The organism is Nonomuraea sp. NPDC049709 (genome assembly GCF_040674815.1).
In the GTDB taxonomy this organism is placed as follows: Bacteria; Actinomycetota; Actinomycetes; order Streptosporangiales; family Streptosporangiaceae; genus Nonomuraea.
Map to the genome: position 1 here is coordinate 1 of NZ_JBFANM010000048.1, position 99,120 is coordinate 99,120.

Sequence of the window (99,120 nt, forward strand, 5' to 3'; positions counted from 1 at the left end):
CCGGCGCCACCGTGAACGCCGGAGGCCGGCTGATCGTCCGGGCGACCCGGGTCGGGCCGTGGGCACGTCGTGAGGAGAGGGTCCCGGCTCCGCACAGCCGGGCCTACGATCTTCAACCCTAATACGAGCTGCGACATCCGCCTGAAACATGAGATCGTGTCGCCATGGTGCGATGGGCGGAAGCGAGCGAGCTGCCCGGGCTGGTCTCCATCGAGCTGGCCGCCGACCGGCTGTTCGAGCAGGTGGGCATTGTGTTCCCGCCCGGCACCACGATGATCGAAGAGGTCGACGACCCCGGCGCCGTGCTGGTCGAGGGGAGGCCTCCGGCCGGCTTCGCGCTGATCGGATGGGTCGACGGCAACCTGCACCTCGACCAGCTCGCCGTGCACCCCGGCAGCATGCGCCAGGGGATCGGCGGGCGGCTGGTGGCGGCCGTGATCGACCACGCGCGGGCCGCCGGCGCGCCGGCCGTGACGCTGACGACGTACCGGGACGTGTCCTGGAACGCGCCCTGGTACGCGCGGCACGGCTTCTCCGTGATGCCCGAGGCCGAGTGGGGCCCGGAGCTGCGAGCGCTCGTCGAGCACGAGCGCGAGCTGGGCATCGAGGTCGCGCCGCGCGTGGTCATGCGCCGCGCCTGACCCTGACTCCGTATTCCCCATTCGAGGAGTGGGTCCGACCGGCGACGGAACGACCGAATGCTCTCATGTGCCAATTGGATTCGCCGGTAGACACTGCAGCTAGGCGGGTTGGCCGGTCGCGTGAAAGCAGGGTCCTCCGGTGGCCGAACTGCCCCTCTTCCGGCGTTCCATCCTGCGGTCCGCCGCGCTCGTCGCGGCCCTCCCGGCGTTCTTGCCCGCGTGCGGCTCCGACGACGCCACCGCGCCACCGTCCGGGCAGGCTCCTCTGGACAACGCTGCGGGTGGCCCTGCCGTCCTCCATCGGCTCGCTGGACGCGGGCAAGGAGGCGGGCATCATGAACTACGTCGTCGCCTGACCGTATGGCACCCCGCCTCCGGGCGTACGTCGCTCTCCGACGTGTCCTTCGAGGCCGGCCCCGGGGAGTCGGTGGCGATCGTCGGCAAGTCGCTGACCGTGCGCGCGCTGCTCGGGCTGCTGCCCGCCGGGCTGGAGTCGGACGGGCAGGTGCACATCGACGGCCGCCGGGTGGACGACGACCCCCGGACGCTGCGCGGCGCACGCCGAGCTCCGGGGCACCGGATGGTCGTCGGCGTGCGTTCGGGCGGGCGAGCCTCCACCAGGTGGGTCCTGGTCAGCTCGGCGAACGTGAGGTCCAGCGAGGTCGCCAGCCTGGTCAGCACCTCGATCGTCGGGTTGGCCACGCCCCGCTCGATCTGTGAGATGAGCGCCTTGCTCACCCCGGTCAGCTCGGCCAGCTCGCCCACGCTGAACCCGCGGGCCAGCCGGGTGCGCCGCAGGTTGCCGACGATCGCCCCCCTGACCCCGAGGCCGGCCCCGGGGTCACCGCCAGGACGGGGGTCTTCTCGTGCCGCACGTGGTCAGGTCCCATCCTCGGAAAGCTCACTCCATGATGCCTCGCCGCCGACGTCCCTCCGTCCGCGACCTCGTGCGCGTCAGCGCTCGATGCGGGGCGGCGGCTCCTCGAAGCGGGAGCGCTGCGCCGGCTCGCCGCTCACCTGCTCCACGATCGAGGCCGCGATCTGGTGCAGCTTGACGTTCCGGTCCTGGGAGACGTGGCGGAGGACCTCGAACGCCTGCTGGGCGGTGCAGCGGCGCTGCGCCATGACGATGCCGAGCGCCTGGTCGATGATCGCACGGGTGGTGAGCGCCTCCTTGAGCTGCGCCGCCACCTCACGCATGCGGGCCACGTCCAGCGCCGTACGGAACAGCAGGCCGATGTGGGCGGCGGTGACACCCACGGCGACCCGGGTCTCCCCGGCGAACCCGGCCGAGCGGTAGGAGTAGAGCGTGAGCACGCCGAGCAGCGCGCCCTCCGACTCCAGCGGCTCGCAGTGCACGGCGCGTATCTCCGGCCACTCCGCCGTGAAACGCGGCCACGGGGATTCGGCGGCCAGGTCGCGCGCTGTCACCGGCCGCCCGCTGTCGATCGTGTCGAGGACGGGCCCCTGCCCCGTGGTCACCTGTAACCCGTCGAGCAGCTCGGCCCGGGCATGCGAGCGGGCCACGGTGCGCAGGCCTCCCTCCGCGCACAGCGCGACACTGAGCATCGGGGAGTCGGGCATCGCCCGCTCTGCGATGGTGACGCACTCAGCGAGTGCCCGCTCGAACTCCTCGATGCCGCTGGGCACGCTCAGCCGGTTGACCACGATCCCTCGCGCTCGCTGCGTCGGGGTGCACGGTTGTGTTCCTAGGCTAGCGGCTCGATGACGCCGTCACGAGACATAAGCGTCGACCTCGGCGACATAGGCGTCCTTGAGCTGCCGGGGCAGCCAGGTGATCTCGAAGGCGTTGCGCTGGAGCTGGGCCAGCTCCTCCCGGCCGAGCTGCAGGGCCTCCTGGACGGCCACCAGGTTCTCCGCCACGTAACCGGAGAAATAGGCCGGGTCGTCGGAGTTGATCGTCACCCGCACGCCCAGGTCCATCAGCTTGCGGATGCCCTCGGCCTTCATCGACTCGGTGACGTAGCCGTTGGAGATCGGGCAGCAGGTCAGCCCGATGCCCCGCGCCAGCACGGCCTCGACCAGCCGCTGGTCCTCCAGGATGTTGACGCCGTGGTCGATCCGGTCGACGCCGATGTCCTCGATGGCCTGGCGGATGTGCTCGATCGCGTTGTCCTGGTCCACGTCGCAGTGCATGGTCAGCAGGTAGCCCTCCTGCCGGGCCCGCTCGTAGACCGCCGCGAACTTGCTCGGCGGGTTGCCCTTCTCGTCGGAGTCCAGCCCGACCCCGGCGATCCACTCCTTGTACGGCAGCGACTCCAGCAACGTCGCCATCGCGTATTCGGCCTGGAAGTCGCGCAGGAAGCACATGATCAGCTGCGCCCGCACCCCGAGCTGCGCGTACGCGTCCATCAGCGCCCGGCGCAGCCCCCGGATCACCACGTCGAACGGCACGCCCCGCGAGGTGTGCGCCTGCGGGTCGAAGAAGATCTCGGCGTAGCGGACGTTCTGCTCGGCGGCCTTGCGCAGGTAGGCCATGGCCAGGTCGTAGAAGTCGGGCTCGGTGCGCAGCACCCGCATGCCCTCGTAGTAGATCGTCAGGAAGGAGGACAGGCTGTCGAAGGTGTAGGCCGCCCGCATCTCCTCGACCGTCGCATAGGGCAGCTCGAGGCCGTTGCGCCTGGCCAGCTCGAACTTGAGCTCGGGCTCCAGCGTGCCCTCGATGTGCAGGTGCAGCTCGCACTTGGGCAGTCCGGCGATGAAATCCTTCACCGTCCCACCTTAGAAGAGGATCGTCCGCTAGAAGATGATGGCCAGGCCCACCGCGAGCAGCACCCCGTACGCCATCTGCAGCTTGCCCGTCTGCTGCAGCACCGCGATGAGCGCCGGGCCCACCGCCTTGCTCAGCACCGTCCGGATCGGCTGGATCGCCAGCGGCGCGGCCAGCAGCACCAGCGCCGCCCACGGCGTGATCGGGATCATCGCCAGCGCCACCACGAACGGCACGACCTGGCAGGCCACGTAGAGCGTACGGGTGCGCTCGGCCCCCAGCAGCACCGCCAGCGTGCGCTTGCCCGCCTGCCCGTCCGTGCCGACGTCACGCAGGTTGTTGACCACCAGCATCGAGCACGACAGCAGCCCCACCGGGATCGACGCGAACAGCGCAGGCCAGCTCAGCTGCTCCGTCTGCACGTACGCCGTGCCCACCACCGGCACGACCCCGAAGAACACGAACACGGCCAGCTCGCCGAGCCCGCGGTAGCCGTACGGGTGCTTGCCGCCCGTGTAGAACCAGGCGGCCGCGATCGCCAGCGCGCCCACCACCAGCACCCACCACGCCCGCGTGACGAGCACCAGCACGAGGCCCAGCACCGCGGCGAGCGCGAAGCAGCCCAGGGCGGCGATCAGCACCTGCCGCGGCGTGGCCGCGCGCGAGCCGACCAGCCGCATCGGGCCGACCCGCTGGTCGTCGGTGCCACGGATGCCGTCGCTGTAGTCGTTGGCGTAGTTGACGCCGATCTGCAGTGAGAGTGCCACGAGCAGCGCCAGGATCGCCCGCCACCACACGAAGCCGTCTTCGCCGATCGCGACGCCGGTGCCGACCATGACAGGCACGACGGCGTTGGGCAGTGTGCGCGGGCGGGCGCCGGCGATCCACTGGCCGGGGGTTGCCATATCCTTCTTCAACCTCTAGCTGATGTCTGTGGTGAGCCTGACCATCCGGATCGGGCGGCCCATGTCGAGGACACGTTCGGCCATGTCCTCGCCCCAGCCGGCCGACTCCAGGAAACCGAGCACCGCGTAGTTGTCGGCGAACACCCAGGTGACGATCTGGCGGAAGCCGTCCTCACGAAGGTAGTCGACCGTGGCGTTGAGCAGGCGGCTGCCGTGGCCCCGGCGTACGAAGTCGGGGTCGACCAGCAGCGTCAGCATCTCGGCCACCACGCTGGGGTCGAGGTCGGGATCCTCGGCGGGGGCATGGGAGGCCAGGCCGACCACGCGCTCTCCGCCGCGGGGGGTGACGAGGGCGGCGCTGCCACCCGCGCCGAGGGCCGGGAAGCCCTCGGTGTCGAGGATGGTCTCCACCGCCACCAGAACCCGATGCATGGACGTGGGAGGTGCGACGATCGCCTCGTCCCACTGGCGCAGCCACATCTTCTCGGCCGCCGCGCCTGTCATCTGCTCGAGTGGGCCCTCGGGGAGGAAGTCCCGATAGCCGTAGCGCCAGGCGCGGATCTGAGTGTTCGCAACCTGGAGCACATCCTCGCGCCGGGCCGCCCGGACGCCTACGTCTGCCATCTCGGCCCGCTCCTTCGCCTGCCGTTCGTGCCACAAGGCACGAGTTACACCGTATCGGTGTTTGAGCCTTGGAGACGACGCGAACCCCGCTTCCTCGCCCGGTAAGCCCGTGTCTTGGTGCGGTTACCGCATACCCGCATAGAACACCACGAGCGGGAACGATTCTTCGACGAGTCGATGAACGCCCACTGACAGGTTCCCTCCGCGCACACCTTGAGCCGGTCCCACGACGCGCCCGTGGCCGCCGCGGCGATCCTGGCCAGCCCGCCCTGCACACCACCCGTGGCGGGAACCAGCTCCGGCCGCTCCCCGGCCCGCACGCCGACCTTGAGGTGGAGCGCCGGGAGATCGGCGGCCTCGCGCCTGAGCGCGGCCCTGAGGCCCTCGCGGAGGGAGTGAGCGGTCTGGAGGTCGTCGTCGGTGGCGCGGTCGCCGGGGCCGACGAGGGCGCGTTCGCGCAGCCACAGGGCCAGCTCGGCGGGGGAGGACAGCTCGTCCGCCTGGACTTCGACGTCGAAGGTGTTCACGAAGTCTCGTACGAGCTCCGCGTCACGTACGAGCTCCGCGGAGAACTGCATGCCGTCACTCTACTGGGCGGGCCGGACGCCTATGATCGCCACGTCCTCGGAGAGCCGACCGCCGTCGCTTCGGAGAGCGCCTCGGCGAGCCGCCGGACCCCTTCCCCCAGCTCCGCCAGATGGGCGGCGGCCATGTGCGTGACCCGGATGCGCGGCCCCGGCGGCTCGGACGGGTAGTACATCCGGCCCGGGCTCACCAGCACCCCGTTCCGCCTGGCGGCCTCCACCAGGGCGTTCTCGTCGACCTCCGCCGGCAGCCGGACCCACAGGTGCATCCCGCCGGCCGGCAGCAGGTGCGGCTCGGCCTCCGGCATGCGCGCGGCGAGCGCCGCGGCGAGCGCGTCGCGGCGGGTCATGATCTCGGCGTGCACGGTCGCCAGATGCCGCCGCCAGGCCGGCGAGCCCACGAACTCCAGCGCCGTCTCCTGCAGCGGCCGCGCCACGAAGAACGACTCCACGAGCTGGCTCGCCCGCAGCCGGTGCGCGGCCGGCCCCCTGGCGATGACGGCCGCCACCCGCATGCTGGGCGAGAGGATCTTCGTCAGCGACACGATGTGCACCACGGTGCCGTGCTGGTCCATGGACGCCAGCGACGGGGGCGGCTGCTCGGTCAGGTAGCGGGCGAAGTCGTCCTCCACCACGAACGCCCCCGCCGCCCTGGCCACCTGCAGCACCTGCTCCCGGCGCTCCAGCGACAGGGTGGCGCCGGTGGGGTTGTGCAGGGTGGGCTGGCAGAAGAACACCCGCGCCCCGGTGACGGCGAACGCCTCGGCCAGCAGCTCCGGCCGTACGCCGTCGCGGTCCATCGGCACGGCCGTGGCCCGCAGCCCCGCCGCCTTGGCCGCCGCCAGCGCCCCCGGATAGGTGGGCGTCTCGACCAGGATCGGCGTCCCCGGCGCCGTCAGGGCCCTGAACGCGTGCGTGAGCGCCGCCTGCCCGCCGCTCACGATCAACGCGTCGGCCGCGGTCATGTCGCCACCGGCCTGCGTCGCGAACCACCGCCGCAGCTCCAGCAGGCCCGTCAGGGGCGGCATGGCCCAGGCGTCCGGCCGGCGTACGGCCCGCGCCGCCGCGGCCGCGAGCTGCCTGTCCGGCCGCAACCCCGGCCGCAGGTACCCGCCGGTCAACGGCACCACCCCCTCGGCCGCCGCCCCCAGCAGCATCGAGACGGGCCCCTCGTCGACCACCCGATCGCCGAGGGCCACGGTCTGCCAGGACAGGTCGGCGGCGTCCTGCGCGCGGCTGACCCGCTGCGCCACGAACGCGCCACTGCCCGGCCTCGTCACCACCCGCCCTTCGGCGGTGAGCTGCCCGATGGCCCGGGACACGGTGACGGGGCTGACGTTGTGCCGGCGCATGATCTCCCGGCTGGACGGCAACCGTGCCCCCGGCCCCAGCCGGTCGGCCTCTTCGCGCAGCATCGCGGCGATCTGGGCGATACTGCTATCGTTGTCCATGAAGGATGAGAATAGCGCTACTGTCCCCGAAGGAGTAGCGGTCCCTGTCCCCTCGAACCGCCTCCCACCGCCCACCGCCACCCACCCGGGCCCCGCGTCCTCTCATTCGGGCCCCGCATCCGCTCATTCGGGCCCCGCATCCGCTCATTCGGGCGCCGCGCCCGCTGCCCCGGGGCTGACCGCGGATCCGGTGGCCGTGAGTCCCCCGAGGTCGCCGCGTCGGCGAGGCGTTGAACGGTCCGGCTCTGCGCAATCCAACGGCGCTCAGCCCCCGACCACGGACAGTGCCCAGCCGCCCACCACAGACCAGCACAAGCGCCACCGCCAAGGCACGGCCCTGGCCTTCCTGGGCGTGCTGGCGTTCTCCGGCTCCTTCCCCGCCACCGTCCACGCGATGCAAGGCTTCAACCCCTGGCTGGTGGCAATAGGCCGAGCCGCCATAGCAGGCGCCATAGCCGTAGCCTGCCTGAAAGCCACCAACCGTCCCCTCCTCCCTCCGAAGTCCCAATGGCCCGCCTACGCCCTCATCTCCCTCGGCGTGGTCTTCGGCTTCCCGGTCTTCAGCGGCCTGGCCCTCGACCTGGGCGCCAGCACGGCCCATGCCGCCGTGATCACCGGCCTCCTCCCGGCGGCCACGGCCGCCTGCGCCGTCCTGCGGGCCTCGGAACGCCCCCGCCCCCTGTTCTGGGCAGCATGTACGGCCGGCGCCATCGCCATCACGACGTTCACCCTCATCCAGCACCAGGGCAGACCGTCGTGGCCCGACCTGCTCCTGATCGGCGCCCTCCTCTCGGCGGCGGTCGGCTACACGGAGGGTGCCCGCCTGTCCAGGCACACCCCGGGCTGGCAGGTCATCTCCCACACCCTCGTACTGTCCCTGCCCCTGACGGCCCCCATCACGGCGGTCCTGGCCCTCACCACCCCCATCACCCTCACCCCCCAGGCCGTGACCGGCTTCGCCTACGTGTCGGCGGTCTCCATGTTCATCGGTTTCATCCCCTGGTACGCGGGCCTGGCCAGGGGCGGCATAGCCCGGGCCGGTCAGACCCAGCTCACCCAGCCCCTCCTGACCCTCATCTGGGCGTGGTTCCTGATGGGCGAGCGCTTCGGCCCGGCGACGGTGGCGGCGGCGCTGGCCGTACTCGTCTGCGTGGCCATCACCCAGCGCGCCCGTACTTGAAAGCCGTGACGCCACCCCGCAGGATGGGAGAGGAGGTGTCACAACCATGGCGGACCTCACGATCCCAGAAGGCGGCTTCTGGCCGGCGCCGGAGATCCCGCAGCCCAACATCTATCCCATGGAATGGCGAGTGGAGACGGAGAAGCTCGCCGCCATATACGAGAAGTCCAAGCGCGTGCTCTGGAACCCGGCCGACCTTCCCTGGGACGGCCTGAGCCCGGACGACTTCACGCGGGAGCAGCGCCTGGGCATCATGTACTGGTTCGCGGTCCTGGCGAACTTCGACGCCTCGGGGCCCGCGGTGTTCGCCCGGGCCACCATCCAGGCCTTCGAGAAGCACGAAGAGGACCCCGTCAGGAAGTGTTTCTTCTCGATCACTCGTGACGAGATGAACCACGAGGAATGCTGCCAGCGCACCATCGCCAAACTCTGGCCGGGCGGCCCGCTCAACTGGACCCCGTCCGACGACCTCGAATCCGCCGCGCACAACAACATCGGCTGGCTCTATCACAACGGCGGTCGTTACTGGGTCGGCTACACCTCCGCCGTGGGGAGATATTCGCTGCCGGTCCTGTTCACCAGCTTCATGATGGGGGAGATGGCCGCATCCACCCTGTTCAGGGGCATGGCGTCGGGCACCCGGCATCCGGTCTTCAGCGAGATGTTCCAGCGCATCGGCCGCGACGAGTCCCGCCATCTGCAAATCTGCATGACCATCCTGGAGAACGAATGGCCGGGCCTCACGGAGGACACGCGTGCCCTCATCACCCGTCAGCTCAGAGCGGGTTTCGTCTTCCTCAGCATGATTCTCTGGGAACCGCCTGAGGGCTTCTGGGAGCTCCCGCCGTACTTCCTGGGCAACCACCGCGTCCTCATGGACCACGCCAGGGAGGCGGGGCTGGGCGTCCTGTCGTACGACGAGCAGGCGGAGAACTGGCGCGTGGCGATGGCGAGAATTCGCGCGATCGTGGAACGCTGGGGGATCGCCTTCCCGGCCATTCCGGAGCTGGACCTGGAGGGCGTACAGGTCGATTTCATCGACCCGGAGGAAATCATCCCGGTCTTCTGACCCTTGCCGGCCGGCGGCGCCTGGGCTGGCTTAATCGTCGGAGGGCCACTGCTCTTCGGGAGCGACATAACTCCCGCGATGCGGGACGCTGTACACCCATCCCTCCTCGCGCAACACGGCAATGGCCCGGCGTACGGTCTCGCGCGCGGCCCCGTATTCACGCACCAGCTCGACCTCGCTCGGAATCAGCTGGCACGCCACGAGTTCGCGATTTCTTATTCGCTCCCGGATTTCACCGGCGATATGTCGATAGAACGGCGTCCGCCGCCCCGAGGGGCCGGTCTGCCCGGGGACGTTGACGAACGTTCCCTCTCCTTGCCGCGTGTGGACCAGCCCCTGGTTCCGCAGCACGCGAATCGCCCTGCGCGCGGTGGTGCGCGCGACCTTGAACTCCCGCTGGATCCCCGCCTCGCTGATCACGAGATCTCCAGGGGAGAGCTCGGCGATGATACGCGCCCTGATGACCTCGCTGATCTGCAGATATAGATAGGTGTCACCCTCGCGATTCAGCACGCCTCAAGGGTAATCCAATGGCCCCGCCAAAGGAGGGGCAATCAAGAACCCTGATTTATGGGCCATTTTTCGGGGTCGGTCACGTATGTGCCCCGATATGGCACCGTGAAGACCCAGCCCTGATCCCGGAGATGCGCGACGGCCTGGCGTACGGTCACCTTTGCGGCGCCATATTGGCGCATCATCACTTTCTCGCCGGGAATTGCCCGGTTGGGGGGAATCTCGCCCCGCTGAATACGTTCGGCGACCTCTCCGGCGATCTTCCGATAAATCGGCATCCTCCTCGGCGACCGCGGCGTGCCAGGCCGCCCGACGAACGTGCCTTCGCCCCGAATCGTGTACGCCAGCCCCTGCTCCCGCAGCTCCCGGGCCACCCGCCGGGCGGTGGTCCGGGCGATCTCGTAGTGCCTCTCGAGGGTGGCCTCACTGGGGACGGGATCGCCGGCGCCGAGCTCACCGCGTTCGATCTGATCGCGAACCAGGTCGGCGACCTGCTTGTATATGGGCACGGGCCCCGCGCGATCCAGCACGCCCGGATTATAGAACAGGCACCGGCCCTGCCTGCGGGAATACCGCCGAGGCGCCTCCTGGCACGGTCGCGCCGGCGGGGCGCCCGTCAGACGGCGAGCGCGTCCATCGCATCCCGCTCGACTCCGCGGACGATGAGCCGGCCGCCGGCGACAACTCCCAGGCGAACATCGGGACCGCCACGACCGCCCCCGCTTCGCCGGCTGCCCGAACCCGCCGAATGTCCCGCCCTGGCCGCCCACGGCCACCGCCGACGCCAGGACCAGCAGTCCGCCGACGAGCCCCAGCACGGCCACGAACCGGGGCACCAGACCGGACCGCCTTGCCTTGTCGTGCCCGCCACCGCCAGCCATGCGGCTCGCCCTAATCCACCTCGACGTCGTCGAGAAGCCGGAGGAGACGGGAGAGCACTCGGAGGCAGGCGGCGACCTCCGCCTCGGTCAGGTCGCCACCGACCTGGCGCAGCACCGCACGCTCACGGTCCATCACGGCGTTGATCGCGGTCCGGCCGTCACCGGTGAGCCGGATGAGCGAGGACCTCTTGTGCGCCGGATTGGCGACGAACTCCACCAGACCTCGTTCGGCCGCGTCGTTGCTCATGCGCTGTACGAACTGCCGGCTCAGCGCTTGAGCCCGGCCCATCTGGGGAACGGTCATCGGGCCGTGCTCGCGGAGCAGATTGAGCACCGCCCGAACCCCGACCGACAGCCCTTCGATGGGCGCGTCCTGCTCCACCTTGCGCTGGGCACGCCGGTACAGCGGCCCCACCAGGTCGAACACCTCGGTCAGCCGGTCGGTCAGCTCTCCGGGCACCTGGGCCGGATCCGTCTCACTCACCCCTCCATGATGACACCTAGGTTGTCATCCTTCTCCAGAAATGACACCTTAGTTGTCATGAAGGATCTGTTCTGGCTCGACACCGGCACCGGCCGCCCCCTCGTCCTGCTGCACGGCGGCTTCCTCGACCACCGCATGTGGGAGGACCAGATCCCGGCCTTCGCCTCGCGCTACCGGGTCATCGCCCCTGATGCCCGCGGTCACGGCCGCTCTGCCAACGGTACGGAGCCGTACCGGCTGACCGACGACCTGGTCGCGCTGCTACGCCACCTGGACATCGGCCCCGCGATCCTGGTGGGCGTCTCCATGGGCGCGAGCGTCGCCGTCGACACCGCACTGGAGCACCCGGACCTGGTGAGCGCCGTGGTGGTCGGCGGCGCCGGAACCAGCGAGCCCTACTTCACCGACCCCTGGACCACCCAGGCCATGACCACCTGGCACTCGGCGATGGCCGCCGGCGACCTGGACGCCTCGGTGGAGGCGTTCACGCTCCTTGGCGCGGGCCCGCACCGCCCTCTCGACGATCTCGATCCCGAGGTCGTCGCCCGCCTGCGCCGCATGGCCCGGGACACCATGGCCAAGCACACCGCCGGCGAGCCCAACCTGCTCGTCCCGGTGCGCGACACGTGGGAGCGCGTGGCCACGATCGACGTTCCCGTGCTGGCCATCAACGGCGCCGTCGACTCGCCTGACCACATCGGCATGGCCGAACGCCTCACCCGGACCGTCGCGAACGGCCGTACGGCGTCGATCGACCGGACCGGGCACTACCCCAACATGGAGCGTCCGGACGTCTTCAACAAGATCCTCGCAGACTTCCTGGACGGCCTGCCGCTGACCGTTTGGCGACCAGATGAACACAACTGCCCGACAAGCTAGGCAAGGCAGCCGCCGCCGCCGTGGAGCGCGACGATGGCATCGTCACCATGCCGCTGCCGATATGACGGCACCTTCACAAACCTCCACGCTCAGCACACAGATCCACCATTCGCGTAGTCCGCTGTCGATGCTGTAGTCGCAACTAATGCCGGAATTTGATGTGATCTGCTCGAATTTGGTCCGCTTTTTCCTACGAGCACAGGGTCGAACCGCGGACGCTCGCGGCGTCGGCGCTATGACAGTCGTTGTGCTGTCGGCGTCAGGAAGGCGTGCTTTCTTGCTCCCCCTGGACCGATTGACCTTCGAAAAGCCGAGGTGGAAGAAATGGTGACGGCCATCGCGGTCCTTTTGAAGACGCAGTTCAGAAGGACATCGAGCGCGATGGCCGCAGACACATTCTGATGCCTGCACCACCGGCCGGTGAAGGGGTTACATGACCGGTGGCTCCGACTTTTGTTGCGGCCCGCGGCGAAAGCCAAAGGCGCCACACCGTTGCCGAACGGACCCCGCGTCCCATCCTCGGGGCGACAACGGCACACCTAGTCTCGGGCGACTGCGGCACACTGAGCCCCGTCCGCAACACTGACCCCTCGGCTCTCCTGGACCGAGACAGTAGCAGTAGCAGTAGCAGTAGCAGTCGCGGTGGCAGTCGCGGTGGCCGCAGAGCCGGGCCTCCCGACTGCGAGAAAGGCGCGGCCGCAAGCCGAGTGCGTGTCATCACCCACCGCACCAGGCATGGCTGCCGCATCAGGCCATGACGACCACATCGAGCAATGACCACCAAATCAAACCATGGTCACCGCATCCGTGGAACAACAACCGTATCGGCAACATGACTACCGCATTCACGAAACGGAAGCCGTAGGCGACGGCATGCTCGCCGGGCCGTCGCCAACGCACCGTGTGTCTACGCGCGATCCCGGGCGACGCGCCTGCCCAGATCTCAGAGGGAGGAATGGGCTTCACCCGGGACCACGCGAGACCATGGCGTGATCCCGCGCTTCCAGGAGGTGCGCGGAACCACGCCATGACGAGTAATGGCCGGCTGACGTCCATAACGGCCTACCCGCGCCATTAGGTTCTCATGGTCGTCCCTTGGAAAACCGCGGTTCGGCGCTATATGCGGGATCATGCCCTTTGCGCTTCACAGGAGTTGAGTTTCGCTGTTGAGTTGGTTTATAAGATATGAATTGCCCTAAAGGGGGATCCGCTTCCAAGATCCGTCCGCGACGATCAGATGATCGAGAAGCCGCAACCCCACCGTCCGTGCCGCCTCAAGGAGCATGGCCGTGGCCTCGAGATCCTCCGGGCTCGGGTCGAGTGATCCGCCAGGATGGTTGTGCGCAAGACCGAACATGGCCCCGCCCGAGGTGAGCACTTCCGTGATCAACTCACGTACGGGCATCACCGTGTGATCGCTCCCACCCTCGGTAAGCACCGACCGCTTCAGCACCCGCCCACCGGTGTCGCACACCACCATGACCAACCGCTCCTGCGTCCGGTCGCGTAGCAGTGGAGCGCAGGCATGGGCCAGGTCGGACGTGCTGGTGATGCGTTCTCGCTCGGGCCACGCCTGCGCTCGGCGTACGAGATGGAAGGCCGCCGTCACCCGGGCGGCCTTGGCCGGACCGATACCGCGCAAAGTGAGTAACCGATGCGGATCGGAACGTGCGAGGGCGTCGAGATCCCCGCAGTGCTCGATCACCTGGCTGGCCAGGTCGAGGGCACTCGCCCCGCGGAATCCCGAGCCGAGCAGCACGGCCAGCAGTTCCCGGTCCGCCAGGGCGGCAGCACCGATGGACATGAGCCGCTCGCGCGGCCGATCGCTCTTGGACAGGTCTTTGACTCGCATCGGCAACCTCCGCAACCGTTGTATCAACGCCCACCGACAATCTCTGACCTGCACGTTCACCACGAAGTGGTTCGTGGCTGCATGGGCGTCATGTCCCGCCACCTGCCGTCACGCCCCAGCAACGATGGTGTGTACGCAACGTCCCCGGCGGCCATCGCACGGGTGGACGTTCAGGCGAGTCCAGCCGGGCTCCTTGGCTTGCCTCGTTGATCACCATCTCGCCCGGGCGGGTCATCCGCGTGCTCGTCCAGACGGGCCGTCCGCCGCGACAATCTCGTGCGGCGACAGCGTCCGGCGGGTCTCCAGCCACCACGGATCGCCTGCACGGCCATCCCTCCAACCAGTCCATCCGACGCGGGCGGCAAATGGAGGTGCTCAGAGGCCATGCTCAAGAGGGATTCGGCGCGTCTTCCCACGCGGCGTCTTCCCACGCGGCGTCTTCCCACGCGGCGTCTTCCCACGCGGCGTCTTCCCACGCGGCGTCTCCCCACGCGGTGGGCGGGTACGTCAGCTCTTTGGCATGGGCGTTACGGCGAGTCGGCCTCACGATGCACCGTGTTAAGCGCGACAAGAAGAGAGCGCCGACAAGCCGCCCGCATGGATCGTGCCACGGTCGGAGCGCAGTCGGCTGCCATGGTCGGAAGGGGCGGTCGGAACCCTCGCCATAGCCGGCGTACCCAACGGCGACACCAGCCCCACATTCCTCGCGCTCCGGCCGGAAGCCCCGCGTATTCCGTGCTCAGATATGAGCACCCGTGCCCTGCGCGCGGGATCACGAGTCCCCGGCGTACTACATGCGGTGGGGCGAAAGCCTCCGCACACGCGCGCTCTGGCGTGAGGTTCGAGTGCAAAAGAGCGGTGGGATGAGTCTCCGTGTTCCGCGTTCCGCGTGCTATGGCAGGCCCCCGGCGTGCCGGACATGCCACAAGCTCCGGCGAGCGTTCAGGCGATGCCGAGATCGGACCGGAGCATGACCCACACCGGGTTCCTCAGACACCCTGAAGCAGCACGATCGTGCTGGCGGAAGGGAATGTCACGCATGACGCCAGCCTCAGGAAGCACTGGGATGAGCACCGTGGGGCGCGCAGTGTCGATGATCTTCCATGCTCGGGACCCTACGCTGGCCCGGCGAGTGCGTGATCGTCAGGCCTGACGAGTCGAGTCGGGCCGGCCCTGCTCCCCAAGGACGCCACAGGTCGTCACTGGGTCAGGCCCGGGAGGCCCTGGTGATCGAGCGCTCACCCAGAGGCCTCCCGAGCCTCCCCGCCTAAACGGGCATGCTGTACATGACCCGGAAGCGATCGCCCGGAATGACGATGTCGCTGGTCTCGACGGGCCGATCGCCTGCCCAATGGGTACGTTCCACGTGCAGAACGTGCACCCCCGCCGCCAGATCCAGCGCATCGCTCTCCACCGGGCGAGGGATACGGGTCTGTACGCTTTCGACGATCTCCGTGATCTTTATGCCATGCGCGTACATCCTCGCGACCAGGCTCCGGCGCTCCTCGTCCGTGTGAGGAGCGAACTCCCGTAGCTCATAGGACGTGGCAAGCTGCAGCGGTCTGCCGTCTCCGCGGAAGACATAATGCGTTTTGGTCAGCGTGGCGGACTCCGGCAGCCGTAGCCGCCTGGCGATATCCGGCCCCGCCTCGGCCGGTTCGCTGTGCCAGTCCCACGTCACACGTCTGCCTTGCGATTGCAGATCGGCGGCGAAGGGGGCAGGGTGATCGAGAAACCGCCATCGGTACAGCGGGGTTAGGTCGGGGCGTTCCCTGACGTAATGACCCGAGCCCACGCGGCCTATGATGAGGCCTTCGCCCGCGAGCACACGTAGTGCGTGACGAGCGGCAGTCTCGCCGACCTGATACTTGCGGGTCAGCTGCGCCCGCGAGGGAATCGGCGCGCCGGGGGGAAGGGTGCCGTCGGTGATCTGTCGCCGGATGTCTTCGACGACACGCAGGTAGACCGGATCTGAGGTGGCCACTAGTCCATCCCTGGGGGTTCGTGTGAGGCGTTGCCCCATGTTGCCGTATTCGGCAGGTAACCGACCGTCATCGATGACTGCTGGAGCCCCAACTTTGCGATGGCGGAAAATTATCGGAGAAACCCTGTAACGCAGATGTAAGGGGTGCCGATTCTCCGGTAGAGGTCGTCGATGTGTGTACCCCCGAGCACATATCGGCGACCTCTTCCATGTCCGGCCTCTGGAGCCACGACGCTCCCGGGTAACGAACGCCCTGGTCGGATGTGGTTTTTGGGGAAGTTGCGAGGTGTCTCGAACGCAGGCTCGACCGACACCGGCACGTCCGGCCCGCCACTTCCGCCAGCGCCCATCCCCATCCTCACCAGCGACATCCTCAAACCTCGTGTCCTTACTCTGCCATCCTTACCTCGCGAATCTTCAAGTTACGCAAGTTCGGGTTGGACGTTCTCGGGGCGCATGTGGCTGTCGAGCGTCTGGGGTTGTATGTGCCCTGCGTCGCGGGGCTTCGGGTGTACGCCTTCGCGGTGCTGTGCTTCGGGTCGGTCGTACGTCTTCACCTCGCGTATCCGCGCTTCGCGTCACCGCATCCGCGCCTCACGCCCTCGCTCGTCGCTGCACAGGCCCTCGTCACCTTGCCGCTCAACCTCGCCCCCGCACGCTCGCAGCCGTCACTCCATGCCTTGGGATCGAGATGCGGTCCGGTGCCCGGCGCCCGGCGGTTGTGCTCGGGAGGGCTACGGTCTCGGGCTCTGCAGTTGCGAAGGTCGTGTGGGGTCGGCGCACGGGTGCTCCGCCATGACCAGAGCCAATGCCTTGATGCCATGAGCAAGTGGTCATCCGGTATCGCCATGGAGTGGCCGTAACCGGGAAGAGGCACCTTCTTCTAACTTGTGACGTCGAAGCCGTTCCGGCGACGTACCAACCAGGCCATGCCTCTGGATCGCCGAACAGCACCATGGCTGTCCCGTCTCACGACGGGATGCACCACTTCGAGGGACATTCATGATCGACATTGGCCGGCTTCTCCCGTCCGATCGGGACGTTTGGGAGGGCTTGTTCCGTGCGTACATCGACTTCTACGAGAGAGTCGAGCCGGACGAGATGTACGACCGGGCATGGCACGAGTTCCAGGCGGACGGCCGGTTGCACGCCTTGGGGGCGCGGCTGGACGGGCGCCTGGTGGGCATCACGCACTTCCTCACTCACGGGAACACCTCGGCGCCCGACACCGACGTCTGCTACCTGCAGGACCTGTTCACCGCTCCGGATGTCCGTGGCAGAGGCGTGGGGCGGGCGTTGATCGAAGCTGTCACGGATTGGGCTCGGGAGCGCGGTTGCTCCCGGGTGTACTGGAACACGCACGAGTCAAACAGCACGGCGCGGCGCCTGTACGACACAGTGGCCGAGAATCGCGGCTTCATCCGATACCAGATCGAACTGTCGAAGTAGGCATGGATTCCGTGGCGACGTCATAAGCCGCGCCTCGACCTCGTTCGACGTGGCCGGGCACGTGACACACCTGTCGCCGGCATGGCCAGGTACGTGCCCAGCCGGCGCGGCCGGGTACGTGCCCAGCCGACGCGGCCGGGTGCGTGCCCAGAAGCCTGCTGGGACCGGCGCCGGGGGATCCTTCGGTCGGTCCTGGGCGGGGCAGAGTCGGATGCGTTGGAGTCCTGCCCCACCGTGGCGTTTGCTGGTCGGGCGGCCATCCCGCCCGTAACGGCTCAGGGGTCGGGTGTCTTTCCGGGCGCCGCTTCGGTAACCGATCGATCTGCACGCAACGGCGAAGTGGAGTGTGGGCGCGCCCTTGCAGGTGGTGATGTGTCACTCGCGGGTATGCATGTCTCGCCAAGCGGTGGTGGTCGCGTGACATCGGCGGCAGACGGTCCGGTTGGGTTGGAGGGCTTGAACTCGCCGCCAAGCAGGTGAACATGGGTGGGATTGCGTGGATCCGGGGCGGATCGCTGCTGGATCCCCATTTGCGGTGGTGCGCAGGGGGCTCGGATTGAGCCGTATGGTGTGATTGGAGAACGTGGTCGGTGGTGTGGCTGCTGGAGTCGGCTGAGTCGCGAGGCGTCGGGTGGCTGGGGGGCCAGATGCCGGCGAAAGGGGGCAAAAAGCGGTTCCAGGCAGGCAAAGCGGGGTGGCGACGTCCAATGGATTTCTGAATCCAGGTAGCGTTCGCACTATGGCATCGCCAACTGGAACCACCGACGCGCCCTTCGGCCGTATGCTGACCGCGATGGTCACGCCGTTCACTTCCGACGGCGAGGTCGATTACGTGGCTGTGCGACGGCTTGCCACCTATCTGGTGGACGAGCAGCGCAATGACGGCTTGATCGTCAATGGGACGACCGGCGAGTCGCCCACCACTTCGGACGACGAGAAGCAGCGCATCGTCAGCGCTGTACTCGATGCGGTCGGCGATCGCGCGACAGTGGTGGCCGGCGCCGGCACCAACGACACCCGTCACAGCGTCGAACTCGCGAAGCAGGCAGCACGTGCCGGTGCGCACGGCCTGCTGGTGGTGACGCCGTACTACAACAAGCCCCCGCAAGAGGGCCTGTATCGGCACTTCACCGCCGTCGCCGACGCGACCGACCTTCCCGTGATGCTCTATGACATTCCGGGACGCAGCGGCGTACCGATCAAGACTGAGACCCTGATCCGGCTGGCGCAGCACGAGCGCATCGTCGCCGTGAAGGACGCCAAGGGAGACCTGTTCGCCGCCAGTCAGGTGATGACCTCGACGGATCTCGCCTTCTACTCCGGCGACGACCTGCTCAACCTGGCCTGGCTCTCCCTTGGCGCGGCCGGGTTCGTCAGCGTCGTCGGGCACGTGGTGGGTGCCGAGTTGGCGCGTATGATCCACCTGCACAAGAACGGCGACGTCGCCCAGGCCCTGGCCGTACACAGCCAGGTGGCACCCGTGGTGGACGGGATCATGCTGCGTGCGGGCGGCGCGATCATGGCAAAGGCGGCACTGAGCATGGTGGGGGTGCCGGTCGGTCCGGTGCGGCTGCCGCTCGTGGACGCAACAGAGAAGCAAATCGCCGAGCTGCGTGCTTGCCTGGTGGCCGGCGGGGTGAAGTTGACAGACGTATAGGAACGGGGAGGAACCGGGAGTTTTGAGAACAAGATCTGACCGTGGGGGCCAGGCATGAGCCATCCGCATCCTGAGCTTGGCCCCCCGCCGACGCTGCCTGAAGGCGGCTTGCGCATCGTCGCGCTCGGTGGGTTGGGGGAAATCGGCAGGAACATGGCCGTCTTCGAATATGACGGTCGCCTGCTGGTCGTCGACTGCGGGGTGCTGTTCCCCGAGCCCGACCAGCCGGGTGTCGACCTCATCCTGCCTGACTTCGAGTACATCAGGGACCGGCTCGACGACGTCGAGGCCGTGGTGCTGACCCACGCCCACGAAGACCACATCGGGGCGGTGCCGTATCTGCTGCGCGAGCGGCGCGATATCCCGCTCATCGGCTCCAAGCTCACGCTTGCCCTGATCGAGGCCAAGCTGACCGAGCATCGAATCCAACCGACCAAACTCGAGGTCATCGAGGGCGAACGCCACGTCTTCGGGCCTTTCGACTGCGAGTTCCTCGCGGTCAATCACTCGATCCCCGACGCTCTGGCCGTCGCGATCAGGACGCCTGCGGGCATCGTCCTGCACACCGGCGACTTCCGGATGGACCAGTTGCCGAGCGACGGCCGCCTCACCGACCTCGGCGGGTTCGCCAGGCTCGGCACCGAGGGCGTCGATCTGCTGATGTCCGACTCCACCAACGCCGAGGTGCCGGGATTCGTCACCAGTGAGCGGGAGATCGCGCCGGTCATCGATGAGGTGATCCGCACCTCCGAGCAACGCGTCATCGTGGCCAGCTTCGCCTCGCACGTGCACCGCATCCAGCAGGTCATGGACGCCGCTGCCAGGCACGGCCGCAAGGTGGCCCTGGTCGGACGGTCGATGGTGCGCAACATGGGCGTGGCCCGTGACCTTGGATACCTCAAGGTGCCGCCGGAGCTGATCGTCGACTCGCGCGACATCGAGGAATGGCCGCCCAAGGATGTGGTGCTCGTCTGCACCGGCTCCCAGGGCGAGCCGATGGCGGCACTGTCCAGAATGGCCAACCGCGATCACCCGATTCGCATCGCCGAGGGCGACACCGTGTTGCTCGCCTCGTCCCTGGTGCCGGGCAACGAGACCGCTGTCAACAAGGTCATCAACGGGCTGACCAGGTGGGGCGCCCGGGTTGTGCACAAGGGCAACGCCAAGGTGCACGTCTCCGGTCACGCGGCCGCCGGCGAGCTCCTGTACGTCCTCAACCTGACGCGTCCGTCGAACTTCATGCCCGTTCACGGTGAGTGGCGTCATCTGCGCGCGCACGCCAAGCTCGCGGCCCTCACCGGCGTTCCCGATGACCACATCGTGATCGCCGAGGACGGCGTCGTGGTGGACCTGGTCGATGGCCGCGCCAAGATCGTCGGCGCGGTCCATGCCGGGTACGTCTATGTCGACGGCTCGTCCGTGGGCGAGATCACCGACACCTCGCTCAAGGACCGCAGGATCCTGGGCGACGAGGGGTTCATCTCCGTGGTCATCGTGGTCGACTCCAACACGGGCAAGCTCACCGCCGGCCCCGAGATCCACGCGCGCGGGTCGGGCATCGACCCCATGCAGTTCGACGAGTTCATTCCGCAGATCGAGAGGGCCCTTCAGGAGAAGGCCGCGGATGGCGTCGTCGACATGCAGGAGATCCGCCGGGTCGTGCGCCGTACGGTGGGGCGCTGGGTCAGCGACACCTATCGCCGTCGTCCGATGATCATCCCTGTGGTGCTCGAAGTCTGAGCCTGCTGACGGTACGGCAGACGTTCTCGTCTGCCGTACCGGTGGATGGGCGTGCGCCGTGGACTGTCGTACCTGCGGAAGGGCGTGCGTATCCGTCTGTCGCACCTGTGGAGGGTCGAAGGCGCGCGCGGTTGGAAGACCGTATGTAGCGGTGACTTCGTCCGGGCTCCACTGTTGCTGTGGCGGTGGTGGCGGTTGTTGTCGTGGCTGCGAGGTGACGGGCAAGGCCACGGGGCCGTCTTGGACGGTCTGGACGGGCAGTTGTTCGCCAGGTGATGGTGCGGGGCCTTCGGCGCGCTGCGCGGTTGCGGACGTGCTGGAGCGGATCAGTCGCACTCCTGCGGCGGTTTTGGTAGCGGGCAGGGGCGACGGATTACTGGATGGTTCACCAGTGGTGGTGATGTCCGTGGGCTGTGAGCTTGGGTGTGGGTAGAGGCAGACCCCGGGAAGAAGACGGGTGATGCGACGGAGGCGACCCCTCGGAAGAAGATGGGTGCTGCGTGGGAGGCGGGCCCCGGGGAGAGGCCGGGTGATGTGACGGAGGCGGACCCCGGGAAGGACAGGGGCGATGCGCCGGAAGCTCTGTCGTGTTTGCTGGAGCAGGCGACTGGCGGCCTGATGCGTGAGGGCATGGCGCCGCAGGAGCGATGGCATCGAGATCCTTGGAACCGGCGGGGTCCACATGTCAGGCGTCCCTTCGGCGTACCAGCCAGATAGCCGCAAGCAGGGGAACGGCCGCGTACGCGATCATGACTGCGGCGGCTGCCGCGGGAGGCAGGAGCGAGCCGTACACCGAAGTGGTGATGAGGTCACCGGTGATCTGACGGGGTAGTGCGCCGATCATCAGTGAGCCGAGGCGTTCGTTCCACGGCTCGGGGATGTTGCCGATGATGATGGGTACTACGTAGACGAGGCCTGCGATGATCGCCGTCGCGCCTGCCGTGGAGCGCAGGAGTGCGCCGAGCCCCAGGCCGAGCAGCGCGAATATCGCCACTGTCAGACTGTGCGTGAGCAGGAGCGGTAGCCGGTCTCCGAATGCGGTGGAGTACGCACCGGAGAAGCGGTCGCCGAGCGCGCTTCGAGCCGCGAAATAGGTGCCGAAGACGGCCAGCGCACCGACGATCAGACCCAGCATGCCGACGATCGCGGATTTGGCGGCTAGGACGGGCCAGCGACGGGGGACTATGGTCAGGCTCGTCCTGATCAGGCCTGTTACGTATTCGGATGTCATGATCAGGACGCCCAGGATGCCCATGCAGAGCTGGGGAACGATCACGAGGGCCTCCTCCAGGTGCGCGATCCGGGCTCTGCTCTGCTGCTCAGGGGGAGCCGCGTCGTACGTGCCCGCGGCCATTGCGGCGATTGCCAGGCCGAGAAGGACGGTGCTGAGGCTGAGGGCGAGGATCAGGTAGGTCGAACGGACCGAGCGGATCTTCAGCCATTCGGAGGTGAGGATGTTCATGTGCGTACCGGCGCGTAGCTGAGCGGTCTCATCCATGGATTCGTTCTCGTGGTTGCTTTCTCGGGAGGCGTTCGCTGGCTGTTGTCGTCGGCCGGATGGGTGGGCGAGAGGCAGGCTGGGTGGGCGGGTGGAGGACTGGTGCGGGGCTGCGAGGTTGGAATGGGGACGGTCACGCGTCTTTCCGCTTGAACTCGTAGTAGCCGATGGTGAGCGCGACGATCGGGTAGGCGAGGAGCACCGCGAGCGCGGCCCAGGGAGGTAGGAAGCCGTTGCCGAGGCGGGACGACAATCGCTGATCCGCTATTTGGGGAACGAGGTTCGGCAGCAGGAGTGTGGCGATGCGCATGTTCCACGGTGGAGGCAGGTAGTTGACCACGCCGGGCAGCACGAACAGCATGGCCACGACCGACACGATGGCTCCCGCTGTGGATCGGATGGCCGCGCCGAGGCCGAGCCCCACCAGGGCAAGTGCGGTCACCGAGAGGCCGGACGCGAACAGCATCGGCAGGTCGTCGGCGAATGAGGTCTCGTTGAAGCCGAGGTGACGATCGTTCGCGATCAGGCGGCTCGTGGCATAAGTGAGCAGGAGGGTCGAATTGGCGGCCACGAACGTGGCCAGGCCGACGATGCCTGCTTTGGCCAGGAGTAAGGTGCTGCGTTTCGGGACTGCGACGAGACTGGTGCGGATCATGCCGGTGGCGTATTCGGACGTGATCGCCAGCACGCCGAGCACTGCCAGGCTGATCTGGACCAGCGGCAGGAAACCCTCCTCGGGTGCGGCCGCGCGGAGTGTGCCGCGCTCGTCGGCGAGGCTGCTCACGTAGAACGTCCAAATGACGCCCAGGACCACCATCAGGGCTGCGATGCCGATCGCGTGATGAGTCGCTCTCACCGAGCGGAGCTTCAGCCATTCGGAGGAAAGGACCGTCTTCATCGGGCCGCTCCATATTGGACACTGTCGGCGGTCAAGGCCATATAGGCGTCTTCGAGCGATGGGTAGCGCGTTGTCAGCTCTGCGACGGTGGCCTCCGCGACGAGCCTGCCGCGGCCGACGATGACGATGCGCTCGGCGGTGAGAGCCATCTCGCTCATGAGATGGCTGGACAGCAGGATGGTCCTGCCCTCGGCGGCCAGCGAACGCATCAGATCGCGGATCCAGCGCACGCCGTCGGGATCGAGGCCGTTGACCGGTTCGTCGAACATCAGCACGCCCGGATCACCGAGCAGTGCGGACGCGATGCCGAGCCGCTGTTTCATGCCGAGGGAGAAGCCGCCTACGCGCTTGCGCGCCACGCCCGAAAGTCCGACCTGCTCGAGGACCTCGGCCACGCGTATCGGGCCGATGCCGTTGGTGCGGGCCAAGCAGAGAAGGTGGTTGTAGGCGCTGCGTCCACCGTGGACGGCGCCGGCGTCCAAGAGGGCCCCGACCTCGTGCATCGGCCTGCTCAACGAGGTGTATCGACGCCCGTTGACGAGGGCCTGGCCGGACGTCGGGGCGTCGAGCCCGAGGATCAGGCGCATCGTGGTGGACTTGCCGGCGCCGTTGGGCCCCAGAAAGCCGGTCACGTGGCCGGGCTGGACCGTGAAGGACAAGTCGTCCACGGCGAGCGTGCCGCCGTAGCGCTTGGTGAGGTGCTGGAGTTCGATCACGCGGTAAAGGATGCGGGACGGTGGGTCGCCGGCGCGTCGGACCACGGTTCGAACCTCAAGGTCAGACCGTGGGTTGACGTGGGCACGCGGGTTCAGCGGCTACGGTTCAACGCGTGGACGACACGCACCCCTTCTTCGCCAGGAGCCTGAGCCGGCATCAGCTGATCATGTTCGATGCGCTGGTGGGGTTGTTCTTGGGGTTCACATTGTTCACGGTGACACTTCACGCCACGGCCATGCCTCCGTGGATGCGGATCGCCCTTCCCTTCGCACTGGGGCTGCCGCTGGCCCTGCGAAGGCTGTGGCCTCTGCCGGTCTTCTGCTTCACCCTGGTGCTCGCCGTCTACGCCGTGCTGGTGGACGCCGTGGGATTCGCGTACCTCGCGCCTGCGTACGCCCTCTATGTTGTTGCTCTGTCCGACAGGCGCGGCCCGGCGATCCCTACGTCGGCCATCGCGGCCGTCAGCTTGGCCGCTGTCCTGGGCCTGACCATGGCGGGCGCGCCGCACGACACGGCTCCGAACTGGCTGTTGCACCTCGACCAGCCGCTGTTGGGCATCGGGGCACTGGGAGGGGCATGGACGGTCGGCCGCGCCGTGCAGGAGCGCAGATTCTTCGCGGCCCGTGACGCCGAGCGGCTGGCGGCGCAGGCTGTGACGGAAGAGCGGTTAAGGATTGCTCGCGAGCTGCATGATGTGGTCACGCATAACGTAGGGCTGATCGCAGTCAAGGCGGGCGTCGCCAATCACGTCCTGGCGACCAAGCCGGAAGAGGCGCACGACGCTTTGCGCGTGATCGAGACCGCCAGCCGAAGTGCGCTGGTCGAAATGCGCCACCTGCTCGGTGTGCTGCGGTCCACGGCGGTGCCCGACCTGGTACCCGCGCCCGGCCTGGCGGGAATCCGGGGCTTGGTGGGACAGGCTCGGCTGGCAGGGGTCGACGTGGAGCTCGAGCTCCGGATTGAGGCCGGTGACGAGGAAGGGCTACGCGAAGGGGCAGAGGAGTGGCAACGGCTGCCTGAGGGCGTGGCACTGTCGGTTTATCGCATCGTGCAGGAGGCGCTGACCAATGTTGTGAAACATGCCGCGCCCGCGCGCTGCCGGGTGTCAGTGGTCGCTGACAGCAAGAATGTACGGATCGAGGTGACCGATGATGGGCCGGGGCGGCGCACTCTGCCCTCTGCCGGTGCCGGGCATGGGCTTATTGGGATGCGGGAACGGGTCATGATGTACGGTGGCTCGTTTGAAGCCGGGAGCCTTCCGGGGCGGGGGTTTCGAGTATTCGCGAAATTGCCCTATGAGGAGGTCAAGTGATCCGTGTGGTCATCGCTGACGATCAGGCGTTGCTCAGGGGGAGTTTCCGGGTGCTGGTCGACTCCGAGCCCGACTTGGAGGTGGTCGGAGAGGCTGCGACCGGGGCTGAAGCGGTTGCCGTGGCGTTGGAGGAGCGTCCGGACGTGGTTCTTATGGACGTACGGATGCCGGAAATGGATGGGATCGAGGCTACTCGGCGTATCAAGGATGTTGCTCGGGTCTTGGTTGTGACGATGTTCGATCTGGATGCTTATGTTTACGATGCACTTCGGGCTGGGGCGAGCGGGTTTCTGCTGAAGGACACGCCGCCTGCGGATTTGCTTGCTGCTGTTCGGGTGGTGGCGGGTGGGGAGGCGCTGCTGGCTCCTACGGTTACTCGCAGGCTGATCGAGGAGTTCACGCGTACGCCCGTACTGCCTCGGGTGAAGGGGCTTGAGGGGGTTACGGAGCGGGAGCGGGAAGTGTTGATGTTGATTGCGCGAGGGTTGTCGAATGGTGAGATTGCTGCTTATTTGCAGGTGAGTTTGGCTACGGTTAAGACACATATCACGCGGTTGCTGGCCAAGTTGGAGGCTCGGGATCGGGCGCAGCTTGTTATTGCGGCGTATGAGAGTGGGCTGGTTTCGGCTGCCGGATGAGATTGTCGCCGGTGGGCTTGCGCGGTCTTGGCCGTGGTCGCATGAGTGGTTGTCGGGTGATTATGCTTGCGATGCCTTGGGTGAGTGCTGAAATTTGGGTTGAATGGGATTAGGTTGCTCTTGTAAGCCATTCCAGATGTGCGCCGCCGAAAGGGCCTTTTCTCTCTCCGACTGCGTCCAGTAGCCAGTGTGCGGTTTCTTCTGCCCGTGTGATTAATTCGGGTGGATAATTAAGCAGGAGTTGGTGTTCGGCGAATTCGTCTTCGTCGTCGAGGATCAGGCGCCCGTTCCTCAGGCGGATCACGTCCAGGTCCAGGTCGAGCATGGTGACCTCGTCGTCCTTCCATTCGGGAACGGTGGTGACGTCGACGTAGATCTCGCTTTTGTGAGGTGGCATGTTGAAGGATGCGGTCCACCAGGCGTCCCGGGGGAACAACATGATCGCGGTTGACTCCCACGTGACAGGCGGGCCTTCGCCCTTGCGGGCGACTGTTCCTCCTGGGACTTCCGCCCAGACGCCGTGCTCATCCTCGCCAAGTAGGCGGCCGGGGTGGTTCCAGTGCAATGCGCCGCCGTACTTTCGAAAGACGATTCGCACATCAGTCATGTGATGAACCTATCCATGTCGGACGCCATACACACGAAGGGCTGGTGATGGGGGTGCGGATCGAATGGGGCCCTGAGGCGGACCAGCAGAGTGCGCGTGGAGGAGACGTGAGGGCTCTTGGGGTGGCGGGTTGGTGAGGTGGCGCCATCCCGGCCGCGTCTCGGGCGGAGGAGGGGGATGGTGGGGCTGAAGGGTTCTGGTGTGGGATCGGCGGATTCGCGCGTTCGGGATGCTGATGCCGGTGAGTTCGTGTGGGCAAGGGGCGGTAGTTGAGGGTGACGTCGGGTAGTGAGAGGGCGGTGTCGAAGGTGAGGTGGTGTGCAGAGAGAGCGGTGGTGCGAGGGTGCGCTTTATGTGGGTGGAGGGGGTAGTGCCCCTGGATGGCTTTATGGGCTACAGGGCGGTGCTGTGGCGGAGTGGCCTCCGTATGTATTCGGCTGGCTTGGGCTGGTGTGGTGTGAGGTCGGGTTTTCGGTAGTGAACTGTCGGGTGCTTGGGCGTGGTGGTCCGGGTTGAGAGAGCTACTTGGGATTTGGGTCGGGGGTCATCGTGGGAGGGGGTTATGGGTAGAGGCGTAGGGCCTGGGAGAGGGCTGCCAGGCGTTGGGGGGAGGCCAGGCCTGCGTGGTACAGGTGGAATTCTGAAGCTCCTGCCTTGGCGTACGTTCTGAGCTGGTCGGCCAGGGTGTCAGGGTCGGCTGAGCGGGGTGGGAGGGCTAGGACGTAGGCGCCTACTCGCTGGCCTGGTGTGGAGAGTTCCTTCAGGCGGGTGAGGCGGATGGCGTCGGTGGCGGGGTCGCCCCAGCAGTTGGCGACCAGGACGTCTGCTGCTGGTTCGCCTGAGGGGAGAGGGGCGAAGGCGCCGGCGGCCCAGGGGTCCGGGTTGGCGTGCAGGGTGATGGGGACGTCGGGGGCGGTGCTGCGGGCGGTGGCGATCAGGCGTTGACGGAGGGTGGTTGACAGGGCGACGCGGATGGTGCGTACCTCGTCGGCCAATGTCCCGAGGGCGTCCTCGATGGTGCTGGGGGCCTGGTCGGCGGCATTGGGCGCCCGGTCGGTGGTGTTTGGAGTGTGGCCGCTGGTGTCAGGAGCTTGGTTGGTGGCGCGGTCTATGGCGGTGCGGACTGCGGTCCTTGTTTCTTCGGGGTAGCGGGGGGCGCAGCTTGTGCAGAAGCACAGAGAGAGAAGGTCGTTGTCCACGGGGGTCCAGTCAGCGCCGGATGTCTTCTCGTGGACGCTCTGGTGGCCGAAGCCCATCGGGCCGCAGGCCTCCAGGATCAGGCCGTCCGGCTCGCCTACCTCGAGGATCTCCTGGACCAGGTGTTCGCAGTACTCGATGACGTCCTCTTGGGCCGGGCAGAGGGCGTAGGGGTACGGGTCGCCGAACGCGTTGCGTACGGCCAGGTCGGGGTTGGCTTTGCCCAGGTGGGAGTTGTGGGTGAGGACGGTCCAGGCGTGTACCTGGAGGCCTGCGGCCTTCAGGGCATCCCTGGCCTGGAGGTAGGCGTCGGCGGGGGTCCACGTGGGGGTGGCGGGGACCAGGCGGGACCAGGAGGACGGGCGGACCGGGAGGTAGAAGGCCGGATATGGAACATCCAGTACGCGGTGGGCGGGGTGGTACGGCGTGGCCGCCCTCGTCGAGTGGTAGCTGGCTGCCAGGGCGACCGCTTGGACACCGAGGTCTGCCAGGCGGCTGGGGGCTGACGGGTCCCCGACCACGTCCCACGGGTAGAGGTAGGCGACGTTCACCAGCGGGTCTCCTTGAGGATGTTCATCAGTGGGTTTCATTGCCGATGTTTATCGGGTGTTCGGTTTGGCTGCCGGAGCTCACCGGAGGTCTGGTTTCCGGCCGGCTTTCGTTGGTGGTTTCGGTGGGCGGTCTGAGCGGGTGGCCCGTTGGGCGGTCTTGGTGGGCGGTTCGCTGGATGGTCTCGGTCCAGCCCCTCGGTGGAAGGGTCTTTCCCTTGCTGCTGTTTGCAAGGGTGGCGCGTCTCCGTGGGTGCGTCAGTGGGGTTCGGGCGGGGTCTGGTTGTGAGGGTTCGCGAGGGGGTGCGCTTGTCGGGGACGGCCCGGGTATGCGGGTGGGGATGCGCGGGCAGGGTCCGGTTGCGAAGGTCCGTGCGGGTCCGGTTGCGAGGGCCTCCGTGCGGGTCCGGTTGCGAGGGCTCGCCAGTGGGCTCTGCTTGCCGGGGTTTGCCGGCAGGGTTGGCGAGCGGTCCGCCTGCGGGGGTTTGCGAGCGGGGTCTGCTTGGGGGTTCGCCTGGGGGTTCCTCTCGCAGGGCGTCAGTGAGGGGTGGTTCGGGAGGGGTCACCAGCGGGGTCTGCTTGCTGAGAAGGAGGGGTCGATGCGTCGCATGTACGAGGTGTCGTCGCGGGCCGTGATCCCGCACCTCTCGTACTGCTCGTTCATCACCGCCAGCATGTCCCGGTCCAGCTCCACCCCCAGGCCGGGGCCGGTGGGGACCGGTACGGCGCCGTTCACGAAGCGGAGGGCGCCGGGGAGGACCACGTCCTGGCCGTCCTGCCAGGGGGTGTGCGTGTCGCAGGCGAACGTGAGGTTCGGCGTGGCGGCGGCCAGGTGCGTCATGGCCGCCAGGCTGATCCCGAGATGGGAGTTGGAGTGCATCGACATGGCCAGGTCGAAGGCGTCGCACATGGCGGCGATGTGCGAAGAGCGTACGAGGCCGCCCCAATAGTGGTGGTCCAGGAGGAGTACGCCGATCGCCTGGGACGCTATGGCGGGGGAGAGATGCTCCGGGGTGACCACGCACATGTTCGTGGCCAGGGGCATGGGGACGGCGGCGGCCACCTCGGCCATGCCGGGGATGCCGGCGGTCGGGTCCTCCAGGTATTGGAGGGCTCCGTCGAGCTCCTGTCCGACGCGGATCGAGGTCTCCACCGACCAGGCGGCGTTGGGGTCGAGGCGAAGCGGCACGTCGGGGAACGCCTCGTGCAGCGCGCGGATCGCGGCCATCTCCTGGTCAGGGGGGAAGACGCCACCCTTGAGCTTGATGGATTTGAAGCCGTACTCCTTGATGAGCAGCCCCGCCTGATCGACGATGCCGGCCTCGTCCAGCGCGGCGCCGAACCTGTCCGGCTCCTCGCCGGGATGGCCTGCCCACTTGTAGAAGAGGTACGCGCTGTACGGCACCGCGTCCCGGACCTTGCCCCCCAAGAGGTCCGACACCGGGACACCGGCCGCCTTGCCGCGAATGTCCAGGCAAGCCACCTCGAACGGGGAGAAGATGCGGTCGATGCTCTTCTCCGTCGTCGTGACGCCGGTCAGGCCGTGCAGGTCGGTCACCGCTTCGCCGATGATCGCGCCGATCCGGGCGTACATCGTGTTCAGGGCGTGAACGTCGAGGCCGATCAGCGCCTGCGCGCACTCGCGCACCTTGCCGAGATGATCAAGGTCGCCATAGGTCTCGCCCAACCCGGACAGACCTTCGTCGGTGACGACCTCGACAATGGTACGGAGAGCCCACGGCTCGTGGACTCCGGCGGCGTTCAAGAGGGGCGGATCCCGGAAGGCAACGGGAGTTACGTGGATCTGCCTGATGATCATCTCGCCGTCCATATATGTGAACAATAGCCAGATTTGTGGACAAGTTGCCGCAACTGTAAGAATCAGGCTGAAGAAGTGTCAAGACTCCGAAGGGCCATTCGATGATCTACGGACACGACCCCAGGACAGGCGGAACCGTGGGCGCCGCCCTGCCCGAGACCGACAGTGCCGGGGTCGACATGATCGTTTCTGCTGCGGCCGCCGCCGGAGCGGCCTGGCGGGCGACCTCGGCGGCCGAGCGGGCCGTCGCGCTGGAGGCCGTCGCCGACGCGCTCGCCGCACATGTGGACGAGCTGTGGCAGCTCGCCGACGAGGAGACCGCGCTCGGCGAGGTACGGCTGCGCGGCGAGGTGGCGCGTACGGCGGGGCAGTTCAGACTCTTCGCCGACGTGATCAGGGATGGTGGCTACCTGGAGGCCATCATCGATCATGCCGACCCTTCGCTCGCGCCGCCCCGGCCGGACGTGCGGCGGATGAAGCACCCGCTGAAGGGCGTCGTGGCCGTGTTCGCGGCCAGCAACTTCCCGTTCGCGTTCTCGGTGGCCGGGGGTGACACCGCCTCCGCGCTGGCCGCCGGGTGCCCCGTCGTCGTGAAGGCGCACCCCGGGCACCCGAACACGTCCGAGCGGGTCGCGAAGATCGTACGGGAGGCGCTGCCGAACCCCGACCTGCTGGGCCTGGTCCAGGGCATGCAGGCCGGTATCGATCTCGTGCAGCACTCCGGTGTGGTCGCCGCCGGGTTCACCGGGTCCGTGGCCGGTGGGAAGGCGATCCAGAAGCTGATCGACGAGCGGGAGGTGCCGATCCCGTTCTTCGGCGAGCTCGGTAGCGTCAACCCCGTGGTCGTGCTGCCGTCGGCGCCGGTCAAGGAGGTGGCCACGGGGTTCGCCGGGTCGCTGACGATGGGGGTCGGGCAGTTCTGCACGAACCCGGGGCTCGTGTTCGTGCCCGAGGGTGACGAGCTGCGTGACGCGCTCGTGGAGGCCGTCGGGGGCACCGCCGGCGGGCCCATGCTGGCCGAGCGGATCCGGGACGGATACCTCGGGGGCATCGAGCGGCTGGGCGAGCTGGACCTGCTGGCCGAGGGCAAGCCGGGGGAGGGCAGCTGGGCGGTCACGCCCAAGGTGTTCACCGCCGATCTCGACACGTTCGCGGCCAAGCTGCCGCACATCGGCGAGGAGTGCTTCGGTCCGGCGTCGATCGTGGTGACTTATCGCGAAATTTCGGACCTGCGGCCGGTGCTTGAGCGGCTCGAAGGGTCGTTGACCGCGACCCTGCACGGCACGGACGCCGACGAGGCCACGGAGCTCGTCGACGTCCTGGAGCGGAAGGCCGGGCGGCTCATCTGGAACGGATGGCCGACCGGGGTCGCGGTGTGCTGGGCCATGCATCATGGCGGTCCGTGGCCTGCCGCCACGACGTCCTACACGTCTGTGGGGGCCACGGCGATCGGTCGGTGGCTGGCGCCCACGGCTTACCAGGACTGGCCGGAGGCGCTGCTGCCGGATGAGCTCAAGGAGGGCAACCCGCTGTCCATCCCGCGGAGGGTGGACGGTCGCCTGAGCTGAGCTGAGCTGGGATGAGCTGAGCTGGGATGGGCTGAGCTGCGTGTGGCCGTGCTGGGCTGAGCCGGGTTGGGATGGGCTGAGCTGTGCGTGGCCGTGCTGGGGTGAGCTGTGCTTGGCCGTACTGGGCTGAGCTGTGCTTGGCCGTACTGGGCTGAGCTGTGCGTGGCCATGCTGGGCTGGGCTCGGGGTTCGATTGGGCTCGCCGGTCTGGCTGAGAGGTGGAGGGTCTCCACTCGCCAGGCCGGTGAGCGTCGGCGGCCGGTTGGTCGGTGGTGGGTCGGGTCCCGTGGGAGTGCGGGTGGGACCCGGCCGTGGTGGGAAGTGTCGGTGGTGGCTTGAGGTCGTGCGCGGGTGTGGGTGGTTGGCCAGCGTGTGCGGGGGGCGGTGGTATGGCCAGCGTTCGGGGAGTGTTAGTGGTGGTCTGGGGCGGTGCGGGGAGCGCTGGTGGTGGTGCAGGGCCGCAAGAGGACTGCGGGCGGTTGGCCGGCGGGGTGCGCGGAGTGCTTGGTGATGGGACTGGTCACGCGGGGGGTCGGTGATGGGACTGGTCACGCGGGGGGTCGCTGGTGGGCCAGGTCGGTGTGGGGAGTGCTGGTGGTGGGCCAGGGAGCCGTGTGGTGGTGGGGTCAGGGGGCGGCTATTTCCAGGCCTGTGGCGATGATGCGCTCCAGCGTCGCCAGGTGCTCGGTCGTCGGGTCCACCAGCGGTGCCCGTACGCCGCCCACCTCCAGCCCCCGCATCCGCACCCCCGCCTTGACCAGCGCCACCGCGTACCCGGGCACGAGGTCACGCAGTTGTACGAGCGGCAGGTAGAAGCCGGTCAGGAGCCGCTGCACGAGCACCTCGTCCCCGCCCGTCACCGCCTTGTGGAAGGCGAGCGCGATCTCCGGTGCGTACGCGAACACCGCGCTCGAGTACAGGCTCACCCCGAGCCCCCGGTACGCGGGCACGGTCAGCTCGGCGGTCGGCAGGCCGTTGAAGAACGTGAAGTCCTCCGTCACCTGACGCACGGTCAGGATGATGCGCTGCAGCAGGTCGAAGTCGCCCAGGCCGTCCTTGAAGCCCACGACGTTCGGCACCCGGGCCAGCTCGGCCACCGCCTCCGGGGTGAAGCGGGCGGTGCCGCGCTGGTAGATGACGACGGGGAGCCCGCCCACCTCGGCCACCTCGCGGACGTACCGCACCAGGCCGGAGGCAGGGCCCGTGACCAGGTAGGGAGGCATCAGCAGCAGCCCGTCGGCGCCCTGCGCGGCCGCGGCGCGGGCGATGGACCTGGCGGTCGGCAGCGGGCCCCCGGCGCCGGCGAAGACCGGGACGCGACCGGCGGTGGCCGTGACCGAGGTGGCCACGACCCGGGTGTACTCCTCGAGGTCGAGTGCGTTGAACTCGCCGGTGCCGCACGCGGCGAACACCCCGCCCGCCCCCGCCGCGACCCCCTCGGCGACGTGCCGGGCCAGCGCGGGTTCGGCGAGGTCGCCGCCGGGCCCGAACGGGGTGACCGGAAAGAAGAGAACGCCGTCCAGCCGCATCTACGATCCTTTCTAGCGGATGCCCTCCCTGCGGAGGGTCGCAGCCAGCTTTCGGGTGTGCTTGATAACCGCTTCGGTGATCCGCTCGACCTCGCCGGCCGCGAGGCCCGCCGGCATCGAGCAGCTGATCGCGTCCGTGGCCGGGATGCGGTAGTCGACCGCCACGGCCACGCAGGCCACGCCCAGCGTGCCTTGCTCGCGTTCGTACGACCAGCCCCTGGTGCGGACCTGGTCGAGCTCTCCTGTCAGTTTGGTCAGGTCGGTGAGGGTGTGCTCGGTCAGCCCGGCCAGGGGTTGAGGCAGCAGCGCCTCGACCTCGTCATCGGTGAGCTGGGCGAGCAGCACCTGCCCGAGCGCCGTGACGTGGGCGGGAAGCCGCCGGCCCACTCTCGGGATGATGTGGTCGGCCTCGCGGGAGTCCCGGGTCGCGAGGTAGAGCACGTGCGCGCCGTCTCGCCGGGCGAAGTGCACGGTCTGACCGATCTCGTCCCGCAAGTCCTCCAAGCTCTCCTGCGCGAACGGCAGCGCGGGGTCCTTGTCGAGGTACGCCGTGCCGGTCAGCAGCGCGTGCGGTCCGATCCCGAACGCCGACCTGGCCGAGTCGGTCTCCACCCAGTTGAGCTCGACCAGGGTGCGCATGAGGGCGTGCAGGCTGCTGCGCGGGAAGCCGGTCCGCTGCTGGAGCTCCGACAGCGTCATGTGGTCGTGTGATTCGGCGAGCGCTTCGAGGATGCGTACCGTCCGTTCCGCGGACTTGACCAGCTGGGGCTCCATACTCATCCCATCTCGTATCCTTCGGCGGCTTCGGAGATCCAGGATATTGGATACCGTCCAGATACATGGACACCTAACCCTTGACTGCGCCGCTTGTCAGACCGCGCATGAACTGCCGCTGGAACGCCAGGAACGCGATGATCGAGGGCAGCAGCGCCAGCAGCGAGGCCGCGAGCAGCACGCCGATCCCGACCTCCTCGTCGGAGCGGAGCGAGCGCAGCGCGATGGGCAGGGTCCACATGTCCGACTCCGGCGCGACGATCAGCGGGAGCAGGTACTGGTCCCAGATCATCGTGAAGCCGAAGACGCCGATCACGCCGAGCGCGGGGCGGCACAGCGGCATGATGATCGTGGCGAAGATCCGCAGCTCGCCGGCGCCGTCGATGCGCGCGGCCTCCTCCAGCTCGACCGGCACCTCCTTCATGAACTCGGTCATCACGAGGATGGAGAAGCCCCAGGCGCCGACCGGCAGGATCATCCCGGCGTACGTCCCGATCAGGTTGAGATGCAGCACCGGCAGGTCGGCGAGGACGAGGGAGAGGGGAATCGCGATGATCTCCTCGGGGAGCATCATCGTGGTGAGCATGAGCAGCATCACGAACGTCATGCCGCGGAACTTCTTGCGGGCCAGCGAGTACGCGGCGAAGACGCTCACCAGCATCTGCAGCAGCAGCCCGAAGCCCACGACGATGAACGAGTTGAGCAGGTAGAGATAGACGTTCTTGTCCTTGGCCTGGATGAAGTTCTCCAGGGTGAAGTCGTCCGGCCAGAGGGTGAAGGAGGTGGGGTCGAGCGTCTTGCTGAACGAGCTCATCAGCAGCCCGACCAGCGGCCCGGTGAAAACCACCACCATAAGCCCATAAATCAGGACCTTTCCGGCGACGGCCAGCGGGCCCCGTCGCGACTCCAGTCCCAGCGCGCTGTCGAACCTCATCTCGTCTGCCTCCTGCGCAGCATCTGCACGATCACCGTGAGCGCCAGCGTGGCCAGGAACAGCACGATCCCGCCCGCCGAGGCGACCCCCAGCTCGTTCTTCTGGAACCCGAGCTTGTAGATCAAGGTCATCAGCACCTCGGAGGAGCCGTTCGGCCCTCCGTTCGTGAGCACGTAGACCTCGACGAACACCCGCAGGCCGCGAATGGCCGCCAGCGTGAACAGGATCCAGAACACCGGCCGCAGCGCCGGCAGCGTGATGTGCCGCAGCCGCCGCCAGGTCGACGCGCCGTCCACGGCCGCCGCCTCGTACAGCGTGCGGTCCACGCCCACCAGGCCGGCCAGGAAGATCATCATGTCGTACGGGGTGCCGCGCCAGATGCTCATCAGCATGATCGACCACAACGAGGAGTCCTCGCTGGCCAGCCAGGGCTGCGGATCGATGCCCACCCAGCCGATGACGATGTTGAGCATCCCGCTGTCGGCGGGGTGGAACATGATGCGCCACACCTCGGCCACGGCCGCCATCGTGGTGACGACCGGCAGGAAGGCCGCGGTCCTGACGAACCACAGGTATCGGGCGGGCCCCTCGATGAGCAGCGCCAGCCCGAGGCCCAGCACGATCGAGCCGACGGTGGTGCCCAGTGCCAGCACGACGCTGTGCCAGATCGCCGCGCCGAACTCGTCGTCGGAGATGATCGTCTGGTAGTTCTGCGTGCCGACCCACTCGTCACCGAGGAAGGTCTGGACCTTGAACAGGCTCTTCCACAGGCCCACGAACATCGGGATGAACTTGAAGTACAGGAAGAGCAGCAGGGCGGGTGCCAGGAACAGCCAGGCGATCAGCGGCCCCCGCCACCGCACCGATTTGGGGCGGTGGCCGGGGGGCGCCGTCCGGCGAGAGGACGGGGCGAGTGTGCTGGTCATGACGCTTTCTGGCTCTGCAGTTCCTGGGTCAGCTTGGTGTTGAGCTGATCCATCGCCGACTTCACGTCGGCGGAGCAGTCGGCCCAGACGGCGTTGATGGAGTCGGCGGAGGTCTGGCGGATCGGCGCCCAGTTGGGCACCGGCGGCGCGTAGACGGCGTTCGCGTACGACTCCTGGAACACCTTCCAGCGCGGATCCTGCCGCTCGGCGGACATGTCCACCGTGGTGTTGACGGGCAGGCGGACGATGGCGCCGTTGGCGTCCTTGTTCATGCCGATCTTCTGGCCCTCGGGCGAGATCGCGAACTCGGCGAACTTCTTCTGTGCCTCCTGGTTCTTGGAGCCGGCCATCATGTAGACGTTCTCGCCCTCACCGAGCGTGCCGGGGCCGCCCGACGGGCCCTTGGGCACGGGCAGGACCTCGATCTTGTCGGTGCCGATGCTGTTGACGAACCTGGCCAGCACGTACGGGCCCACCAGGTAGATGCCGCCCTGGCCCTTCTCGAAGACCTCGTGCGTGACGGTCGTGTCGTTGCTGACGGCGCCGGGGTTGACGGTCTTGGTCTTGCAGAACTGGTCCTGCAGGTACTGGACGGCCTCGACGGTCTTGGGGTCGTTCACCATGGCGGCGTACTTGCCGTTGCCGGTGGACTTGATGAAGTCACCGCCGTTGGCGTAGATGAGCGAGGAGGCGTACCAGGAGGCGTAGCCGCGCTTGGTGCCCGCCGGGGCGACGAAGCCGGAGGTGTCCTTCTGGCCGTTGCCGTCGGGGTCCTTCTCGGTGAACGCCGTGGCCAGCTTGGCGAGGTCCTCCCAGGTCGCGGGCGGCTCCATGTCCACCTTCTCGCGCCAGTCCTTGCGCACGATCAGTGCGAACGCCTGGGCGGAGAACGGCGCCGCGTACTGCTTGCCGTCGCTGCCGGTGGCGGCCTTCCAGGCCGTTTCCGCCAGCTGGTCGCCGCCGGCCAGCGCGGCCTTGTCGACCGGCTGGAGCCAGCCCTGAGACTGCATGTTGCCCAGTTGGGCGGTGTCGTTGATGACGATGTCGGGAAGGTCCTTTTGGGCCGCCTGCTGGTTCAGTTTGGTCTCGAAGTCGTCGAAAAGGGCGACGACTTTCGTTTGCACCCCACTGGCCTTGGTAAATGCGTCGGCCAGCTTCTTGGCGGTCTTGGCGGAGTCGGAATCGGGCGCCTGCCTGATCCAGATCTCCAACGTGTTGTCCGAACTTGTTGATCCCCCGGAACCGCAGCCTGTCAGTCCAACGGCCAGAGTCGCCATGATCGCGACTCCCAGCAGACGACGTGACATCAGACCGCCTCCTGTTCACATATGTGGACATGAGTCGTGGACTTGGATGTGTGCCTGTGAACGTAACTAGTGGCATGGCTCACGGTCAATATTCAAGGATGTGAATTTCGGCCAGATTCGTGTACATCATGGATGCATGCGCATTCTCATGACAGGAGCCGCCGGAAAGGTCGGGACGCTGCTTCGCCCGCGGCTCGCCCGCGAGGGCCGTACGCTGCGGCTTTCCGATATTCACCCGATCGAACCGGGGCCGGGGGAGGAGTGGGTGACGGCCGACCTGGCCGATCCGGTCGCCGTGGCCGCGGCGATGAAGGGCGTGGACGCCGTGCTGCACCTGGGCGGCCAGAGCAGGGAACATCCCTGGGCCGACATCGTGCAGGCCAACATCCACGGGACCCAGGTGTTGCTGGAGGCGGCGTACAAGGAGGGGGTCGAGCACGTCGTCCTCATGGGCAGCCACCACGCGGCCGGCTTCCAGACCAGGCCGGAGTCCGGTGAGGACCTGCCTGACTACGCCTTCCCGCGGCCCGACACCTACTACGGCGTGAGCAAGGTCGTCATGGAGGCCCTGGGCAGCCTCTTCCACGATCGTTTCGGCATGAACGTCACCGTGGTCCGGCTCGGCACCTGCAACGAGGGGCCCGCCGACACGCGGGGGCTGGCCACCTGGATCTCGCCTGACGACCTGGCCCGGCTGGTCGAGGCGGGACTCACCGCTCCCGGGTATCACGTGGTCTGGGGCGTTTCCGACAGCCCGCGGCGGTGGTGGTCGTTGAAGGAGGCGGAGGCCATCGGGTTCGTCTCCGAGGACTCTTCCGAACCCTTCGCCGCGGCGCTCATCGAGGAGCAGGGTGAGCCCGACCTGTCGGAGCCGCTGCACCACCGGGCTGGAGGGATCTTCACGTTGAACGAGCTGGGGGGTAAGTGGTGACCCCCGACTGAGCCGCTTCCCCGCCGTACTCCGGCGGGGTCCTTCCGGGGAGGAAGGCGCGGGCCGGGGCCCATCGGCGGGAAAGGGTGCGTGCGGGCTGGGGTCCGCTGCCGGGAGGGTGGGCGCGGGCTGGGGCTCATCGGCAGGAATGGCACGGGCTGGGGCCCATCGGCGGGGCGAAGGGCGCGCGCTGGGGTCGCTCAGGAAGGAAGGCGAGGGGTCGAAAGGGACGGGGCAGCAGGGGACTCGTCTTGGCAACCGGTTGCAAGAACCTTGACGGCGCTAGGCGTAAAGGTCAAGGTTTGATCTGGCAACCGTTTGCAAGGGAGGACGGCGATGGCGGCGACGATCAAGGACGTGGCGCGCGCGTGCGGCGTGCACGTGTCCACCGTGTCCCGTACCTTCTCCGCGCCGCATCTGGTCAATCCTGCCACCAGGAGCCGGGTGCTGGCCGCCGCCGACGATCTGGGCTACCGGCCCAACCGGGCGGCCAGGGCGCTCACCACCGGACGCACGTTCAACATGGGCCTCATCGTGGCCGACATCTCCAACCCGTTCTTCCCGCCCCTCATCAAGGCCGCCCAGGCGCAGGCCCGAGGGCGTGACTACCACGTGTTCGTGGCCGACACCGACGAGGACCCGAGGGTCGAGGAAGAGCTCATCAGGACGTTCACCAAGCAAGTGGACGGCGTCCTGCTGTGCAGCCCCCGCCTGTCGAACAAGATGATCGAGCGCCTGGCCGAGGACGTGCCGTTCGTGGTGGTGAACCGGCGCATCAAGGGCATGCCCGCCGTGCTCATGAACGTCGCCCAGGGCGCCAAGCTCGCGCTGGAGCACCTGGCCGGGCTCGGCCACCACCGGATCGCGCTCGTGTCCGGGCCGATCGGCTCGTGGACCAGCAACGAGATGCAGGGCGCGGCCGCCGAGGCGGCCGGGCTCGACCTGATCTTCTTCGGCCCCAACCAGCCGACGGAGGCCGGCGGCCTGGCCGTCGCCCCCGAAGTGGCGGCGTGCGGGGCCACCGCGGTGCTGGCCTACAACGACCTCGTCGCGCTCGGCCTCATTGAGGGGCTGGCGGCGATGGAGATAGGGGTACCAGACCAGATAAGTGTGATCGGGTTCGACGACATCCTTCCGGGACGGCTCAACCGGCCCAAGCTGACCACTGTCGCCATGCCGGCTGTGGCGGCGGGGAGGATGGCCGTCGATCTGCTGCTGCAGTCTGGGGGCGAGGGCGCGACAGTGACCCTCGACACCGCCCTCATAGTCCGCGAGTCCACGGGAAGGGCACAAACATGATCTTCGGAACGCTGCCGTCGGGCCAGCAGGTCGAGCGCGTAGAGCTGTCGTCGGGACGGTTGCGCGCCGAGGTGCTCACCTACGGGGCCGTCGTGCGCACGCTGGAGGTGTCCGGGGTCAACGTCGTGCTCGGGCTGGACACGATCGAGGACTACCTGACGCGCAGCCGCTACTTCGGCGCGGTCGTCGGCAGGTACGGCAACCGCATCGCGAACGCCCGCTTCACCCTCGACGGGACCGAATACCGGCTGCCGGCCAACAACGGCCCCAACAGCCTGCACGGCGGCACCGAGGGCTTCGACAGCAAGGTGTGGACGATCGCCGCCCGTACGGACTCGTCGGTGACGCTCACGCTGACCAGCCCCGACGGCGACCAGGGCTACCCGGGCACGCTGACCGCCTCGGTCACGTACACGCTGGAGGACGACGCCCTCCGCATCGACTACGCGGCCGAGACCGACGCGCCGACCGTGGTCAACCTGACCAACCACTCCTACTTCAACCTCAAGGGCGGCGGCGACGTGCTCGACCACGTCGTGCGGATGGAGTCCGAGCACTACCTGCCGGTGGACGAGGACAAGATCCCCACGGGCGAAGTGGCGCCGGTCAAGGGCACGCCGTTCGACTTCACCGAGCCGCACGCCGTGGGCGAGCGGTACGACGGCGGCTACGACCACTGCTTCGTGCTCGACGGCGCCGTCAGGGTGACGGCCGGCGGGCTGACCATGGAGGTCACGACCACCGAGCCGGGCGTGCAGTTCTACGCCGGCAGCATGCTGGACGGCACCGCGACGCCGTACGGGCCGTTCGCCGGGCTGTGCCTGGAGACGCAGCACTACCCCGACGCGCCCAACCAGCCGCAGTTCCCCTCCACCGTGCTGCGGCCGGGCGAGCGCCGCACCTCCACCACGACGTACCGGTTCATCTGACCGGACGCAGGGTGGCGGCGGCCTTGATCACCAGCAGGGCCACGTCGTCCTGGACCGGCTGGGCGGCGAACGTCTCGACCGCGTGCCGCACCCGCTCGGCCACCGCGTGGGCGCTCAGCCCCGCGCAGCCGGCCAGGATCGCCGACAGGCCGTCGCCGTCGTCCAGCAGCCGGTCGCCGTCGCGCCGCTCGGTCACGCCGTCGGTGACGCACAGCAGCACCTCCTCCGGCGCCAGCTCGAACGTCTCCACGTAGAACCTGGCGCCGGCCTCGATGCCGAGCAGCAACTGCGGGTTCGCCACCGTCTCGACCTCGCCGTTGGCCCGCAGCAGGAGCGGCGGCGGATGGCCGGCCGAGGCGATCGTGCACAGCGCGCCGCCCTGCGGGAGCGGGGTCAGCTCGCCGCACAGGAGGCTGAGGAACCGGCCCTCGTCGCCCTCCTCCAGCAGCGCGTGGTTGAGCCGGTCGAGGATGTCGGCCACGGTGTAGTGCTCCTTGGCCAGCAGGCGTACGGCGTGCCGGGCCAGCCCCGTGACGGCGGCCGCCTCGGGGCCGCTGCCGCACACGTCGCCCAGCGCGAAGCACCAGTGGTCGGCCACCGTGAACAGGTCGTAGAAGTCGCCCCCGACGTCCGCGCCCTCCTCGGCCGGCTCGTAGACCACCGCGGACTCCAGGCCCGGCATGGGCGCCACGCGCATGGGCAGCAGGCTGCGCTGCAGCACCCGGGAGGTGGTCGCCTGCCTGGCGTACAGCATGGCCGTGTGCAGGTTGAGCGCCACCAGGCGGCACAGATCCGCCAGCAGGTCGGCCAGCTCCAGCGGCAGCGTCGGCTCGGAGCGGCCGATCACCAGCGCGCCGTGCGACCTGCCCTGCGTGAGCAGCGGGAAGGCCAGCACCGTCTCGGGGCCAACGGGCCAGCTCACCTCGGTGAGCGCCGTCCGGGGGATGGCGGGCAGCGACTTGCGCAGGTCGGCGTTGTGGCGCTCCTCGCTGTGCCAGACGTGGGCGAGCCTGGTCATGCCGGTCAGATCGGTCAGGTAGACCGCCGCCCACGTCGCGATCTTGGGCACCACGAGCTGCGCGGTCAGCGCCGCGATCAGCTCGTCGTCGTGCACGCCCGCCAGCAGCTCGCCCGCCTCGGCCAGGAACGACAGCCGCCCCCGGTGGGCCCGGTCCTGCTCGGCCAGCCGCTCGCGCTGCACGGGCACCGCCACCTGGTCGGCGATGTGCTGCAGGCTGACGGTGAGCTCCTGGTCGAAGCGGTTCTGCTGGGCGGCCGTGACCACGAGATAGCCGATCACCTCGCCGGTCACGAGCAGCGGCGCGCAGGCCAGGGACCTGGCGCGCAGCTGCTGGGCCAGCTCGACGTCCTCGGCGAGGAGGTCCTCCGTCAGCGACGGCGTCCTGCGGTCGTCGCCGAACACGTCCGTGGCCAGCACGCCCACCAGCCCGGCCGTCGCGCCCGCACCCGCCGCCACGCCGAACCGGTTGCCGCCCTCGGCGGCCAGCAGCACGTAGGCGGCGTCGCCGCCGCTGGACATCTGCACGATCTGGGCGATCGTGTCGAGCAGCTCGGTGAACGGCATGTCCTGGTCGAGCAGCTCCTTGATCCGCCGGCCCGCCTCCCTGCGCAGCGGCGCGGGCGGCGGCGTCAGGACGTAGCGGTGGTCGCTGCCCACGATCATCCAGATCGCCCTGCGCTCCCCTGAGTGCCCCCGGGAGCGCATGTGGGAGACGTAGACGGGGATGAGCCCGCCGTCGCGGTGCCGCATGCGCGCCTCGCCCCGCCAGCGGCCCAGGCCCAGCGTGTCGGCCAGGGACAGCGCGTACGGGCCGTGGCCGCGCCAGGCCACCAGCTCCTTCAGCGACCGGCCGATCGCCTGCTCGGGCGGCCAGCCGAGCAGCTGCTGCGCCTCGGAGTTCCACGACTCCACCACCCCGTCGAGATCGGCGACCACCACGCCGACGTGCAGGGTCTCGAGGGGCCCCACGACAGGGGCCGGGACCAGGCCGGGCGGGCCGGCCAGGGACTCCTGGCGGTCGCAGCCCTCGCCGAGCTCCATGCGTACCCAGACGCGCTTGGCCGTCCTGGTGTAGGTGACACCCCAGGCGTCGGCCAGCATCCGGGCGAGTGCCAGGCCGCGCCCGGAAGTGGGCAGGGCCCCCTCGGCGGGGGCGGGCCCGGCGGCCGGGACGGTGCGCGTGGGATGGTGGTCGTCGACCTCGATCTCGAGTTTCGCCGGGGTGGCATCGACGTCCAGGCGGCAGGTCAGCTCGACGCCGGTGCCCGCGTGCACCACGGCGTTCGTGACGAGTTCGCTGGTCAGCAGCACGGCGTCCTCGGCGAGATGGCTCAGGCGCCATTCGCCGAGCACCTGCCGGACGAACTTGCGCGCGTGCGCCGGTGCGTGCGGAGTGCCGTCGAAGGCCGTGCTCGACACCCTGGTCGTGTCCACTCTGCGTCCTAGAACATCACTCGATGTGGCAGTTCGGTCACTCTCAGAGTGGCAGACTGATGCCGTCGATACCTCCAGTTGTGAAGAAGGCCGCCATGGTCGCGCAGTTGGACTCCCCTTACACGCATGGATCGATCCACCCGGCGGACCTCCGCCCGCTGCTCGTGGCCCTGCGCGGGCTGCGTGACGGCAACTTCCGCACGCGGCTGGAGTTGCCGGACGATCCGTTCCTCGCCGAGCTGGCCACCACGTTCAACCAGGTGATCGACCGCAACGAGCACCTCTCGAACGAGCTGACCCGGCTGCGCACCGAGGTGGCCAGGCGCGGGCGGCTCGACGAGCGGCTCAGCCCCAGCCCAGGCACCGGGAGCTGGGCGGTCAACGTGGCGGCCGTGAACACGCTCATCGACGCGCTGGTCATCCCGGCGGCCAAGGCCACCAGGGTGCTCAACGCGGTCGCGGACGGCGACCTGTCGAAACGGGTCGACCTGCAGGAGGACGACCGGCCGCTGCGCGGCGGGCTGCGCCTGATGGGCAAGGCGGTCAACCGCATGGTCGAGCAGCTCGCGCTGTTCTCCGGCGAGGTGACCAGGGTGGCCCGCGAGGTCGGCACGGAGGGCCGGCTCGGCGGCCGGGCGAAGGTGCAGGGCATGTCGGGGAGCTGGCGCGACGTGACCGAGGCGGTCAACGCCATGGCCGGGCGGCTGACGGCCCAGGTGCGTGACATCGCGGTCGTGACCACCGCCGTGGCCAGGGGCGACCTGACCAGGCAGGTGACGGTCGAGGCCACCGGCGAGCTGCTGGAGCTCAAGCTGACCGTCAACACCATGGTCGACCAGCTCTCGGCGTTCGCCAGCGAGGTGACCCGGGTGGCCCGCGAGGTCGGCACCGAGGGGCAGCTCGGCGGCCGGGCCGAGGTGAAGGGCGTGCTCGGCACCTGGAAGGACCTGACCGACAACGTCAACTTCATGGCCTCCAACCTCACCACCCAGGTGCGCTCGATCGCGCAGGTGACGACGGCGGTGGCCAACGGCGACCTGTCCAAGAAGATCACCGTGGACGCACGGGGCGAGATCCTGCAGCTCAAGGACACCATCAACACGATGGTGGGGCAGCTGTCGGCGTTCGCGGACGAGGTGACGCGGGTGGCCCGCGAGGTGGGCACGGAGGGCCGGTTGGGCGGTCAGGCGCAGGTGCGGGGGGTGAGCGGGGTGTGGAAGGACCTGACCGACAACGTGAACTTCATGGCCTCCAACCTCACCGAGCAGGTGCGCGACATCGCCCAGGTCGCCACCGCCGTCGCCCAGGGCGACCTCAGCCGCAAGATCAGCGTGGACGTCAAGGGCGAGATCCTGCAGCTCAAGGACACCGTCAACACGATGGTGGGGCAGCTGTCGGCGTTCGCGGACGAGGTGACGCGGGTGGCCCGCGAGGTGGGCACGGAGGGCCGGTTGGGCGGTCAGGCGCAAGTGCGGGGGGTGAGCGGGGTGTGGAAGGACCTGACCGACAACGTGAACTTCATGGCCTCCAACCTCACCAGCCAGGTACGCAGCATCGCCATGGTCACCACGGCCATCGCCAACGGCGACCTGTCCAAGAAGATCACCGTGGACGCGCGCGGCGAGATCCTCCAGCTCAAGGACACCATCAACGCCACCGTGGACAAGCTGTCGGCGTTCGCGGACGAGGTGACGCGGGTGGCCCGCGAGGTGGGCACGGAGGGCCGGTTGGGCGGTCAGGCGCAGGTGCGGGGGGTGAGCGGGGTGTGGAAGGACCTGACCGACAACGTGAACTTCATGGCCTCCAACCTCACCAGCCAGGTACGCAACATCGCCCAGGTCGCCACCGCCGTGGCCAACGGCGACCTGTACAAGAAGATCGACGTGGACGCCCGGGGCGAGATCCTCGAGCTCAAGACCACGATCAACACCATGGTCGACACGCTGTCGTCGTTCTCCTCCGAGGTGACCCGGGTGGCCCGCGAGGTCGGCTCGGAAGGCAGGCTGGGCGGCCAGGCCGAGGTCGAGGGCGTCTACGGCACCTGGGAACGCCTCACCAAGAACGTCAACGAGCTCGCCGGCAACCTCACCACCCAGGTGCGCGCCATCGCCGAGGTGGCCAGCGCCGTGGCCAACGGTGACCTGAGCCGCTCGATCAGCCTGGAGGCCAAGGGCGAGGTCGCCGAGCTGAAGAACAACGTCAACCTCATGGTCGCCAACCTGCGCGAGACCACCCGCGCCAAGGACTGGCTGGAGAGCAACCTGGCCCGCATCGCCGGCCTCATGCAGGGGCACCGGAACCTGGTCGAGGTGGCCGACCTGATCCTGCGCGAGCTGACACCGCTGGTCAACGCCCAGTACGGTGCCTTCTTCCTGACCGACGCCGACTCGCTCGACGGCTCGCTGGCCTTCATCGCCGGCTACGGCGCCGCCCACGACGTGCTGCCCGGCCAGGGCACCCCCGGGCCCGGCCTGATCAGGCAGGCCGCGCTGGAGCGCAAGCGCATCCTGCTCGAGGACGTGCCGCCCGGCTACATCAAGGTCCACTCGGGGCTGGGGGAGGCCGCGCCGGCCAGCGTGGTGGTGCTGCCCATCGTGTTCGAGGACAAGGTGCTCGGGGTGATCGAGCTGGCCTCGTTCAGCCGGTTCAGCGACGTGCACCTGGCCTTCTTCGACAAGTTCGTGGTCACCATCGGCGTCGCGATCAACACCATCATCGCCAACGCCCGCACCGAGGCCCTGCTGTCGGAGTCGCAGCGCCTGGCCCAGCAGCTCCAGGGCCGCTCCGACGAGCTGCAGCGCCAGCAGGCCGAGCTGCGCAGGTCCAACGCCGCGCTGGAGGAGAAGGCCCACCTGCTGGCCACCTCCTCGCGCTACAAGTCGGAGTTCCTGGCCAACATGTCCCACGAGCTGCGCACCCCGCTCAACAGCCTGCTCATCCTGGCCAGGCTGCTGGCCGACAACCCCGAGGAGAACCTGTCGGAGCAGGAGGTCGAGTTCGCCACCACGATCCACAACGCCGGCAGCGACCTGCTCCAGCTCATCAACGACATCCTCGACCTGTCCAAGATCGAGGCCGGGCGGATGGACGTACGCCCGGAGAAGCTGCCGCTGAGCAAGCTGCTCGACTACGTGGACGCCACGTTCCGCCCGCTCACCGTGGACCGGGGGCTCAAGCTGGAGATCGAGGTCGGCCCGCGCACCCCCCGCGAGCTGTACAACGACGAGCGCCGCCTCCAGCAGATCCTGCGCAACCTGCTGTCGAACGCGGTCAAGTTCACCTCCGCGGGCGAGGTGCGCCTGGCGGTCTCGGTCGCCGAGGACCGGCCGGATCCCGGTGGCCGCCCGATGATCGCGTTCGCGGTCAGCGACACCGGCATCGGCATCGCGGCCGACAAGCTGCCGGCCATCTTCGGCGCCTTCCAGCAGGCCGACGGCACCACCAGCCGCAAATACGGCGGCACCGGCCTGGGCCTGTCGATCAGCAGCGAGATCGCCCGCCTGCTCGGTGGCGAGATCCACGCCAGCAGCACCCCGGGCGTGGGCAGCACGTTCACGCTGTACGTGCCCGCCAGCTGCCCCGCCTCCAGCCTGGCCGGCGAGCCCGAGTGGGCGGTGGAGCAGCCCTCGCCGGAGGCGGCGGAGATCCGCGCCGCGCCGCCGCACGCCGAGTGGCCGGCGGCGGACGGCGAGGACCTGTGGCAGTCCGCCCCCAACCTCACCCGGCTGAAGGACGGCCCGCTCGCGGCGGTGTTCGCGGGCCGGCGGGTGCTCATCGTGGACGACGACATCCGCAACGTGTACGCCCTGACCCACGTGCTCGGCCGGCTCGGCATGGAGATCGTCTACGCCGAGAACGGCAGGGAGGGCATCGAGGCGCTGGAGCGGGACCAGGAGATCTCGCTCGTCCTCATGGACGTGATGATGCCCGAGATGGATGGCTACGAGACGCTCTCCGCCGTACGGGAGATGCCGAGGTTCGCCGACCTGCCGATCATCGCGCTCACCGCCAAGGCGATGCCGGGCGACCGGGAGAAGACGATCTCCTGCGGCGCCTCCGACTACGTGCCCAAACCCGTGGACCTCGACCAGCTCCTGGAGGTGATGCGGGGGTGGCTCGCGGGAGAGGGGGAGAGCGACGGATGAACCGTCAGGTCAAGATCCTGCTGGTGGACGACAACGAGGAAAGTCTCATCGCGCTGGAGGCCGTGCTCAGGCCGCTGCAGCAACTGCTGTTCAAGGCCAGGTCGGGGCCCGAGGCGATGAAGCTGATGCTGCGCCACGACTTCGCGGTCGTGCTGCTCGACGTGCTCATGCCCGGCATGGACGGCTTCGAGACCGCCACCCACATCAAGCGGCTCGACCAGACCCGCGACGTGCCCATCATCTTCCTGACCGGCACCGAGCCCAGCTCGGGCGCCGCCTTCCGGGGATACGCGGTGGGCGCGGTCGACTACCTCACCAAGCCCTTCGACCCGTGGGTGCTCCGGTCCAAGGTCGCGGTCTTCATGGAGCTGTTCCGCAAGACCGCCGTGCTGATGGAGCAGGCGGCGCTGCTCGCCCAGCTCGTCCAGGACCACGAGGCCCTGACGGACTTCGCGCAGCGGCTGGGATCGGTGGAGTCGCGCCTGGCGGGCATGTCCGAGGCCGCCTCGGAGGACGAGGGGGTCCGGGAGGCGGTCAAGGACCTGGCCGACCGGGTGGCGGCGATGCAGTCCGCCTTCGAGGCGGTCTCCACGACCCGGGTCAGGGAATGAACGCAACACGCCGGGATGTAACGCGGTTGCCAGGACACCGGCGAGCCTACGCGCGTACAGCGGTGTCTCCGTCGTACCTTTGGCATCATGGCCACCCGTACGCCGAAAAGCGCATCGAAGGGGCCGGCGAAGCGGTCGACCTCGTCTCGCTCGACCCCCGCCAAGCGCGGGACCACGTCGGCGGGGCGGTCCAGGGCGAAGGGAGCCGCCTCTGGCCGCAAGTCTTCGGTGACCCATCCGGACCCGATCAGCTGGGTCTTCACCATGATCGGCAAGCTGGTCGTCGGGCTGTGGATGCTGCTCGCCAACGGCATCGGCAGCGCGGCGCGGGCGCTCGGCAAGAACGCCCGCGAGCTGGATCCCGCGCACCGCCGCGACGGCGTGGGCCTGACGGTGCTGGCGGGCGCGATCGTGCTGGCGGCCATGACGTGGCGCAACTCCGACGGTGCGGTGGCCGGTGTGGTCAACGCGACCGTGCGCGGCGTGTTCGGCTCGCTGGCCTGGGCGCTGCCGCTGCTGCTCGGGCTGCTGGCCTGGCGCTACCTGCGCCACCCCGACCAGAACGCCGACACCGGGCGCATGGTGATCGGCTGGGCCGCGCTGCTGGTGGGCGTGCTCGGCGTCATCCATGTGGCCAACGACACCCCCTACCCGGCCGGCGAGGGCCAGGGCATGGACAAGGTGTCGCAGGCGGGCGGCATGATCGGGTTCATCGTGTCGGCGCCGCCGATGAGCATCCTGCCGCCGTGGGTCACGATCCCGCTGCTGCTGCTCCTGTCCGGGTTCGGCGTGCTGGTGATCACCGCCACCCCCGTGCACCGGATCCCCGAGCGGCTGGGTGAGCTCAAGCACCTGCTGTTCGAGCGGCACTCCGAGACCGAGCAGCCGAAGTCGCCGCCCAAGAAGCGGGTCAGGGCCAAGAAGCCCGAGCTGGGCGAGGACGGCGAGATCATCAAGCCCTATGACACGCCGGTGCTGGCCGAGAAGGACAAGCGCGCCGATCACTCGCCGGAGATCGTGCCGGGGCTCACGGACGAGGAGGAGCCGCCCGCTCCCGACCTCGAGCGCAAGCCCGAGCCGCCGCAGCCGACGCCCGCGCCGCGCAAGGTCGAGCAGCTCGTGCTGTCGCCGCAGGCGGGGCCGTACAGCCTGCCGGACCTGCAGTTCCTCAAGCCGGGCACGGCGCCCAAGCCGCAGACCAAGGCCAACACGACCGTGGTGAACGCGCTGACCAGCGTGCTGGAGCAGTTCACCATCGACGCGCAGGTGATCGGGTTCACCCGCGGGCCGACGGTGACGCGCTACGAGATCGAGCTCGGGCCGGCCGTGAAGGTGGAGAAGGTCACGGCGCTCACGAAGAACATCGCGTACGCGGTCAAGTCCGCAGATGTCCGCATCCTGTCTCCCATTCCGGGGAAGTCCGCCATCGGGGTCGAGATCCCGAACGCCGACAAGGACCTGGTGGCACTCGGCGACGTGCTGCGCGCCCAGGTGGCGCAGGCCGACCACCACCCGATGATCGTCGGCCTGGGCAAGGACGTCGAGGGCCGCACCATCGTCGCGAACCTCGCCAAGATGCCCCACCTGCTCATCGCGGGCGCCACCGGCGCCGGTAAGTCGGTCTGCGTCAACGGGCTGATCACCAGCATCCTCATGCGGGCCACCCCGGACGAGGTGCGGATGGTGCTGGTGGACCCCAAGCGGGTCGAGCTCAGCGTGTACGAGGGCATCCCCCACCTGATCACCCCCATCATCACGAACCCGAAGAAGGCCGCCGAGGCCCTGGAATGGGTCGTGGGCGAGATGGACCGGCGCTACGACGACCTGGCCGCGTCGGGGTTCCGGCACGTGGACGAGTTCAACAAGGCCGTGCGGGCGGGCAAGCTGCAGCCGCCGCCGGGCAGCGAGCGGGTCTACCAGCCCTACCCGTACCTGCTGGTGATCGTGGACGAGCTGGCCGACCTCATGATGGTGGCCCCGCGTGACGTCGAGGACTCGATCGTGCGCATCACGCAGCTCGCCCGCGCGGCGGGCATCCACCTGGTGATCGCCACGCAGCGGCCCTCGGTCGACGTGGTGACCGGCCTGATCAAGGCGAACGTGCCGTCCAGGCTGGCGTTCGCGGTCTCGTCGCTGACCGACTCGCGGGTCATCCTCGACCAGCCGGGCGCCGACAAGCTGGTCGGCCAGGGTGACGCGCTGTTCCTGCCGATGGGCGCGAGCAAGCCGATCCGGATCCAGAACGCGTTCGTCTCCGAGAAGGAGATCGCCGAGATCGTCGGGCACTGCAAGGCGCAGATGCAGGTCGAATACCGCGAGGACGTGGCGGCGGCGCCGGTCAAGCGGGAGATCGACGAGGAGATCGGCGACGACCTCGACCTGCTGGTCCAGGCGGCCGAGCTGATCGTGACCACGCAGTTCGGCTCGACCTCGATGCTCCAGCGCAAGTTGCGGGTCGGGTTCGCCAAGGCCGGACGGCTGATGGACCTGCTGGAGAGCCGCAACGTGGTCGGCCCGAGCGAGGGCTCGAAGGCGCGCGAGGTGCTCGTGAAGCCCGACGATCTGCCTGGTTTGCTGGCTGATCTGCGTGGCGAATGACCCCAATGCGTGCTTGCACGGCGATAACTGATTGAATATGTACCACCACGAAGAGTAGTCGCTGTGGTGGGGGGCGTTTCGCTGTGCAGGAGCAGAGCATCGGAGCCATGCTGGCCGCGGCCAGGCAGTCGGCCGGACTCACGGTCGCGCAGGTCAGCGCGGCCACCAGGATTCGCGAGGCGATCATCCATTGCATGGAGCAGGATGATTACGGCCAATGCGGCGGCGACTTCTACGCCAGAGGTCACGTCAGAGCCGTGGCCGAGGCCGTGGGGCTGGATCCCGAGGCCACCGTCCATCTCTATGACCAGCAACACGGCGGGGTGCCTCGGCCCGTCGCGGCCTCGGCGGTGTTCCAGGCCGACCGCAAGATCCACCTGCCGGAGCGGCGGGGGCCCAACTGGACGATGGCGCTCGGCGTGGCCCTGGCCATCGTGGTGGTCTTCGGCATGATGCGGGTGCTGGGCGGCGCGAGCGACCAGGTGCGCACGGGTGACGTACGGGTGGCCTCGGCCCGGCCCAGCGTCCCGCCGAACACACCCATCACCGAGTCGCCCAAGCCCTCGCCGTCCAAGATGGACGCCAAGAACATGGTCACGGTGCGTATCAAGGCCAAGCGGTCGTCGTACGTCAACGTGCACGACGCCGAGGGGCACAAGCTGTTCGCCGGCACGCTCAAGGCGGGAAAGACCTCCACCTGGCGCGCGGCCGAGAAGGTCAACGTGCTGCTGGCCGACGCCGGGGCCGTGACACTGCACGTCAACGGCAAGAAAGTGAAGCGGCTGGGCGGCCGGGGAGACGTCGTGCGGCGCTCGTTCGGGCCGCCGAAACCGCAGTCCCGGTAGTCACGCGGAGGTCACGCGGGGGAGCCCGTGCATCGGGTGGTGGCCAACTCCCGATACCGTAGTGTTCACCATGTCATCCCGCCGAACCGCATCGCTGATCACTCTGGGCTGCGCGCGCAACGAGGTCGACTCCGAGGAGCTGGCCGCGCGACTCGAGGCTGCCGGTTGGCAGCTGGGCGACGACGACCCCGAGGTCGTCGTCGTCAACACGTGTGGCTTCATTGACTCGGCCAAGAAAGACTCCATCGACACCCTCCTGGCCGCCGCGGACTCCGGCGCCAAGGTGGTGGCCGCGGGTTGCATGGCCGAGCGCTACGGCAACGAGCTGGCCGAGGCCCTGCCGGAGGCCAGCGCGGTCATCTCCTTCGACGACTATGCCGAGATCGGCGGCCGTCTCGACGACGTGCTCGCCGGCCGGCCGCTCAAGCCGCACACGCCACGCGACCGCCGCACCCTGCTTCCCATCTCGCCGGTGGATCGTGCCGGCGCGTCCAAGGCCAGCATCCCGGGCCACGGCGACCTGCCGGAGGGCCTGGCGCCCGCCAGCGGGCCGCGGGTGCTGCGCAAGCGGCTCGACGAGAGCCCCGTGGCCTCGCTCAAGCTGGCCTCGGGCTGCGACCGGCGCTGCTCGTTCTGCGCCATCCCGGCCTTCCGCGGCTCCTACGTCTCGCGCAAGCCGGACGAGTTGCTGGCCGAGGCCGACTGGCTGGCCCACAGGGGCGTGCGCGAGCTCGTCCTCGTGAGCGAAAACTCCACCTCCTACGGCAAGGACCTGGGCGACCTGCGGGCGCTGGAGAAGCTGCTGCCCCAGCTCGCGGCCGTCGAGGGCATCGAGCGCGTGCGCGTCAGCTATCTCCAGCCGGCCGAGCTGCGCCCCGGCCTGATCGACGTGCTCACCGGCACCGACGGGGTCGTTCCCTACTTCGACCTGTCCTTCCAGCACGCCAGCGGCACGGTGCTGCGCCGGATGCGCCGCTTCGGCGACCCCGAGCGCTTCCTCGGGCTGCTCGAGAGCATCCGCGAGCGCGCCCCCGAGGCGGGCGTGCGCTCCAACTTCATCGTGGGCTTCCCGGGCGAGACGGAGGAGGAGTTCGGCGACCTGGTCGGGTTCCTGGAGGAGGCCAGGCTCGACGTCATCGGCGTGTTCGGCTACTCCGACGAAGACGGCACCGAGGCGGCCGGGCTGCCGGGCAAGCTGGAGCAGGAGGTCATCGACGAGCGCGTGCGCGTGCTCACCGAGCTGGCCGAGGAGCTGACCGCCCAGCGTGCGGAGGAGCGCATCGGCACCGAGGTCGACGTGCTGATCGACGACGACCTGGGCGACGGCGGCTACGAGGGCAGGGCGGCCCACCAGGGGCCCGAGGTCGACGGCTCCGTCACGGTTCAGGGCATCGGGTTGGTCAAGGGGCAGATCGTGCGCGCGCTCGTGGTCGATGCCGAGGGGGTTGACCTGATCGCGCGCATCAAGGCCGGTCCATGAAGAGGGACGAGCGCCGCGTGGTAAGCCCGTGGAACATCGCCAACGTCCTCACGGTCCTCCGGTTGGCGCTCGTCCCTTTCTTCGTCGTCTGTCTTTTCCTGCCCGGCACGGGGTGGCGGGTGGCCGCCCTGGCGGTGTTCGCGGTGGCCTCGTTCACCGACCACCTCGACGGGGAGCTGGCCAGGCGCTACGGCCTCATCACCGACTTCGGCAAGATCGCCGACCCGATCGCCGACAAGGCGCTCACCGGGGCCGCGCTGGTGTGCCTGTCGATCCTCGACGAGCTCCCGTGGTGGGTCACGATCGTGATCCTCGGCAGGGAGGTGGGCATCACGATCCTCCGGTTCCTGCTGCTGCGGCACGCGGTCATCCCGGCCAGCTACGGCGGCAAGGTCAAGACCGTGCTGCAGATCGCCGCCATCGTGCTCTATCTCCTGCCTTTCGTGCCGGGGCCCGTCCGGTGGGTGGTGATGGGCGCGGCGACCGTCGTCACCGTGGTCACGGGCGCCGACTACATCTTCCGGGCTCTGAAGCTGCGTAAAGTGGCCAGGCAGGCGCGTGGGGAGTGATCGGAGTGAGCGATGGCTGACGTGGCCGAGGCCCTGGCGATGCTGGTGGACCAGGACGCCACGGTGGCGGTGGCCGAGTCGCTGACCGGCGGGCTCATCGGGGCGGCGATCACCTCGGTCTCCGGCTCCTCCAAGGCGTTCAGGGGCGGGGTGATCTCCTATGCCACCGATCTCAAGCGGGAGCTGCTGGGAGTGCCGGAGGGGCTGCTGCGGCGCGAGGGGGCGGTGCACCCCGAGGTGGCGGCCGGCATGGCGGCGGGGGTCGCACGGCTGTGCGGGGCGACGTACGGCGTGGCCGTGACGGGGGTGGCCGGGCCGGAGCCGCAGGACGGCAAGCCCGTCGGCACCGTGCACATCGCCGTCTGCGGGCCTGGCGGGCAGATTTGGGCCCGGGAATTGAGACTTGAAGGGTCGCGTGAACGTATCAGGGTAGAGACGGTGGACGAGGCAGTCGATCTACTGTCAGGTGTGCTGAAGGCGAACATAGGGGAACATTCCGGGTGATTACCGTGTTACGTCCCGAGCGAACATGCGATGCGCGGTCTGACGCGGTGTCGGTGGATACGGGTACGGTGGAGCTGTGAGTGAGGTCCGTGAGCCAACTGCAAGCACCGAGCGCCCGGCAGGCGGGCCTGATGAGTCGCGCAACGAGGCACGAGCGGCGGTCCAGGGGCGGCGACGCCCAGTGATGACGGCGAGGAGTATGTACGAAGCTAAGAAGACCAATGTGCGGCACGATCCGATCGCGCGGGGCGTGGTGAAGACATCCGCGCCGGGGAGGGAGCGACAGATGATTCTGCTGCGTCAGCTGCTCGGCGACGTGCTGAGGCGGTTGCGGGTGCGGCAGGGACGCACGCTACGCGAGGTGTCCACGCTGGCCCGGGTTTCGCTCGGTTACTTGTCCGAAGTGGAGCGTGGCCAGAAAGAGGCCTCGTCCGAGCTGCTCGCATCCATTTGCGGCGCGCTCGGAGTGCCGCTTTCGCAGGTGTTGCGTGAGGTTTCCGACCAGTTCGCGCTGGCGGAGCTCCAGGCTGCCCCTGTGCTTGCCGACGTGCCCGAGCACGAGCGGCTGCCCCTTTCGGAGACGGTTCCCGGGTCGATTTCCGACTCCGTGTTCCCCGAAGTCAAGGACATGGTGGCTGCCTAACGCGGCTGGCAGCCAGCACACCACAGGATCAGCCGTTCCTGTGGCTGCGCCCCCATCTCCCCACGGCTGATGCGGGTGCCGCATCGGCGACAGGGTCTCCCTGCCCTGCCATAGACCCAGGTCTGATTCGCCGGGCGGCGATCGCCTGTGGTCACCGTGCCCGCATGTCCCCTGTTGGCGTCCAGCAGTCGCTGGGCCAGTGACACGAGCCCGTTGAGATCCTCGATCTCCCCGACCTTCTTCCACGGCCAGATTCCGCGCAGGAAAAGGGTCTCGGCGCGATAGATCGTGCCGATCCCCGCCAGGTTGCGCTGATCGAGCAGCGCCTCCCCGATGGTCCTGTCGGGCGCCTCTCGCAGCCTTCGCACGGCCTCGTCCGGGTCCCAGTCCGCGCCGAGCAGATCCGGCCCCAGGTGGCCCACCAGGCGTGCCTCGTCGTCCGTGCGGACGAGATCCACCATCCCCAGCTTGATCCCCACCGCCTGCCACTGCTCGTTGGCCAGGATCAGCCGCACCCGGTCGCCGGGGGCGGTGCGCCGGCCGGCGGGCATGATCTGCCAGCTGCCGTCCATGCGCAGGTGGGTGTGGACGGTGAGGCCGCCGTCGACGCGGGTGAGCAGGTGCTTGCCCCGGGACAGGGTGGTGATGACCGTGCGGCCGGTGAGGTCGGCGGTGGCGTGCCGGGGGACGCGGAAGTCCGACCGGGTGAGGACGCGCCCGTCGAGCGCGCCCCGCAGGCGGGCAGCCGTGCGATAGACGGCATCTCCTTCGGGCACCCCTCCAGTGTAGAAATCCGCCCTTCGTGACGGCGCGGGCTTTGTGACGGTGTGGGCCTTAACGGTGTTACGCGCGTCTTCTTGACCGATCGCATGATGAACCTTGACCCGTTTTGCTGCCTTTGCGGGGGTTCGCGGACATAATGCTGATCAGGACTGGGCCTTGACGGAAGGCTTGAGCGGGGCATGCCGGAGATCACGGATTTACGCGCGGAAGATCCCGCGGAGGTCGCGGAATACCGGTTGAGCGGGCATCACCCTGCACGAGCACTCCAAGGATCCGGTCCGGATGATGGCCTACATGGGCTCCACCGACAAGTACACGTCCTACGCCCGGGACAGGAACGGCACGTTCAAGGCCGTGGGTACGGGCGAGCAACCCGTCATCTCGCCCGGCGGTGACTGGGTGGCGCTCAACCCCATGCTCAAGTTCCAGACCTCCGAGCTGGACCAGATCAAGTTCACCAGGATGTCCACCGGCGGGTCCTTCGTCGTCAGCACGGTCAAGAGACCCTTGCAGCACATGAATCCCGTCTGGTCCAGGGACGGCGGCAGGCTGCTGCTCTCGGTCCACGACTCCAGCAAGGACCCGCGGCGGCTCGTGGGGTTCGTGGTCGTCGACCTGGCCACCAGGAAGGCCGTGCACGTCGAGACCGAGTACCTCGACAACCCGTCCCTCGCCTACATCTTCGCTCCGGACGGCTCGATCGTCCGGGGCTACTGGGACGGCAAGCGGGGTGGGATCGAGTACTACGACATGTCGGGCGAGGTCACCAAGACGTGGCACTGGGTCGGCCTGCCGCGCGGCACACAGTGGTTCTCCCCGTCCGGCAAGCGGCTGGCCACCATCTGCCCGGGCGACAAGGACTACTGCGTCTGGGACGCCCGGACGGGCGCCCGGCTGGCGACGGTGCCCTTCGGGACCGCCGAGGGCAGCTTCATCGGCTGGTTCAACGAGAAGCACCTCCTCGTGCAGGATCCCGGCAAGAAGAAGGACACCGAGGTCGTCCAGGTCATCGACTTCTTCGGCAAGACCGCACGCGTCCTGGCCGACGTCTCCACCAAGAAGCCGGCCCTGCTGCAGTACGCGCCGGTGCCCCGCTCATGAAACCGCTGGCCACGGGCGACCCCGTCCAGATCGACGGCCACCGCGTCGTGGGACGGCTCGGGGAGGGCGGGCAGGGCGTCGTCTACCTGGGCGAGGCAACCGACGGGACGCGGGTGGCGATCAAGATGCTGGGCGCGGGCCTGGACGAACCCGACGCGCTCTTGCGCTTCGGCCAGGAGATCGGGTACGCGCGCCGGGTCAAGGCGTTCTGCACCGCGCAGGTGCTGGCCAGCGGGGAGCTCGGCGGCACCCCGTACGTCGTGAGCGAGTACGTGGACGGCCCCTCGCTGGCCGAGGTGATCCAGGAGCGGGGCCCGTTGGGCGGGGCGGAGCTGCGGCGGCTGGCGATCGGGACGCTCACCGCGCTGGCCGCCATCCACCAGGCGGGAGTCGTGCACCGGGACTTCAAGCCCGGCAACGTGCTGCTCAGCAGGGACGGGCCCCGGGTGATCGACTTCGGCATCTCCCGGGCGCTGGGGGAGTCGGAGAGCGGCGAGCATCTCGTGGGGACGCCGCCGTACATGGCTCCCGAGCAGTTCGACGGCCGCCCGGCGGGGGCGGCCTCGGACCTGTTCGCGTGGGCCGCGACCATGGTGGCCGCCGCGACGGGGCGACCGCCGTTCGGTACGGGCGCCCTGCCCGCGCTGATCAACCGCATCATGCACGCCGAGCCCGATCTCGGCGGCCTCGACGGCGACCTGCGGGACCTGGCCGCGCGCTGCCTGGCCAAGGAGCCGAGGGCCCGCCCCACGGCGGCGCGGGCGCTGCTCACCCTGCTCGGGCACCGCCTGCCGGAGCAGGCGCTGCGCGACACCGGGGCGCAGCGGCTGCTGGCCGAGGGCCGCCAGTCCGCGGCGCCTCCCACGCCTCCCGCCCGTGCCCGCAGGCGATGGCCGCTGATGGCCGGGGCGGCGGGCACCGCCCTGGCGGTCGCGGCCGCCGTACTGCTCCTGAGGCCCGCCCCGGAGCCGAGGCCGCCCGCGCCCACCCCGGCGCCGCTGCCGCTGCCGCGTCCGGGGCCGATGGCGCTCACGTCGCAGGCGGAGCTGAAGATCCCGGAGACCCGCATCACGTTGTACGAGAACCCCGCCGACGCCGTCTGGGTCTCCTCCTACCACGACCAGCGCAAGGCCGGCACCTACCCGACGTACGTGCGGGATCCGGCCACAGGCGCCTTCTCCTTCTTCGGCATGTGGGAGGAGCCGATCGTCTCGCCCGGGGCCGGCTACGTCGCGTCCCTGTCCTTCACCCGGCTCAAGCGGGACGACTTCGAGACCATCCGGCTGCGCGATCGCACCGGCCGGGAGCGCGAGCTGCGTACCGTGGACAAGCCCGCCACGCTGATGGCGCCGCACTGGTCCGGCGACGGGCGGCGGCTGCTGGCGACCGTCATCGACACCAGCGCGTCGGACCGGGCCGTGGGCTTCGCGGTGGTGGACCCGGTAGCCGGCTCGGTCAAGGTCACCAAGGTGACGGGGGCGGGCAAGATCCGCTATGTGTGGGGCTCCGACGACGCCAGCGTGCTGTATCAGGCGCCCGGCGGGGTGATACGGGCGCTGGACCTCGACGGCCGGCTCCTGCGGGCCTTCTCGGGGCTGGGGGAGCTGGTGGTGAGGCAGGCGGAGAGGACGGCCCTGGGGACGGTCTTCGCCACGAAATGCCGGGAGAATTCGCAGAACATCTGCGTCTGGGATGAGAAGACCGGCGCCAGGAAGGGCGAGATCCGGCTGCCCGAGGGCGCCGGCTACAGCGGCTGGCTGGACGATCAGCACTTCCTGGGGTCCAGGCCGGACGGTGGGAACACGGACGTCGTCATGATGGACGCGAGCGGGCGCGTCGTACGGACCCTGGCGACCGGGCCCAAGGCCGAACTCGACGCGATCGTGCTCTGGTACTCCCGGAAGTGACCCCGGTCAGCCCGGGGGCCGGTGCTCGTGGACCGGCGGGGCGGGTGGAGGGTGCGCAGGGGGCTGTCGACGCGTACGGGCCGGGGTGGCCGCAGCCGACCAGCAGCCCCCCGCTCGGCACGAACTCGGCCAGAGGGGACTCCTTGGGCTGGTCTGGTGGTGAGTAGTCGCCTTCTCACTTTTAGTGACGGTGCGGGGGTGGTTCCGGCAAACTGTGGTGCATGCCTAGCGCTGTGAGGTGACGATCGTGCAAGCAAGCCGGTGGCAGGGGAACCTGCCCAGCGAGACCACGACGCTGATCGGGCGCCGCGAGGAGGTCGCCGCACTGCGGGCGCTGCTCGCCGGGTCCCGGCTGGTGACCGTCACGGGGGTGGCGGGGGTCGGGAAGACCAGGATCGCCCTGCGCGCCGCCGCCGGGCTGCAGGAGGACTTCGCCGACGGGGTCTGGCTGGTGGCGCTGTCGCCGCTGGCCGAGGGCAGCGCGCTGCCGTACGCGATCGCGGAGTCGCTGCCGCTGATCGACCAGAGCGCACGTCCGGTCAGCGAGGTGCTGGCCGGCTACCTGGCCGGGCGGGAGCTGCTGCTCGTGCTCGACACGTGCGAGCACGTGGCGGGAGAGTGCGCGGCGACGGTCGAGGCGCTCCTGGCCGCCGCGCCCGGGCTGCGCGTGCTGGCCACCAGCCGCCGCTCGCTGAGGTGCCGGGACGAGCAGGTCTTCGCGGTGGAGCCGCTGCCGGTGCCGAGCGGGTCCACCTGGGCGGACGGCGACGCGGTGGCGCTGCTGGCCGACCGGGCGGCGGCGGCGGTCCCCGGCTTCGCCATCGACGAGCACAACCGCGAGGCCATGATGCGGGTGTGCCGGCGGCTGGAGGGGCTGCCGCTGGCCATCGAGCTGGCCGCCGCCCGGCTGCGCGAGCTGCCCGTCGAACGGCTGGCCGAGCGGCTGGAGGACCGGTTCGACGTGCTGGGCGCCACCGAGCGCAAGGTGTACGAGGCCGACCCGCCCTGGCACCAGGCACTGCGCACGGCCATCGGCTGGAGCCACCAGCTGTGCACCCCGGCCGAGCGGCTGCTGTGGGCGCGGGCCTCGGTGTTCGCCGGCGGCATCGACCCGGTCGCGGTGAAGGAGGTCTGCGCCGACGACCGGCTGCCGAGCTGGCAGATCCCCCAGCTGCTCGAGTCGCTCGCGGACAAGTCGATCCTGATCTGGGAGCCGACCGGCGCAGGCGACCGCTACCGGATGCCGGACACCATCCGCGAGTTCGGCGGCATCTGGCTGAAGGACCTGGGCCAGGACGAGCGCCTGCGGCGCCGGCACCGCGACTACTACCTGGCGCTGGCCCGCGAGGGGGACGCCTGCTGGATCGGGCCCGACCAGTACTCCTGGTACGACCGGATGACGGCCGAGCACGACAACCTGCGGGCCGCGCTGCAGTTCTGCCTGGCCCGGCCGGAGGGCCACGCGGCGCTGGAGCTCGCCGGGGCGCTGTGGTTCTTCTGGTATCCCTGCGGGTTCCCCAAGGAGGGGCAGCACTACCTGGAACGCGCGCTCGCCCAGGATCGCGAGCCCGGTCCGGCCCGCAACAAGGCGCTGTGGGCCTGCAGCTTCGTCATGCTGTGCCAGGGCGAGGAGGTCCTGGCGGAGAAGCTGGCCGTCGAGTGCCTGGCCGAGGCCGAGCGGCAGGGCGACGCGGAAGCGGTGCTGGCCGCCAGAAGCGCCATCGTGTGCTCCAGGCTGCTCGCCGGCGACCACGCGCGCACCGCCGAGCCGGCCAGGAGGCTGATCGACGAGGCCGGTGACTCCGTCGTCGTCTTCCCCACGCTGCTGGTGCTCAACTGCTACAGCCTCTCCCTGACGGCCACCGGGCACCACGAGGAGGCCATCGCCGTGCTGGAGCGGCTGCGGACGCTGTGCGACCGGCACGGCGAGCGCTGGCAGCGCGCCTACGGCGACGTCCTGCGGGCCCAGGCCGAGCTGGCGGGCGGCCGGGCCGCGGAGGCCAGGGCGTACGCGCAGGCGGGGCTGGAGGTGAAGTGGCGGCTGCACGACAGCGTGGGCATGGCGATGGCGATCGACGTGCTCGCCCCGGCGGCGGTGGCCGCGGGGGAGGGGGAGCGGGCCGCCCGCATGCTGGGGCTGGCCGAGGCGATCTGGGACACCCTCGGCGAGCGGCAGATCGGCCTTCCGGAGCTGGTGACCGCCCGCCAGGCGTGCGAGAGCCGGGTGCGGAGGGCGCTCGGCGACGGGGCCTACGACAGCGCCTTCCGGGCCGGTCGGGAGGCCGATCTGGACGCGGGCGTGGCGTACGCGCTGGGTGGGCCCACCCTGCGCTGATCTTCTGGGGTGGGGTCAGTCCCAGGCGGCGGGGTCGGCGGCGAGCTGGCGGATGCGCTCGGGCAGCGCTCCGGAGGAGACGTGCTCGAGCGTGACCTCCTCCAGGATCGAGCGCTCGGTGGCCCGCAACGCGATCCACACCTGCTGCAGCGACTCGGCGGGCCCCCGGTAGCCGACGTGCTCGGGCCGCTCGCCGCGGACGTTGGCCAGGGGGCCGTCGACCGCCCTGATCACGTCGGCCAGGGAGATCTGGGCGGCCGGCCTGGCCAGCACGTAGCCTCCCTCAGGCCCGCGCTGCCCGCGTACGAGCCCGGCGCGGCGCATCTGCAGCAGGATGTTCTCAAGGTATTTGGGCGGCATGTCCTGCTCTTTGGCGAGCTCGCCCACAGTAGTCGGGCCTGCACCGGCTGCGGCGAGTTCGGCGGCGGCGCGGAGGGCGTAGTCGACACGAGCGGATAGGCGCATGTTCTCGATTATCCCTCCTGGTCAACACTGGTTAGGCGCAAGGTCGTCAGAACGGGCAGGTGATCCGAATACGGCAACCTCGGCACCTGGGCGGACACGGCCGGTGAGCCCTTGCCGATCAGCACGTGGCCGATCCGCTCGGCAGGTGCGTCGGCGGGCGAGGTGGGAGGGTAGGTGGACGCGCAGGACAGCGAAGAGGACTACGATGCCGAGCGCGAGCACGGCGGCCGGGCCCCAGGATGACCATGAGGCATCCTCGTGTTCACCTGCGGTGGCGCGCAAGGCCGTGGCGCTAAACTTCCAATAATCTTTTCGATTACGGTCATTCGATTGCGACGGCGGGATTCAGCGTGGAGCGACGCCCTGGTGTGCCCAGACTTCTGCGGGAGATCAATGACCGGGCCGCGCTGGAGCTGTTGCTGGCCACCGGGCCGATGACGCGCGGGCAGATCGGCGACCTGACCGGCCTGTCCAAGGTCACCGCCTCGCAGACGCTGGCCAGGCTGGAGGAGCGCGGGCTGGTCGAGGTGGTCGGCGCCCAGGCCGGCGGGCGCGGCCCCAACGCGGCGCTCTACTCGGTGATCCCCTCCAGCGCGTACGTCGCGGGGCTCGAGGTCGGGCCCGAGCTGATCTCCACGGCCATCGCCGACATCCACGGCCGTACGATCGCCGAGGTCACGGTCGACCCCGACGGTCACGACGACCCGGTCTCGGTGGTGCACGGCGCGATCGTCAAGGCGTGCCGCAGCGCCAAGGTGAGCATCGCCAAGCTGCGCGGCGTGGTGATCGGCACCCCCGGTGTGGTCGACCCGCGCAGCGGCGACATCCGCTTCTCCTTCGACCTGCCCGGCTGGCACGAGGGCATCCACGAGGCGCTGGCCGGCGACCTGCGGCGCGAGGTGACGATCGAGAACGACGTCAACCTCGCCGCCATCGCCGAGCGCGTCGACGGGGCGGCCACGGGCATCGACGACTTCGTGCTGCTGTGGTCGAGCCGGGGCCTGGGCCTGGCCATCATGCTGGGCGGCAAGCTGCACCGGGGGCGCTCGGGCAGCGCCGGGGAGATCGGCTACCTGCCGGTTCCCGGCGTGCCGTTGCCCGAGGACATCCGTACCGAGCCGGGGCGGCTGCCCTCGCTGGCGGGCGGGCTGCAGTCGCTGGTCAGCGCCGAGGCGGTGAGCGAGCTGGCCCGGAGCTACGGCTTCGCCGCCGGCAGCGCCGGCGAGTGCGTCAAGGTGGCGGTGGCCGCCGGTGCCGAGGGGGAGCCGCTGCTCGACGAGGTCGCGCGGCGGCTGGCCCTGGGGGTGGCGGCGGTGTGCGTGATCCTCGACCCCGGGCTGGTGGTGCTGGCCGGTGAGGTGGGGCACGCGGGCGGGGCCGCGCTGACGTCCCGGGTGGAGGAGGCCGTGGCCCGGGTCTGCCCGGTGCGCCCCCAGGTGGTCACGACGACGGTGACCGACAAGAACCCGGTCCTGCGCGGTGCCGTGCTGGCCGCCCTGGACCAGGCGCGCGAGGAGCTGCTGGCCCCCTGATCCCGGCCCGCCGGCCTTCTGGACCGGGCCCTGGCCCGATCGCACGCCGGTCACCCGCCCCACGCCGCCTCTCCACTCCCGGAGCGCGGGGAGGAGGAGAGCCGCGGGTAAGGCGGGGTCAGGCGGTCAGGAGTTCGACGGCCGCCTGGGCGTTGGCGCGGGCGGCGCCGTACGTGGCGATGTAGGCCGCGCTCCCAGGCTGCCAGACGGGCAGGCCCATCTCGATCACGGTCGTGTCGGGGCGGGCCGCGACCAGCGCGGAGACCAGATCCCGGCTCTCGTGGTGGCGGTGGGCGTCCTTGACCACGACGACCAGTGACCGGTTCGCGGCCTTGGCCAGCAGGTCCGGGACGTCGGCGGCCGCGGGCTTGACCCGGACGATCTCGGCGTCCGGCAGCCACGGGCCCACCCCCCACGGCACGTCGCCCACGGCGATCGTCGGCGGGGTGTCCACCTCGATCACCAGGGGCTCGACCAGGGGATTGGCGGAGCCGGTCAGGCGTACGGCGCGGCGCGCCGCGTCCAGGCCGACGACGTTCTGCTCGGCCGCGAACCGTTCCGGCGCGCCGGCCCAGGCCCGCAGGGCGGCCACCCGGGCGGCCGCCTCCTCCAGCCGGGCCGGCGGCAGCCGGCCCTCGTGCACGGCGGAGACAATCTCGGCGATGATCGCCTGAACGTCGTCATAGGTGGGCAGCGGGCCCAGGCACAGCAGGTCGGACCCGGCCGCGATGGTCAGCACGGCGCCCCCGGCCAGGCCGACGCTGCGGGTGATCGCGTGCATGTCGAGCGCGTCGGTGACGACCACGCCGTCGTAACCGAGCTCGCCCCTGAGGAGCCCGGTCAGCGCGGCGCCGGACAGCGTGGCGGGCGTCTCTCCCGTCACCACCGGAACCGCGACGTGCGCGGTCATCACCGACTTGGCCCCCGCGCCGATCGCCGCGCGGAACGGCGCCAGCTCCCGCGCCCGCAGGACGTCCATGCTGACGTCCACGACGGGCACGGCCAGGTGCGAGTCCACCCGGGTGGCGCCGTGGCCGGGGAAGTGCTTGACGCAGGCGGCCACGTTCACCGACTGCAGGCCCCGTACGGCCGCGACCGTGTGCCTGGCCACCAGCTCCGGGTCGGACCCGAACGACCTGGTGCCGATCACCGGGTTGTCGGCCTCGGTGTTGACGTCGGCGCTGGGCGCCATGTCCAGGTTGATCCCGCAGGCGGCCAGCTCGGAGCCGATCGCCCGGTAGACCCGGCGGGTCAGCTCGACGTCGTCCACGGCCCCCAGCGCCGCGTTCCCCGGGTACGGGCTCCCGACGTGGTAGGCGAGCCGCGTGACGTCCCCGCCCTCCTCGTCGAGCGAGATGACGGGCTCACCGGCTCCCCGTAGCGCGGTGGTCAGCTCGAGCACCTGGCCGGGGTCGGCCACGTTGAAGCCGAAGAGCGTGACGCCGCCCAGACCGTGCTCCAGCTCGCGCAGCACCCAGTCGGGCGCCGTGGTGCCCTGGAAGGCGACGAGCAGTGTGCCGGCCGCGAGGCGGCGCAGCCCCCGATCACTCTGACTCATGGCTCCTCATCAGTTTTCAGGCATGGTCGGGTACGGCATCGTCGTGCCGTACGGGACCATGCTGGTGTTGTCAGCCCTTCACGGCCCCGGCGACCAGGCCGGAGACCATGCGGCGTTGGACGAGCAGGAAGAAGATGACGACCGGGAGGGTCATCATCGTGGAGGTCGCCATGATGGCGCCCCAGTCCGTGCCCTTCTGCCCGAAGAAGTACTGCAGGGCGACGGGCATGGTGTATTTGGTCGGATCACCGAGCAGGTACAGCGCCATGATCAGCTCGTTCCACGCGGTGATGAACGAGAAGATGCTGGTCGCGACCAGACCCGGAGCCACCAGGGGGAAGAGCACCTTCCAGAAGGTGGTGAACCGGCTGGCGCCGTCGATCCAGGCCGCCTCCTCCAGCGACTTGGGCACGGCGGCGACGAACGTCCGCAACATCCAGATCCCGAACGGCAGCGTCAGGGCCACCTGCGTGACGATCAGCCCGAGCAGCTGGTCGTAGAGGCCCAGACGCTTGACGCTCAGGAACAGCGGGATGAGCAGCGCCTCGGCGGGGATCATCTGGGCGACGAGCAGCAGCCCAAGGAACGCCGTGCGGCCCTTGAACCGGAAGCGCGCGATCGCCGTGGCCGACAGCAGCGCGAAGACCGCACCGATCAGCACCGTCGCGATGGCGACGATGGCGCTGTTGCGCATGTACAGCCAGATCGAGTGCCCGGCCACACCGTCGGTGAGCACGCGCGTGACGTGCTCCAAGGTGAGGTGGGTCGGGATCGGGATGAAGTCGGTGGTGAAGATCTGGTCGTTCGACTTGAAGGCGGTCGAGACCATCCAGTACACCGGGAAGGTGGCCATCAGGAAGACCAGCACGCCCGCGGTGTTGAGCGCGGCCTTGCCCAGGCGCCTGCGGGCCAGCGGGCTCATCACAGCTCCTCCTGCTTGAAGATCTGGCGGATGTACACGGCGGTGATGATGAGCAGGATCACCGTCAGCACCACCGCGATGGCCGCGCCCGACCCCATCTTCGGCGGGGCCTTGAACGCCTCGGTCACCGCGTACATCGACAGGTTGTACGCCTCCCGGTTGTTGGTCCCGGCCAGCACGTACAGCTGGGAGAAGACCTTGAAGTCCCAGATGATCGACAGTACGGTCAGCACCGCGAACACCGGCTTCAGCAGCGGGAACGTGATCTTCCTGAACGTCCGCCACGGCCCGGAGCCGTCCACCTTGGCGGCCTCGTAGAGCTCGGCGGGGACGCCCTTGAGCCCGGCGAGCACCGAGACGGCGACGAACGGGAAGCCGGCCCAGACCACGCAGATGATCAACACCATGTAGATGGACCAGGCGTCGTTCAGCCAGGGCTCGCCGGTCCAGTCGGCGCGGCCGAACAGGGCGCTGGAGAGCCAGTCGGGCAGCAGGTTGAGCGCCCAGTTGATGATCCCGGCCTCGGCGTCGAACAACCAGCGCCAGATCACGCCCTGCGCCACCGGCGGGACGGCCCAGGCGAACATGATGCCGATGATCACGAACAGCGACATCTTCTTGCCGAGCCGCTGCAGCAGGACGCCGACGGCGGTGCCCAGGATGAGCGTGAGCGGCACCGCGATCGCGGCGAACACGACCGAGTTGCGGAGCGAGGACCAGAAGACGTCGTTCTCGAGGATGTTGGCGAAGTTCTCGAGGCCCACCCAGGTGGCGGGTTTGCGGCCCGAGATCTGGACGAGGCCGACCTTCTGGAAGGCGATGATCGCCATCTGGGCCAGCGGGTACAGCAGCAGTGCGCCGATGACCAGCAGCCCGGGGATCAGCAGGACGTAGGGGATCGACCAGGCGGGGAGCCCGCTGGCCTTATGGGGCGGGCGCGCGCGGCGCCGCCCCGGGGCGGTGGAACGGCCTCCACCCCGGGGGAGCGTTGACGTGTTCGTCATAGGACTCAGGACGCGTTGAGGATGTCTTCGAGTTCCTTGTTGGCCGCGGCCAGCGCCTCATCCGCGGACGCCTTGCCCTCGATGACCTTGCGGGCCGCGTTCTGCAGCACCGCCTTGGTCTCGTTGGCCTCGGTCCACTGCGGGTCGGCGGGGAAGGCCTTGGCCTTGGCGAAGGCGGCCGCGAACGGCGCCTGCACCGGGTCGCTGGACAGCGCGGCCAGCGCCTCGGGGTAGACCGGCAGGAGGCCGCCGTCGGTGGCGTACTTGACGCCCCACTGCTTGCCGGAGGCGAGCTTCACGAACTCCTTGGCCGCGTCCTTCTCCTTGGCGGTGCCCCAGACGGCGATGTCGTTGCCGCCGAGGAACGACTGCGCCTCGCCGCCGTCCTTGGACGGGAGCGGGAAGAAGGCCAGCTTGTCACCCTTGACCTTGCCCTTGCTCTCCTCCTCGATGGTCGCCAGGTCCCACGCCGCGGTGAGGTACATGCCGACCTTGTTGTTGGAGAAGCGGGTGCGGATCTCGGTGGTGTTCTGGTTGAGCCGCGACTTGCTGGACAGGCCGTCGGTGACGAGGCCGGTGTACTGCGCGAAGCCGGCCTTGAAGGCCGGGTCCGTCAGCTTGCCGACCCACTTGTCGCCCTCCTTGACGGCGTACTCGCCGCCGGAGGTCCAGGCGAGGGCGCCGAGCAGGTGGTTGGCGTCGGAGCCGCCGTTGAAGGCGAAGCCGTCGACGTCCGAGCCCTTCTTCTCCTGGATCTTCTTGGCGGCGGCCACGAGGTCGTCCCAGGTCTTGGGGACCTCGATCTTGAGCTCCTTGAACCAGTCGGCGCGGTAGAGCACCGCCCGGCTGCCGCCGCCCCACGGGACGGCGTACGTCTCGCCGTCGATGGTCTCCAGCCCCATCAGGTTCTTGGGGATCTGGGCCTGGTCGCCCGCGGCGACGATGTCGGTGATCGGCTCCAGCGCTTCCTGGCTCTGCCAGAGCGGCACCTGGTCGTTGCCGATCTCGGTCACGTCGGGGCCGGCGCCACCGGCCGCCGCGGCCGTGAACTTGTCGTTGACCTGCGGCCACGGGATCCACTCGACGTTCACCTTGGCGCCGGTCTGCTTCTCGAACTCGGCGACCAGTTCGTCGGTGTACTTCTTGGCGTCGGGGTTGCTGTCGCCCAGGCGCCAGAAGGTCAGCGTCTTGCCGGCGTACTTGGGGCCGCTGGCGGAGGCGGCTGCGCTGGGTGAGGACGTGGGGGGTTCTTCACCGGATCCACAGGCGGCCAGTCCCAGGGCCAGCGTGGCCGTGGTGACCGTAGTGGCCGTGATCTTCGCGATCCTCACAGGGTTCTCCCTTCCCGGGTGCTGGCCTACGGTCCGCACCAGGCTGATCGTCAAATGCCGAACGATGCTGTTAAACTAACAAGAAACTTTCTTAAAAGAAACGCTCGTTAGCCGATCGTGACGAGAGAGGGCGCGCCGATGAGTCGAGACCCGGGAACCCCCCGGCTGCTGCGCCGGTTGAACGATCGCGCGGCGCTCGAACTGCTCCTCGGAGACGGTCCTCTCACCCGTGCCGAACTCGGCGAGCGGACCGGGCTCTCCAAGGTAACCGCAGGTCAGCTCCTCGCTCGACTGGAGGATCGAGGGCTCGTGGAGGTCGCGGGAGAGCGCGCGGGCGGCAGGGGGCCGCACGCCGCCCTGTACGCCGTGGTTCCTTCCAGCGCGTACGTGGCCGGCCTCGAAGTCCTGCCCGACAGCCTCACCGTGGGTGTGGCGGACATCACAGGCAGAGTGGTGGTGGAGATCACGCTCAACCCCTCCGACGGCCGCGATCCGGTCAAGGCGGTGCACGCGGCCGTGCAGCGCGCCTGCGACGCGGCGAACGTCAGACTGTCGCGGCTGCGCGCCTTCGTCATCGGCACCAGGGGCGTGGTCGACCCGCTCACCGGCGACGTGCGCCTGTCCGTCGACCTGCCGTCCTGGCACGTCGGCGTGCTGGCCAGCCTGCGCCGGACGCTCGGCGCCTCGGTGACCATCGAGAACGACGTCAACCTGGTCGCGCTCGCCGAGCACAGGCACGGCGCGGCCGTCGGGTTCGACGACTTCGTGGTCATCTGGGCCGGCGTCGGCCAGGGCCTCGGCGTCATGCTGGGCGGCCGGCTGCACCGGGGCATCACCGGGGGCGCGGGCGAGATCGGCTGGCTGCCGGTCCCGGGGGAGCCGCTGCCGTCCGACGTCTCGCGGCCGCAGTCGGGCTCGTTCCAGCGCCTGGTGGGCCACGACGCGCTGCGCGGGCTCGCCGAGGAGTACGGCGTGGCCGGCGCCACGGTGCCCGACCTGGTACGCGGCGGCGACGAGGGCTATCTGGACGCCGTCGCGGCGCGGCTGGCCCTGGGCGCCGCGGCCGTGGCCGTCGTGCTCGACCCCGGGCTCATCGTGCTCAGCGGCGACATCGGCCGGGCGGGCGGCGACCGGCTGGCCGCCAAGGTGCAGGAGGCCGTGGCCCGCGTGTGCCCGAGCCAGCCGACCGTCGTCACCTCCAAGGTGGCCGGGAACCCGGTGCTGCGGGGCGCCCTGGTGGCGGCTCTGGAGCAGGCCCGGGAACAGGTCTTCTCCGACACTGTGTGAGAATTTCTGCCCATGTGGCAGTCCCCGAACGATGTCGTGCTCATCTCCGACCCCCGCGTCACCTCGATCCCGGTGCGGGAGAGCGGCGAACCACTGGCGGACGTGCGCGGCCGGCTGCGCGTGGACCACCGGCTGGCCGACGACGCGGGCGCGTACGCCCACCTGCGCGCCGGCCTGCTGCGGCGGCTGGAGCACGCGGAGAGTCTGCTGCCCGACGGCTACCACCTCCTGATCGTCGAGGGCTACCGGCCGATCGCCACGCAGCGCCGCATCTTCGACGAGTACAGAGCCACATTCTCCGATTTGACGCCCGACGAGGCATATATCGCGGCAAGTCGGTACGTGTCGCCCGTCGAAGTCGCCCCCCACACCGCCGGCGCCGCCGTGGACCTCACCCTCTGCGCCCCCGACGGCACCGAATACGACATGGGCACCGCGGTCAACGACAACCCGGAGCAGAGCCACGGCGCCTGCTACACCGCCGCCCCCAACATCTCCGACGACGCCCGGGCCCACCGCAAGCTCCTGGCCGCCGCCCTGGAGCCCGCCGGTCTGGTCAACTACCCGACCGAATGGTGGCACTGGTCGTACGGAGACCGTTACTGGGCGATGTCCACGCAGGCCGGGCACGCACTGTACGGCCCCGTGGAGTTCACCGGTTGACAACCGATTGTCGGGAGGGTTTTCCCGACGGTGTGGTACGGGCACAACCTCGTACGGAGGCGTGTGGACTCCCCTGCGAGGTGTGGGCATGGTTCCGCTCATCGGGATCGAAGAGGAATACCTCATAGTCGATCCCCGCACTCGCCACGTGGCCCCCCGGGCGGCCGAGGTCCTGACCGCGGCGACGGACATGCTTGACGTGGTGCACGAAATCACCAGATTCCAGGTGGAGGCCCGTACGCCGCCCTCCGCCGACCTCAGCGAGCTGGGCTCCCAGCTGCGCGCTGCGCGCAAGGAGGTGGCGGGCGCGGCCCGCTCGTGCGGCCTGGCCGTCGTCGCGAGCGGCATCCCCGTGCTGGGGAACGTGATGCCGCCGCCGCTCACCGACGACGACCGCTACCTGCAGGGCAAGGTGCTCTACCGCGCCCTGCAGGACGAGATCAGCATCTGCGCCCTGCACGTGCACGTGGACGTGCCGGACGCCGAGCACGCCGTCTACGTGGGCAACCACCTGCGTCCCTGGTTGCCGACGCTGATCGCGCTGGCCGCCAACTCGCCGTTCTTCGTGGGCCGCGACACCGGCTACGCGTCCTGGCGGGTGATCAGCTGGGGCCGCTGGCCGGTCTCCGGGGCGCCGCCGTTCTTCCCGTCGTTCGGCGCGTACGAGCTGGCCCTGAGGGCTCTGGCGGAGTCGGGCGCGCTGCTCGATCCCAAGACCGTCTACTGGGACACCCGGCCCTCGCCGCGCCTGCCCACGGTGGAGATCAGGGTGGCCGACGTGCCGCTCGACGTGGCAGACAGCCTCACCCTGATCGGGCTCATCCGCGCGCTGGTGGTCACCGCGCTGGCCGCCGTCAGGCGCGGCGACCGGGGGTTGCCCGTCCCGTCGGAGGTGCTGCGCGCCGCCTACTGGCGGGCGGCCCGCGACGGGCTGCAGGGCGACAGCCTGGACGTCCGGCACGGCACGCTGGTGCCCGCCGCGGTGATGGCCGGGCGCCTCCTGGAGCACGTACGCCCGGCGCTGGGGGAGGCGGGGGACCTGACGTTCATCCAGGAGGGCCTTGACCGGCTGCTGCGCAAGGGCTCGGGGGCCATGCGGCAGCGGCGGGCGTACGAGAAGGGGAACGACCTGGCCGAGGTGGTGGACGACCTGATCGAGGCGACCGTCGCCTAGCGCAACGCGAGGGCGGCGGCCACCCCCAGGCCGAACGCGACGACGACGCCGCGCAGCACCTTCGGCGGCATGAGCCGGGCCAGCCGCGTGCCCAGGAACCCGCCCGCCAGGCTGGCCGGGGCGATCACCGCCACGGCCTCCCACCGCACGGCGCCGAACAGCGAGAACGCGACGACCGACACCGAGCTGACGACCAGCGCGAGCGTGGCCCGCAGGGCGTTCACGCGATGCAGGTTGTCGTGCAGGAACATGCCGAGCACGGTCAGCAGCACCACCCCCATGCCACCGTTGAAGTAGGCGCCGTAGCACCCGCCGAAGAACACCCCGACGTACACCATCCGATTGGTCGGGCCGTCCGCCTCGCCGCCGAAGAGCTTGCGCAGCCACGGCTGCGCGAGCAGGGCGAGGCTGGCGAAGGCCACCAGCCACGGCACCATCGACTCGAACAGCTTGCCCGGCGTGAGCAGCAGCAGCGTGCTGCCCGCGCACGCCCCCAGCACCGCCGTGACCGACAGCAGCGTCGCCCTGCGGCGCTGGCCGCGCAGCTCGGCCCGGTAGCCGAGCACGCCGCCCAGGTAACCGGGCCACAGCGCCACCGCGTTCGTCACGGTGGCGGTCAGGCCCGGATAACCCATCGCCAGCAGGGCGGGGAAGGAGATGAGCGTGCCTCCCCCGGCCAGGGCGTTCACCACACCGGCCAGCAGACCGGCACCGACCAGGAAGAGCAGGTCGGTCATCGGCCGACAGCGTAGCCCTGGGCGCCACGCGGGTTGGCGGCGGCCTTGAGGAAGGCGCCGTCACGGGCGACCGCGCTGAGCCGGCCGAGCGACCACGGGCCCTGAGCCTCGACCTCGTGCCCGCGCCGTCGCAACTCCGCCACGACGCCCGCGTCCACCCGGTCCTCGACGTGCATGACGCCGGGGCGGGAGCCGCGCGGGAAGAAGGAGCTGGGGAAGTGCTCCGAGTGGAACATGGGGGCGTCGATGGCCTCCTGCAGGTTCAGGTTGCCGTGGACGACCGCGAGGAAGAAGTTCAGGCTCCACTGGTCCTGCTGGTCACCGCCGGGGGTGCCGAACGCCAGCCACGGCTTGCCGTCCCTGAGCGCGAACGACGGCGACAGCGTGGTACGCGGGCGCGCGCCGGGCCGCAGGGCGGTGGCCACGCCCTCCTGCAGCCAGAACATCTGCGCCCGCGTGCCCAGGCAGAAGCCCAGCGCGGGGATGGTCGGGGAGCTCTGCAGCCAGCCGCCGCTGGGGGTGGCCGACACCATGTTCCCGAACCGGTCCACGACGTCGATGTGACACGTGTCACCCTTGACCACGCCATCGCGTGCCACGGTCGGCTCGCCCACCCCCTGCGGCTTGCGGGCGCCGGACAGGCCCGGCGCGTCGCTGGCCGTGCCCGGGTCGGGGAAGACGGGCAGCCGGGGCGCGCGCCCGCCGGGGGCGCCGGGCCGCAGCTCCAGGCTGGCCTGGGCGCCGATCAGCCGGCGCCGCTCGGCGTTGTACGCCGGGCTCAGCAGGTCGGCCATGGGCACGTCGGTGTCGCCGTACCAGGCCTCGCGGTCGGCGAAGGCCAGCTTGGCGGCCTCGGTCACCGTGTGCAGGTAGTCGGCGCCGAGGAAGTCCATCGCGTCCAGGTCGAAGCCCTCCAGCAGGGCGAGCTGCTGCAGGAACACCGGCCCCTGACCCCACGGCCCCGTCTTGGCCACGGTGTGACCGTGGTAGTCGAAGGTCACCGGCTCCTCCACCGAGGCCGACCAGCCCGCCAGGTCGTCGCCCGTCAGCAGGCCGCCGTGCACCTCGCCCGAGCTGTCCCGCCAGGCGGTGCCGGCGCTGAACGCGGCGATCTCCTCGGCCACGAAGCCCTCGTACCACGCCTTCCTGGCGGCCTCGATCTGGCCCTCACGGGTGCTCGAAGCCGACTCGGCCTCGGCGACCAGCCGCCGGTAGGTGGCGGCCAGGACGGGGTTGGCCAGCTTCGAGCCGGGCTCGGGAACGTTCCCGCCGGGCAGCCAGGTCGCCGCCGACGTGGGCCAGTCCTCCCGGAACAGGCCCTGGACCGACTCGATCGTGGCCGCGATCCGCTCCAGCACCGGCACGCCGTGCTCGGCGTAGTGGATCGCGGGCGCCAGCACGTCGGCCAGCGACCACGTGCCCCAGCGCTCCAGCATCAGCATCCAGCCGCCGAACGCCCCCGGCACGGTGGCCGCGAGCAGCCCCGTGCCGGGCACCACGTCCAGACCGAGCTCGGCGAAGCGCTCGATGGTGGCCGCGGCGGGGGCCACGCCCTGCCCGCACACGACCGACACCTTCTGCTCGGCCTCGTTCCACGACAGGATCGGCACCTCGCCGCCGGGGCCGTTCAGGTGCGGCTCGGCGACCTGCAGCACGAAACCGGCGGCGACCGCCGCGTCATAGGCGTTGCCGCCGCGCTCCAGCACGCCCATTCCGGTGGCGGAGGCCAGCCAATGCGTGCCGGCGACCATGCCGAAGTCGCCCGTCAGCTCGGGCCTGGTGGTGAACAAACTGACTCCTTCTATAGGTTCGCGGCCGCGTCGGGGACGCGATCCGCCGTGACCAGGTGGCAGGCGGCCGGGTGACCGTTGCCACGTGGATCGTTCAAGAGGGGCTCGGACGTACGGCACTCGTCGTACGCCAGCGGGCACCGCGTGTGGAACCGGCATCCGGAGGGCGGGTCCACCGGGCTCGGCACGTCGCCGCCGAGCACGATCCTGCGCCGCTCCCGCTGCCTGACCGGGTCGGCCACCGGCGCCGCCGACAACAGGGCCTGCGTGTACGGATGCCGCGGCCCCGCGAAGATCTCGGCCGTCGGCCCCGACTCCACGATCCGGCCCAGGTACATGACCGCGATCCGGTCGGCCAGGAACTCCACGACCGACAGGTCATGGGTGATGAACAGGCACGAGAACCCCATGTCCCGCTGCAGGTCGGTGATCAGGTTGAGCACCGACGCCTGCACGGACACGTCCAGCGCCGACACCGGCTCGTCCGCCACGACCAGCTTGGGCTCCAGGATCAGCGCCCTCGCCAGCCCCACCCGCTGCCGCTGCCCGCCGGACAGCTCGTGCGGGTAGCGCTTGCGCATCTCCTGGCGCAGCCCGACCTTCTCCAGCATGGCGGCCACGCGCGTGGTCGTCTCCCGCCGGTCGCTCACCTTGTGCCGCAGCAGCGGCTCGCCCACGATCTGCTCGATCGTGAAGCGCGGGTTGAGCGAGGAGAACGGGTCCTGGAAGACCATGTGGACGTCCCTGCGCAGCGGGCGCATGGCCCGGCGCGACAGGTGGGTGATGTCCCGGCCGTTCAGCTCGATCGAGCCTGAGGTGGGCTCGGTCAGGCGCAGCACGCACTTGCCGACCGTGGACTTGCCGCTGCCCGACTCGCCGACCAGGCCGAGCACCTCGCCCTGGCCGATCTCCAGCGAGAGGCCGTCCACGGCGCGCACGGGGCCGTAGTGCTTGACCAGGTTGTCGATCCGCAGGATCACTTCCCACCTCCCGGGTGGAAACAGGCCGCCAGATGGCCTTCGGCCTGGCGGGCGAGCGGGGGCCTGGACAGCCGGCAGTCCGCCTGGGCACGCGGGCAGCGGTCCTGGAAGGCGCACTCGTCGGGGTCCGACATCGGCGAGGGCACCATGCCGGGGATCTCCGCCAGGCGGCCGTTCACGGCGGCGGAGGGCAGGGCCTTCATCAGGCCCAGCGTGTACGGGTGGCGCGGGTTGGCGAACAGCTCCGTCACCGGGGCCTGCTCCACGGCGCGGCCGGCGTACATGACCACGGCCCGGTCGGCGATGTCGGCCACCACGCCCAGGTCGTGCGTGATCAGGATGATCGCGGTGCCCAGCCGGTCCCGCAGGTCGCGGAACACGTCCAGCACGCCCGCCTGGATCGTCACGTCGAGCGCCGTGGTGGGCTCGTCGGCGATCAGCACCCGGGGCGAGCAGGCCACCGCGATGGCGATCATCACGCGCTGCCGCATGCCGCCCGAGAGCTGGTGCGGGTACTCCTTCATCCTGCGGACCGGCGCCGGGATGCCGACCAGCTCCAGCAGCTCCAGCGCCCGCCTGGCGGCGGCCTGCCGGGACAGGCCCTCGTGCCGGCGCAGCACCTCGGCGATCTGGAACCCGACGGTGAACGACGGGTTCAGCGAGGTCATCGGCTCCTGGAAGACGACCGAGACCGTCTTGCCGCGCACGCGCCGCATCTCCGGCTCGGGCAGCGTGGTGAGCTCGCGGCCCTCCAGCTGGATCGAGCCGGACAGCCGCGTCGTGTCGGGCGGCAGCAGTCTGGGCACCGACATCGCGGTGACCGACTTGCCGCAGCCGGACTCCCCGCACAGCGCGAGGATCTCGCCCTCGTCCAGGGTGAGCGAGATGTCCCTGACCGCTTGGACGAGACCGTCCTCGGTGGCGAAGCCGACGCTCAGGTCGGAGATCTCCAACAGGCTCATCGCGCGCTCCTCGGGTCCAGTACGTCACGCAGGCCGTCGCCGAGCAGGTTGAAGCCCAGCGTGGCCAGGGCGATCATCAGGCCGGGCCAGATGGCCAGCCAGGGCGCGTCACCGAGGTACTGCTGCGCGGTCGTCAGCATCACGCCCCACGACGGCGTCGGCGGCTGCACGCCCAGGCCGAGGAAGGACAGCGTGGACTCGCCGATGATCGCCGCCGGGATCGCCACCGTGGCCTGCACGATGAGCGGGCTGGCGCAGTTCGGCAGCACGTACCGGAAGATGATGTGCCCGTCGCCCGCGCCGTCGGCGATGGCCGCGGCCACGTAGTCCATCTCCCTGACCGCCAGCACCTCGCCGCGCGTGATCCGGATGATGGCGGGGAGCTGGGAGAAGCCCAGCGCCAGCACCACGCCCTTCAGCGAGGGCCCGATGATCGCCGCCAGGCCGACCGCGAACACCAGGAACGGGAAGGCCAGCGTCACGTCCACCAGCCGCATCACGATCGGGTCCAGCCAGCGCCGGTAGAACCCGGCGACCAGCCCGATCGGGATGCCGACGACCATCGCCAGCAGCGTGGACAGCACGCCCGCCTGCAGCGAGACCTGGGCGCCGTGCGCGATCCTGGCGAAGGCGTCCCTGCCCAGGTCGTCGGTGCCCATGGGGTGGGCGCCCGACGGGGGAGCGAGGGTGGCCATGTAGTCCTGCGCCGCCGGGTCGCCGGTCACCAGCGGCCCGAGCAGCGCCAGCAGCACGAACGCGATCACCAGCACCAGCCCGGCCATCGGCATCGGCCGCCGGCGGAAGCGCCGCCACAGCCTGGTCCGTCGCATCACCTCAGTCATGGCGGGCTCCTGACAGGCGGATCCTCGGGTTGAGGAAGGCGTAGGCGATGTCCACCAGCAGGTTGACCACCACGTACCCGATGACGGTGACCAGCACGACCGCCTGGATGACGGGATAGTTCCTGGTCAGGACCGCGTCCACGGTGAGCTTGCCGAAGCCGGGGATCACGAAGATCTGCTCGGTCACCACGGCGCCGCTGATCAGCGCGCCGAGCTGCAGGCCGAGCACGGTCACCACGGTCGTCAGGCTGTTGCGCAGCGCGTGCGCGCCCACGACCTTGGCCTCGGACAGGCCCTTGGACCTGGCGGTCCTGACGTAGTCGGCCGACAGCGCGCCGAGCATGGCGGAGCGGGTCTGCCGCATCAGGATCGCGGCGAAGCCGGTGCCGAGCACGAGCGCGGGCAGGAGCATGCGCTGCAGGTTCTGGGCGGGATCCTCGGTGAAGGGGACGTACCCGGAGGCGGGCAGGACCCGCCAGGTCACCGCGAACAGCAGGATGCCGAGCAGGCCCAGCCAGAAGTGCGGCACCGACAGCCCGGCCAGGCCGAACCCGGTGGCCACGTAGTCGGCGAATCTGCCCCGCCGGACGGCCGCCACGATGCCGGCGCCCACGCCGACGACGATGGCGACCAGCATGGCGAGCGCCGACAGCTCCAGCGTCACCGGCAGCCGCTCGGCCAGGATGTCAGCCACGGGGAGCTGATCCTGGGTCGAGCGGCCGAAGTTTCCGGTGAGGGTCTGGCCGACGTAGTCGAGATACTGCGCGGGCAGCGGCTTGTCCAGGCCGAACTCGTGCCTGATGGCCTCGATCGCGGCGGGCGAGGCCTCCTGGCCCGCCATGACCGAGGCCGGGTCTCCGGGCAGCGCCCGGATTCCCAGGAAGATCAGCACGCTGGACAGGAACAGCACGATGACGGCCGACCCGCAGCGCCGGAGGATGAACCAGAGCATCAGGCGGCGAACCCGGCGGTGACGAAGCGTGGCAGGCCGTCCTTGAAGTACTGGACGCCGGCGACGGTCTTGTGCATGCCCAGGTAGTACTTGTTGTGGTACAGGTACACGACGCCCCGGAGCTCGGCGGCCTTCTTCATCGCGGCGCCGTAGAGCTCGGCGCGCTTGGCCGGGTCCGTCTCGGCGGCGGCCTGCTTGATCGGGTCGTCGATGCCCGGGTCGGACATGCCGGCGTAGTTGTTGCTGCCCTGCGTGGTGACCAGGTTCGTGAGGTTGCCGTCCGGGTCCACGCGGCCCGACCAGCCGCTCAGCAGCACGTCGAACTTGCCGGCCTTGCCCTGCTCCAGGACGCTGACGAACTCGGCGGTCTGCACGCTCACGTTGAAGCCCGCCTCCTTGGCCATCGACTGGATGACCTGCGCCAGGCGCTGGTTGACGGCGTCGTTCGGGGTGGCCATCGAGACCGGGATCGGCGTCGGGACACCGGAGGCCTGCACCAGCTGCTTGGCCTTGGCCAGGTCACGCTTGGGGCAGGTCAGGTCCTTCGGCCGGTACGGGCTGTCCAGCGGCACCGGGAAGCAGTCGACCTCGTGCAGTCCGTTGTACACGGTCTTGTTGATCGCGTCGCGGTCGAGCGCCAGCTCGAACGCCTCGCGCAGCTGCGGGCTCTTGGCCAGCGCCGTGTCCACGGTGCCCGGCTTCTCGGTGGAGCCGTTGGCGTTGCCGATGTTGATCTGGAAGCCGTAGTAGCCCAGGCCACCGCCCGACACCACGGTCAGGTTCGGGTCGGACTGCACGCCCTTGACGGTGTTGGTCGCGAGCTGGTCGCCCACCTGCACGTCGCCGGACTTCAGGTTCGCGGCCCGCACGTTGGGGTCGACGATGATTTTGTATACGAGCTTGTCCAGCTTGACCTTGGCCGCGTCGTAGTAGTCCGGCGCCTTGTCCAGCACGATCTGGCTGCCGGACGTACGGCTGGCGAACTTGAACGGCCCGACGCACACCGGGCTGGCGCCGAAGTTGTCGCTCCCGGCGTCCAGCGCCTTCGGCGACATGATCATGCCGGCGCGGTCCGCGAGCTGCGCGGTCAGCGGCGTGAACGCCTGCGTCAGCGTCAGCTTCACCGTCGTGGCGTCGACGACCTCGACCTTGGACACCGCCGCCAGGTCGGCCTGGCGGGCGGACTTCTCCCACGTACGATGCCGGTCCAGCGACTTCTTGACCGCCTCGGCGTCGAGGGCCGTGCCGTCGTTGAACTTCACGCCTTCGCGCAGCTTGATCGTCACTTCCTTGCCGTCGCCCGAGAGCTCCGGCATGGCCGCGGCGAGCTGCGGGATCAGGGTGGAGGAGGCGTCGATGTCGTAGAGCTTCTCGCACATGTTCGCGAACACCTCGCGACCGACCAGCGTGGTCGAGATGCTCGGGTCCAGGGCGTCGGGGTCGGCGGGGAGCGCGATGTTGAGCGTGCCGCCGGCCTTGACCGGCCGGTGGTCGGCCGAGGCGCTGGCTATGGAACTGGGTGCCGCGGGTGTGGTGCTCGTTCCGCCGCCGCCACCACAAGCCGCCAGGGCGAGGGGGAGGGTGACGAGCGCCGCGACGACCTTGGGGGACGGTCGCATGGTGCCTCCGATGAAAACGTTTAGGAGACTGTATACAAGATCTGACATTTCAGGGATGTTTCATGACCCTATGTCGTTATCTGAGTGTTTCCTAATTGTTTGGGGGTTTTGGCTCCCGGCGGGCCGAGGCCAGGAACGACCGCCTCGCCGCGGCCACGTGTGCGATGGCCCTGGCCTGCGCTTCGTCCTCGTCGCCGGCCTCGATGGCCTCGCACAGGCTCAGGTGCTCCTGCCAGGAATGCGGCCCGCGGGCGGCCGCGGTCTGGCTGAAGATCCACTGCGCCCGCTGGAGCATCGGTTTCATCATCAGGGCGAGGTAGGAGTTGCCCGCGGCCTCGCCCACGGCCAGGTGGAACGCGGTGTTGAGGTCGGCCACCTCGTTCAGCCGCCCGCTTTCGACCGCCTCCTTGGCCTGCTCCAGGACCCGGCGCAGCCGCTCGGCCGAGGCTGGGGTGCGCTTGCGGGCCGCCAGCCGGGCCGCCAGGCCCTCGACGGCCATGCGTACGTCGAACAGCTCCTCGCCCTCCTCGGCCGACAGGCGGGCGACCGTGGCGCCGAGCCGGGGGACGACCTGGATGAACCCCTCGGCGGCCAGCACCCGGATGGACTCGCGTACGGGGTTGCGCGAGACGCCGAGCGCGGCGGCCAGCCGGTCCTCGACCAGCCGCTCACCCTGGGCGAGCTCGCCGGACAGTATGCGGCGGCGCAGCTCGTTGGTGACCTCGTCCCGCAAGGTCCGGTGGGCCGCGCCCAGCGTGAGATCAGTCATATCGGGCTAATCGTATACAGGAGGTCAGCCGCCCTGCGTCGGGTACCAGTCGGCGTCCGTCACCTCCCTGGCCGCCTCCCAGAGACCGTCGAACTCCCCGATGAAGTGCCGGCACCAGTCGCGATCGCGGCGGCCGTCGAGCGTGAAGCCCGGATTGCGGGTGGGCGAGTGGTGGGTGCCCATCTCGATCTGGATCACGCCGTCGTCGTCCGCCGGATCCAGCATGAGCATGCCGAACCCGGGCAGGAACGGCAGCAGCCGCACTTCGAGGCGCTCCTCGGTGTGCAGGTCGCGCAGCATGTAGAGCGTGGACCTGACCCGATGCTCGAAGACCTCCGACTGGTCGGGGATCAGGCATATCCGCGCCGCCTCGGCCGGAGCCGTGCCCGCGGGATCGATCACCAGCACCTTGACCGACGCACCCCGTTCCAGGCTTTTGCGTAGATCGTCAACGTAGGCGCGGATCGTGCGGCCGAGCGTCACCCCGGTGAAGCGGATGTCGTCCGCCCGCGCGATCCGCTCCCTGAGATCCGCCCGCTCGTTGCTCAGGAAGCCGTCGCCGGCCAGCTTGGTTTCCACCAGGCGGCTGAGCTCGGCGACCCGCGCGTCGAGCTCGGCCACCTGGTGCCGGGGCCCGAGGGCGTTGACCGCCACGAGGGCGAGCGTGGCCAGCGTCGCGGCGCCCACGACCTTGGTGTCGACCTTGTCGAAGACGCCGAGCACGCCGACCACCAGCGCGATCAGCGCCGTCACGTAGATCTCGAGGTTCTTGCCGGTGCCGAGGTCCGCGCGTAACCGCTCCAGTAGCCGCATGCGCTGGTTCTTACCCGGCCGCCGCCTTCTTCTTCGCCCGGTGCGGGAGCCACAGGCCCGTGCCGTACATGGTCAGGCCGACCAGGATGAAACCGATCGCCACCGGCCAGCGCAACCCCGGCTCCATGTACGTGGCCAGGAACCAGGAGTGCCGGAGCTGCCCGTTGGAGACCATGACCGCCGCGACGACGCCCTGCGGGATCAGCGGGATCGCGCCCAGCGACCAGCAGATCACCACGATCGCCCGATGCGACTTCGGCATGTCGGGCAGCTTGAACGAGGACGGCTTGGCGCTCTCCGGCCTGCGTCCCGTACGCATGAGGTGCAGCAGCTCCGGCCCCTGGGCCGCCAGCCGCCGATCCGCCAGCAGGCCCAGGCCCCAGTAGCACAGCGCGCCGGTGGCCAGCCCGGCCGCGACGCCCCACCAGCCGTACAGCGCCGCGACGGCGATGGCCGGCGCGCCGGTCAGGGCCACGAGCACCATCATCAGGTACGCCAGCCCGGTCAGGGCGCCGTCCTCCTCGCTCGTACGCAGCGGGTTGCCGCCCCGTTTCTGCGGGTCGGTGCTGGGCACCAGCGCGTACACCGAGATGAGCGGCACCAGCCCCGCGCCGCCGCCGAGCAGCGCGGCCGTGGCCGTCAGGATCACCGCCCACGGGCCACCGGTGATCAGCGTGAACGCCACCGCCACCAGCACCGCCACCGGGCCCACCGTGACCAGCCAGGCCAGTTGCCTGCCCCGCACGTCGGAGGAGCCCGGCGTCATCAGGGCGAGCCAGAGGGAGGTGCCGTCGGTGCCGTACAGGTTGGAGGTCATCGCGGCCGCCATGATGATGAAGATCGGGGCCGCCCACGGCAGCATGTCCGTCCAGCCCAGCACGAGCGGCGCGCCCGCGAAGAACACCCCGTAGGCGAGGGCGAACGTGAGCTGGTGGTTGCGCACCAGGTCCCGCGACCAGGTGCGCAGCTCCTTGGCCACCACCGCCTCCCGGCCGTTGCGGGCCCGCATCGGCCGCCGGCCGCGGGTCGAGGGCCGGTTCGCGCCCGCCCGGCGGGTCAGCAGCCCCGCCCACGCCGCCAGCAGCAGCGCGATGAGCACGACCATCGCGGCCAGCGCCAGATAGTCGCCCTGGACGGAGAGCAGCCCCCAGCCGGACGGCAGGTAGCGGACGAACTCCGGGATCTGCGCGCCCTGCCCGAACGCCACCGCGAACACCCACGCCTGGCCCAGGAAGGCCAGCACCACACCGTTGAGCACGCCCGCGCCGATCGCCCCTGCCCGCGAGCGCAGCGCGATGCCCAGCAGCGCCACCGCCACCTTCGACAGCAGCACGAACACCGCCAGCTGCAACACCATCGCCGGCACCGCCACGAGCGCGTTCACCGGTGAGGTGGCCGCGACCACCAGACCGGCCAGCGCGATCAGGCCGATCACCGGGGCCACGCCCACGAACGCCGACACCAGCAGCCCGGCCGCCAGCCGCCACGGGGGCAGCCCCATCAGGGAGAAGAACTCCGGGCGGAGCGTCTCGTCACCGCCGCCGGAGAAGACGGGGCCGATGATCCAGCCCAGCATCCACACCGCGAGCGCCGCGGCCAGCCAGTCGCCCTCCAGGAAGGCCAGGTAGATCGTGCCCGCCGCGAGCACCAGGCCGAGCGTGCCGCCCGAGGCCATCATGGCGCCCTTGTCGCCCTTCAGCGAATGGCGCAGGATCGCGAGCTTCATCCGGGCCATGGTGACGGCTACAGCCATGACAGCCCCTTGGTCGCGGTGGTGCCGGAGCCGACCAGTTCCACGAACCTGTCCTCGAGCGTGGCCGTGCCGCGTACCTCGTCCAGCGTGCCGGCCGCCGCCACCCGGCCCTTGTCGATCACGCCCACGTGGTCGCAGAGCTGCTCCACCAGCGCCATCACGTGGCTGGACAGCACGATCGAGCCGCCGCCCGCCACGAAGCCGCGCAGAATCGTCTTGATCGTCGCCGCCGAGACCGGGTCCACCGCCTCGAACGGCTCGTCCAGCACCAGCAACTTGGGCGCGTGCAGCAGTGCCGTGGCCAGAGCGATCTTCTTGCGCATGCCCGTGGAGTACTCGATGACCAGCGTCTTCTCCGCGCTGTCCAGCTCCAGCACCGACAGCAGCTCCTCGGCCCGCTCGGCCACCACCTCCTTGCTCAGCCCGCGCAGCAGGCCGAGATAGGTGAGCACCTCACGCCCGGTGAGCCGCTCGGGCATCGCCAGGCCGTCCGGCAGCACGCCGACGAGCTGCTTGGCCTTCCCCGGGTCGGACCAGACGTCCGAGCCGAAGATCCACGCCGCCCCCGAGTCGGGCCGCAGCAGGCCGACCGCCATGGACAGCGTGGTCGTCTTGCCCGCGCCGTTCTGCCCGACCAGACCGTAGAAGGAGCCCTGGGGGACGGTCAGATCGACGTGGTCCACGGCGGTTTTGTCGCCGAAGGTCTTGACTAAGCCCTTGATCTCCAAGGCCGCTGTCATGGTTGTCTCCTGGTCGCGATGGTGAAGGTGGTGACCAGCTCACGGGTGAGCAGGTCGAGGTCGAAGTCGGGGTCGTGAAGGAGCCGCCCCGGCACGGCGTCGATGGCTCCCCGGATGGCGATGGCCATGGTCCGCTGGTGGAAGTCGCGGAACTCGCCGGTCTGCCGGCCCCAGTCCAGGACCTTCTCCAGGTCGGTGATGGCCACGTCGGCCTGCTCGGCGTACGGCCCCGGGCCGCTTTCCCCGCCTTGGGCGTGCGTGACGATCTCCACCAGAGCCAGGAGGGGCTTGCGGTGCAGCCGCATGAACTCGAGGTTGCCCTCGATGTACGCGCGCAGCGCCTCCGTCGCGGAGGTCTGCGCCAGGATGCGCGGGACCATCAGGTCGGTGGCCAGCTTGGCCACCTCCGCGACGACGGCCTGGATGAGCTGGTCCTTCCCACCGAAGTGGTACGAGATCACGCCGGTGCTGATTTTCGCCTGCCTGGCGATCCTGGCCATGGTGGCGTGGGCGTAGCCGTGCTCGGCGAGCACCTCGATGGCACACGCGATGATCTGGGCCCTGCGGGCCTCTTCAATGAACGTGCGACTTTCTGGCTGCACATGCAGAACTTTAAACGGTCATTCAAATTTTTGGAAGAGCAATCAGCCACTGGCATGCTCTGGTCCCGGAAGTCACGCCTTCAAGGCGGATACGCGCTGGTCCGCAGCTTCGGCGGCGAATGCCTCAGCCTGGGCAACCGCGGCACTGGACGGCGCCCACCCCACTGGGCGCCGTCCCTTCGCTCAGGCCCGCAGCCGCAGCCCGCGTGGCGTCGGATGGAAGCCGGCCGCCTCCAGGGCCGCGGCCAGCGGGGAGTCCACGATGGAGGCGCCGTCGGCCCGCTCCACCGTCAGCTTCCCCAGCGCCCCGTCGCGTACGGCCAGTGCCAGCGCGTCCACTGCCGGCTGCAACCGCTCGTCGTCGGAGAACGACAGCAGCGTCTTGCCGCCCCGTTCGACGTACAGCACCAGATGCCCGTCCACGAGCACCACCAGCGACCCGGCCTTCCTGCCCGGCTTGTGCCCGACGTCGTCGGGGCGCTGCGGCCAGGGCAGGGCGGCGCCGTACGGGCTGGCCGGGTCGGCCGCGGCCAGTACCACGGCCCGCCGCCCGCCACCCGCCTTGGCCGTCCCGGGGGCGGGCTGGGAGGTCGGTGCGATGCCCGGCGCCATGGCCCGCATCCGGTCCACCGCTCCCGGCAGCGCGAACTGCGCGCCCCCGAGCCCCTCGACGAAGTAGCCCCGGCGGCACCGTCCGCCCTCCTCGTAGGCCCGGAGGACCTGATAAATGGGCGTAAATCCCCCCGGTAGCCGTTCCGACGTCACCGCGCCCCGCGTCACCACCCCGTGCCGCTCCAGCAGGACCTCGGCCTGCGCGTTGGCCCGCTGCGTCGCGTCGGCGGCCGGCGAGGGCAGCAACCACCACCGGCCCGCCACGGTGGGCGGGCCGCTCCGGCTCGGCAGCACGGCCCGGCGCCGCCGCGTCGTGGCCGGCCGGTGGGCGGGCCGCCCGGTGCCCAGCGTCGCCCGCAGCGGCGCGAGGGTGTCACCGGACACCCGCCCCGCCCACACCAGATCCCACAGCGCGGACACCAGCGAGGCGTCGTCCAGCGACCCGAGCTGATCGGAGATCCCCCGGAAGAACAGCGCCCCGCCCCCGCCGAGCAGCTCCAGCACGCGATCGTGCACCGGCGTCATCGTGATCTCGGCGGGCACGGGCATCAGCAGCGGCGCGGTGTCGGCGAAGTAGAGCGACACCCACCCGTCGCCGCCGGGCAGCGACCCCTGCCCCACCCACATCACGTCACCCGACGAGGTCAGCTCGTCGAGCAGCGAAGGGTGGTAGCCGGGCACCCGCGAGGGCAGCACCAGCGTCTCCAGCGCCGAGGCGGGCACGGCGGCCCCCTGGAGCTGCTCGATCGAGCGGACCAGCGCGTCCATCGCCCGGGCTGCCCCGACAGGTCCCCGCGTGCCGGGGTCGCCCTGGGTGATGCCGTGCCAGGCGGGCAGGAACAGCGCCAGCGTCTCCGGCGCGACCGGCTCGACCTCCTTGCGCAACCTGGCCAGCGACCTGCGGCGGAGCATCCGCAGCACGCCGGCGTCGCACCACTCCTCGCCCCGCCCGCCGGGCCGGAACTCGCCGTTGACGACCCTGCCGGTCGCCGCCAGCCGGCGCAGCGCGTCGGTCACCACGGCCACGCCGAGCCCGAACCTCGCGGCCGCCGTGCCCGCGTGGAACGGCCCCCGCGTACGGGCGTGCCGCGCCACCAGGTCCGCCAGCGGATCCGCCACCGGCTCCAGGAACGCGTGCGGCACCCCCACCGGCAGCGGCGCGCCCAGCGCGTCACGCATGCGCGCCGCGTCCTCGATGGCCGCCCACTGCTCCTCGCCCGCGATGCGGATCCGGATCGCCCGCCGGGCCCGCTCCAGCTCCGCCAGCCAGCCGGGGTCGCCGCCGCGCACGCTCACGTCGGGCGCCAGCAGCGGCCCGTGCGAGCGCAGCAGGTCGGCGAGGTCCTCCAGGTCGCGCAGCGGGCGGTCGAGCCGGGCCAGCTCGCGCTCGCTGTCGGAGATCACGTCGGGGTCGAGCAGCTCGCGCAGGTCGGCCTGGCCCAGCAGCTCGGCCAGCAGCGTGGTGTCCAGCGCCAGGGCCTGCGCCCGGCGCTCGGCCAGCGGGGCGTCGCCCTCGTACATGAAGGCGCCCACGTAGTGGAACAGCAGCGAGGCCGCGAACGGCGAGGCCTGCGACGTCTCCACCTCCACCAGCCGCACCCTGCGCGCGGCGAGGTCGCGCATGAGCTGCACCAGCCCCGGCACGTCGAAGACGTCCTGCAGGCACTCGCGCATCGTCTCCAGCACGATCGGGAACGAGGCGTACTGCGAGGCCACGCCCAGCAGGTGGGCGGCCCGCTGCCGCTGCTGCCACAGCGGGCTGCGCCGGCCCGGCGTGCGGCGCGGCAGCAGCAGCGCCCGGCCCGCGCACTCCCTGAACCGGGAGGCGAACATGGCCGACCCGCCCAGCTCCTCCGTGACGATCTGCTCGATCTCCTCGGCGTCGAAGGCCGCCACGTCGGTGGGCGGCTCGGCCAGCGTGTCGGGGATGCGCAGCACGATGCCGTCGTCGGAATGGACGGCCTGCACGTCGATGCCGTAGCGCTCGCGCAGCCGCCGGTTGATCGCCAGCGCCCACGGGGCGTGCACCCGCGCGCCGTAGGGGGAGTGGATCACCACCCGCCAGTCGCCCAGCTCGTCGTGGAAGCGCTCGACCAGCAGCGTGCGGTCGTCGGGGACGTAACCGGTGGCCTCGCGCTGCTCCTTGAGATAGGCCAGCAGGTTGCCCGCGGCGAACTCGTCCAGCCCCGCCGCCCGCATCCGCTCCGTCGAGTCCTGCTTGGCCTGCTCGCGCAGGAACTGCCCGATCGCGCGGCCCAGCTCGGCCGGCCGCCCCGGCGCGTCGCCGTGCCAGAACGGCAGCTTGCCCGGCTGCCCCGGCGCCGGGGACACCAGCACCCGGTCGGCGGTGATGTCCTCGATCCGCCAGGAGGTCGCGCCCAGCACGAACACGTCGCCCACGCGCGACTCGTAGACCATCTCCTCGTCCAGCTCGCCCACCCTGGAGGCCCGCTCGCCCACCAGGAACACGCCGAACAGGCCCCGGTCGGGGATCGTGCCGCCGTTGGTCACCGCCAGCCGCTGCGCGCCGGGCCGCCCCTGGAGGACGCCCGTGACGCGGTCCCACACGATGCGCGGCCGCAGCTCGGCGAACTCCTCGCTCGGGTAGCGCCCGGCCAGCATGTCGAGCGTGGCCTCCAGCGCGCTCCTCGGCAGCGTGGCGTAGGGGGCGGCCCGCTTCACCACGGTCTCCAGCTCGTCGACCGTCCACTCGTCGAGCGCGGTCATCGCCACGATCTGCTGGGCCAGCACGTCGAGCGGGTTGCGCGGATAGCGCAGCTCCTCGATCAGGCCGCTCTTCATCCGCTCGGCCACCACGGCCGTCTGCACCAGGTCACCCCGGTATTTGGGGAAGATGACGCCCCTGGACACCGCCCCCACCTGGTGGCCCGCCCGGCCGATGCGCTGCAGCCCGCTGGCCACGCTCGGCGGCGCCTCCACGCACGCGACCAGGTCGACCGCGCCCATGTCGATGCCCAGCTCCAGGCTGGAGGTGGCGACCACGGCCGGCAGGCGGCCCGACTTGAGCGCCTCCTCGATCTGCGCCCGCTCCTCCTTGGAGACCGAGCCGTGGTGAGCGCGTACGATCTCCGTCACGACGCCCTTGCTCGCCCCGGCCTGCGCCATCATCTCGGCCGGCATCCGCTTGGCCGGTGCCCACTCCGGCGGCCCGGGGTTCCCTCCCGGCCGCGTCGACCCGCTCGCGGCGCCGTCCCTTGGTGACCCGCTCGCGGCGCCGTCTCGGGTCGGCCCGCCCCTGGCGCCGTCTCGCATCCACCCGCCCTCGGCGCCGTCTCGCGGCGGCCCGCTGCGGGGGTCGTCTCGCGGCGCCCCGCTACGGGGGTCGTCTCGCGACGGCCCACCCCCCGCGTCGCCCGGGAGCGACCCGGGACCGGCGTCCTCCCGCAGAGGCCCGCCCTCCGCGTCCTCCAACGGCGGGCCCGTCTCCCAGATCGACAGGTCCACGGCCTCCAGACCCTGGTCGCGGCCGTAGGCGAGCTCGTTGAGGCGGGTGCACAGCCGCTCGGCCAGCCGCCGCGAGTTCGCGAACACGATGGTGGAGCTGTGCGCCTCGATCAGGTCGAACAGCCGCTCCTCGACGTGCGGCCAGATCGACCGGTTGGCGGGCTCGGGGGCGAACTCGTCACCGCCGGCCTGCGGCCGGCCCTCCGTCTCCGTCATGTCCTCGACCGGGACGACGACCTCGACCTCGATCCGCTTGTCCGACGGCGGCTGCACGACGGTGGCCGGCCGCGCCCCGCCCAGGAACACCGCCACCTCGCTCACCGGCCGCACGGTCGCCGACAGACCCACCCGCTGCGCCGGCCGGTCGAGCAGCGTATCGAGCCGCTCCAGGCTGAGGGCCAGGTGGGCGCCGCGTTTGGTGCCCGCGACCGCGTGCACCTCGTCCACGATCACCGTCTCCACGCCCCGCAGCGCCTCCCGCGCCTGGCTCGTGAGCAGCAGGAACAGCGACTCCGGCGTGGTGATCAGGATGTCGGAGGGCCGGGCCGCGAACCGCCTGCGGTCCTCGGCCGGGGTGTCGCCCGAGCGGATCGCCACCGAGATCTCCGGCACCGGCAGCCCGAGCCGCCGCGCCGTCTGCTTCATCCCCGCCAGCGGCGCGCGCAGGTTGCGCTCGACGTCCACGGCCAGGGCCTTGAGCGGCGACACGTACAGGACCCTCGTCCCCGTGCGCTCCTCCCTGGAGGCGGCGAGCCGGTCGAGGGACCACAGGAAGGCCGCCAGCGTCTTGCCCGACCCGGTGGGCGCGACGACCAGGGTGTTGTCGCCACGCGAGATCGACTCCCACGCCCCCTCCTGGGCGGCCGTGGGAGATTGGAAGGCTCCATCGAACCATTGCCTGGTCATCTGGCTGAACTGGTCTAGCGAGCTCACCAGCACATACTGCCTCGCGCCACCGACAGAAAACGCATTTGGCCCGGTGGCAGGTGATTGAGGGGCGGCCCTGGCGGACATACAGCGACCGTGACCATCGATTACGCTGCCATCGAAGCCCGGCGTTCTGACCTGCGACAGCGCTACGTGTTACCGCACCGGCCCTCCAGCAGCGCGCGCGGCCTGCACCACATGGCCCTGCTGTCGTCCGACGTGGAACGGACCATCAAGTTCTACCAGGAACTCCTGGAGTTCCCGCTGACGGAGATCATCGAGAACCGCGACTACAAGGGCTCGAACCACTTCTTCTTCGACATCGGCAACGGCAATCTGCTGGCGTTCTTCGACTTCCCCGGGCTCGACCTGGAGCCGTACCAGGAAGTGCTCGGCGGGCTGCACCACATCGCGATCTCCGTCGATCCCGCGACGTGGGAGCGGTTGCGCGGGAAGCTGGAGATGGCCGGCGTGCCGCACCAGATAGAGAGCGGCGCCTCCATTTACTTCAAGGACCCCGACGGCGCCCGGCTGGAGCTGCTCGCCGACCATCTCGGTGAGATGTACGGCGCGCGGGTGATGTGAACTAGCGTCGCGACGCCCTCCGCGTACGCGGCTTGCCCGCACGTGGTGCCTGCCTGATGCTCGCGTGCCGTTCGGCGCGCTCAGCCTTCTCCTTCTGCACGGTGAGCCGCATCGCCAGTAACAAGCGGCGGCGCTTGGCCCTGTTGGCCTTCGTCTGGGCTGTCTTCGGGGGTGAAGACTTGGGGGTCTTTGGCATGCGGATGTCCTACCCACCCTTGGTGCGATTCCATACTTGAGTCATGCGCCTGACCGAGTTCTGGAGACGGATGAACGCTCACTTCGGTGAGACGTACGCCGAGTCGTGGGCCCGCGACTACGTGATAGCCCCTCTCGGGGGTCGCACCGTCGTGCAGGCGCTGGCCGACGGGGAGAGCGTCAAGACGGTGTGGCGCGCGGTCTGCCAGGTGGAGGACGTCCCGTCCAAGCTGCGCTGACGTCCCACCCAAGCCGCCCCGCCGCCCGTATCCGCTGGGGCTCGCTCAAGCTGCCCTGCCGCCCGTACCCGCTGCGGGTGCTCGCTCAAGCTGCTCCCGCCGCCCGCACCCGCTGCGGCCGCTCGTCCTGGCTGCCCTGCTACTCGTACCCGCCGCAGCTGCTCGTCCTGGCGGCGCTGACCCCTCGTCCGCGGGCGCGTCAGCCCTCCGGCTCGGCCGGGGCGAGCGTCTGGCGGAGGGTCGCGCTCGTGCGCTCCAGGTCGTCGGCCGAGCCCTGCCCGCCCGGCGACCACAGGAACTGCCATCCGCGGTTCGACGGGGTGGCGAAGACGATCGTCTGGTGACCGGTACGCGGGTGCCACACCCACAACACCGGATCCTCACCTCCCACCATCCGGCTGACCAGGCCGTGGGCGGGCAGCAACTCGGCGAGCGCCTCAAGATGGACGCGCCGTTCCCCGGTGTAGCCGCTCGCCACGTGCCGCCTCCAACCGTCGCCCTGTGCAGTGAGTCTCCCCAGCTCACGGCGCATGACAACACGTCGGCGGGCATCATCGCGCGGGCGGCCCCACGAGGATGCGCACGCACTCGAAGTCGAACGTGTGCGCGTACGGCTCGAAGAACTCGTGCGTGGGCAGACCGCAGACGCGGAACCCGAATTCGTGCTCGATCCACTCGGGAACCCCGGCAGTCCCGGCGCCTGAAACCGGAGCCCAGCGTCACCTCCCCGACCGTCACCTCATGCGGCGGTGAAGGTGAACCGATGCCGGTGTCCACGAGGAACACCAGGGGGAGGCAACGCGAGCGCAACCGGCTCGCCCTGCTGGGGGGCGGAGAAGGCGTTCGCGGAGCGGCACGTCCAGGGCCCCGCCGACGAGGAGGCGGTCTCATCAAGGGTGCCGTCAACTTCGCCGGCAAGGAGCCCCTGCCGCTGACGGTCATGCGGCACCGCCTCGGCCCCGAGGCCCAGGCCCGGGCAGACCGCCTGGCTTTGCCTGGCCCGGCCGGGCAGACCGCCTGGCTCCACTCCGGGCGCGGCGCCGACGAGCCGATGGCGGACTCGAACGGGTGCGTGCGGGTGAGCAGGAGACGTTCGCCCAGATGACTGTGGATCTCATGATCCACGCCACTGGAGACCCGGCCGTCCGCGAGCAACTCGTCGCCCTGGTGATCCCGCCCGCCGACCGGGATCGGCACGTGCTGGCGCCTCTCAGTCAGCGCGTTGGCCGAGCTGCGAGCTGCCGAACGAGCTGCCGACGCCATACTGAGGCCCCTGGACATCGGCATGCTCCTGCTTACCCCTACTCACCCCTGAGCGCTTTGTCCCCCTGACCATTGCCCTGCCTTGGGCCCGCTTGCCCTGCGCCCGCTTGCCCTACGCCCCGCTTGCCTGCCTGGGCCCGCTTGCCCTGCTCCGCGCCTGCTCGGAGCCTCCAAGACGGGTGATTGACGGGAGACGGGTGTTCGGGCGTGTTCCTGCTGTGATCGAACAGCCGTTCGGCTACGATGGACAAAGCCGGGCCACGTCTTCCCCGACTACGGCAGAAAATGTCGGTGGCAGGCCGTAGCTTTCACTCGACTGATCGGACCACGACCCTCCAGGGGAGTTCCATGGCTATCAACGACCGCGAGAAGGCCCTCGAGACCGCACTCGCTCAGATCGAGCGACAGTTCGGCAAGGGCTCCGTCATGAGACTGGGCGATGACGCCCGAGCTCCCATCGAGGTGGTCCCCACGGGGTCGATCTCCCTTGACGTGGCCCTCGGCATCGGCGGCCTGCCGCGCGGGCGCATCGTGGAGATCTACGGCCCGGAGTCCTCGGGCAAGACCACGGTCGCCCTGCACGCGGTGGCCAACGCCCAGCGGGCCGGCGGCATCGCGGCGTTCATCGACGCCGAGCACGCCCTCGACCCCGAATACGCCAAGAAGCTGGGGGTCGACACCGACGCCCTGCTGGTCTCCCAGCCCGACACCGGTGAGCAGGCGCTCGAGATCGCCGACATGCTGATCAGGTCCGGCGCCGTCGACATCATCGTCATCGACTCGGTGGCGGCCCTGGTGCCCAAGGCTGAGATCGAGGGCGAGATGGGCGACAGCCACGTCGGTCTCCAGGCCCGCCTCATGTCCCAGGCCCTGCGTAAGATCGCCGGCGCCCTCAGCAGCACCGGCACCACCGCCATCTTCATCAACCAGCTCCGCGAGAAGATCGGCGTCATGTTCGGCAGCCCCGAGACGACGACCGGCGGTAAGGCGCTGAAGTTCTACGCCTCGGTCCGCATGGACATCCGCCGCATCGAGACCCTCAAGGACGGCACGGAGGCGGTCGGCAACCGCACCAGGGTCAAGGTCGTCAAGAACAAGATGGCCCCGCCCTTCCGCGTCGCCGACTTCGACATCCTCTACGGGGTGGGCATCTCCCGCGAGGGTGGCCTCATCGACATGGGCGTGGAGCACGGCTTCGTCCGCAAGTCCGGCGCCTGGTACACCTACGAGGGCGACCAGCTCGGCCAGGGCAAGGAAAACGCCCGCAACTTCCTGAAGACTCACCCCGACATGGCCAACGAGATCGAGAAGAAGATCAAGGACAAGCTGGGCGTGGGCCCGCGCCTCGACGCTCCCGCCGAAGCAGCAGCAGCTGCGGCCGCCGCCGCTCCGGCCCCGGTCGCCGCTCCCTCGGGCCGCGGCTCGAAGTCCACCCCCAAGCCGGGTGACGTCTGATCGATCACCGCATGAGCAGCACGGACCGGCCGCAAGCGCCCCCTCCACCGGACCGGGGCGCCTGGCCCGACCACACGTCTCCCCGGAGAGGCGACCTGGCCCGCTCGGCCACGGACGGCTGGCCGTCGGTGGACGAGTGGCGCGAGCAACGCGACCGCCAACGGCGTGCCGAGGAGACATCCTCCGCCGCCACCACAGACCTTCCCGAGGAGGCAATCTCCTCTGCCACCACGGACGCTCCTGAGGAGGCGGCCTTTGTTGCCGCCACGGATCCTTCCGAGGAAGTGCCCGCCGCCACCCCAACCGGCCCTTCCCCCTCGGGAGAGCCGGAGAGGCCCCATGACCCCGCCGGCGACTCACCCGGTGCCGCCCCGGTCCACCGGCCTTCTGACGACCCTCCTGGCGACCTGGGCGGCGGCGAGCGCCAGGGTGACAAGGACCGCCTGGGCGTTCAGGACAGTCTGAGCAACCCAGACAACCTGAGCAACCGAGACAACCTGAGCGGCCGGGGCAAACTGAGCGGCCGGGGCAGTCTTGGGGGCCGGGACAACCTGGGTGACCAGGACAGTCTGAGGGACAAGGACAACCTGGGCGGTCAAGATGATCCGGTCGGCCGGGTTGGTTCGGTCGATCAGATTCGCTCGGACGCCGGGGATGGTGCGGGCGATGAGAGCGGGGCGGGGAGTCAGGACGACAGGATTGGTCGTACGGAGACCTCGCCCAAGGCACGGGCCGCGGATGAATGGCACTCCGAGGTGCTGGCCGGGAGCAGTTGGTTCGGGCGCGAACAGAATGGTGCCGGAACGGGACAGCCGGGAATGGGGCGCCGATCCGGGGGATCCGGCAATCGGGCTGGGCGTTCCGGTGGGAAGTCCCGGCGTTCCGGCCAAGGCTCTGCGCCGTTCGGCACGGGTCCCGAGGAGTTCGGTGAAGGCGCCAGGGAGTTCAGTCAGGGCCCGGGGGAGTTCGGTGCGGGCTCAGGGCGGTTTGGTGAAGGTCCTGGGGGGTCCGGAGCGGGTTCTGGGGAATTTGGTGAGGGTTCTGGGCAGGGCGGCGGAAGATCCTCCGGACGTTTTGGGGGGAGGGGTCGGAAGGGTGGTCGGAAGCGGGGATGGTCATCCGACGGGCCCGATGCCGAGAGTGCGGCCGGTTCGGGGGCTCAGGCCGATCCGGAGTCGGTGGCCCGGGCGATCTGCCTGCGCCTGCTCACCATGGCGCCCAAGACGCGTGCCCAGCTCGCTGAGGCCCTGCGCAAGCGGGACGTGCCGGAGGAGGCTGCCGAAGCGGTGCTCAGCCGGTTCTCCGAGCTGGGGCTGATCAACGACGAGGCGTTCGCGGCGGCCTGGGTCGATTCCCGGCACCACGGCCGTGGGCTGGCCAAGCGCGCCCTGGCGGCCGAGCTTCGCCACCGGGGTGTGGACGGTGACACGGTCAAGGAGGCCGTGGAGCGGCTGGATCCCGACCAGGAGGCGGAGACGGCCCGGCGGCTGGTGGAGCGCAAGCTCGCCGCCACCCGGTCCCTGGATCCTCAGGCCCGCACCCGGCGGCTGGCGGGCATGCTCGCACGCAAGGGCTACCCCTCGGGGCTGGCCTTCCGTGTCATCCGAGAAGCCCTTGAGCAGGAGGGCATCGAGATGGAGGAGGACTATCCCCAGGGCTAGGGATGGGGCTAGGGATGAGGATGGGGGGCTAGGGCTAGGGCTAGGGATGCCTTCCGGGCAGCGCCGTTCTCCCAGCCGACGCCCCTCTCGGTTGATGCCCCTCCCGGCCAGCACTGCCTTCCTGGCCAGCACTGCCTTCCTAGCCAGCACTGCCTCCCCGATCAGGACTGCCTTCTGGCCAGGTCTGCCTCTTGATCGGGGCTGTTCCTAGCCAGTGCTGCCTTTTGGCTTGATTTGCTCCCAACCGGCGGCACCGCTTTCAACCGCCACTGCTCCCAGCCAGCACCTCCCAGCTAGTGCTGCTCTCCTGGCTAGCACCGCTCCCTGGCAGCACCGCTCCCTGGCAGCACCGCTCCCTGGCCGGGGCTGTTCCTGGTCGGAGTCGGGTCCTGATCAGCGCGGCTCCCTGGGTTGGGGTTGGTCCTGGGTGGGAGGGCTTGTGGTCGGGATTTCCCAGTTGAGGTGTGTTCGTGGTCGTATGCCTGGATGGGGGGCATGGCGGTGGCCTGCGCCTAAGGGTCGTTTGATGTCTGTGGTGGGCTGTGCGGGCGACGTCGGCCATTTTGGATTAAACAGTGCAATATCCGGCCAGAGGGGAGGCCGTAAGACACGCTTGATGACGCGTTTGCTTGCTCGTGACCTGTTCGACGCATAACCTCGACGGCAGTGAGGAGTTACTCCGCGCAGCGCGGATTGCCATACCGGTGAACGACGGACGAACGAGCTTGGTTGATCGAGGCAGGCGAGGTGTCGGCTCTGGCAGTCGACGCCCGGTCAGCCTTGGCTTGACCTCGATCCCGAAGATGACGCCGACCGGGCTCTCCGTGGCGCGCCTGTGACCCCTCCTGTTCTGTGGCCGCGTTATGAGTTCTTGACGACGCGAGGAGGGCGGGGCACGCATGGGGCCGCTGGTCGTGGTGCTGATGGTGGCGGTGCTCGTGCTCGCGTTCGGGATGATCGTGGCGCTCCTCGTCGTCATACGGCGCACCTCGGGCGGCCTGCCCCGGGCTGCCAAGCCGAGCCCCGAGCAGGTGCAGGCGGTGCACGAGGAGCTCGAACAGGCTCGTGAGGAGGCGCAGGAGATCCGCCACAAGGCGGAGACCGACGCCGAGGAGATCCTGCGCAGGTCCGAGGCGGCCGCCGAGAGCGCCACGCAGATGCGGCGGGAGGTCGAAGAGGAGAGCCGCATCCTCAAGACCGAGCTCAAGGAGCTGCGGGCCGATCTGGAGCGCCGGGAGGCCCGGCTGGCCGAGCGGGAGCAGCGGCTGGACGACGAGGCCAGGCGGCAGTCGGAGCGGGACAGGAAGCTGGCCGAGACCGAGATCGAGCTGGCCGACCGCCGCGAGGAGCTGCTCCAGGTCGAGGAGGAGCGGCGGGTCATCCTGGAACGGGTGGCCGGGCTCACGGGCGAGCAGGCCAAGAACGAGCTGGTCAAGGAGATCGAGAACCAGGCCAAGCGCGAGGCCGCGCTGATCATCAGGGAGATCGAGGGGGAGGCCCGCAAGGAGGGCGAGAAGCGGGCCACGAAGATCGTGACGCTGGCCGTGCAGCGGGTGGCGGCGGAGCAGACGGCCGAGTCGGTCGTCAGCGTGCTGCACCTGCCCGGCGACGAGATGAAGGGCCGGATCATCGGTCGCGAAGGGCGCAACATCCGCGCTTTCGAGTCCACGACCGGAGTGAACCTCATCATCGACGACACGCCGGAGGCGGTGCTGCTGTCGTGCTTCGACCCGGTCAGGCGGGAGACGGCGCGGCTGACGCTGGAGAAACTGGTGCTCGACGGCCGCATCCATCCGCAGCGCATCGAGGAGGCCCACGACCGCAGCCGCCAGGAGGTGCAGGACCTGTGCGCGCGGGCCGGCGAGGACGCCCTCGTCGAGCTGGGCATCACCGACATGCATCCCGAGCTGACGCTGCTGCTCGGGCAGCTGCGCTACCGCACCTCGTACGGGCAGAACGTGCTCAAGCACCTCATCGAGTCCGCGCACATCGCCGGGATCATGGCCGCCGAGCTGAAGATGAACCAGACGCTGATGAAGCGGTGCGCCCTGCTCCACGACATCGGCAAGGCGCTCACGCACGAGGTCGAGGGCAGCCACGCGCTGATCGGGGCGGAGATCGCCCGCAGGTACGGCGAGGAGGAGGACGTGGTGCACGCCATCGAGGCGCACCACAACGAGGTCGAGGTCCGTACCGTCGAGGCGGTGCTCACCCAGGCCGCCGACGCGATCAGCGGCAGCCGTCCTGGAGCCCGGCGGGAGTCCCTGGAGGCGTACGTCAAGCGGCTGGAGCGGCTGGAGGAGATCGCTCAGTCGTACGAGGGTGTGGAGAAGGTGTTCGCCATGCAGGCCGGGCGGGAGATCCGGGTCATGGTCAAGCCCGACGCGATCGACGACATCCAGGCCCAGGTGATCGCCCGGGACGTGGCCAAGCAGGTGGAGGAGGAGCTCACGTACCCGGGGCAGATCCGCATCACCGTGGTCAGGGAGTCGCGCGCCACGGAGTTCGCCCGCTGAGCCGGGATTGAGGCTGTTCGGGCCTGGATGAGCCCGATCTGAGCCCGGTTCTGAGCCTGGGTGCGCTCGGCCGGGCCGGCTCTGGGGTCGATCCGCGTTCGGTGCCTGCGGTCTTTCCTAGCTGAAGAGTTGCTGGTAGAAGGCCAGTTCGGCGGCCAGGGCGGCAGCTCGTGTCTCCGTGCGGCGGAAGCCGTGGGACTCGCCCTCGAAGGCGAGGTACGTGCACGGCACGCCGCGTTCGGACAGCGCGTCGGCGAACGCGGCGGACTGCCCGGGTGGCACCACCGGATCATCGAGGCCCTGCAGGAGCAGCATGGGACACGTCACGCCGTCCACGAGGGCGAGGGGCTCACGGGTCGCGTACAGCTGGGGATCGTCGGGGCCCACCAGCGCCTCCACGTAGCGTGACTCGAAGTCGTGGGTGTGCGCGACCAGCGGCCCGAGCGCGCTGACGCCGTAGTACGACACCCCTCCGGCGAACACGTCCGACCGGCAGCAGGCGGCCATCACGGTCCAGCCGCCCGCGCTGCCCCCGCGCACCGCGATCCGGTCGGGGTCGGCGAGACCCTCCGCGGCCAGCCACCTGGCGGCGGCGACCGTGTCCTCGACGTCCACCAGGCCCCACTGGCCCCTGAGCCGGTCCCGGTAGGCCCGGCCGTAGCCGGTCGAGCCGCCGTAGTTGACGTCGAGCACGCCGATGCCGCGTGAGGTCAGGAACGCCTTCTCCAGGTCGAGGGCGGTGTCGGCGTGCGCGGTCGGACCTCCGTGCACGAAGATCACGTAGGGGGGTGTGCCGTCGGTGGCGGGGGCGTGCGGCGGGTAGAGGAACGCGTGGACGTCCGCCTGGGGGCCGGGCACCCGTACGGGGCGGGGGACGGGTAGGTAGGCCGGGTCGGGCAGGAAGGAGATGTCGCGTTTGAGGGAGGTGTGCCCGCCTGTCGTCGTGTCGACGGTGACGACGGAGCGGGGGGTGGTGGCGGCGTAGCCGATGCCGACCACGCTCGTGCCCTCGGTGGCCAGCGCCGCGTCCCAGCCGGTATGGGGCACGTCGAGGTCGGTGAGCGTGCCCGAGCCGGGGTCGAGGACGCCCAGGCGCAGGTCACCGCGCCCGTGCAGGACCGCGAGACGGCCGTCGGGGAGTGGCGCGTACGGCATCCCGCCCAGGCGCCATGGTGGTGCCGTGAACTCCTCCTCGGCTGGATGGAGGGCTCGTGCGTCGTCGCCCTGGAGGCCGACCTCGTAGAGGTTCCACCAGCCGGAGGAGTCGGAGACGAGGTAGAGCCGGGAGTCGTCCTTCCAGGCCGGGGCCAGTACGGACTCGGTGGGCCCGCCCCTGACCGTCCACGAACCCGGGGCGCCGGAGACGCCGGACAGGCGGGTGACGCGTAGCTCTGTGCCGTCCCAGGGCATGCGTGGGTGGTTCCAGCAGACGTAGGCCAGATGCCGCCCATCTGGGGAAATGGCGGGAGAGGCGTAGAAGTCGCACCCGGTGGCCCATTCGCGGGGCTCCCCGCCGTCCAGCGGGATCGACACGATCGCCCTGGTGACCTTGCCGTCCTCGGCGTGGCGCTCGCGTACGCACCAGACCTGGCCGTCGTGCACCAGCAGATCCGCGTAGCGGCAATCCTCGTCCGTGATGGGTTTCGGTTCGCCGTTTTCGCCCAGAAAGTACAGGCGCTGGTCCTTCAGGTTGGCGAACACCACCTCGCCCGCCGGGGTCACGGCGTACGGTCTGCCGCCGTACTCGTGGACCCGGGTGCGCGCGCACCACGGGGCGGGGAGCAGGTCACGGCGGGTGCCGTCGGCGGCGCGGCAGACGATCGTGGTGCGCCCGCCCTCGTCGGGACGGTCCTCGGTCCACCACACCCGGCCGTCCCTGGCCGTGGGCCAGCCGGGGCGCACGCCGGAACCGGCCACGTCTCTGGTCGAAATGGGGGAGGGCCAGAAAGGCATACCCGCATCCTGCCGGAAGATCGCCGGGAGTGCGGGCCGGTCCTCACAGTTGACGCGGCCGGTCGTCACAGTCGACGGGGGAGTCGGCACAATTCTCGGGGCGATCGCACGGTGCTTCCCGGGGCGGTCGCGCAGTTGGCGGGCCGGTCTCCGCAGTCCACAGGGCCGGTGCCCGCCGTTCAGTGGCAGCCCTCGGCACGTGGCTGGGTGGAGGGCAGCCGCAGGTCGGTCCGGCCGAACCACTTGCGCAGCAGTCGCGTGGCCGTCCCGTCGTGCCACATCTGGGCGATCGCCCGGTTGACGGCCTCGCAGGTCTCGATGTCGCCCTTCTTGATGCCGACGCCCCACTTCTCGTCGCTGATCGGTTCGTTGAGCAGCCTGTACCGGCCGGGATCGTGCTCGGCGAACCCGGCCAGGATCAGGTTCTCGGTGCTGACCGCGTCGAGCTGATCCGCGGCGAGCTTGCGTACGCAGTCGGAGTAGTTGCTGGCGTTCACCAGCTCGGCAGGCAGGTCGAGCCGGCCGTCCGGCGGCGGGTCCACGATCCGGCGGTACGAGTTCGAGCCCTCGGCCAGGCAGATCCGCTTCCCCCGGAGATCGGTCACCTTGCGGATCCTCGTGTCGTCCGCGCGCACCATCGTGTCCTGGCGGACGATCACGTACGGGCCGGCGAACGTCACCTTGGGCTTGCGGGCCTCCGTGATGGAGTAGGAGGCGAAGATCATGTCCACGGTGCCGTTCTGGAGCAGCGCCTCCCGGGTGGACGACGGCGACTCCCGCCATGTGATCTTCACGGGGGTGTCGCCGGCGAGGTATTTGACGACGTACCGGGCGACGTCCGTGTCGAAGCCCTCGGGCTCGTCCTCGCCCGTCCTGAGCCCCAGGCCCGGCTGGTCCCACTTGGTGCCGACGACGACCGTCCCGGTTCCCTTGATCTTTTCGACGACGGTGGCGTACGAGCCGCCGCCCGCGCAGGCGGCCAGGCCCGTCACCATGGCGCCGGCGATCGCCACGTACGCCTGACGCATGCGCCACCCCCCGATGCTTCCTCCTACAACAAAGTCTGCCGCCGGTCAGGCGGTGCGAGAGAGTGTGTGGGCGGTTCTAACCGAGCCGTGGCACCTTCTTGAGGCTTTACGGGAAGCATTTCCGCAAAAATCGCTTTTAACGCAACAACGGGATATTCGGGGATCGATCGCCAAGAATAAATAACACCATGGTGGAAAAGTGTCAAATGTCAAGCTGGCATTACCGATGCGCGATGAATTCTTGTTGTCACCGATGGGCCGCCGTAGCGTGACGAGCGTTGGGGGCTCGGTGCTTCATCGGAGCACAAGGGAGTTCGTATGGGGCAACAGACGTACGCCTGCCGCAACTACATCGGCGTCACGGCTGTCGGGAGCCGCCTGCACGTCAAGGGCTTCTACGAGTGCTCGCGGCGCATGGGAGGCTCCCTGACCGTCAAACATCCGCGGCGTCATCAAGACGAAGTACTGCTACGTCCAGCGACTCACCAGCCGCTACTGCAGCATGTCGTTCTACGTCGACAAACCCAGGGGGCGCCGGTCGTGGGTGGCGCTCACCCTGTCCGGGATCGGGCCGCCCATAGAGCCGCCGCCCGCCCGCGTCTCATTCCGCTACTAGTCCACGAAATCTCTCGTGGATGAACGAACGGCGGTGGGGGGGGGGGTGCGCGCCCACCCCGCGGGCGGGGGGTAGAGGG

Annotated in this window: 79 protein-coding genes; 33 read left to right on the forward strand and 46 right to left on the reverse strand. The window is 69.6% G+C overall.

Going from position 1 to position 99,120, the window contains the following annotated elements; all coding sequences use genetic code 11:
• The first annotated feature begins 164 nt into the window (after positions 1-164).
• A complete protein-coding gene (locus AB0J69_RS38560; protein ID WP_364128134.1) occupies positions 165-641 on the forward strand; it encodes a GNAT family N-acetyltransferase in 477 nt (158 codons plus the stop codon).
• Positions 642-974: 333 nt separating this feature from the next.
• Here the strand turns inward: AB0J69_RS38560 and AB0J69_RS38565 are convergent, their stop codons facing one another.
• The 7 genes from AB0J69_RS38565 to AB0J69_RS38595 form a co-directional block, all read right to left on the reverse strand.
• The gene (locus AB0J69_RS38565) at positions 975-1,451 is read right to left on the reverse strand and encodes a helix-turn-helix transcriptional regulator (RefSeq protein ID WP_364128350.1); all 477 of its coding nucleotides are present in this window, start codon (positions 1,449-1,451) and stop codon (positions 975-977) included.
• A 144-nt stretch (positions 1,452-1,595) separates the two neighbouring features.
• Positions 1,596-2,309, reverse strand: a complete 714-nt coding sequence (locus AB0J69_RS38570; RefSeq protein WP_364128137.1) for a GAF and ANTAR domain-containing protein — start codon at positions 2,307-2,309, stop codon at positions 1,596-1,598.
• A 66-nt stretch (positions 2,310-2,375) separates the two neighbouring features.
• Positions 2,376-3,374, reverse strand: coding sequence for an adenosine deaminase (locus AB0J69_RS38575; RefSeq protein WP_364128140.1), 999 nt, complete (start codon positions 3,372-3,374; stop codon positions 2,376-2,378).
• A gap of 27 nt (positions 3,375-3,401) precedes the next feature.
• Positions 3,402-4,277 (reverse strand): 1,4-dihydroxy-2-naphthoate polyprenyltransferase, encoded by an 876-nt coding sequence (locus AB0J69_RS38580; RefSeq protein WP_364128143.1) that lies wholly within the window; start codon positions 4,275-4,277, stop codon positions 3,402-3,404.
• A gap of 15 nt (positions 4,278-4,292) precedes the next feature.
• Positions 4,293-4,901 carry a GNAT family N-acetyltransferase gene (locus AB0J69_RS38585; protein ID WP_364128145.1) on the reverse strand — a complete coding sequence of 203 codons (609 nt, stop codon included), beginning with the start codon at positions 4,899-4,901 and terminating at the stop codon, positions 4,293-4,295.
• A gap of 44 nt (positions 4,902-4,945) precedes the next feature.
• Positions 4,946-5,479 carry a CGNR zinc finger domain-containing protein gene (locus tag AB0J69_RS38590; protein ID WP_364128148.1) on the reverse strand — a complete coding sequence of 178 codons (534 nt, stop codon included), beginning with the start codon at positions 5,477-5,479 and terminating at the stop codon, positions 4,946-4,948.
• A 29-nt stretch (positions 5,480-5,508) separates the two neighbouring features.
• Entirely contained in the window at positions 5,509-6,936 is a 1,428-nt protein-coding gene (locus AB0J69_RS38595; RefSeq protein WP_364128151.1) for a PLP-dependent aminotransferase family protein, read from the reverse strand.
• Between AB0J69_RS38595 and AB0J69_RS38600 the strand changes: the two genes are divergently transcribed.
• Positions 6,935-8,116, forward strand: coding sequence for an EamA family transporter (locus AB0J69_RS38600; RefSeq protein ID WP_364128154.1), 1,182 nt, complete (start codon positions 6,935-6,937; stop codon positions 8,114-8,116). The genes AB0J69_RS38595 and AB0J69_RS38600 overlap by 2 nt on opposite strands.
• 46 nt (positions 8,117-8,162) lie before the next feature.
• Positions 8,163-9,185, forward strand: a complete 1,023-nt coding sequence (locus AB0J69_RS38605) for a hypothetical protein (protein WP_364128156.1) — start codon at positions 8,163-8,165, stop codon at positions 9,183-9,185.
• Positions 9,186-9,215: 30 nt separating this feature from the next.
• Here AB0J69_RS38605 and AB0J69_RS38610 read toward each other — a convergent pair whose 3' ends face one another.
• The 3 genes from AB0J69_RS38610 to AB0J69_RS38620 form a co-directional block, all read right to left on the reverse strand.
• Positions 9,216-9,698: a winged helix-turn-helix domain-containing protein gene (locus tag AB0J69_RS38610; protein WP_364128159.1), complete on the reverse strand. Its 483-nt coding sequence runs from the start codon at positions 9,696-9,698 to the stop codon at positions 9,216-9,218.
• Positions 9,699-9,739: 41 nt separating this feature from the next.
• Entirely contained in the window at positions 9,740-10,228 is a 489-nt protein-coding gene (locus tag AB0J69_RS38615) for a GntR family transcriptional regulator (protein ID WP_364128162.1), read from the reverse strand.
• A gap of 361 nt (positions 10,229-10,589) precedes the next feature.
• Complete coding sequence (locus AB0J69_RS38620) at positions 10,590-11,063, reverse strand: MarR family transcriptional regulator (RefSeq protein WP_364128165.1); 474 nt, start codon at positions 11,061-11,063, stop codon at positions 10,590-10,592.
• Positions 11,064-11,120: 57 nt separating this feature from the next.
• Between AB0J69_RS38620 and AB0J69_RS38625 the strand changes: the two genes are divergently transcribed.
• A complete protein-coding gene (locus AB0J69_RS38625; protein ID WP_364128167.1) occupies positions 11,121-11,942 on the forward strand; it encodes an alpha/beta hydrolase in 822 nt (273 codons plus the stop codon).
• 1,195 nt (positions 11,943-13,137) lie between these two features.
• Here the strand turns inward: AB0J69_RS38625 and radC are convergent.
• Together radC and AB0J69_RS38635 are read right to left on the reverse strand one after the other, a co-directional pair.
• Positions 13,138-13,857: a DNA repair protein RadC gene (gene radC / locus AB0J69_RS38630; protein ID WP_364128170.1), complete on the reverse strand. Its 720-nt coding sequence runs from the start codon at positions 13,855-13,857 to the stop codon at positions 13,138-13,140.
• A gap of 1,204 nt (positions 13,858-15,061) precedes the next feature.
• Positions 15,062-15,778 (reverse strand): GntR family transcriptional regulator, encoded by a 717-nt coding sequence (locus AB0J69_RS38635; RefSeq protein ID WP_364128173.1) that lies wholly within the window; start codon positions 15,776-15,778, stop codon positions 15,062-15,064.
• A gap of 1,002 nt (positions 15,779-16,780) precedes the next feature.
• Here AB0J69_RS38635 and AB0J69_RS38640 point away from each other — a divergent pair.
• The 3 genes from AB0J69_RS38640 (at position 16,781) to AB0J69_RS38650 (ending at position 20,624) form a co-directional block, all read left to right on the forward strand.
• Positions 16,781-17,227 carry a GNAT family N-acetyltransferase gene (locus AB0J69_RS38640; protein WP_364128176.1) on the forward strand — a complete coding sequence of 149 codons (447 nt, stop codon included), beginning with the start codon at positions 16,781-16,783 and terminating at the stop codon, positions 17,225-17,227.
• Positions 17,228-17,966: 739 nt separating this feature from the next.
• A complete protein-coding gene (dapA, locus tag AB0J69_RS38645) occupies positions 17,967-18,884 on the forward strand; it encodes a 4-hydroxy-tetrahydrodipicolinate synthase (RefSeq protein WP_364128179.1) in 918 nt (305 codons plus the stop codon).
• Between the two features lie 54 nt (positions 18,885-18,938).
• Positions 18,939-20,624: a ribonuclease J gene (locus AB0J69_RS38650; RefSeq protein WP_364128181.1), complete on the forward strand. Its 1,686-nt coding sequence runs from the start codon at positions 18,939-18,941 to the stop codon at positions 20,622-20,624.
• Positions 20,625-21,309: 685 nt separating this feature from the next.
• On the opposite strand, the gene AB0J69_RS38655 is transcribed toward AB0J69_RS38650, so the two are convergent.
• From AB0J69_RS38655 to AB0J69_RS38665, 3 genes are all read right to left on the reverse strand, one after another.
• Entirely contained in the window at positions 21,310-22,122 is an 813-nt protein-coding gene (locus AB0J69_RS38655; RefSeq protein WP_364128184.1) for an ABC transporter permease subunit, read from the reverse strand.
• A 133-nt stretch (positions 22,123-22,255) separates the two neighbouring features.
• Positions 22,256-23,020: an ABC transporter permease subunit gene (locus AB0J69_RS38660; RefSeq protein ID WP_364128187.1), complete on the reverse strand. Its 765-nt coding sequence runs from the start codon at positions 23,018-23,020 to the stop codon at positions 22,256-22,258.
• Positions 23,017-23,736, reverse strand: a complete 720-nt coding sequence (locus AB0J69_RS38665; RefSeq protein WP_364128190.1) for an ATP-binding cassette domain-containing protein — start codon at positions 23,734-23,736, stop codon at positions 23,017-23,019. The genes AB0J69_RS38660 and AB0J69_RS38665 overlap by 4 nt, the downstream gene beginning before the upstream one ends.
• A gap of 113 nt (positions 23,737-23,849) precedes the next feature.
• Here AB0J69_RS38665 and AB0J69_RS38670 point away from each other — a divergent pair, with 113 nt between their 5' ends.
• Positions 23,850-25,049: a sensor histidine kinase gene (locus AB0J69_RS38670; protein ID WP_364128193.1), complete on the forward strand. Its 1,200-nt coding sequence runs from the start codon at positions 23,850-23,852 to the stop codon at positions 25,047-25,049.
• Positions 25,046-25,687 (forward strand): response regulator transcription factor, encoded by a 642-nt coding sequence (locus tag AB0J69_RS38675; RefSeq protein WP_364128195.1) that lies wholly within the window; start codon positions 25,046-25,048, stop codon positions 25,685-25,687. Before AB0J69_RS38670 ends, AB0J69_RS38675 begins: the two co-directional genes overlap by 4 nt.
• Positions 25,688-25,796: 109 nt before the next feature.
• On the opposite strand, the gene AB0J69_RS38680 is transcribed toward AB0J69_RS38675, so the two are convergent.
• The 3 genes from AB0J69_RS38680 to AB0J69_RS38690 all read right to left on the reverse strand — a co-directional run bounded on the left by AB0J69_RS38680 (position 25,797) and on the right by AB0J69_RS38690 (position 29,870).
• A complete protein-coding gene (locus tag AB0J69_RS38680; RefSeq protein WP_364128198.1) occupies positions 25,797-26,294 on the reverse strand; it encodes a DUF402 domain-containing protein in 498 nt (165 codons plus the stop codon).
• A gap of 560 nt (positions 26,295-26,854) precedes the next feature.
• Entirely contained in the window at positions 26,855-28,042 is a 1,188-nt protein-coding gene (locus tag AB0J69_RS38685) for a hypothetical protein (RefSeq protein ID WP_364128201.1), read from the reverse strand.
• Positions 28,043-28,601: 559 nt separating this feature from the next.
• On the reverse strand, positions 28,602-29,870 hold the full coding sequence (locus tag AB0J69_RS38690; protein ID WP_364128204.1) for a glucarate dehydratase family protein: 1,269 nt from the start codon (positions 29,868-29,870) through the stop codon (positions 28,602-28,604).
• 89 nt (positions 29,871-29,959) lie between these two features.
• Here AB0J69_RS38690 and AB0J69_RS38695 point away from each other — a divergent pair, with 89 nt between their 5' ends.
• A complete protein-coding gene (locus AB0J69_RS38695) occupies positions 29,960-31,426 on the forward strand; it encodes an aldehyde dehydrogenase (NADP(+)) (RefSeq protein ID WP_364128207.1) in 1,467 nt (488 codons plus the stop codon).
• 626 nt (positions 31,427-32,052) lie between these two features.
• On the opposite strand, the gene AB0J69_RS38700 is transcribed toward AB0J69_RS38695, so the two are convergent.
• The 5 genes from AB0J69_RS38700 to AB0J69_RS38720 all read right to left on the reverse strand — a co-directional run bounded on the left by AB0J69_RS38700 (position 32,053) and on the right by AB0J69_RS38720 (position 36,800).
• Entirely contained in the window at positions 32,053-32,955 is a 903-nt protein-coding gene (locus tag AB0J69_RS38700) for a 5-dehydro-4-deoxyglucarate dehydratase (RefSeq protein WP_364128210.1), read from the reverse strand.
• Between the two features lie 12 nt (positions 32,956-32,967).
• Complete coding sequence (locus AB0J69_RS38705; RefSeq protein ID WP_364128213.1) at positions 32,968-33,735, reverse strand: IclR family transcriptional regulator; 768 nt, start codon at positions 33,733-33,735, stop codon at positions 32,968-32,970.
• 67 nt (positions 33,736-33,802) lie between these two features.
• Complete coding sequence (locus AB0J69_RS38710) at positions 33,803-34,663, reverse strand: carbohydrate ABC transporter permease (RefSeq protein ID WP_364128216.1); 861 nt, start codon at positions 34,661-34,663, stop codon at positions 33,803-33,805.
• Complete coding sequence (locus tag AB0J69_RS38715; RefSeq protein ID WP_364128224.1) at positions 34,660-35,589, reverse strand: sugar ABC transporter permease; 930 nt, start codon at positions 35,587-35,589, stop codon at positions 34,660-34,662. The genes AB0J69_RS38710 and AB0J69_RS38715 overlap by 4 nt, the downstream gene beginning before the upstream one ends.
• Complete coding sequence (locus AB0J69_RS38720; RefSeq protein WP_364128227.1) at positions 35,586-36,800, reverse strand: sugar ABC transporter substrate-binding protein; 1,215 nt, start codon at positions 36,798-36,800, stop codon at positions 35,586-35,588. Before AB0J69_RS38720 ends, AB0J69_RS38715 begins: the two co-directional genes overlap by 4 nt.
• A gap of 232 nt (positions 36,801-37,032) precedes the next feature.
• Here AB0J69_RS38720 and AB0J69_RS38725 point away from each other — a divergent pair, with 232 nt between their 5' ends.
• From AB0J69_RS38725 to AB0J69_RS38735, 3 genes are all read left to right on the forward strand, one after another.
• A complete protein-coding gene (locus AB0J69_RS38725; RefSeq protein ID WP_364128229.1) occupies positions 37,033-37,827 on the forward strand; it encodes an NAD(P)-dependent oxidoreductase in 795 nt (264 codons plus the stop codon).
• Positions 37,828-38,163: 336 nt separating this feature from the next.
• Positions 38,164-39,126: a LacI family DNA-binding transcriptional regulator gene (locus AB0J69_RS38730; protein WP_364128232.1), complete on the forward strand. Its 963-nt coding sequence runs from the start codon at positions 38,164-38,166 to the stop codon at positions 39,124-39,126.
• Positions 39,123-40,055, forward strand: a complete 933-nt coding sequence (locus AB0J69_RS38735) for an aldose epimerase family protein (RefSeq protein ID WP_364128235.1) — start codon at positions 39,123-39,125, stop codon at positions 40,053-40,055. Before AB0J69_RS38730 ends, AB0J69_RS38735 begins: the two co-directional genes overlap by 4 nt.
• Here the strand turns inward: AB0J69_RS38735 and AB0J69_RS38740 are convergent.
• Positions 40,048-42,510: a SpoIIE family protein phosphatase gene (locus tag AB0J69_RS38740; protein WP_364128238.1), complete on the reverse strand. Its 2,463-nt coding sequence runs from the start codon at positions 42,508-42,510 to the stop codon at positions 40,048-40,050. The genes AB0J69_RS38735 and AB0J69_RS38740 overlap by 8 nt on opposite strands.
• A gap of 95 nt (positions 42,511-42,605) precedes the next feature.
• On the opposite strand from AB0J69_RS38740, the gene AB0J69_RS38745 reads away from it, so the two are divergent.
• The 8 genes from AB0J69_RS38745 (at position 42,606) to AB0J69_RS38780 (ending at position 53,905) form a co-directional block, all read left to right on the forward strand.
• A complete protein-coding gene (locus AB0J69_RS38745; protein WP_364128241.1) occupies positions 42,606-46,655 on the forward strand; it encodes a HAMP domain-containing protein in 4,050 nt (1,349 codons plus the stop codon).
• Positions 46,652-47,266: a response regulator gene (locus AB0J69_RS38750; protein WP_364128244.1), complete on the forward strand. Its 615-nt coding sequence runs from the start codon at positions 46,652-46,654 to the stop codon at positions 47,264-47,266. Before AB0J69_RS38745 ends, AB0J69_RS38750 begins: the two co-directional genes overlap by 4 nt.
• Before the next feature lie 87 nt (positions 47,267-47,353).
• Positions 47,354-49,864 carry a DNA translocase FtsK gene (locus AB0J69_RS38755; protein WP_364128246.1) on the forward strand — a complete coding sequence of 837 codons (2,511 nt, stop codon included), beginning with the start codon at positions 47,354-47,356 and terminating at the stop codon, positions 49,862-49,864.
• An 83-nt stretch (positions 49,865-49,947) separates the two neighbouring features.
• Entirely contained in the window at positions 49,948-50,709 is a 762-nt protein-coding gene (locus AB0J69_RS38760) for a RodZ domain-containing protein (RefSeq protein WP_364128249.1), read from the forward strand.
• 70 nt (positions 50,710-50,779) lie between these two features.
• Positions 50,780-52,189, forward strand: a complete 1,410-nt coding sequence (gene rimO / locus AB0J69_RS38765) for a 30S ribosomal protein S12 methylthiotransferase RimO (RefSeq protein ID WP_364128252.1) — start codon at positions 50,780-50,782, stop codon at positions 52,187-52,189.
• Complete coding sequence (pgsA, locus tag AB0J69_RS38770; RefSeq protein WP_364128255.1) at positions 52,186-52,758, forward strand: CDP-diacylglycerol--glycerol-3-phosphate 3-phosphatidyltransferase; 573 nt, start codon at positions 52,186-52,188, stop codon at positions 52,756-52,758. The genes rimO and pgsA overlap by 4 nt, the downstream gene beginning before the upstream one ends.
• A gap of 12 nt (positions 52,759-52,770) precedes the next feature.
• Positions 52,771-53,262, forward strand: coding sequence for a CinA family protein (locus tag AB0J69_RS38775; protein ID WP_364128257.1), 492 nt, complete (start codon positions 52,771-52,773; stop codon positions 53,260-53,262).
• Between the two features lie 286 nt (positions 53,263-53,548).
• Positions 53,549-53,905, forward strand: a complete 357-nt coding sequence (locus tag AB0J69_RS38780) for a helix-turn-helix transcriptional regulator (RefSeq protein WP_090929002.1) — start codon at positions 53,549-53,551, stop codon at positions 53,903-53,905.
• Here AB0J69_RS38780 and AB0J69_RS38785 read toward each other — a convergent pair.
• Complete coding sequence (locus tag AB0J69_RS38785; RefSeq protein WP_364128260.1) at positions 53,902-54,681, reverse strand: DNA-formamidopyrimidine glycosylase family protein; 780 nt, start codon at positions 54,679-54,681, stop codon at positions 53,902-53,904. The genes AB0J69_RS38780 and AB0J69_RS38785 overlap by 4 nt on opposite strands.
• A gap of 289 nt (positions 54,682-54,970) precedes the next feature.
• Here AB0J69_RS38785 and AB0J69_RS38790 point away from each other — a divergent pair, with 289 nt between their 5' ends.
• From AB0J69_RS38790 to AB0J69_RS38800, 3 genes are all read left to right on the forward strand, one after another.
• Positions 54,971-55,789, forward strand: coding sequence for a hypothetical protein (locus AB0J69_RS38790; RefSeq protein ID WP_364128262.1), 819 nt, complete (start codon positions 54,971-54,973; stop codon positions 55,787-55,789).
• Positions 55,786-57,696: a serine/threonine-protein kinase gene (locus AB0J69_RS38795; RefSeq protein WP_364128265.1), complete on the forward strand. Its 1,911-nt coding sequence runs from the start codon at positions 55,786-55,788 to the stop codon at positions 57,694-57,696. The genes AB0J69_RS38790 and AB0J69_RS38795 overlap by 4 nt, the downstream gene beginning before the upstream one ends.
• Positions 57,697-57,943: 247 nt before the next feature.
• Positions 57,944-60,031: an ATPase gene (locus AB0J69_RS38800; RefSeq protein ID WP_364128267.1), complete on the forward strand. Its 2,088-nt coding sequence runs from the start codon at positions 57,944-57,946 to the stop codon at positions 60,029-60,031.
• A 15-nt stretch (positions 60,032-60,046) separates the two neighbouring features.
• Here the strand turns inward: AB0J69_RS38800 and AB0J69_RS38805 are convergent, their stop codons facing one another.
• Entirely contained in the window at positions 60,047-60,496 is a 450-nt protein-coding gene (locus AB0J69_RS38805; protein ID WP_364128270.1) for an Rrf2 family transcriptional regulator, read from the reverse strand.
• A gap of 350 nt (positions 60,497-60,846) precedes the next feature.
• Here AB0J69_RS38805 and AB0J69_RS38810 point away from each other — a divergent pair, with 350 nt between their 5' ends.
• Positions 60,847-62,028 (forward strand): ROK family transcriptional regulator, encoded by a 1,182-nt coding sequence (locus tag AB0J69_RS38810; RefSeq protein WP_364128273.1) that lies wholly within the window; start codon positions 60,847-60,849, stop codon positions 62,026-62,028.
• A gap of 118 nt (positions 62,029-62,146) precedes the next feature.
• On the opposite strand, the gene AB0J69_RS38815 is transcribed toward AB0J69_RS38810, so the two are convergent.
• From AB0J69_RS38815 to AB0J69_RS38830, 4 genes are all read right to left on the reverse strand, one after another.
• The gene (locus AB0J69_RS38815) at positions 62,147-63,586 is read right to left on the reverse strand and encodes a glycoside hydrolase family 3 protein (RefSeq protein WP_364128276.1); all 1,440 of its coding nucleotides are present in this window, start codon (positions 63,584-63,586) and stop codon (positions 62,147-62,149) included.
• 70 nt (positions 63,587-63,656) lie between these two features.
• The gene (locus AB0J69_RS38820) at positions 63,657-64,508 is read right to left on the reverse strand and encodes a carbohydrate ABC transporter permease (RefSeq protein ID WP_364128279.1); all 852 of its coding nucleotides are present in this window, start codon (positions 64,506-64,508) and stop codon (positions 63,657-63,659) included.
• Positions 64,508-65,512: a sugar ABC transporter permease gene (locus AB0J69_RS38825; protein WP_364128282.1), complete on the reverse strand. Its 1,005-nt coding sequence runs from the start codon at positions 65,510-65,512 to the stop codon at positions 64,508-64,510. Before AB0J69_RS38825 ends, AB0J69_RS38820 begins: the two co-directional genes overlap by 1 nt.
• A gap of 5 nt (positions 65,513-65,517) precedes the next feature.
• On the reverse strand, positions 65,518-66,843 hold the full coding sequence (locus AB0J69_RS38830; protein WP_364128284.1) for an extracellular solute-binding protein: 1,326 nt from the start codon (positions 66,841-66,843) through the stop codon (positions 65,518-65,520).
• Between the two features lie 138 nt (positions 66,844-66,981).
• Between AB0J69_RS38830 and AB0J69_RS38835 the strand changes: the two genes are divergently transcribed.
• From AB0J69_RS38835 to AB0J69_RS38845, 3 genes are all read left to right on the forward strand, one after another.
• Complete coding sequence (locus AB0J69_RS38835) at positions 66,982-68,130, forward strand: ROK family transcriptional regulator (protein ID WP_364128287.1); 1,149 nt, start codon at positions 66,982-66,984, stop codon at positions 68,128-68,130.
• A 12-nt stretch (positions 68,131-68,142) separates the two neighbouring features.
• Positions 68,143-68,793, forward strand: a complete 651-nt coding sequence (locus AB0J69_RS38840) for a M15 family metallopeptidase (protein ID WP_364128290.1) — start codon at positions 68,143-68,145, stop codon at positions 68,791-68,793.
• An 88-nt stretch (positions 68,794-68,881) separates the two neighbouring features.
• Complete coding sequence (locus tag AB0J69_RS38845) at positions 68,882-69,967, forward strand: glutamate--cysteine ligase (RefSeq protein ID WP_364128293.1); 1,086 nt, start codon at positions 68,882-68,884, stop codon at positions 69,965-69,967.
• Here AB0J69_RS38845 and AB0J69_RS38850 read toward each other — a convergent pair.
• The 13 genes from AB0J69_RS38850 to AB0J69_RS38910 form a co-directional block, all read right to left on the reverse strand.
• The gene (locus AB0J69_RS38850) at positions 69,964-70,704 is read right to left on the reverse strand and encodes a sulfite exporter TauE/SafE family protein (protein ID WP_364128296.1); all 741 of its coding nucleotides are present in this window, start codon (positions 70,702-70,704) and stop codon (positions 69,964-69,966) included. The genes AB0J69_RS38845 and AB0J69_RS38850 overlap by 4 nt on opposite strands.
• Positions 70,701-72,455, reverse strand: coding sequence for a gamma-glutamyltransferase family protein (locus AB0J69_RS38855; protein WP_364128353.1), 1,755 nt, complete (start codon positions 72,453-72,455; stop codon positions 70,701-70,703). The genes AB0J69_RS38850 and AB0J69_RS38855 overlap by 4 nt, the downstream gene beginning before the upstream one ends.
• Before the next feature lie 50 nt (positions 72,456-72,505).
• Positions 72,506-73,474 (reverse strand): oligopeptide/dipeptide ABC transporter ATP-binding protein, encoded by a 969-nt coding sequence (locus AB0J69_RS38860; RefSeq protein WP_364128298.1) that lies wholly within the window; start codon positions 73,472-73,474, stop codon positions 72,506-72,508.
• Entirely contained in the window at positions 73,471-74,436 is a 966-nt protein-coding gene (locus AB0J69_RS38865) for an ABC transporter ATP-binding protein (RefSeq protein WP_364128301.1), read from the reverse strand. The genes AB0J69_RS38860 and AB0J69_RS38865 overlap by 4 nt, the downstream gene beginning before the upstream one ends.
• Positions 74,433-75,278 (reverse strand): ABC transporter permease, encoded by an 846-nt coding sequence (locus tag AB0J69_RS38870; protein ID WP_364128304.1) that lies wholly within the window; start codon positions 75,276-75,278, stop codon positions 74,433-74,435. Before AB0J69_RS38870 ends, AB0J69_RS38865 begins: the two co-directional genes overlap by 4 nt.
• Positions 75,271-76,230: an ABC transporter permease gene (locus tag AB0J69_RS38875; protein WP_364128307.1), complete on the reverse strand. Its 960-nt coding sequence runs from the start codon at positions 76,228-76,230 to the stop codon at positions 75,271-75,273. The genes AB0J69_RS38870 and AB0J69_RS38875 overlap by 8 nt, the downstream gene beginning before the upstream one ends.
• On the reverse strand, positions 76,230-77,849 hold the full coding sequence (locus tag AB0J69_RS38880; protein ID WP_364128310.1) for an ABC transporter substrate-binding protein: 1,620 nt from the start codon (positions 77,847-77,849) through the stop codon (positions 76,230-76,232). Before AB0J69_RS38880 ends, AB0J69_RS38875 begins: the two co-directional genes overlap by 1 nt.
• 91 nt (positions 77,850-77,940) lie before the next feature.
• On the reverse strand, positions 77,941-78,618 hold the full coding sequence (locus AB0J69_RS38885) for a GntR family transcriptional regulator (protein ID WP_364128312.1): 678 nt from the start codon (positions 78,616-78,618) through the stop codon (positions 77,941-77,943).
• A gap of 24 nt (positions 78,619-78,642) precedes the next feature.
• Positions 78,643-79,431, reverse strand: a complete 789-nt coding sequence (locus tag AB0J69_RS38890; RefSeq protein ID WP_364128315.1) for a hypothetical protein — start codon at positions 79,429-79,431, stop codon at positions 78,643-78,645.
• A gap of 10 nt (positions 79,432-79,441) precedes the next feature.
• Positions 79,442-81,184, reverse strand: coding sequence for a hypothetical protein (locus AB0J69_RS38895; protein WP_364128318.1), 1,743 nt, complete (start codon positions 81,182-81,184; stop codon positions 79,442-79,444).
• Positions 81,175-81,924 (reverse strand): ABC transporter ATP-binding protein, encoded by a 750-nt coding sequence (locus AB0J69_RS38900; RefSeq protein WP_364128320.1) that lies wholly within the window; start codon positions 81,922-81,924, stop codon positions 81,175-81,177. The genes AB0J69_RS38895 and AB0J69_RS38900 overlap by 10 nt, the downstream gene beginning before the upstream one ends.
• Positions 81,921-82,526 (reverse strand): TetR/AcrR family transcriptional regulator, encoded by a 606-nt coding sequence (locus AB0J69_RS38905; RefSeq protein ID WP_364128323.1) that lies wholly within the window; start codon positions 82,524-82,526, stop codon positions 81,921-81,923. The genes AB0J69_RS38900 and AB0J69_RS38905 overlap by 4 nt, the downstream gene beginning before the upstream one ends.
• 183 nt (positions 82,527-82,709) lie before the next feature.
• On the reverse strand, positions 82,710-87,509 hold the full coding sequence (locus AB0J69_RS38910; protein WP_364128356.1) for a DEAD/DEAH box helicase: 4,800 nt from the start codon (positions 87,507-87,509) through the stop codon (positions 82,710-82,712).
• Between the two features lie 117 nt (positions 87,510-87,626).
• On the opposite strand from AB0J69_RS38910, the gene AB0J69_RS38915 reads away from it, so the two are divergent.
• Together AB0J69_RS38915 and AB0J69_RS38920 are read left to right on the forward strand one after the other, a co-directional pair.
• A complete protein-coding gene (locus AB0J69_RS38915; RefSeq protein ID WP_364128326.1) occupies positions 87,627-88,115 on the forward strand; it encodes a VOC family protein in 489 nt (162 codons plus the stop codon).
• Between the two features lie 239 nt (positions 88,116-88,354).
• Positions 88,355-88,549 carry a DUF3046 domain-containing protein gene (locus tag AB0J69_RS38920; RefSeq protein ID WP_364128329.1) on the forward strand — a complete coding sequence of 65 codons (195 nt, stop codon included), beginning with the start codon at positions 88,355-88,357 and terminating at the stop codon, positions 88,547-88,549.
• Between the two features lie 199 nt (positions 88,550-88,748).
• Here the strand turns inward: AB0J69_RS38920 and AB0J69_RS38925 are convergent, their stop codons facing one another.
• Positions 88,749-89,027, reverse strand: a complete 279-nt coding sequence (locus tag AB0J69_RS38925) for a hypothetical protein (RefSeq protein WP_364128332.1) — start codon at positions 89,025-89,027, stop codon at positions 88,749-88,751.
• A gap of 1,133 nt (positions 89,028-90,160) precedes the next feature.
• Here AB0J69_RS38925 and recA point away from each other — a divergent pair.
• From recA to rny, 3 genes are all read left to right on the forward strand, one after another.
• On the forward strand, positions 90,161-91,267 hold the full coding sequence (gene recA, locus AB0J69_RS38930) for a recombinase RecA (RefSeq protein WP_364128335.1): 1,107 nt from the start codon (positions 90,161-90,163) through the stop codon (positions 91,265-91,267).
• A gap of 1,178 nt (positions 91,268-92,445) precedes the next feature.
• Positions 92,446-92,928 carry a regulatory protein RecX gene (locus tag AB0J69_RS38935; protein ID WP_364128338.1) on the forward strand — a complete coding sequence of 161 codons (483 nt, stop codon included), beginning with the start codon at positions 92,446-92,448 and terminating at the stop codon, positions 92,926-92,928.
• Positions 92,929-93,827: 899 nt separating this feature from the next.
• Positions 93,828-95,444, forward strand: a complete 1,617-nt coding sequence (gene rny, locus AB0J69_RS38940) for a ribonuclease Y (protein WP_364128341.1) — start codon at positions 93,828-93,830, stop codon at positions 95,442-95,444.
• 117 nt (positions 95,445-95,561) lie between these two features.
• Here rny and AB0J69_RS38945 read toward each other — a convergent pair whose 3' ends face one another.
• Entirely contained in the window at positions 95,562-97,397 is a 1,836-nt protein-coding gene (locus AB0J69_RS38945) for a prolyl oligopeptidase family serine peptidase (protein ID WP_364128344.1), read from the reverse strand.
• Positions 97,398-97,576: 179 nt separating this feature from the next.
• Entirely contained in the window at positions 97,577-98,425 is an 849-nt protein-coding gene (locus tag AB0J69_RS38950; protein WP_364128347.1) for a glutamate ABC transporter substrate-binding protein, read from the reverse strand.
• Positions 98,426-99,120: the final 695 nt, after the last annotated feature.

Bases quoted from the DNA above. Each gene is read 5' to 3' on its own strand.
- AB0J69_RS38820 (WP_364128279.1), bottom strand. From the start codon at position 64,508: ATGAGCCCGCTGGCCCGCAGGCGCCTGGGCAAGGCCGCGCTCAACACC.
- AB0J69_RS38710 (WP_364128216.1), bottom strand. From the start codon at position 34,663: ATGAGGTTCGACAGCGCGCTGGGACTGGAGTCGCGACGGGGCCCGCTG.
- AB0J69_RS38870 (WP_364128304.1), bottom strand. From the start codon at position 75,278: ATGACTGAGGTGATGCGACGGACCAGGCTGTGGCGGCGCTTCCGCCGG.
- AB0J69_RS38815 (WP_364128276.1), bottom strand. From the start codon at position 63,586: ATGAGTCAGAGTGATCGGGGGCTGCGCCGCCTCGCGGCCGGCACACTG.
- AB0J69_RS38840 (WP_364128290.1), top strand. From the start codon at position 68,143: ATGTGGCAGTCCCCGAACGATGTCGTGCTCATCTCCGACCCCCGCGTC.
- AB0J69_RS38835 (WP_364128287.1), top strand. From the start codon at position 66,982: ATGAGTCGAGACCCGGGAACCCCCCGGCTGCTGCGCCGGTTGAACGAT.
- AB0J69_RS38705 (WP_364128213.1), bottom strand. From the start codon at position 33,735: ATGAGTATGGAGCCCCAGCTGGTCAAGTCCGCGGAACGGACGGTACGC.
- AB0J69_RS38600 (WP_364128154.1), top strand. From the start codon at position 6,935: ATGAAGGATGAGAATAGCGCTACTGTCCCCGAAGGAGTAGCGGTCCCT.
- AB0J69_RS38605 (WP_364128156.1), top strand. From the start codon at position 8,163: ATGGCGGACCTCACGATCCCAGAAGGCGGCTTCTGGCCGGCGCCGGAG.
- AB0J69_RS38735 (WP_364128235.1), top strand. From the start codon at position 39,123: ATGATCTTCGGAACGCTGCCGTCGGGCCAGCAGGTCGAGCGCGTAGAG.
- AB0J69_RS38730 (WP_364128232.1), top strand. From the start codon at position 38,164: ATGGCGGCGACGATCAAGGACGTGGCGCGCGCGTGCGGCGTGCACGTG.
- AB0J69_RS38850 (WP_364128296.1), bottom strand. From the start codon at position 70,704: ATGACCGACCTGCTCTTCCTGGTCGGTGCCGGTCTGCTGGCCGGTGTG.
- AB0J69_RS38590 (WP_364128148.1), bottom strand. From the start codon at position 5,479: ATGCAGTTCTCCGCGGAGCTCGTACGTGACGCGGAGCTCGTACGAGAC.
- AB0J69_RS38775 (WP_364128257.1), top strand. From the start codon at position 52,771: ATGGCTGACGTGGCCGAGGCCCTGGCGATGCTGGTGGACCAGGACGCC.
- AB0J69_RS38805 (WP_364128270.1), bottom strand. From the start codon at position 60,496: ATGCGCCTATCCGCTCGTGTCGACTACGCCCTCCGCGCCGCCGCCGAA.
- AB0J69_RS38640 (WP_364128176.1), top strand. From the start codon at position 16,781: ATGATCGACATTGGCCGGCTTCTCCCGTCCGATCGGGACGTTTGGGAG.
- AB0J69_RS38580 (WP_364128143.1), bottom strand. From the start codon at position 4,277: ATGGCAACCCCCGGCCAGTGGATCGCCGGCGCCCGCCCGCGCACACTG.
- AB0J69_RS38655 (WP_364128184.1), bottom strand. From the start codon at position 22,122: ATGGATGAGACCGCTCAGCTACGCGCCGGTACGCACATGAACATCCTC.
- dapA (WP_364128179.1), top strand. From the start codon at position 17,967: ATGGCATCGCCAACTGGAACCACCGACGCGCCCTTCGGCCGTATGCTG.
- AB0J69_RS38945 (WP_364128344.1), bottom strand. From the start codon at position 97,397: ATGCCTTTCTGGCCCTCCCCCATTTCGACCAGAGACGTGGCCGGTTCC.
- AB0J69_RS38750 (WP_364128244.1), top strand. From the start codon at position 46,652: ATGAACCGTCAGGTCAAGATCCTGCTGGTGGACGACAACGAGGAAAGT.
- AB0J69_RS38725 (WP_364128229.1), top strand. From the start codon at position 37,033: ATGCGCATTCTCATGACAGGAGCCGCCGGAAAGGTCGGGACGCTGCTT.
- AB0J69_RS38880 (WP_364128310.1), bottom strand. From the start codon at position 77,849: ATGCGACCGTCCCCCAAGGTCGTCGCGGCGCTCGTCACCCTCCCCCTC.
- AB0J69_RS38585 (WP_364128145.1), bottom strand. From the start codon at position 4,901: ATGGCAGACGTAGGCGTCCGGGCGGCCCGGCGCGAGGATGTGCTCCAG.
- AB0J69_RS38695 (WP_364128207.1), top strand. From the start codon at position 29,960: ATGATCTACGGACACGACCCCAGGACAGGCGGAACCGTGGGCGCCGCC.
- rimO (WP_364128252.1), top strand. From the start codon at position 50,780: ATGTCATCCCGCCGAACCGCATCGCTGATCACTCTGGGCTGCGCGCGC.
- AB0J69_RS38745 (WP_364128241.1), top strand. From the start codon at position 42,606: ATGGTCGCGCAGTTGGACTCCCCTTACACGCATGGATCGATCCACCCG.
- AB0J69_RS38715 (WP_364128224.1), bottom strand. From the start codon at position 35,589: ATGACCAGCACACTCGCCCCGTCCTCTCGCCGGACGGCGCCCCCCGGC.
- AB0J69_RS38650 (WP_364128181.1), top strand. From the start codon at position 18,939: ATGAGCCATCCGCATCCTGAGCTTGGCCCCCCGCCGACGCTGCCTGAA.
- recA (WP_364128335.1), top strand. From the start codon at position 90,161: ATGGCTATCAACGACCGCGAGAAGGCCCTCGAGACCGCACTCGCTCAG.
- AB0J69_RS38625 (WP_364128167.1), top strand. From the start codon at position 11,121: ATGAAGGATCTGTTCTGGCTCGACACCGGCACCGGCCGCCCCCTCGTC.
- AB0J69_RS38795 (WP_364128265.1), top strand. From the start codon at position 55,786: ATGAAACCGCTGGCCACGGGCGACCCCGTCCAGATCGACGGCCACCGC.
- AB0J69_RS38680 (WP_364128198.1), bottom strand. From the start codon at position 26,294: ATGACTGATGTGCGAATCGTCTTTCGAAAGTACGGCGGCGCATTGCAC.
- AB0J69_RS38780 (WP_090929002.1), top strand. From the start codon at position 53,549: ATGATTCTGCTGCGTCAGCTGCTCGGCGACGTGCTGAGGCGGTTGCGG.
- AB0J69_RS38885 (WP_364128312.1), bottom strand. From the start codon at position 78,618: ATGACTGATCTCACGCTGGGCGCGGCCCACCGGACCTTGCGGGACGAG.
- AB0J69_RS38660 (WP_364128187.1), bottom strand. From the start codon at position 23,020: ATGAAGACGGTCCTTTCCTCCGAATGGCTGAAGCTCCGCTCGGTGAGA.
- pgsA (WP_364128255.1), top strand. From the start codon at position 52,186: ATGAAGAGGGACGAGCGCCGCGTGGTAAGCCCGTGGAACATCGCCAAC.
- AB0J69_RS38895 (WP_364128318.1), bottom strand. From the start codon at position 81,184: ATGGCTGTAGCCGTCACCATGGCCCGGATGAAGCTCGCGATCCTGCGC.
- AB0J69_RS38595 (WP_364128151.1), bottom strand. From the start codon at position 6,936: ATGGACAACGATAGCAGTATCGCCCAGATCGCCGCGATGCTGCGCGAA.
- AB0J69_RS38890 (WP_364128315.1), bottom strand. From the start codon at position 79,431: ATGCGGCTACTGGAGCGGTTACGCGCGGACCTCGGCACCGGCAAGAAC.
- AB0J69_RS38700 (WP_364128210.1), bottom strand. From the start codon at position 32,955: ATGCGGCTGGACGGCGTTCTCTTCTTTCCGGTCACCCCGTTCGGGCCC.
- AB0J69_RS38755 (WP_364128246.1), top strand. From the start codon at position 47,354: ATGGCCACCCGTACGCCGAAAAGCGCATCGAAGGGGCCGGCGAAGCGG.
- AB0J69_RS38855 (WP_364128353.1), bottom strand. From the start codon at position 72,455: ATGGTCGCCGGCACGCATTGGCTGGCCTCCGCCACCGGAATGGGCGTG.
- AB0J69_RS38865 (WP_364128301.1), bottom strand. From the start codon at position 74,436: ATGAGCCTGTTGGAGATCTCCGACCTGAGCGTCGGCTTCGCCACCGAG.
- AB0J69_RS38560 (WP_364128134.1), top strand. From the start codon at position 165: ATGGTGCGATGGGCGGAAGCGAGCGAGCTGCCCGGGCTGGTCTCCATC.
- AB0J69_RS38875 (WP_364128307.1), bottom strand. From the start codon at position 76,230: ATGCTCTGGTTCATCCTCCGGCGCTGCGGGTCGGCCGTCATCGTGCTG.
- AB0J69_RS38920 (WP_364128329.1), top strand. From the start codon at position 88,355: ATGCGCCTGACCGAGTTCTGGAGACGGATGAACGCTCACTTCGGTGAG.
- AB0J69_RS38900 (WP_364128320.1), bottom strand. From the start codon at position 81,924: ATGACAGCGGCCTTGGAGATCAAGGGCTTAGTCAAGACCTTCGGCGAC.
- AB0J69_RS38950 (WP_364128347.1), bottom strand. From the start codon at position 98,425: ATGCGTCAGGCGTACGTGGCGATCGCCGGCGCCATGGTGACGGGCCTG.
- AB0J69_RS38910 (WP_364128356.1), bottom strand. From the start codon at position 87,509: ATGACCAGGCAATGGTTCGATGGAGCCTTCCAATCTCCCACGGCCGCC.
- AB0J69_RS38825 (WP_364128282.1), bottom strand. From the start codon at position 65,512: ATGACGAACACGTCAACGCTCCCCCGGGGTGGAGGCCGTTCCACCGCC.
- AB0J69_RS38845 (WP_364128293.1), top strand. From the start codon at position 68,882: ATGGTTCCGCTCATCGGGATCGAAGAGGAATACCTCATAGTCGATCCC.
- AB0J69_RS38690 (WP_364128204.1), bottom strand. From the start codon at position 29,870: ATGGACGGCGAGATGATCATCAGGCAGATCCACGTAACTCCCGTTGCC.
- AB0J69_RS38790 (WP_364128262.1), top strand. From the start codon at position 54,971: ATGATGGCCTACATGGGCTCCACCGACAAGTACACGTCCTACGCCCGG.
- rny (WP_364128341.1), top strand. From the start codon at position 93,828: ATGGGGCCGCTGGTCGTGGTGCTGATGGTGGCGGTGCTCGTGCTCGCG.